Here is a 113,763-nt window from a genome sequence, read left to right as displayed (position 1 = left end):
GTTTTCGCCGGGCCATCGACCTTGATCAGGTTGGAGGTGAAGGCCAATCGCGTGTTGTATTTTTCGATGTACTTCATCAGCGGCGGCACGAACGTCGGCACGCCGAACAACGCGGCGCCGGCGAGGTTGAACTCGACGTCGATCTGCTTCAGCACACCGCTTTTCAACCAGTGATCGCAGGACAGGTACAAAGCCTTTTGCGGCGCCCCGGCGCATTTGATCGGGATCGGCGGCTGGGTGAAAATCGCCTTGCCACCGCGCAGGTTCTTCACCAGTTCCCAGGTGTAGGCCGCGTGTTGATAGCTGTAGTTGGAGGTCACGCCGTTTTGGCCGAGAGTGTCCTGCAAGCCTTCGATCTTCTCCCAGGCCAGGCGCAAGCCGGGGCAGACGATGAGGTTTTGATAGCCAACGGTGCGGCCATCGTCGAGGGTCAGGTGCTTGCTGTCGGCGGCGATGTCAGTGACGGCCGCTTGCAGCCAGGTGGCTTGACGCGGCATCACGCTGGCCATCGGCCGCACCGTGTCTTGCACGGTGTAGGCGCCACCACCGACCAAGGTCCAGGCCGGCTGATAGAAGTGTTGGGCGTTGGGTTCGATAACGGTGATGTGCAACGACGGATCGCGCTTGAGCAGGCTGGCGACAAAACCAATCCCTGCCGTGCCGCCGCCTATCACCACGATGTCTGCACTGATGGTTGGGCCCCAGTGTTGATCGTTCATTGGTTGTTCCCTTTTTTACTGCTGCACGCATTTAGTCGGGTCAAGCACTTTCTCTGTAGCAGCTGCCGAGGCACGAGGCTGCGTTCACTCGTAGCAGCTGCCGAGGCACAAGGCTGCGTTCGCTCGTAGCAGCTGCCGAGGCACGAGGCTGCGTTCGGCTGCGAAGCAGTCGTAAAATCAGGCGATGCGGTGCTTCAGGAAGACCGCGTGTTCAGGTTTTACGACTGCTTCGCAGCCGAACGCAGCCTCGTGCCTCGGCAGCTGCTACAGAGATGTGATCAGCCCCAGCTTTTCAATACCGCTCCGCAATACAGGCCGGACAGCGTCTTCATCACTTGAATCACTTCGTGACTGGCCAGCCCATAGAAAATGTATTTGCCTTCACGCCGGGTCGCGACCAGACCTTCATCGCGCAAAATGCCCAACTGTTGCGACAGTGTCGGCTGGCGCACACCGGTCATGGTTTCCAGTTCGCCCACATTGCGTTCGCCCTGGGTCAACTGGCAGAGAATCAGCAAGCGATCCTCATTGGCCAAAGCCTTGAGCAGCGCGCAAGCTTTGGAGGCCGATGCCCGCAGTTGGGCGACTTCACATTCGGTCAGACTGGATTGCATTTGCAGGATGCCTTCGACGTCACTTAAGCTGCAGACATTATGTGTAAACATAAAGTGTTGCAACCGGTTACTGTCTTTCCACCTTTCCACAGGTCCGTGTCCCATGCCCGCGCTGATTGAAGCCTTCCTCGACCCCGCCTCGTCAACCTACAGCTACGTGATCTACGAGCAGGCTGGCGGGCACTGCGCGATCGTCGACCCGGTGCTCGATTACGACCCGGCGGCCGGGCGAACCACCACGGTGCAGGCTGATCGCGTCATCGCTTTCGTCCGTGAACACCAGCTGCAAGTGCAATGGCTGCTGGAAACCCACGCCCACGCCGATCACCTGTCCGCCGCACCGTATCTGCGTCGCGAACTGGGTGGGAAGATCGCGATCGGGCAGTCGATCAGCAAGGTCCAGGGCGTGTTCAAGTCCCTGTTCAATCTCGAGCCGGAATTTTGTGTCGATGGCTCACAGTTCGATCATCTGTTCGCGCCGGACGAGTCGTTCATGATCGGCAATCTCAAGGCCACGGCCCTGCATGTACCCGGCCATACGCCGGCGGACATGGCGTATTTGATCGACAGTGATGTGATTCTGGTGGGCGATACGCTGTTTATGCCGGATGTCGGCACCGCGCGTTGCGACTTCCCCGGCGGCAATGCCAATCAGATGTTCGCCTCGATCCACAAGCTGTTGGCCTTCCCTGCTGGCGTGCGGCTGTACGTTTGCCATGACTACCCGCCCGAAGGTCGTGAACCTGAGTGCCAGACCACCGTGGGCGAACAGCGCAGGAGCAACATTCATGTGCATGACGGCGTGGATGAGGCGGCGTTTGTGGCCATGCGAACCCAGCGCGATGCCGGGCTGGGCATGCCGAATTTGTTGCTGCCGGCGATTCAGGTGAATGTGCGGGCGGGGAATATGCCGCCGGCTGAGGACAATGGCGTCACTTACCTGAAGATCCCCATCAACAAACTCTAACGCTTGATCGTTCCCACGCTCCGCGTGGGAATGCCGCCAGGGACGCTCCGCGTTCCGCTTCGGATGTGACGCAGAGCGTCACGGGATGCATTCCCACGCGGAGCGTGGGAACGATCACCAGCGTCAACCGCCGAGGGTCAACCCATTCGCCGGCAACGGCAGCGCGGTTTTATAGCGCACTTGCTTGAGCGCAAAGCTCGAACGAATGTTGGCAACCCCGGGGACTTTGGTCAGGAAATCCATCATGAAGCGCTCCAGTGACTGAATCGTCGGCACCAGCACCCGGATCAGATAATCCGGATCCCCCGCCATCAAATAGCACTCCATCACTTCCGGCCGATCGGAAATCGCTTCTTCGAAATGCGCCAGCGCCTCTTCCACCTGCTTTTCCAGGCTGACGTGAATGAACACATTCACATGCAGCCCCAGCAGGTCGGCATCCAGCAGCGTTACCTGTTCGCGAATCAGCCCCAGTTCTTCCATCGCCTTGACCCGGTTGAAACACGGGGTCGGTGACAGGTTCACCGAGCGGGCCAGGTCGGCGTTGGTGATGCGGGCGTTCTCCTGAAGGCTATTGAGAATGCCGATATCGGTACGATCCAATTTGCGCATGAGACAAAACCACCTGTTATTTTTGTTTATGCAGATTTTTTATCCTCAAATGACCGCCAACGCAACGAAACACAGATAAATATTCTCCTGCGCCGGGCCTATGATGTTTGTAGGACAAGATTTCCACTCACCGTGGAATGACCGTCAGCTCACTACAAAAAATTCACAAGATCGAGCGTAGAAGCCATGAACCAAGCGTACGAACCGCTGCGCCTGCACGTTCCCGAACCTTCGGGCCGTCCCGGCTGCAAAACCGACTTCTCCTACCTGCATCTGACTGATGCAGGCCTGGTGCGCAAACCCCCAATCGACGTTGAACCGGCCGACACCGCTGACCTGGCCAAGGGCCTGATTCGCGTGCTCGACGACCAGGGCAACGCGCTTGGCCCATGGGCCGAAGGTGTGCCGTCCGAGATCCTGCGTAAAGGCATGCGCGCCATGCTCAAGACGCGGATTTTCGACAACCGCATGGTGGTCGCCCAGCGTCAGAAAAAAATGTCGTTCTACATGCAAAGCCTCGGCGAAGAAGCCATCGGCAGCGCCCAGGCCCTGGCCTTGAACATTGACGACATGTGCTTCCCGACTTATCGCCAGCAAAGCATCCTGATGGCCCGCGAAGTGCCGCTGGTGGACCTGATCTGCCAACTGCTGTCCAACGAGCGCGATCCGCTCAAGGGCCGGCAGTTGCCGATCATGTACTCGGTACGCGATCACGGCTTCTTCACTATTTCCGGCAACCTCGCCACCCAATTCGTACAAGGTGTGGGCTGGGGCATGGCCTCGGCGATCAAGGGCGACACCAAAATCGCTTCGGCCTGGATCGGCGACGGCGCCACCGCTGAATCCGACTTCCACACCGCCCTCACCTTCGCCCACGTTTACCGCGCACCGGTGATCCTCAACGTGGTCAACAACCAGTGGGCGATTTCCACGTTCCAGGCGATTGCCGGTGGTGAAGCCACCACGTTCGCCGGTCGTGGCGTTGGCTGCGGGATTGCTTCACTGCGGGTCGATGGCAACGATTTCGTTGCAGTGTATGCCGCCTCTGCCTGGGCCGCCGAACGGGCGCGCCGCAATCTCGGCCCGACCATGATCGAATGGGTCACCTACCGCGCCGGCCCGCACTCGACTTCTGATGATCCTTCGAAATACCGTCCCGCCGACGACTGGAGCCACTTCCCGTTGGGCGATCCGATCGCGCGTCTCAAGCAACATTTGATCAAGATTGGCCAGTGGTCCGAAGAGGAACACACCGCCGTCAGCGCCGAACTGGAAGCCGAAGTCATCGCCGCGCAGAAAGAAGCCGAAACGTACGGCACCCTCGCCGGCGGCCAGACGCCAAGCGCCGCGACCATGTTCGAAGACGTCTACAAAGAGATGCCGGAGCACTTGAAGCGCCAGCGTCAAGAGTTGGGGATCTGACATGAACGACCACAACACCAGCATTGAATTGGAAACCGCCATGACCACGACCACCATGACCATGATCCAGGCCCTGCGCTCGGCCATGGACGTGATGCTTGAGCGCGACGACAACGTCGTGGTGTTCGGCCAGGATGTGGGTTACTTCGGCGGCGTGTTCCGTTGCACCGAAGGCTTGCAGAGCAAGTACGGCACCTCCCGGGTGTTCGACGCGCCGATTTCCGAAAGCGGCATCGTCGGCGTCGCCGTGGGCATGGGCGCCTACGGTCTGCGGCCGGTGGCCGAGATTCAGTTCGCCGACTACGTGTACCCGGCGTCGGACCAGATCATTTCCGAAGCCGCCCGCCTGCGTTATCGCTCGGCCGGCGAATTCACCGCGCCGATGACCCTGCGCATGCCTTGCGGCGGCGGCATCTACGGTGGCCAGACCCACAGCCAGAGCATCGAGGCCATGTTCACCCAGGTCTGCGGCCTGCGCACCGTCATGCCGTCCAACCCGTATGACGCCAAAGGCTTGCTGATCGCCTCCATCGAAAACGATGACCCGGTGATCTTCCTTGAGCCAAAACGCCTGTACAACGGCCCGTTCGACGGCCACCACGACCGCCCGGTAACTCCGTGGTCGAAACACCCGGCCGCGCAAGTGCCGGACGGTTACTACACCGTGCCGCTGGACGTTGCTGCCATCGCCCGTCCGGGCAAGGAAGTGACGATCCTGACCTACGGCACCACGGTTTACGTGTCGCAAGTCGCCGCTGAAGAAAGCGGTGTCGACGCTGAAGTCATCGACCTGCGCAGCCTGTGGCCACTGGACCTGGAAACCATCGTCAAGTCCGTTAAGAAAACCGGTCGCTGCGTGATCGTTCACGAAGCCACCCGCACCTGCGGTTTCGGCGCCGAACTGGTCGCCCTGGTGCAAGAGCATTGCTTCCACTACCTGGAAGCGCCGATCGAACGCGTCACCGGTTGGGACACCCCCTACCCGCACGCGCAAGAGTGGGCGTATTTCCCAGGGCCGTCCCGAGTGGGCGCGGCGTTGAAACGGGTTATGGAGGTCTGAATGGGCACGCACGTTATTAAAATGCCGGACATTGGTGAAGGCATTGCAGAAGTTGAATTGTCGGTGTGGCACGTGAAAGTCGGCGACATGGTCGTTGAAGATCAGGTGCTGGCCGATGTAATGACCGACAAGGCGATGGTCGACATCCCTTCGCCGGTGCATGGCAAAGTCATTTCGCTGGGCGGTGTGCCGGGCGAAGTCATGGCGGTTGGCAGCATCCTGATCAGCATTGAAGTGGAAGGCGCGGGCAACTATAAAGAGTCCGCTCAGCCTGCAGCCGTTGCCGTTAAAGAAGCACCGGTGGTGGCGGTGGCGCCTAACGTTGAAGCTGAAAGCAAACCGGTGGCGGCACCTCGCCCAGCCGCCGTGTGCCAAGGCCCGATGGTTGCCCGTGAAGCCGACGAACGCCCACTGGCCTCCCCGGCCGTGCGCAAACATGCATTGGACCTCGGCATCCAGTTGCGCCTGGTGCGTGGCACTGGCCCGGCGGGTCGCGTACTGCACGAAGACCTCGACGCCTATCTGGCCCAGGGTCAGTCGAATGCCTCGGCACCGGTTGCCGCTGCTTATGCCCAGCGTAACGACGAAGAGCAAATCCCGGTGATCGGCATGCGCCGCAAGATCGCCCAGCGCATGCAGGACGCCACCCAGCGCGCCGCCCACTTCAGCTATGTCGAGGAAATCGACGTCACGGCCGTGGAAGAACTGCGCGCGCACTTGAACGAAAAACACGGCGCGACTCGCGGCAAGCTGACTTTGCTGCCGTTCCTGGTTCGTGCGCTGGTGGTTGCCCTGCGCGACTTCCCGCAGATCAACGCCCGTTACGACGATGAAGCCCAAGTCATCACCCGCCTCGGCGCGGTGCATGTCGGCGTCGCCACGCAAAGCGATATTGGTTTGATGGTACCCGTCGTCCGTCACGCCGAAGCCCGCAGCCTGTGGAACAGCGCGTCGGAAATCTCGCGTTTGGCGACTGCTGCGCGTAATGGCAAGGCCAGCCGTGATGAGCTGTCCGGCTCGACTATCACCCTGACCAGCCTCGGCGCATTGGGCGGCATCGTCAGCACGCCGGTGCTGAACCTGCCGGAAGTGGCGATCGTCGGCGTGAACAAAATCGTCGAACGCCCGATGGTGGTCAAAGGCCAGATCGTGATTCGCAAGATGATGAACCTCTCCAGCTCCTTCGATCACCGCGTGGTCGATGGCATGGACGCGGCGCAATTCATCCAGGCCATCCGTGGCTTGCTCGAACAACCCGCCACCCTGTTTGTGGAGTAGGAAATGCAATCATTGAACACCACGCTGCTGATTATCGGCGGCGGCCCTGGCGGTTATGTCACGGCGATCCGTGCCGGTCAGCTGGGCATTTCGACCATTCTGGTGGAAGGCGAATCGTTGGGCGGCACTTGCCTGAACATCGGCTGCATTCCGTCGAAGGCGCTGATTCACGTGGCTGAGCAGTTTCACCAGACTCAGCATCACAGCCAGCATTCGGCCCTGGGCATCAGCGTTTCCGCGCCGACCCTCGACATCACCAAGAGCGTCGAGTGGAAGGACGGCATCGTTGATCGCCTGACCACTGGCGTTTCGGCGCTGCTGAAGAAGCACAAGGTCCAGGTCATTCAAGGCTGGGCCAAGGTTATCGACGGCAAGACTGTTGAAGTCGGCGACACGCGCATTCAATGCGAGCACCTGGTGCTGGCCACCGGTTCGAAAAGCGTGAACCTGCCGATGCTGCCGATTGGCGGGCCGATCATCTCCTCCACCGAAGCCCTGGCGCCGAAAAGCGTGCCTAAACGGCTGATCGTGGTCGGTGGCGGTTACATCGGCCTGGAGCTGGGGATTGCCTATCGCAAGCTCGGTTCCGAGGTCAGTGTGGTCGAGGCTCAGGATCGGATCCTGCCGGCTTACGACGCCGAACTGACGCACCCTGTGCACGAAGCGCTCAAGCATCTCGGCGTGAAGCTTTACTTGAAGCACAGCGTGCAAGGCTTTGATTCGGCTAGTAATACACTGCAAGTGTTTGATCCGAATGGCGACACCCTGAACCTGGAAACCGATCAGGTCCTGGTGGCGGTCGGGCGCAAGGCAAACAGCCAGGGCTGGAACTTGGAAGCGCTGAATCTGGCGATGAACGGTTCGGCGATCAAGATCGACAACCGCTGCCAGACCAGCATGCGCAACGTCTACGCCATCGGCGACCTGAGTGGCGAACCGATGCTCGCGCACCGGGCCATGGCCCAGGGCGAAATGGTCGCCGAGCTGATCAGCGGCAAATCCCGCGAATTCAATCCGACTGCCATCGCTGCCGTGTGCTTTACCGACCCGGAACTGGTGGTGGTCGGCAAGACGCCGACTGAGGCCGAGACTGCCGGGCTGGACTGCATCGTTTCCAGCTTCCCGTTCGCCGCCAATGGCCGGGCGATGACCCTGGAATCGAAAACCGGCTTCGTCCGGGTGGTCGCTCGTCGGGATAATCATGTGATTGTGGGTTGGCAGGCGGTAGGTGTGGGCGTGTCGGAATTGTCGACAGCGTTCGGCCAGAGCCTGGAAATGGGCGCACGACTGGAAGACATCGCCGGCACCATCCACGCGCACCCGACACTGGGCGAAGCGGTGCAGGAAGCGGCGTTGCGTGCACTTGGCCACGCGCTGCACCTCTAAAACCGAGCACAACTCCTGTAGCAGCTGTCGAGCGGAGCGAGGCAGCGTTCGGCGACGCAGTCGTCGTAATCCGGCTGACGCGGTCAGTCTGAAAGAACGCAATCGCCGGTTTTACGACGACTGCGTCGCCGAACGCTGCCTCGCGGTGCTCGACAGCTGCTACATCGGTGCGTCGATGGTCGTAGAGATCGAATTCCAGGCTGCGAAACAGGCCCGGAATGAAGTATTGTTGTCCCCATCCAAAAAACGTCAGAAGCCTTGAACCGTTTCGGCGGTTGTTCAGTGATAGAGGGTGTCATGGGTAACGAAAGCATCAATTGGGACAAGCTGGGTTTTGACTACATCAAGACAGACAAGCGTTTCTTGTCGTACTGGCGCAATGGCGAGTGGGACGCAGGCACCCTGACCGAAGACAATGTGCTGCACATCAGCGAAGGCTCGACTGCCCTTCACTATGGCCAGCAATGCTTCGAAGGCATGAAGGCCTATCGTTGCAAGGACGGCTCGATCAACCTGTTCCGCCCGGACCAGAACGCCCTGCGCATGCAGCGCAGCTGCGCACGCCTGCTGATGCCGTTCGTGGAAACCGAGCAGTTCATCGAAGCCTGCAAAGCCGTGGTCCGCGCCAACGAGCGTTTCATCCCGCCTTACGGCACTGGCGGCGCGCTGTACCTGCGTCCGTTCGTGATCGGCGTCGGTGACAACATCGGCGTGCGCACTGCACCGGAGTTCATCTTCTCGATCTTCGCCATTCCGGTCGGCGCCTACTTCAAGGGTGGCCTGACCCCGCACAACTTCCTGATCTCCAGCTTCGACCGCGCCGCCCCACAAGGCACCGGTGCGGCCAAGGTCGGTGGCAACTACGCCGCCAGCCTGATGCCCGGCTCCCAAGCCAAGAAGGCGCACTTTGCCGACTGCATCTACCTGGACCCGATGACCCACACCAAAATCGAGGAAGTCGGCTCGGCCAACTTCTTCGGGATCACCCACGACAACAAGTTCGTCACCCCGAAGTCACCGTCGGTCCTGCCAGGCATCACCCGCCTGTCGTTGATCGAACTGGCAAAATCGCGTCTGGGCCTGGAAGTGGTTGAAGGCGATGTGCTGATCGACAAACTGTCGGACTTCAAGGAAGCCGGCGCTTGCGGTACGGCTGCCGTGATTACGCCAATCGGCGGCATCAGCTACAACGACCACCTGCACGTGTTCCACAGCGAAACCGAAGTCGGCCCGGTCACCCAGAAGCTCTACAAAGAGCTGACCGGTGTACAAACCGGCGACATCGAAGCGCCAGCGGGCTGGATCGTCAAGGTTTGACCTGACGCCCGTTGCACAAAAGCCCCCATCGAGTGATCGACGGGGGCTTTTTGTTGGATAAAGCAAAATCAAAAGATCTTTAGCTCTTCATGCCAATCCGCTTCCCCTGCCTCCCGGCAATCCCGCTCGCCTGCCCATCCTGTTGCTTGCCGGTGCGCGCCTGGGTGATCAGCCCCGGAATCAACACGCCTTCAGGTAGGTTTTTCCAGAACCTAGTCGGCAGATGCCCTTGCATGACCTTCGGGTTCAGCCGCGCCGGGTTGAAGATGTGGCTGTAGTAGGTCAGCCACATATCACCGTGAGGGTCGTCGACGTTTTGCGCCAGTTGTTGCCATTCCACCGGACAGCGACGTTCATGGATCAAGTGTTCGCCATCGTAATAAACGCCGTCGCGTGGCGTGGCGATCAACCAGCGATGGCGGCCCATGCGACCGACAAAGTGCTCGCTGGCACTGTGCAGGATGTCGTGGGCCGGTTCATGCCACGCGACGTATTGCGGGCCTTCAGTCTGGGGCCGCTCGACGAACCGCACAAACGCATGCAAATGGTGGGCTTCGCGTTGCACTTGCTTGATCCGCCGTTGCAGTTCACTGCCAAGCCTGTCGCCGGCCAGCATCGCCGTTCGGTCGCCATGGCTGACCCGCCACAACACTTCATAGAGCAGACTCCAGCGCTGATCGCCACGGTAGCGGGCGGCGCTCTCGAGAATGCCTAGCAACGCCAACGGGATCCGCGCCTGAAACGGGCCATTGCCCTCGGGAGGCGCGTCATCGCTGGCGAATAGATCAGTGACGCCCTCCGTCACCCAACTGACCAGGCTAGGGTCAACTTCATGACTGAGCAGCCACCGCGCCTGTTGCCGCCAGGTGTCGAACAGATCGTCGCAATCCAGGCTGATCATCCCCACAACCCCATCTGCTGCGGTTGCGGCCGGTCGCGCAGTTGTTGATACAACAAATGGCTGGTGACTTCCGCCTGCTGCGGGTGGTAATCACTGGTGATAAAAAACGGCTTGGCCTTGGCCAGCACGCAACGCATGCGCGCCAGGTCTTCATAACGAATGCGCCGCTGTTGGCGCAGTTGCACCAGGCGTTCGGTGGTGCGCAGGCCAATCCCCGGAATCCGCGCGATCAACGAAGCCTCAGCGCGATTGAGGTCCAGCGGAAACACGTTGCGATTCTCCAGCGCCCAGGCCAGTTTCGGGTCGATGTCCAGGGCCAGATCCCCCGGTCCCTTGAACAACTCGCCGGCGGTGAAGCCATAGCTGCGCAGCAGAAAATCGGCCTGGTACAAACGGTGTTCGCGCATCAGCGGCGGCGCCGCCAACGGCACACTTTTCGGGCTATTGGGGATCGGGCTGAACGCCGAGTAATAGACCCGCCGCAGGCGATAGTTGCCATACAGCGCCTGAGCACTGTGCAGGATGGTGCTGTCGTCGGTGTCATCGGCGCCGACGATCATTTGCGTGCTCTGCCCGGCCGGGGCGAATTTCGGGGCCCGAGGCTCATTAAGCACGGTTTGCTCGCCGGTGTAGATGGTCTGCATCGCCTGTTTGATCGAGCCCAGCTGCTTTTCCGGGGCCAGGGTTTGCAGGCTGAGATCGGTGGGTAGTTCGATGTTGACGCTCAACCGGTCGGCATAGCGCCCCGCTTCCACGATCAGCGCCGGATCGGCTTCGGGAATGGTCTTGAGGTGGATGTAGCCGCGGAACTCATGCTCTTCGCGCAACAGCTTGGCCACGCGGATCAGTTGCTCCATGGTGTAGTCGGCCGAACGAATGATTCCCGAACTGAGAAACAAGCCGCTGACGCAATTGCGTCGATAAAAATCCAGAGTCAGCGTCACCACTTCTTCCGGGGTGAACCGCGCCCGCGGCACATCGCTGGAACGGCGATTGACGCAATACTGGCAGTCGTAGAGACAGAAATTGGTCAGGAGAATCTTCAGCAACGATACGCAACGCCCGTCCGGCGTATAGCTATGGCAGATGCCCATGCCATCGGTGGAACCCAGCCCGCTCTTGCCTTCGGAGCTGCGCTTGGGCGCGCCGCTGCTGGCGCAGGACGCGTCATACTTGGCGGCGTCGGCGAGAATGCTGAGCTTGTCGATGATTTCCATGAGGCACGCCTTATACTGTTTGAATATACAGTATAGCTTCGACCTTCGACGCACAACCCACCGACGCGCCCCTCGTCGGATCAGATGAAATCGGCGCCCGTCCCGATTTCTCACTAAACTTGCCGCGTGCAGCCGCCATCGACTGAAGTGGAAAAACCATGGGCAAATTCTGGCGAAAGTATCTGGCCTTGCTGGACACCGACTTCACCACGCAGGTGTTCGATAACATCAAGAACCTGCTGGTCTGCGCGTTATTGTTCGCGGCGGGTACCAATGCGTTGCACAGCGAGCACCATCCGTACATGGGGCTGCTCACCTCGGACGTGGCGGGCTGGGCGCTGATTGCAGTGTCTGCGCTGCTGATGTTGCTCAGCGTCAGCGACGGTCTGCGGCGCTTGTCGCGACTGCCCTATCACACGGCATTCCAGGTGATTTTGTTTTTGATCTACCTGGTGCTGGCGGTGCGGGTGGTGGAGTACGTCTGGGACTTTCGGGCGTAGGAAAGATCGGCCGGCAACACCAGATCAAACCGCGCGCCCATCTCCTTGCGCCCCGCCGCCGTCAATGCCAACGCCCGACTGTCCAGGTCCTGGGTCACCCATTTGCGCTTGATCGCCACCTGCAGCAACGCCGCTCCCAACGAACCGCCCAGATGCGGCCGGCGCATGCTCCAGTCCAGGCACGGGCACGCGAAGCGACGACGCATCGTGCTCAAATCCTTGGCCTCGATCCCCAACCCTTCGAACAACGCCTCGCCACTCTCGCTCAGTTGATAAACCTGCTCATCCGTCTCCAGCAACCACCCCGCCTCGATCATCCGGTCATGCAGCAACACCGCGAGGGTGCCGGCCATGTGGTCATAGCAGGTGCGGGCGAATTGCAGGCGATCCGGGGTGCGCGGGTTGAAGGTCGGTGCGGCGTTCTGGCCGATCACCATCAAGGCTTCCAGCGCCTGGGCCACGCGCTTGTCCGCAAGGCTGTAATACCGATGGCGGCCCTGGACGTGCAAGCGCACCAGCGCCGACTCCTTGAGCTTGGCCAAGTGCGCACTGGCGGTGGACGCGCTGACCTCGGCAATCGCCGCCAGCTCGGTGCTGGTGCGGGCGTGGCCGTCCATCAACGAACAGAGGATCTTCGTCCGGGCCGGTTCCGCAATCGCGGCGGCGACCTGAGAGACGCCGATGTCGTGCTGTTCAACGTGCATATTTCGCTCCCGGACGAATCAAGCCCCTTGTGAGTTGGAGATAGTAGCAACACTTTCCCCACCCCGAACAAGGCTGCGACCCATGGACCCGATCATCGCTGCGACTCATGCCGATCCTTATCCCTATTACGCGCAACTGCGGGCCGAGGGTGGATTGGTTTTTCATCAAGGATTGAATCTGTGGGTGGCCAGCAGTGCCACTGCCGTGGCGGCGGTGCTGGCGCATCCGGATTGTCATGTGCGCCCGTTGAGTGAGCCAGTGCCCAGGACGATTGTTGAAGGTCTGGCCGGCGAAGTGTTCAGTCGGTTGATGCGGATGAACGAGGGCGAACGGCAGCGCTGTCCCCGGTCGGCCATTGAGCCGGGCCTAGGGTTGATCGATCCGCGTGAAGTACAAACATTGGTCAGCGCGCGGTTGATCACCCCGGACGCCCAGGGTATGGCGAAAGCCATGTTCCGCGGCCCGGTGTGCGTGGTGGCGGCGTTGCTGGGGTTCTCCCCTGCTCAAGCGCGGGTGGTCAGCGAGTTGACGGCGGACTTTGTGGCTTGCCTGTCGCCATTGAGCAATCAGGCGCAACTCGACGCCGCTCATGCTACGGCGGAACAGCTGCGAGGTTATTTCATCGAGTTGCTGGATGATTCAGGCAGTCCGCTATTGAATGGCATCACGCAGCGGTTCGCGTCTTCAGATAAGGAGCTGCTGATCGCCAACCTGATCGGGCTGTGCTCGCAGACGTTTGAAGCCACGGCCGGATTGATTGGCAATGCGCTGGTGGCTTTGATTCGCGATCCCCTGTTGCCAGGTGACGTTGATTCGTTTTTGGCCGAAGTCCAACGTTTCGATCCATCGGTGCAGAACACCCGTCGCTTCGTCGCTGCTCCTTGCGTAATCGACGGCATCAGCCTGAACCCCGGCGACACCCTCCTGGTGCTGCTGGCCTCGGCCAATCGCGATCCGCAACTCAACGAGCAGCCCGATACTTTCCTCGTCGACCGCCCGAATCGTCGCAGTCTCACCTTCGGCGCGGGCCGCCACCAATGCCCGGGCCAGACGCTGGCCTTGAGCATCGCCAGCGCCACATTGAGGCAGATATTGGCAATGAAACCTGCGCTGGACCGCTTGACTTGGCACTACCGCCCTTCCCTGAACGGTCGGATTCCGCTGTTCAGCGAGGCATAGCCTGCGATCTTTTGATCTTAATTCCCCTAAACAATAAAAAACCCGCCAACTCATTTAACAGAGTTGGCGGGCTTGTCATTTCACGGCCAATCAATCATCCCGCGTCAACACTTCCAGCAATTCAATCTCGAAAATCAAATTCGAATTCGGCGTAATCGCGCCCATCGTCCGTTCGCCATATGCAAGGTGCGCCGGCACCAAGAGCTTGCGCTTCCCACCAACCTGCATGCCCATGATCCCCTGGTCCCAGCCTTTAATAACCCGCCCCGTGCCAATCACGCACTGAAAAGGTTTGCCACGGCTGTAGGAAGAATCGAACTCGGTGCCGTCTTCCAGCCATCCGCGGTATTGGGTGGTGATCAGCGCGCCTTTGACCGCTGCTTTGCCGTCGCCCAGTTCAAGGTCGATTACCTGAAGCTCATCATTCATTACATGCACTCGTCTGTTCACTCCCTCAAAGGGGCTTCATGGCCGCCGTTTTCCCAGAATTACGGGCAATTGGCAACTGTTCGGCGCGGTTTAGCTCTATTTCCGAGCGTAAGCGTGAACTAAGATAAACAGCATCACCCCCACGGTTAAACACCCCGATGATGGCTATTCCTGAATGAGTGTCCTCTGGATCAGCGCTGCCATCGGCTCAGTGATGCTTGCCGTGCTGATTGTGCTGGCCTGCCGCCAGTCTGTCCTGCAACGGCAGTTGACTGAATGCCGCGCGCTGATCGCCAGCCTGTCCACGGGGCAAAATATTCATCTGGACGGTGACGCCGAACGTTTCAAACGCAGCCAGTATTTCGCGCGCATCGGCACCTGGGACTGGGACGTGGACACCGACAAGCTGTATTGGTCAGACGCGATCTACGGCATGTTCGGGTTCAAGACCGGTGAAGTCACGCCCTCCTACGCCTTGTTCTGTTCCTGCGTGCACCCGGACGACCGGGCCAAGGTCCGCGCCGGCGAGTTGCGTTGCCTGGAAACCGGCGAAAACCATGATGAGGAATACCGCGTGGTCTGGCCCGACGGCACCATCCGCTGGCTGCGCGAGACCGGCAACGTGGTAAAGAACGACCACGACACCACGATCAAAATGATGGGCGTAGTCCGTGACATCACCGAAGAAAAAGCCTCCGCCAGCTACCTGCAACACCTGGCCCATTACGACCCGCTGACCGGCCTGCCCAATCGCCTGGTGCTTGAAGAACGCCTGTCTGAAGCACTGGAACAAGCGCGCATCAGCGCGACACGGGTGGCGCTGGTGTTTGTCGACCTCAATGGTTTCAAGGCGATCAACGACCATTACGGTCATGCCGCCGGCGACCGCGTGTTGGTCACCACCGCCACGCGGCTCAAACGAATCCTGCGCTCCACCGACACCGTCGCCCGGATTGGCGGCGATGAATTCGTGGTGATCCTCCAGGGCCTGCCGCCCGGCATCAACCTTCAGGACGAAGCGCGCAGCATCTGCCAGAACATCTTCGTCGAACTCTCACCGCCAGTGACCATTGGCAATGACCAGCGACATATCGGCACCAGCCTGGGCGTCGCGGTGTTCCCGGACCATGCGCCGAGCATGGACCGGTTGATTCACATTGCAGATTTGGCGATGTATGAGGCCAAGCGCAGTGGGAATAATCAGTATCGGTTGGGGATCCAGGCGTTGAGTCCTAGTTAGTGACGGACGAACTAACGCTCCACCGGCGTGACATCCACAATCGTCCCGCTGGTAATCAATACCATCATGTACTTGTCATTGATCTGCACCCACTGCGCGTCGGACGCCGGCGCCTTCAGGCCTTTGGCCTTCCAGTTCTTCACGGCTTTTTCGCTGCGTTGATACACCTCCGGCGCACGGTCGCCTTTCACCAGGCTGCGGGCGTTGATGGCGCCGGGCTGGACGGTTTTCTGTGCCGTTTCGGCGGCCTGGACGACAGGACTGATAGCGGTAATACCGGCGACAAGGGCGAGGCTGGCGATAAGGGTTTTGCTGTTCATCGGTGAACCTCTTGGGATGTCGTGGTTACTGAGTTCCGACTGCGCTCATGGCGAATCATTCCTTACTGTAGCGATGATTCTGCGACTGACTGTACTGGAGGTGTCGCGCCGGGTCGGCGTAGGCTGCGAAAAAACCAGCGGGATTCGCCATGCACATCGCCATTCTGACCTTCGATGGTTTCAACGAACTGGACTCCCTGATCGCCTACGGCATGCTCAGCCGGATTTCGCTGTTGGGGGATCGGGACTGGCGGGTGAGTATCGCCTCGCCAACACCGCGGGTGACGTCGATGAACGGTTTGACCATCGATGCGCACATCGATCTGCAGCAAGCCTGCGCAGCCGATGCGGTGTTGATCGGCAGTGGCCGCAAGACCCGCGAAGTGGCCGACACCCCGGAGATCATGGCGCAGTTGCAATTCGACCCGGCGCGGCAACTGCTCGGAGCGCAATGCTCCGGCACGTTCCTGCTGGCCAGGCTCGGGTTGCTCGGCGATGCCCCGGCCTGCACCGACGCGACCAGCAAGCCCTGGGTGCAAGCGGCCGGGGTCAATGTGGTCAATCAAGCGTTCTACGCCAATGGCAACATCGCCACGGCCGGTGGCTGCTTGGCGGCGCAATACTTGTCGGCGTGGTTTCTGGCCCGGCTCAAAGGCACGGAAGCCGCGCGGGAAGTGCTGCACAATTTCGCGCCAGTGGGCGAGAAAGACGACTATGTCGCGCGGGCGTTTGCGCACATCGAAGCGAGCCTGTAGCGGCATAATCCGCCATGTATTGATCCACTTCGCACATCAATACATGCCAACTATGCAATTAACATATCGATGCCTCTGCTCCACTATCCGCCCCAATAAGAACCGTGCGCCGCCCCCACGCAGCGCACGTCATAAAAGCGGTGGAGTACAGATCAATGACAGCCTCAATCCCTTCCGGGCGCTCCCGGGCCAGTGCGATTTTCCGGGTCACCTCGGGTAACTTCCTGGAACAGTTCGACTTCTTCCTTTTCGGCTTTTACGCCACGCAGATTGCCGCCGTGTTCTTCCCGGCCAGCAGCGAATTCGCCTCCCTGATGATGACCTTCGCGGTGTTCGGCGCCGGGTTCCTGATGCGCCCGCTCGGCGCCGTGGTGCTGGGTGCGTACATCGATGATGTGGGCCGGCGCAAAGGCTTGATCGTGACGTTGTCGATCATGGCCAGCGGTACGATCCTGATTGTGCTGGTGCCCGGCTACGAGACCATCGGGCTGTTCGCCCCCGCCATTGTGTTGATTGGCCGCTTGCTGCAAGGCTTCTCGGCCGGCGCGGAGATGGGCGGTGTCTCGGTGTACCTCTCGGAGATCGCCACGCCAGGCAACAAGGGCTTTTTCACCAGTTGGCAGTCGGCCAGCCAGCAAGTGGCGATCATCGTCGCGGCAGCGCTGGGCTATGGGCTGAACCAATTGATGGCGCCGACGATGATTGCCGATTGGGGCTGGCGGATTCCGTTCTTCGTCGGCTGCATGATCGTGCCGTTCATTTTCTTCCTGCGCCGCAACCTCGAAGAAACCGCCGAGTTCGCTGCGCGCAAACACCGCCCGAGCATGGGCGAGGTGTTCCGTACCTTGGCGCAGAACTGGGGGATCGTGCTCGGCGGGATGATGATGGTCGCCCTGACCACCACCGCGTTTTACCTGATCACCGTGTACGCCCCGACCTTCGGCAAAACCGTGCTGCACCTGAGCACGTCCGATGCGCTGCTCGTCACGCTGCTGGTCGGTGTTTCGAACTTTTTCTGGCTGCCGATTGGCGGTGCCCTGTCCGACCGCATCGGCCGGCGTCCGGTGCTGATCGCCATGGCGCTGCTGACCCTGGCGACGGCCTATCCGGCGCTGACCTATCTGGTGAACGCGCCAAGTTTCCTCAACATGCTGCTGGTGTTGCTGTGGCTGTCGTTCATTTATGGCCTGTACAACGGCGCGATGATCGCCGCGCTCACCGAAATCATGCCGGTGGAAGTGCGGGTGGCCGGGTTCTCCCTGGCGTACAGCCTGGCGACGGCGGTGTTTGGTGGGTTCACTCCAGCGATGTCGACCTTGCTGATCCAATACACCGGCGACAAGGCTGCCCCCGGTTACTGGATGAGTTTTGCCGCGCTGTGTGCCCTGTGCGCGACCTTGTTTCTCTATCGCCGCTCCACCGGCCGCCTGCAACCGGCCGTGTCCTGACCCACCTTTGACTGCGAGACTTATTCGATGAAAAAGCTGTTCAACTACGCCGCTCTGCTGCTCATCGCGGGTCTGAGCACCATTGCCCAGGCCGAAGAGCTCCACGTGATGACCTCCGGCGGCTTTACCGCGGCTTACAAAATCCTCGGCCCGGAATTCGCCAAGTCCACCGGCAACACCCTCGACACCGCCCTCGGTCCCTCGATGGGCAAGGCGCCGGAAGCGATCCCCAATCGCCTGGCGCGCGGTGAACACGCCGACGTGGTGATCATGGTCGGCTACGCACTGGACGAGCTGATCAAACAAGGCAAAGTCGACCCCGCTTCACGGGTGGAACTGGCGGATTCGCGGATCGGCCTGGTGGTGCGCGAAGGCGCGGCGAAACCTGATATCAGCTCGGTGGAAGGTTTGAAAAAAACCCTGCTCGATGCCCAATCGGTGGCCTACTCCGACAGCGCCAGCGGTGTGTACATCGAGGAGCAGTTGTTCAAGAAACTCGGCATCGAAGACCAGCTCAAGCCAAAGTCGAAGATGATCCCGAAAATCCCGGTGGGCTCGGTGATTGCCACTGGCGATTATCAGTTGGGCTTTCAGCAGGTCAGCGAACTGTTGCCGGTGCCAGGGGTGAGTTTTGTGGCGAAGATTCCCGAGTCGGTGCAATCGGTGACGCGTTTTGCCGCCGGCATTCCGGTGGGCGCGCAACACCCGGCGCAAGCCAAGGCGTTGCTCGATTACCTGGCCTCCCCGGCCGTGCAGCCGCAGGTGCAAGCCACCGGGCTGGACTCGGTCACCCGCTGATCGGCTGGATTTTCATTTCCACCACCAGCCGTTCCAGTTCCAGGGCAGCCGGGGTCAAGGTGCGACCCCGGCGCTTGATCAGCCCGACACTGCGCATCACCTGCGGATCGGTCAGCGGCACCCGCGTCAGAATCGGGTGATCTTGCGCCGGCATCGCCATCATCGGCACCGCCGCCACGCCCAGCCCCGCCTCCACCAGCCCGATCATCGTCGTGACGTGACGGGTTTCGCAGATACTTGGCCGCTGCGGCACCACGCCGGCCAGCGCCTGATCCAGCAAAAAACGGTTGCCCGAGGTCTTGTCGAGCGAGATGTAGTCCTGCCGGTAAAACTCGTCCCACGTCACGCTGCTGCGCCCGGCCAACGGATGATCGCGGCGACAGGCCACCACATAACCTTCTTGCACCAAGGGTTCGAAATCGACCTCGGCCTCCAGCGTGCCCATGAAACTCAAACCGAAATCCGCCTCGCCGTTGACCACCGCGCTGAGCACATCGTGGGCGCTGGAGTCGAGGACCTTGACCTTGATCCGTGGAAATTGCCGGTGGTAGTGGGCAATCACCCGCGGCATGAAGTAGTACGCCGCCGACGGCACACACGCGACGGTGACGTGGCCGAGCCGGGTCGAGGAGACTTCGCTGATGCCGAGCAGCGCCACGTCCAGGTCGTCCAGCAACCGCTCGACGCTGGGAATGAAGCCGCGCCCGGCCTGGGTCAGGCTGACCTTGCGAGTGGTGCGTTCGAACAGCTTCACACCGAGGGCATCTTCAAGTTTTTCGATGCGCCGGCTCAGGGCCGGCTGGGAAATGCGCACGGTGTCGGCGGCCTTGCGAAAACTGCCCTGCTCGACCACGGCGCGAAAGGCTTGCAGGTCGTTGAGGTCGAAATTGATGGCCATGGTGCGCACTCGCGGGACGGGCAGATTGATCAGCTTATCCTATGAATGTAACCAATTGATGCGAATTGTAACAAGTGTACCGCTACGCTTTGCTGACGCATCCGGTTACAGCCTTTATCCTTGGCCCCCTACGCCGTACCGAGTCTTTGGAGTTTTGCCATGCCCCATGAAGGCAACCTGTTACAAGCCGCTGTCGTGTTTCTGTTCGCGGCGGTGCTCACCGTGCCTTTGGCCAAGCGTCTGCAATTGGGCGCGGTGCTGGGCTATCTGTTTGCCGGGGTAATCATCGGGCCGTCGGTGCTGGGCTTGATCGGCAATCCGCAAAGCGTCAGCCACATCTCGGAACTGGGGGTGGTGTTGCTGCTGTTTATCATCGGCCTGGAACTGTCGCCGCGTCGTTTGTGGGTGATGCGCAAATCGGTGTTCGGCGTCGGTCTCGCGCAGGTATTGCTGACCGGATCGGTGATTGGCGTGCTGGCGTTGTTCGTGTTCGGCCAGTCGCTGAATAGCGCGATTGTGCTGGGCCTGGGTCTGGCGTTGTCGTCCACCGCGTTTGGCCTGCAAAGCCTGGCCGAGCGCAAGGAACTGACCAGCCCTCACGGGCGGTTGGCGTTCGCGATTCTGCTGTTCCAGGACATCGCCGCGATCCCGTTGATTGCCATGGTGCCGCTGCTGGCCGGCGGTGATCACACCACCAGTGCCGCCGAGGATTTGAATCACGGCTTGCGGGTGCTGGGCAGTATTGCGGTGGTGGTGATCGGCGGCCGCTATCTGCTGCGGCCAGTGTTCCGGGTGGTGGCCAAGACCGGTCTGCCGGAAGTCTCCACCGCCACGGCGTTGCTGGTGGTGATCGGTACTGCGTGGTTGATGGACCTGGTGGGCGTGTCCATGGCGTTGGGCGCATTCCTCGCCGGGTTGCTGCTGGCGGACTCTGAATATCGCCATGAACTGGAAGCGCAGATCGAGCCGTTCAAGGGTTTGTTGCTGGGGCTGTTCTTCATCAGTGTCGGCATGGGCGCCAACCTGAGTCTGCTGCTGAGCGCGCCGATCACCGTGTTGGGGCTGACCCTGCTGCTGATCGCCATCAAGCTGCCGCTGCTGTTTGTCGTCGGGCGCCTGGCCGGTGGCTTGGGCAAGGTCAGTGCGATTCGCCTCGGTATCGTTTTGGCGGCTGGTGGTGAATTTGCGTTCGTGGTGTTCAAGATCGGTCGCGACCAGGGCTTGTTCGAGCCGCGCCTGTACGACTTGCTGGTGCTGACGATTACCTTGTCCATGGCGGTAACGCCGCTGTTGTTGCTGCTGTGCGCGCGGCTGTACTCGCCAAAAGTGCAGCCGGTGGTGGTGCCGGAGAAATTCCGCGAAATCGACACCGACGCCCCGCGCGTGGTGATCGCCGGCATGGGCCGCATGGGTCAGATCGTCGCGCGGATCCTGCGGGCGCAGAACATCAAGTTCGTGGCGTTGGACACGTCGGTGGAAACCATCGAACTGTCCCGCAGCTTTGGCGGCGTGCCGGTGTTCTATGGCGACCCGATGCGCCCGGAAATCCTCAGTGCGGCCAAGGTCGAGCAGGCGGAATACTTTGTCATCGCCACCGACGACCCGGACACCAACATCAAGACTGCCGAGCTGGTGCACAAGCTCTACCCGCACATGAAAATCATCGCCCGGGCGCGTAACCGTCAGCACGTGCACCGCTTGGTCGACCTTGGCGCCGAAGCGATTCGGGAAACCTACTACTCCAGCCTGGAAATGAGCCGGCGTACGCTGGTTGGCCTCGGGTTGACCCAAGCGCAGGCCGATGCGCGGATCAAACGCTTCAAGCATCACGATGAACAGGTGCTGGAAGCGCAGCATGCGATTTACGACGATGCGGCGAAGGTCTTGCAGACAGCACAGGAAGCGCGGGCAGAGTTGGCCAAGTTGTTTGAATCGGATCAATTGGAGGAGCAGGCATCGGGTAAAGCCTGATCGTAACCTGATCGCCTGATCGTTCCCACGCTCTGCGTGGGAATGCAGCCCGGGACGCTCCGCGTCCCTTTCGAGAGCTGGAACGCGGAGCGTCCCTTGAGGCATTCCCACGCAGAGCGTGGGAACGATCATCGGCAGGCGTCAGGCCATTTCCAACGCCTGCAGCTCAACCCCGGCCTTCACCTCGAACCGATCCGCCAAAAACGGCGTGATGTCCAGCGGCAAAGGTTCATTGTTGACCAGCCTATCCAGCAACACCCCGGTAATCGCCGACGTCAGAATCCCGGTCCGGAAATGCCCGCAGGCGTTGAGATACCCTTCCACGCCTTGCATCGGCCCAAGAATCGGCAACTCATCCGGCGAGCCCGGACGCAAACCGGCCCAGGTGCGCTTGAGGTTGACGTCGGCCAGTTCCGGAATACAACGCACCGCGCCTTGCACCAGCCCGGCGATTTCCGGGTAGGTGGTGGTGACGTCGAAACCTTTGTCCTCGGTGGTGCTGCCGATCAGGATCTCGCCGTTGTCCTTCTGCGCGACATAGCAATCGCTGGTGGTCAGGCAACCGCGCAGGATCTTCGGCATGCGTTCGGTCAGCAGGATCTGGCCTTTCACCGGGTTCACCGGAATGCGAATGCCGGTGGCCTGCTCGCTCAAGTCCGCCGCCCAGGCACCGGCCGCGTTGATCAGGGTGTCGCAATGAAACACCCCAGCCTCGGCGGTTTGTACACCGGTGACCCGCGAACCATGGTGCAACACCCCGGTGACGTTGGTGTTGAAGTACATATCGACGCCATTCTGCCGCGCGCCTTCGGTGTAGGCATCGGCCAGACGGAACGGGCTGACCTGGTGATCGCAAAGAAACTCCAGCGCGCCCCTCGCCTCGTGGCTGACGGCCGGCTCCGCTTCACGCAGTGCAGCCTGGTCGAGCCAGCGCACTTGATCCGCCAAGTGCGGGATGCAGGCGACGATATGCTCGGCGTAGAGCCGGTCTTCATCGTCGTAGATCACGAACTTCAGCCCGGTTTTCTCGAACTTGAAATCCATCCCGTGATTGTCCTGCAATTCCTTGTGCAGCGCCGGGTACAGGGCGTTGGACTGCAAGGCGAAATCGAAGAACGACTGCGGCAGGATGTGCGGGGTGCTGGAGTCGACCACCACCGCCGAACCCTGGGCTTCACGCTTGCGGTTGGCCGACATCATGCGGAAAAAAATCACCCCGCAACCCAGGCCCACCGACTCGCCGATGGCCCACAAGCCGCCGGCCGAGGCGCGGGTCGCGTTGCCCGGACGCTTGGCGTCGATCAGCGCGACTTTGAGGTTTTTGCGTTTGGACAATTGATAGGCGCATGACGCCCCGATCACGCCACCACCGGCGATGACCACGTCATAGAACTTACTCATTGTTGGCGGCCTCCGTGGCGGCGTTGTGAAAGGCTGAGAACGGAATCGGATCGATGGGGAAGCGCGGGCGCAACCAGCCCACGTCCTGGCGCCCGGTGGCTTCACGCAGGCGGTCGCTGCAATAGCCGACGCACATCCGCCCCTGGCAATCGCCCATGCTGACGCGGGTGCGCATTTTCAGGCTGGCCATGTCTTGCACGCCCTGCGCCAGCGCTCGGTCGATGTCGGCGCGGGTCGCGTGTTCGCAGCGGCAGATCACGGTATCAGCAGCGGGCAATGCGGTCTGCCCGGCGCCGCGTTCGGTGTAGCGGTCAACCGCGGCGCGAAAACGCACGATCGACTTGAGTTTCGACAGGAAGCGATCACGCCGCACCAGCGCCAGTTCAGTGTCCAGTACGCCCCGTTGCTGCAGGATCGACAGCGCTGCGATCCGCCCGGCCAGCATCGCCGCTTCGCCGCCGCGAATCCCGCCCATGTCCCCGGCCAGGTGCACGTGCGGCTCATTGCTTTGCTGCCAGATATTGGCGCTGGCCCGCAGGTAGCCGTCATCGCTGAAGCCGTGGTTCAGGCCCATTTGCTGACTGAGTTGAGTGCGCGGGATAAAGCCGTAACCGACGGCGAGGGTCTGGGCGGCGATCTGTTCGGCGCGGCTCAGGTCCGGCACCCAAGTGCTGGAATACGGCGCCACGGTGACCGATTTCAACTCGGCATCGCCCTGGGCCTCGACCACGCCCCAGCCGTAATACATCGGGATGCCGTGCAATTTGAGGAACGCCAGCATGCTCAAGCCATCGAGGAACAACTGCGGTTTGTTCAGCAGCGCCAGGCTTTCCCGGGCGATCTTGCCGAACGCACACGCCTCATAAACCCCGGCGACGGTGACCCCGGACGCGTGCAACTGACACGCCACCAGCGGCAGCAACGGACCGGTGCCGGTAATCACCACCGGCCCCTGAGGCTTGACCACGCCACTCTTGATTTGCAGTTGCAGCCCGCCCAAGAGGATCACACCGGGCAAGGTCCAGCCAGGAAACGGCACGCTACGTTCATGACAACCGGCCGCCAGCAGCAGTTGCGGATAAGCGATTTCGTGCAAGTGTTCGTCGGCATCCAGCACCACCAGCGCACGCGTGCCTTCGGCACCGACCACCCGATGATTGAGGCGCACATCAATCAAGCCCGCGTGTTCCTGGAATTCGCCGTGCAATTTGCCCAGGACTTCGGAATAGCGCGGCCCCAGGTAATCGAGCTGGACGCCATCACGCAGCGGTCCGCGATAAACCACGCCGCCAAGCCGCGAAGCTTCTTCCAGCAGAGTGCTGCGCACGCCATGTCGGGCCAGTTCAATGGCCGCGGCCATGCCCGCCGGCCCGCCGCCGACGATCACCGGATGCAGGTTCATAAAACCTCCTGCTCGGCGATGCGATTGACCTGGGTTTCGACGGTCATGCCGTCACGTACCACGGTCTGGCAGGCGCGGCGCTTGTGCCGGCCATTGATTTTCACCAGGCAGCATTGGCACACGCCCATGCCGCAATAGGCGCCGCTGATTTGATCGTGATCGTTGCGAGCCACCTGGCGCAGGCCAAGGGATTGAATGACCGTGAGGACGGTTTCGCCGATGGCGGCGCTGACCGCTTGGCCGTTGATGTGCAAAGTCATGTCCGCCCGGACCAGCGGCTGGATATCGAAGGTTCTGTCTAAGCGTTGCATTGCAATGTTCTTCCGTGAAAGTTTCAGGTGGGTTCGACAGCTCCATGCTGCACTACACCTTGCCGGCCAACTGATACACACACAACGAGGAGGTCTGCATGGGTACTTCGACAGCGCATCAGCTGCGCACCAAAGCACTGTAGTCGATGCCGCAGCGAGGGCTTGGATCTTTTACGGTAAGCGATATTTCACTTCGAAATATTGATCCACGCCAGTGAAAGCCTCCCCCGCGCCACGCCGTGGGTCAGTTGGAAAACACGTACTGACCCTTGAGTTTTTTCGGACCGAAAAAAGCCAGGTCCGGGAACAGCTTCATCTTCAGGTACAACACGAAATACACCATGCCCAAGGTGATGCCGGCACCGATCAGCGTGGTCAGCCGGTCTTCGGCAAAGTCCTTGAACAGGCGCGACGACTGGCTGAGGGAAAGGACGATATAGACGGTGTAGAACTGCGCCAGGTTCTTGTAGAAACCATAGGCGAACCACAACGGGATGAGCCCGGCGAACAAGGTAATAAACAGCGCCGCCTTCGGCCCGATCATCGATCCCAGGAAAAACCCTGCCACCGCGCCGAGCACTGCCTGGACCACCGTGAGCACAATCAGAATCGTGAGCTTGCGCCGATGCTGCCGGTTGAGCGCCGGGTCCGGGTGCGCGCCGATCCAGTAAGCCAGCACCCGATCCTTGACCGCCCCGCCAGAGAACGTCTTGAACGTCTCGGTCCGCGACCGCCCGGCATCGAGCATGGCCAGCAGTTGCCGTTTGATTTCCTTCTTGTCCAACGTGTTTCTCCTTGATACGACGCAAAAAATGTAGGAGCAAAGCTTGCTCCCACAAACATAGTGCCCCAGAAAGCAAAACGCCGCTTCTACCAGAGGCAGAAGCGGCAGAGGCATGAGCCCCAGAGGGATGTCAGTGCATGAACAGGGCGATCAGGATGATGATCGGGATCGGCACGCCGAGAAAAAACAACAGTAATGAGCGCATGGTGATTCTCCTGGGTTAGCGAACGGGTGGCAGTGTGGTGGTGGTCACGTAGGCATCCGATTCCAGATACACCACGGCATCACGGCGACGACCGCCATAGGTAGCGGCAAGGCTGGCGAAGAACGCACCGGCCAGCAGCGCGATGAACATCCACAACGCGGTCCAGGCAGCGACTTTGGCGGCGGTGTCGGCCGCTTGTTGCGCGGCAAGCTTGGCGTCGGCAATGGCTTTCTGAGTGCGGGCGTAGACTTCATCGACACGACGCTCGGCATCAGCCTGGGTCAGGTTGGTGCGTTGGGCGACCATTTGCGCGAGGTAGGTCCGGTCTTCTGCAGACAGGCCGTTATTGCTCAGGCTGCGCGCAAAGATGCGGGTCACGGTGCCACGGGCGGCATCATCGCTGACGGCGGCGGGACGATCATCGCGGAACAGGCTGTCGACGAAGTAACCGTACTGGTCGCTGTTGGTGTTCGCGGCGGCCGTGCCGGCAGCTGCGGTCATGGCCGTTGCAGCGCCACCGGCGACACTCGCCCCGGCCTGCACACCACCGCTGACAATACTGCTGACCGAGCCGACCACCAGGGTCGCGGTCACCAGCGTCGCCACGCACCAGGCGAGAAAGCCATGGGCGGTGTCACGGAAATAGACTTCATCGCCGTGCATATTCGCCCACTTCACCCGCAGGCGACCGGCAATGTACCCGCCGAGCCCGGAGGCAACGATTTGTGTAACGGCCAGCCAAACAATGGTTGAAATGCCCAGGCCCTTGGCGCTGACGCCCTCGTTGGCCCACGGTGAGACTGCGGAAAAGCCCAGGCCGAAGCCGAGCAATACCAGAATCAGCGACAACGCCGCGGCGGCAGCAGCCCCGGCGAAGATCGCGCCCCAGGACACGCCCGAGAGCGTGCTCGATTCATCTGCGGCAGAATAATAACCCTCAGAAGATCTATTCATTATTGTTCAGCTCCAGGCATGAAAGATGGTGTTACAACTCGTCGAAAGAGGAATTGCAGACACCGTGCCAGTCGTCGACTTTTAATAAATCTTTATCTATCAATGAGTTGAAAATCTGCAAGCGCCTAGGAGCGTGCATTTTGCAATAACGGCTTAATATCAGCGGGTTTTATGCATTGGGCTTTGCGGTGCAAATCAATGCCGCGCGCCCGGTTCCCCACCCAACATGAAAGTTAATTTAATAACCCGCGCGTATTTCTTGGCAAAATGCCCTCATTCTGTAATGAACTGAATAGCAGGCCCGCCCTTATGACCCGCATCTTGACCATCGAAGACGACGCCGTGACCGCCCGGGAGATCGTGGCTGAACTGAGCAGCCACGGCCTGGACGTGGATTGGGTCGACAATGGCCGTGAAGGCCTGGCGCGGGCCGTCAGCGGTGACTACGACTTGATCACCCTCGACCGCATGTTGCCGGAGCTTGATGGCCTGGCGATCGTCACCACGCTGCGGACCATGGGCGTGGCCACGCCGATCCTGATGATCAGCGCCCTCTCCGACGTCGACGAACGGGTGCGGGGCTTGCGCGCCGGTGGCGACGATTACCTGACCAAACCCTTCGCCACCGATGAAATGGCGGCGCGGGTGGAAGTGTTGCTGCGTCGCCAGAGCACCGTCAGCACCCAGGCCACCACGCTGCGGGTAGCGGATCTGGAGCTGAACCTGATCAGCCACGAAGCCAGCCGCGACGGCGAATTGCTGACGCTGCTGCCCACTGAATACAAACTGCTGGAATTCCTGATGCGCAACACCGGGCAGATCCTGTCGCGCATGATGATTTTCGAAGAGGTCTGGGGTTATCACTTCGACCCCGGCACCAACCTGATCGATGTGCACATTGGCCGCTTGCGCAAGAAGATCGACCCGCCCGGCAACGTCCCGTTGATCCGGACTGTGCGAGGCTCGGGGTATGTCATTGCTGAACCCCTCTAAAGGCTGGCGCTCTTCCAGCAGCCGACTGCTGGCGCTCTACAGTTCCCTGTTCGTGGCCTGGAGCGGGATCCTCATGGGGGTCATGTATTACGAGGTCTCCGGCTACCTGGACAACCTGGCCAAACACTCGCTGATGCAGCGCCAGCACCTGTTTTCGCGCTTCCAGGGCGAACAACTGGTGGACGCCCTCGCCGCCAGCATGACGTTCGACATCCGCGGCATCGATGCCTACGGCCTGTTCGACGCCCAGCATCGCTACCTCAGCGGCGCCCTGCGCGATATCCCGGCGAACCTGCCGCTGGACGGCCGCATCCACATGCTCGACAACTGCGCCGAGTCCGACGACCCGACCCTGCCCGCCGACAGCTGCGACGCCGTGGCCACCCCGACCCTCGACGGTCGCTGGCTGGTGCTGGTGCGCGACAACGGTTCGCTGTTCGCCGTGACCCAGATCATCCTCCACGCATTGTTCTGGGGTGTGTCACTGACCATCCTCCCCGGCATCGCCGGTTGGCATCTGTTGCGCCGCCGCCCGCTGCGGCGCATCCGCGCGATCCAGGCCAGCGCCGAAGCCATCGTCGCCGGCGACCTGACCCACCGCCTGCCGCTGTCCAACCGCCGCGACGAACTGGACATGCTCGCCGCCATCGTCAACGCCATGCTCGAACGCATCGAGCGCTTGATGAACGAAGTCAAAGGCGTGTGCGACAACATCGCCCACGACCTGCGTACCCCGCTGACCCGCCTGCGCGCGCAGCTATACCGGATTCAGCAACAGGCCGGCGACGGTTCGCCGCTGGCGGTGCAACTGGATTCGGTGCTGGCTGAGGCGGACACCTTGATGGCGCGGTTTCGTGGGTTATTGCGGATTTCCGAGCTGGAAGATCGGCAGCGCCGTTCAGGGTTTGTGCAGTTAGATCCGATGCCGTTGCTGCGCGAACTGCATGACTTTTATCTGCCCTTGGCGGAAGAAGGCGAACTGGTGTTTCACCTGCAACTGCCAGAGTCGTTACCTTCATTGAATGGCGACCGGGCGTTGTTGTTCGAGGCCATTGCGAACTTGCTGAGCAACTCGATCAAATTCACCCCGCCCGGTGGCGAAGTGATTTTGCGCGGGATCAATCAGGGCGGGCATACGCGGATCGAAGTGCTCGACTCTGGCCCCGGCATCCCGCCGTCGGAACGGGAAGCGGTGTTCCAGCGGTTTTATCGGGCCGAGGGTGGTAATCAGCAGAGTGGGTTTGGTTTGGGATTGTCGATCGTGGCGGCGATTGTCAGCCTGCACGGCTTCACCCTCGACGTTGGTACCAGCGACAGCGGTGGTGCGCGGCTGGCGCTGGATTGTCGGCAGAGCCTGATTCCGCAGACCTGACACACCCGACCTGATCGTTCCCACGCGACCCGTGGGAATGCAGCCCGGGACGCTCCGCGTCCCTTTCCAGCGCTGGAACGCGGAGCGTCCCTTGAGGCATTCCCACGCAGAGCGTGGGAACGATCATGTAGCTGCGGCTTAGGCCGGGTAGTTGGCCCGCAGGGCTTCGAGGCCGCCCTGGTAGATGCCGTTGAACAGCGCTTCGACTTCTTCGTCGGTCACGCCTTTGGCAGTAAACCGACCCGACCAGGTCACCCGAGCGCCCTGCCCTTGTGCTTCTACGCGCAGCGTCGCCAGGTAATCAGTCGCCGGGAACGGTGCCTGTTCAATCGAGTAACTGTAGGTTTTGCCGGCGTTGTCGAACGCTTGCAGACGCTCGATCACCACCGCGCCATCCGCGGTTTGCAGGCTGCGCACGCGCCCGCCTTCACTCAGTTCGCTTTTCACAATGAACGGTAGCCAGTCCGGCAGCGAGTCAAAACCGCCAATCAATTGCCAAACCACATCGGCCGAAGCCGGGATGTCGATAGATGCTGATGCTGTTGCCATAAATAAACGTCTCTCTTAATGAATTCAGGTTCAGATGGCCATGCTGTCGACGACGCCGCCGTCAACCCGCAACGCCGCGCCGGTGGTGGCCGAGGACAGTGGCGAGGCGATGTAGGCCACCAGGTTGGCGACTTCGGCCACGTCGGCCACGCGCTGGATGATCGAGCTTGGGCGAGCCTTGCGCACGAAGGCGTCGGCTTCTTCCCGGGCGCTGCGGCCGGACTCGGCCGTGGCGTCCTTGAGCATCTGCTCCAGGCCGTCGGTGAAGGTCGGGCCGGGCAGGATCGCATTGACGGTGACGCCGGTGCCAGCCAGACGTTTGGCCAGGCCGTGGGACACCGCCAGGTTGGCGCTTTTGGTCACGCCATAGTTGATCATGTCGGCCGGAATCGCCACCCCGGATTCCGAGGACAGGAAGATCACCCGGCCCCAGCCGTTCTTGACCATTTCTGGCGTGTAGTGCCGGGCCAGGCGCACACCGGAGATCACGTTGACTTCATAGAAGCGCGTCCACTCGCTGTCCGGCGCGTCGAAGAAATCCACTTCATTAAAGATGCCGAGGTTGTTCACCAGGATGTCCGCCCGAGGTTCGGCGGCGAACAGTTGTTCAGCGCCTTCAGCGGTACCGAGGTCGGCGGTCAGGCCACGCACTTGCGCGCTTGGCACGCTTTGACGAATGTCCGCCAATGCTTGCTCGAGCTTGGCCGAGTCGCGGCCGATCACCACCACCGTGGCGCCGGATTCGGCCAGTGCCTTGCTGATGCCCAGGCCAATGCCGGCGGTGCTGCCGCTGACGATGGCGAGTTTTCCAGTCAGATCGATTTTCATGCCACACCTCCTGGCAATGGAGCCCGTTCGGAAATCAGTTTTGCGCCGCGCAGCGCCTGCCAGAAAGCCGCAGGAATCACCTCATTCAACGCCGCCACATCTTCAGCAATCCGATCAGGACGGCTGGAACCCGGAATCACCGCCGCCACCGCCGGATTCGCCAACGAGAACTGCAACGCCGCCGCTTTGATGCTGACGCCATGGGCCGCCGCAACCTTCTTGATCTGCTCGACCTTGCTGATGATCGCCGGGCTCGCCTTCTGGTATTCGAAGTGTGTACCGCCGGCCAGAATGCCCGAGCTGTAAGGGCCACCGACGACGATTTCTACGTTCTGCGCCAGCGCCGAATCCATCAGGCGTTGCAACGCACGGTCATGGTCCAGCAGCGTGTAGCGACCGGCCAACAGGAAGCCGTCCGGCTGGGCTTCGGTCAGATCCAGGGTCAATTCGCACGGCTCGACCTTGTTCACGCCCAGGCCCCAGCCCTTGATCACGCCTTCTTCACGCAAACGGGTCAACACTTTGAACGCACCAGTGCGGGCCTGATTGAAGTATTCCAGCCATTGATCGCCGTAAAAGTCCTGAGCGATGTCGTGGACCCAGACGATGTCCAGCCGATCGGTTTGCAGGCGCTTGAGGCTGTCTTCGATCGAACGCATCGTGGCGTCGGCGCTGTAGTCGTTGACGATTTTGTTCGGGCGACCGTGTTCGAACACGCCGGCCTTCTCGCCGAGATCACGGGCGGCGGTGTCTTCGACTTCGTCGAGAATCACCCGGCCGACCTTGCTGCTGAGCACGTAGTCGTCGCGCTTGTACTGGGCCAACGCGGCGCCCAAACGAATTTCCGACAGGCCCGAACCGTAAAACGGTGCGGTGTCGAAGTAACGCACGCCGGCATCCCAGGCAGCGTGCACGGTGGCCATCGCCTCTTCTTCCGGGATGGCGCGGAACATGTTGCCCAACGGGGCGGTGCCGAAACCCAGCGTGCCGGGCAGTTTGTCTTTCAAGCTCATGGGTAATTCCTCTTGAGTGTCAGTGATCAGCTCATGGGTGACCGTTGAGCAGATCGTAGATTGTCAGGATCGGACCGTCCAAGACATAATGCGCAGCACTTGAGTCCCTATAGGTCTGACATGATCGACATCCGCCAATTGCGCTACTTCGTCGCCGTCGCCGAGGAAGAACACGTCGGTCGCGCCGCCGAACGCCTGCACATTTCCCAGTCGCCCCTGAGCCGGCAGATCGCCCAGCTCGAAGAACGCCTGGGCCTGACCCTGTTCGAACGCAGCCAGCAACGCATTCGCCTGACCCGCGATGGCCAGACCTTTCTCGCGGAGACCCGCGCCTTGCTGACCCACGCCAATCGCCTGGAATCCCTCGGCAAACGCCTCGGTCGTGGTGAAGAAGGCGGGTTGTGCATCGGCTACATCGAGAACGCCATGCACGCTGGCGTGTTGCCGAACGCCTTGCGCGTGTTGCGCGTGGAGCGGCCGAATGTGCATGTGGCGCTGTACAACCTGAGCTCTGCCGAACAATTGGAAGGCCTTCGCCAGCGTAGTCTGGATATCGCCCTGGTCAGTGAACCACCCGTCGCCGACGACCCGGATTTGCAGGGTTTCCAGGTGCTGGACGACCCGATGCTGCTGGCCTTGCCTGATGATCATCCGCTGGCGCAGCAGGCGGTATTGACGCCCGAAGACCTCGCCAATCAAGAATGGATCGGCGTGCAACAGCACCATAATCTCGCCAGCCGCGAAAACTTCGTCAGCGCCTGCATACGCGCCGGCTTCACCCCGGACATCCGCATGGAGGCCACCGGCCCCTTCACCGCATTGGCCCTGGTGGCTTCGGGACTGGGCATCGCCATGATTCAGAAAGGCCTGAGCCGCAACGCACCACCCGGCGTCGTCCTGCGGGAAGTGCCGTGGATTTGCTTCACCCGGCCGCTGTGGGCGGCGTGGCACCGGATCAATTTGCGGCCGTTGGTGGAGACGTTCAGGAAAGTGCTGACCGAACCGTAATGATCGTTCCTGATCGTTCCCACGCTCTGCGTGGGAATGCAGCCCGGGACGCTCCGCGTCCCTTCCCGGAGCTGGAACGCGGAGCGTCCCTTGAGGCATTACCACGCGGAGCATGGGAACGATCAGTCCAGTATCCGGCTCACTATTCGGTCAGCCAACGCCAGGCAACTGGTCAACCCCGGTGATTCAATACCAAACAAATTCACCAACCCCGGCACACCATGTTCCGCCGGACCACTGATGACGAAGTCAGCAGCCGATTCCGTCGGGCCAGTGATTTTCGGTCGTATACCACTGTAGGCCGGTTGCAGGCTGTCATCCGGCAACCCCGGCCAGTAGCGGCGGATGGCTTGATAAAACCCGTCAGCCCGATGCGGATCGACGCGGTAGTCGATTTGATCAACCCATTCCACGTCCGGCCCGAAACGCGCTTGGCCACCCAAATCGAGCGTCATGTGCACACCCAGCCCGGCACTTTCCGGCGCGGGATAGACCAAGTGCCGAAACGGCGCCCGACCGCTGAAACTGAAATAGCTGCCTTTGCACAATCGCGCGGTGGGAACGTGCTGCGCTTCTAAACCAACAATCCGGCTCGCCACCTCAGGCGCCGACAACCCCGCGCAATTAATCAACTCCCGACAGCTCAACTGCATCGGTTGCGCGCCACCCATTTGCAGTTCAAAACCCTGCTCAATGCAACGCGCCGCCAGCAGCGGCGTATGAAACGCAATCGACGCGCCCGAAGCCTCCGCGTCCCCTTGCAGCGCCAGCATCAACCCATGGGAATCGACAATGCCGGTGGACGGCGACCAGAGTGCGGCGACGCAGGACAGTTCAGGCTCTAACGACAATGCCTGCCCGGCATCGAGCCATTGCAAGTCATCAACGCCATTGCGCAAACCCTGTTCCAGCAACCGTTGCAGCGCTGTTCGCTGATCGTCATCGGTGGCCACAATCAACTTGCCCAACCGCCGATAATCCACCCCGCGCTCATCGCAAAAGGCATACAAGCGCTGCTTGCCCTCGACACACAGCTGCGCCTTGAGGCTGCCGCTCGGGTAATAAATCCCGGCGTGGATCACCTCGGAGTTGCGCGAGCTGATGCCCACGCCAATCCCCTCGCCCGCCTCGACCACGATCACCTCGCGCCCGCTCAAGGCCAGGGCCCTGGCCACCGCCAGCCCGACCACCCCGGCCCCGACCACCACACAATCAATATCGACGCTCACCTGCCCTCCGCTCATTCAAGCCAGACCCCGTTCCCGATAATCGATCAGGCTGGAGAAAATCGCCAGCAGCGCGGCCATGACCACGAAGAAGATCAGCACCAGGAAGTACGAGCCGGTGAACTGCACGATCAAGCCGATCAGGATCGGCACGATCACCCCGGCCATGTTCCCGCAGAAATTCATGGTGCCGGCCAGCACGCCGGTTTTCGAGGTGCCGCCGAGGATCGACGGAATGCACCAGTACATGCCGCACCAGCGAATGAAAAACATCGCCACGCACAGCAGGCCAATCGCCTTGCTCGCCTCAGTCGTATAGGCCACCGCCAACATGCACAGCGCCGCCACCAGTGCCGAACCGCTGAACATGCTGCGCATCACCAGGTTGGGCGAGGCGCCGCTGGACTTCCATTTATCGCCCAGATAACCGCCCACCAGTTCGCCGACGAAACCGCACATGAAGATCAGGAACGTCGCGCCGCCCATGCTGGAAATGTTCAAACCGTGAGTCTGGTGCAAGTAGCTCGGCATCCAGGTCAGCAAGCCGTAGAACACGCTGAGGATGCAGCAGTAACCGGCGAACATCGCCAACACCGAGCGGTCCTTGAGCAGTTCTTTGAGGGCAATGCTGGTCACCGCGCCGGGTTGGCTGGTCTTGCGATTGCCTTCGGTGATGTGCGCCAGTTCCGCAGCGTTGACGCCAGGGTGTTCGCTGGGGTGGTTGCGGATGTATTTCCAGGCCAGCACACCGGCGAGCATGGTGCCGATGCCGGCGATCACAAACGCAATGCGCCACGAGTCAAACCAGCCGATCAGCCCGGCAATGATGATCGCGCCAAACGCGCTGCCCAACGGCGCGCCGCCGTCCACCAGCACCGCGCCGCGTCCACGTTCGTTGGGGGTCAGCCAGGCGCCGTTGAGCTTGGCGCCGGCGGGCATGATCGGCGATTCGGCGATGCCCAGGCCCATGCGCGTGATCAGCAGAATGATCCAGTTGTGCGCGCCAGCGGCCAAAGCCTGGAATGCGCCCCAGGCGACGGTTGCAATGACGATCACGCGGCGGGTCTGGAAGCGATCCAGCAGCATACCGCCGGGAATCTGCATCAACGCGTAAGACCAGAAAAACGCGCTGAGCATCAAGCCTTCCAGCGCCGGCGGGATCTGGAATTCGCTGGAAATCAGCGGCAACGCCACCGACAGAGAGGCGCGGTCGATGTAGTTGATTGCGGTCAGCAGCAACATGATCAGGAAGATGCGCCAGCGTACGCTGGTGGGACGTTCGGTGGCGGCGAGGGAAAGTGTTTCGGCACTCGGATTGTTCATGAGGGGCGCTCTTTATTGTTGTGGATGCAAGCGACCCGATGCCCGTCAACCAACACGCAGGTTTGCGTATGACGGGCATCAGGTAGCAGCCCCACTCTAATGACGCGCCCGACGAGTGAATAATGAGGGGATCTGATTGGGGGATCACCGAACGTCATCCCCCAGATGATCAGAACGTGCCGGGGTAGCTGCCGCCATCCAGCAACAGGTTTTGCCCGGTGAGGAACCCGCCCTGAGCGCTGCAAATGAACGCGCAATAGGCGCCGAATTCATCGGGCTGGCCGAAGCGCTGGGCCGGTACGTGTTTGCGCCGTTGCTCGCTGACGGCTTCAACACTGGTGCCGTTGGCGTCGGCGGCGGCGCTCAGGGTTTTGTGCAAACGCTCGGTTTCGAATGGGCCGGGCAGCAAGTTATTGATGGTCACGTTGTTCCCCGCCAACCGCGACTGCCGCGCGAGCCCGGCGATAAAACCGGTGAGGCCGCTGCGAGCGCCGTTGGACAAACCCAGCACATCAATCGGCGCCTTCACCGCGCCGGAGGTGATGTTGACAATGCGCCCGAAGCCGCGCGCGGCCATGCCATCGACGCAGGCCTTGATCAGTTCGATCGGCGTGAGCATGTTGGCGTCCAGCGCCTTCAACCAATCTTCGCGCTGCCAGTCGCGGAAATCACCCGGTGGCGGGCCGCCGGCGTTGTTGACCAGGATGTCCACCTGCGGACAGGCCGCCAGAACCTGTTCGCGCACCGAGGGTTCGCTGATGTCGCCGATCACGGTGCGCACTTCGACACCGAGGCCACGCAGTTCAGTGGCGGCAACTTGCAAGGCGTCTTCCCCACGAGCGTTGATCACCAGGTTCACGCCCTCCTTCGCCAAGGCCCGCGCACAGGCCAGCCCCAGCCCTTTGCTGGCGGCGCAGACGATGGCCCAACGGCCTGATATTCCTAAATCCATGACGATGCTCCTGACAGTTGGAAAACCCCACGTTACCACCGCCACCTGACGCTTCGGGGGATGACAAACAGTGATCCCCGGATCAGACCTTTTCATTATCAGCCGCCCGCCCCGCTTATTACTGTCTCCCGACCAATAAGAAACCGGAGACACCCATGAACCCGTTCCAGTTTTATTTCCCCACGACCTTGAAGAGCGGTAACGGCCTGGTGCGTCAGGCCGGTGCATTGCTCAAGCCTCACGTTCGAAAAAAACTGCTGGTGGTCACCGATGAAGGGTTGATGGCGTCGGGCGTGATGGAAGGCTTTTTCGCTTCGCTGACTGAAAGCGAGATCAGTTACGAAGTGTTTTCCGGCGTTGAGCCCAACCCTACAACTGACGTGCTGGAGCGCGCCGTCGCGTTCCTGAAAAACCACGACTGCGATTCGGTGATCGGCGTCGGTGGCGGTAGCAGCATCGACACTGCCAAGGGGGTCGCAGCCATGGCCACCAACCCCGGCAACATCCTTGACTACGAAGGCTACGACAAACTGCTGCACCCGCCGCTGCCGGTGTTCGCCATCCCCACCACCTCCGGCACCGGCAGCGAATGCACCGCCTCTACCGTATTCACCAACACCAAAACCCTGTTCAAAACCGTGATCATCAGCCCGGCGCTGTTTCCGAAGCTGGCGATTCTCGACGCTGAACTGACCCTCAAATTACCGCCGTCGATCACCGCCGCTACCGGCATGGACGCCTTGACCCACGCCATCGAATCCTACGTATCGAAGCAGGCCAATCCGGTCAGCCAGGCCCTGGCGCTGCAAGCAATCAAGATGATTTGCACGCACCTGCCCAAGGCGTTTTTCGCCGGCTCGGACTTGCATGCCCGGGAACAGATGCTGCTCGGTTCGTTCCTCGCCGGCGTCGCGTTCGCCCAGTCAAAACTCGGCAACGTACACGCGATCTCCCACACCTTCGGCGGCGTGTTCAACATCCCCCACGGCATCGCCAACGCGACGCTGCTGCCCTATGTCATCGAATACAACCTGGCGGCCTGCCCGGAACTGTTTCGCGAGATCGCCATCGCCATGGGCGAAGACGTCGACGGCCTGAGTCCCGCCCGCGCCGGGTACAAGGTGGTGGAGCACGTGATGGCGCTGAATAAAGCCATCGGCATCCCCGCCAACATCAAGGACCTGGGCGTGGACCTCGACTACATGCCGCAGATGGTCAGCGACTCGATGCGCAGCGGCAACGTGCTGGTCAACCCACGCCTGACCACCGCCGCCGACATCGAACGGATCATCACCCACGCCTTCCACGGCACTCATTCCTGAGAGACGAACCCATGTTTTACGAAATGCGTACCTACACGATCCAGATCGGAAAAATGCAGACCTACCTCAAGCACTTCGAAGCGAACGGCCTGCCGGTGATCTCCCGCTACGCCACGCTGGTGGGCTGGTGGTACACGGAAATCGGCGAGCTGAACCAGGTGATCCATATCTGGGCCTACCCGAGCCTTGATGAGCGGATCACCAAGCGCGCGGCGCTGTATCAGGACCCGGACTGGCTCGAAGGCTTTGTGCCAGTCGCGTTCCCGATGCTGGAAAAAATGGAATCGAAACTGCTGATCGCCGCCGATTTCTCGCCGATCAAATAACCGCCAGACGCCACCGTTCCCCTGTAGGAGTGAGGCTTGCCCGCGAAAGCAGTGTGTCAGGCGACGATGATGCTGACTGACATGACGCCTTCGCGGGCAAGCCTCGCTCCTACAAGAGCCGGTATCGCCTTAAATCCCAGGACAACCCTCATGTGCGACCACAACACCAATAACACCGCCGCCGACCGTTCTCCCGACGCTAAAAAACTCCTCGAAGGCCTGCCCACCAACTGGGGCAAATGGGGGCCGGACGATGAAGTCGGCGCCCTGAATTACCTGCAAAGCGCCGAGGTTCTGCGCGGCATTGCGTCGGTGCGCCAGGGCAAGACCTTCACCCTGCAAGTACAAATCGGCCATCCCAAGGGCGAACCGCTGTGGCCCGGCCGCCGCCCGTCGATGCGGGTCAACGTGCTGGACAAGGGCCATTTCCTGGCCGGTAAAACCCACTTCGACGGCCATGTGGAGTACGCCGACGACGTGATCTTCATGCACCTGCAAGGCTCGACCCAGTACGACGCCTTGGGTCACGTGTGGCACGACAACAAACTGTGGAATGGCTACGACGCCATGAGCACCATCGGCAGCATGGACAAGGCCAGCATCCTGCCGATTGCCGAGCGCGGAATTGTCGGGCGCGCGGTGTTGATCGACATGGCCCGCCATCGCGGCAAAACGGTACTGGACAAGGGCGAAACCTTCACCCACCTGGACTTGCTGGCGGCAGCGAAAGCCCAGGGCATCGAGATCGAGAAGCGCGACATCCTGATCATCCGCACCGGTTGGATCGGCTCGTTCTACGAGCGCGAACCGGACGAGTTCTACAAGGATTTCGCCGAGCCGGGCCTGACCTTCAGCCGTGAGTTGGTGGAGTGGTTTCACCAGATGGAAATCCCCAACCTGGTCACCGACACCATGGCCAACGAAGTGGCAGTCGACCCGGCCTCCGGGGTGATGATCCCGCTGCATAATGCGTTGATGCGCAACCTCGGCGTGACCTTCACCGAAGTGGCGCTGCTCGATGAACTGGCCAGCGACTGTGCCGCCGACGGCCAGTGGAAATTCCTCTACACCGCCGCACCGCTGAAGATCGTCGGTGGCACTGGCGCCCCGGTGAATCCAATCGTGATCAAGTAATCAGGTCCTGTTGCAGTTCGTTGATCAGCAGGGTCGCCGCCGGAGACAGATCGGCGCCGGCCCGGCTGATCACGCCATAGGGCTCGATCAACGCGCGCAACGACACCGGCAGTTTCACCAGCAAATCGTATTGCTCGCAGAACTCGGCGACTTCCACCGGGATCACCGCCAACAGCGTCGGGTCTTGCTGCACCAGGAGAATGGTGGCGAAGGTCGACGAGGTTTCCAGCGGATAACGCGGGATCTCAAGCCCCGCTTCGTTGAGCTCGCGCTCCAGGGCCTGACGCATCGGCATGTCTTTGGGGTAGACGACCCAGCGGTAATCACTCAATTGCGACAGCTGCAACGATTCGGAACGGGCCAGCGGATGATCCTTGCTCGCGACCACCGCCAAGGGTTCTTCACTCAGCTCGATACAGTCATAAGCGTCCGAGCGTTGGCCGACGCTGGTGCGACAAATCGCCAGATCCAGCCGTCCTTGATCCAGCAGCCCCAACAACGTGGCGCTGGTGTTTTCCACCAGTTCCACCGACAACTCCGGCTGCTTGAGGCGTAACGCGCTCAAGGCCCGGGTCAGCAACGGCACCGCGCCCATGATCACTCCCACCGACAACCGCCCGCCCTGGCCTTGCATGATGCTGAGCATTTCCTCGCGCAGGTGCTCGACATCGCTGTAGATCAGCCGCGCATAACGAATCATGCATCGCCCCATTTCATTGGCCACCAGGCCTTTGGGCTGGCGTTCGAACAGCGGCATGCCAAGCAACGACTCGACTTCATGCAAGGCTTTGGTGGCGCCGGACTGGGAGATCGAAATCTGCTCGGCCGCCTTGTGCAGCGAGCCGCGATCATCGAGGGCAATCAGCAAGCGCAACTGTTTGAGGCGCAAGCGTGAAGCAATGCTGGCGAGGGAAGGAACCATGTCGGTGGGTGCTCGATTCAAGGGACGAATCCGTCTAGGCCCACGCCGGCACGTACCGGCGCGGGGTACGTGGTCAGCTCAGGGGCGCCTTGCTCCACTGGCCGTTGACCAGTCGATTGAGGCCCAGTGGATTAGCGTTTTGCAGCGCCTCGGGCAGGTACTCATCAGGATAGTTCTGATAGCAGACCGGGCGCAGGAAGCGATCGATGGCCAGGCTGCCGACCGACGTGCCACGGGCATCCGAGGTTGCCGGGTATGGGCCGCCATGCACGATGGCATCGCTGACTTCCACCCCCGTCGGATAGCCGTTGAGCAGCAGGCGCCCGACCTTGTCTTCGAGCAGCGGCAGCAGGTCGGCGAAGCGATCCAGGTCTACTGGTTCGGCGATCAGCGTGGCGGTGAGTTGGCCGTGCAGGCTGTCGAGTACGGCGCGCAGTTGTTGCGGGTCGGCGACTTCGACCACGACCGTGGTCGGGCCGAAGATTTCTTCCTGCAACAACGGATCGCCATCGAGTAACAACTGCGCGTCTGCTTTGAACACCTGCGGTTGCGCCTGGGACTCGCCCTGCGGTTGACCGGCCAAATGCTCGACGCCATCGTTATTGGCGATGTGTTGAAGACCGGCGCGATAGCTTTTCAGGGCGCCGGCATTGAGCATGGTCTGCGGCGGTTGCTGGCCCATGCTTTGGGCAAACACCTCGAGGAACTCGCTGAACTGTGGCGAGCGCAGGCCGATGATCAGACCGGGGCTGGTGCAGAACTGGCCGCAACCGAGGTTGATCGAGGCAGTCAGTTCTTCGGCGATTTTGCCGCCCCGGACGCTGAGTGCTTCGGGCAGCAGGATCACCGGGTTGATGCTCGACATCTCGGCAAATACCGGGATCGGTTGCGGGCGTGCGGCGGCCAGATCGGACAAGGCGCGGCCGCCCTTCAGCGAACCGGTGAACCCGACAGCCTTGATGCCGTCAGCCTTGACCAATGCCTGGCCGACACCCGCGCCGTAGATCATGTTAAATACGCCGGTCGGCATGCCCGTGCGTTGCGCGGCACGAACGATGGCGCTGGCCACGTGATCGGCGGTCGCCATATGCCCGCTGTGGGCCTTGAACACCACCGGGCAACCGGCGGCAAGCGCCGAAGCGGTGTCGCCGCCGGCCGTGGAAAACGCCAAGGGGAAATTGCTCGCGCCGAACACGGCGACCGGACCGACGCCGATGCGGTACTGGCGAATATCCAGGCGCGGCAGCGGTGTGCGTTCGGGTAAGGCCTGATCGATGCGCGCACCGAGAAAATCGCCGCGACGCAACACGTCGGCAAACAAGCGCAATTGGCCGGTGGTGCGACCGCGTTCACCGCGAATCCGTCCCTCGGGCAGCGCGGTTTCCCGGCAGACCAGCGCAATGAAATCTCCGCCCAGCCCATCGATTTCCTCGGCAATCGCCTCAAGAAATTCGGCGCGCCGCTGTGGCGATAACTGACGAAACGGCGCAAAGGCCCGCGTGGCTGCAGCGACCGCCAGCGTCACTTCCTGCTCATCAGCCTGATGAAAAACATAGGGCAGCGCCTGCCCGGTGCTGGCGTCGAGGCTGCGTAACGTCTCGCGGCCCAGGGCGCTGCGCTGCCCATCGATAAACTGCTGACCCAAAATAGCGGACATCAAAAACTCCCGCGCCCGCGCTTGGCGGGCGATCACTCGAATTGAAGGGTTACGCCTGTGGCGCACGCTTCACTCTAGGGGTTGGGGTCATGGGCAAACAAAGGACAACAACGGGCCAGGGGATGAGCGTTGGTCATCCCCTGGCCAGCGGTCCGTCAGTGAATGGCGACCGGGTTGATGTTGACCTGGGTCGAGCCCTTGTACAGCGGCTGGCCGAGGACAAACATGAACTCCCAGGCCTTGTCTTTCACCAGCGCGCGGCTGTCGATCAGCTCCAGGTTGTAGATACCGTTCTTGGCCAGCATGTACTGGTTGACCGGGAACTCCTGGCCGTCTTTAGCCGGGTAGATTTCAGAGGCCCAGGTGTCACCGCCGAACGCAACGATCTGCTTGTCCACCAGCCATTTCGCTGCCGACATGCCGATGCCCGGCTCCACCGCGAGGAATTTTTTGTTGTCCTTGCCCAGCAGTTCCAGCCAACCGGTGTTGAACAGCACCACGTCGCCTTTCTGGATGGTGATGCCTTGCAGGTCGAGGGCTTTCTGGATGTCGGCGACAGTGAATTCGGTTTTCTCCGGCACGATCGGCGTGCCGTACACGGCGGTCATGTCCAGCACCACGCCACGGGTGACGATCGGCGGGACCTTCTCGATGCCGAGTTTTTTCACGCCTTCGACGGTGACGAAATCGGCGGCGCGGTTGCCGTTGTAATAGACGTAATCGATGCCGATATGGCCGATGCCGTTAAGCTGGGTGCCGACGCCGGTCCAGCCCACCACCAGTTCATCGTTGAAGGTGAATTTGTTCGGGCCCATGGTGGTGCCACCCGCCTCGCCCGGCTGGACGTTGGTCAGGTTGAAGCTGCGATGACGGAAGGCCGGGAGGGTCTTGTCGATGGGCACGGCCAGCGGGTAGGTCTTGCCGGTCTTGATCAGTTTGGCGGCGTTGAGCACCGAGTCGGCGTTCAACAGATTCAGCGCGCCGATTTCATCATTGGCACCGTATTTCGACGGATACCATTTTTCGGCATCCGCGGCCTGGGCAGCGCTGACGGTGAAGAGCAAGGCGAAAGGCAGTATCAAACGATTGAGCATGGGGGCGTCCTTATGGGGTTGCAGTGCACCCAAGGTACGCAGCCCGTCTGTGGGGAAACAGACAGGTGTGGGCAATACATTAGTTCTGGATTGTCACGAATTGTAGGAGCGAGGCTTGCCCGCGAAAGCGGCGTATCTATAACAATGATGTCGACTGACACTCCGCCTTCGCGGGCAAGCCTCGCTCCTACAGGGATCATCATTAACTGTCATTTACCTGAACAACTTCCAACTTCAACAACCGGGTCCGCAGTTTCTCCATTCAATTGCACTTTAATCCGATATTGAAGGTTGACTTGATCCACCTGCCTGAGTAAATTGCGCGGGCCGGTTTCACAGGCCTTTTTTCAACTCACAAAAGAATCCAATGGACACAGTATCTAGTCGCTGTCGGGTAACTGCGAATTCGCAGGACCTGGCACATAACCCAGAACATGACGGGACTCGACTTTGCGGTCGGGTGAGCTGCGCTAGAGCTTGATGCTCCACCGTAACTTGCCTCGCCGGCGTCAGTCCGGTCCAGAGGTATGTTATGAACTTCAAATTCACTGTAATGCCCGGCGTACGCGCCTTTGCTTCGACCATGCGGGTCCGGCCCTGCCGTGAACGCCCGCTGGAAAAACGGGTTATCGCCCCGTTTTCCAGCCCTTCTTCCCCTGCCACAGCCCATCTGCGGGCCAACTGGCGCGTCTGCCCGATGACCGGCCAGCTTCAGCAACGCTGGAGCCTCGACGACAGCCAGGAACCACCGAGTCGGCGCATCGCGCGCCTGTTCCAGCAGGCGAGCGTGATGCTCGGCCTGCTACTCGGGACGCGCACTTTCAACTGATCTGAAGGCACTTTCATAGTCCTTCCCTTAACGTTTTCCTTAGTTGGAATTCGGCAACTTCTTATTGCCTGTAAAATAGTGGAGTTAGTTATGGACGAAGCCAGTAGACGGTTCGCTGCCCGTTATTATTCAAACAACGGCCAGCGAACATTAAACCCCGAAAACACAACTATCAGAATCGATCGCCTATTGGCGGCTCGACATACGTGCGCTCGTCTTTAATTAGCTGAGGTGCCTGTGTGTCGTGCCGCGAGCCGGCGGCAGGAGCACAGCAATGACCCTTGTAAAAAACGCAAAGAAAGCCACTCAAGGCGCCAGCAGCGACAACGCCAAACTGTCGATGCGCGCCGCCCGGGAAGCGCAGAACGGCCTGGCCGTGACGCTGACCAACCTCAACGCCAGCACCGATGGCCTGACCGAACTCGAAGCCCAGGGCCGCCTCGCCCGCAACGGTCACAACGAAGTGGCCCACGACAAGCCGCCTCACGCCCTGATCCAACTGCTCAAAGCCCTGAACAATCCCTTCATCTATGTGTTGCTGACCCTGGCCGCCATCAGTTTTTTCACTGACTACTGGCTGCCGATCAGCAACGGTGAAGCGGATGACGCCGACCTGACCAAAGTCATCATTATCATGACCATGGTCAGCCTCAGCAGCCTGCTACGGTTCTGGCAGGAATACCGCTCGGCCAAGTCCGCCGAAGCCCTGAAAGCCATGGTCCGCACCACCGCCACCGTGCTGCGCCGCGAGCACAAGGACGGCAAGCCGCTGCTGCGCGAAGTGCCGATGCGTGATCTGGTGGCCGGCGATATCGTGCAGCTCAGCGCCGGTGACATGATCCCGGCCGACATCCGCCTGATCGAATCCCGCGACTTGTTTATCAGCCAGGCGGTGCTGACCGGCGAAGCGTTGCCGGTCGAGAAGTACGACACCCTGGGCAACGTGGCGCAGAAGTCGGCCACCGGAAGCGCGACCGACCAGTCGAACCTGCTGGACCTGCCGAACATCTGCTTCATGGGCACCAACGTGGTCAGCGGCACCGCCAAAGCGGTGGTGGTCGCCACCGGGGCGCGGACCTATTTCGGTTCCCTGGCCAAAGCCATCGTCGGCTCCCGGGTGCAAACCGCGTTCGACCGCGGGGTGAACAGCGTCAGCTGGTTGCTGATCCGCTTCATGCTGGTGATGGTGCCGATTGTGTTCCTGCTCAACGGCTTCTCCAAGGGTGATTGGGGCGATGCGTTCCTGTTTGCCTTGGCCGTGGCGGTCGGCCTGACCCCGGAAATGCTGCCGATGATCGTCAGCGCCAACCTGGCCAAAGGTGCGATGGCCATGGCCAAGCGCAAAGTGGTGGTCAAGCGCCTCAACGCGATCCAGAACTTCGGCTCGATGGACGTGCTGTGCACCGACAAGACCGGCACCCTGACCCAGGACAAGATCATTCTCGAACACCACGTCGACAGCCATGGCCGGCGTGATGATTCGATACTGGAACTGGCGTGGCTCAACAGCCATCACCAGAGCGGTTTGAAAAACCTGATGGACCAGGCGGTGGTGCAATTTGCCAACGCGAACCCGGCATTCCGCGTGCCGTTTGCCTACAGTAAAGTCGACGAATTGCCGTTCGACTTCGTCCGCCGGCGCCTGTCGATCATCGTCAAGGACAGCCGCGACGATCACCTGATGGTGTGCAAGGGCGCGGTCGAGGAAATGCTCTCCATCGCCAGCCACATCAATGAAAGCGGCCAAGTCATCGCGTTGGATGCACAACGGCGCAAAGACCTGCTGGCCTTGGCCAACGAGTACAACGAGGACGGCTTCCGTGTACTGCTGGTCGCCACCCGCGAGATTCCAAAAGCCCAGAGCAAGAACCAGTACAACACCGGCGATGAGCGCGATCTGGTGATTCGCGGCTTCCTGACCTTTCTCGATCCGCCAAAGGAAACCGCCGGCCCGGCCATCGCGGCGCTGCGGGACATGGGCGTGGCGGTCAAGGTGCTGACCGGTGACAACGCCGTGGTCACTTGCAAGATCTGCCGCGAAGTCGGTCTCGACCCGGGCACGCCGCTGCTCGGCCAGGACATCGAGCACATGGACGACACCACCCTCAAGCTGCGCGTCGAAGAACGCACGGTGTTCGCCAAACTGACGCCGCTGCAAAAATCCCGGGTGCTCAAGGCTCTGCAAGGCAACGGTCATACCGTGGGTTTCCTCGGCGACGGCATCAACGACGCCCCGGCGCTGCGCGATGCCGACGTCGGGATTTCGGTGGACAGCGGCACCGACATCGCCAAGGAATCGGCGGACATCATCCTCCTGGAAAAGAGCCTGATGGTGCTTGAGGAAGGCGTGCTCAAGGGCCGCGAAACCTTCGGCAATATCATGAAGTACCTGAACATGACCGCCAGTTCCAACTTCGGCAACGTGTTCTCGGTGCTGGTGGCCAGTGCGTTCATTCCATTCCTGCCGATGCTGTCGATCCACCTGCTGCTGCAGAACCTCATGTACGACATCTCTCAGCTGGCGTTGCCGTGGGACAAGATGGACAAGGAGTTCCTGCGCAAACCACGCAAGTGGGACGCGAAGAACATCGGCCGTTTCATGCTGTGGATCGGCCCGACCTCGTCGATCTTCGACATCACCACCTTCGCCCTGATGTGGTACGTGTTCGCCGCCAACAGCGTGGAAATGCAGAGCCTGTTCCAGTCCGGCTGGTTCATCGAAGGGCTGCTGTCGCAGACGCTGGTGGTGCACATGCTGCGCACCCAGAAGATCCCGTTCTTCCAGAGCACGGCGGCGTTGCCGGTGATTCTGGCGACCGGGGTGGTGATCTGCCTGGGTATCTACATTCCGTTCTCGCCGCTGGGCACGTTGGTCGGGTTGGTGCCGTTGCCGTGGGAATACTTCCCTTGGCTGGTGGGCACGCTGCTCAGCTACTGCGTGGTGGCGCAGACCATGAAGGTGATCTACATCCGCCGGTTCAAGCAGTGGTTCTGATCGCCTGAACACCCCACCCTCTGTAGGAGCGAGGCTTGCCCGCGAAGGCGGCCTCACATTCAACATTGTTGTCGACTGACACACCGCCTTCGCGGGCAAGCCTCGCTCCTACAGGGTGAAGTCACGATCCGGCCTTCGGGTCTTCGATAAATGCAACACGATATAAAGGAGAGTTCTCATGTCGGGAACGACTCTACTGCTCAACCTCGCGGGCGCCATTGCACTGTTGCTGTGGGGCACGCACATGATTTCTTCGGTGCTGTTGCGCGGCTTCGGCACGCCACTGCGCCACTGGATGGGCCGCCACCTGAATAACCGCTGGCTGGCCCTGCTCGCCGGCATCGGCGTCACCGGCGTCTTGCAAAGCAGCACCGCCGTCAGCCTGATGGCCACCTCGTTCACCGCCGCTGGCACATTAGGTCTGGCGCCAGCGCTGGCGGTGATGCTCGGCGCCAATATTGGTTCGACGTTGGTGGTGCAACTGCTCAGCGCTGATATTTCGATGCTGACGCCGATGGTTTTACTGACCGGTCTGATCGTCTTCCGGCTGCGCGATGACTCGCGTTTCGAGAGCATCGGCTGTGCGCTGATCGGCCTGGGATTGATGCTGACCGCCCTGCACATGCTCGGTTCGACCCTGGCCGAAGTCGAGGGCGCACCGGTGTTCCAACTGATCATGCAAAGCCTCGACGGCGATCTGTTGATCGCGTTGCTGGTGGCGCTGATCCTCACCTGGCTCTGCCATTCCAGCGTGGCCGTGGTGCTGCTGATCGTCTCCCTCGCGGCGACAGGCATGCTCTCGGCCACCACCCTCGTCGCGTTGGTGCTCGGGGTGAACATCGGCGGTGCATTGCCGTCAGTGATCAATGCCGGATCGAACGTCGGCCGGCGCCTGCCCCTGGGTAATCTGCTGGTGCGGGCGTTGGGTGCTGCGGTGGTGTTGCCGCTGGCCGGGTGGCTGTCGACCCTGAGCCTCGATCCTTCAGCACTGGTGATTTACCTGCACACCGGCTTCAACCTGCTGCTGGCGCTGGTGTTCATCGGTTTCACCGCCCCCATGGCCAACCTGTTGACTCGGCTGCTGCCGGAACCGGCGCGGGATATCGATCCGGGCATGCCGCGTTACCTCGACGAAGCGGGCCTGGAGATGGCCAGCATCGGCCTGTCCAACGCCGCCCGGGAAGCCCTGCGCATCGCCGACATGCTCTCGGCGATGCTGGCGCGCACGCTGCAACTGTTCCACACCTCGGCGCCAACATGTGCCGATGAAGTACGGCGCATCGATCAATCCACCGATCTGCTCAGCGCGGCGATTCGCGCCTATCTGGCAGACATTGGCCAGGAAGGCATCAGCGACAGCGACGCCGATCGCGCCCAGGAAATCCTCACCTTCGTGATCAACCTCGAACACGCGGCGGACATTCTTTCCAGCAGCCTCACGCAATTGGCCATGCGCCGTTTGCGTCGCGGTGAGCACTTCTCGGTGTTCGAACTGCGTAACATCGCGCCGCTGCACGAAGCACTGCTGGAAAGCCTGAACCTGGCGATCACCGTGTTCCTGCGCGAGGACGTTGCCACTGCGCACCAACTGGTCCAGCGCAAGGAAACGGTGAGGAGACTGGAAGCCGAAGCCAGCCGCGAGCACTTCCGCAAATTGCAGGAGGACAAAAACACCTGGGCGGAATCCGGCGATATTTTCCAGCGAGTCCTGCGCGATTACCGCCGGGTACACCACCACATCGCCGCCCTCGCCTATCCGCTACTGGAACGGGCCGATGAAGATTCGGAAACGGAAAAGGCGGCGTACCCAGTGGGTTAAAAAGCAGAACAAACGAACTCAGCGATACCGCGCGGCCGCCGTGGAGTGGCCGAACGAGCCGCTGAGCACCTGGCGCTGGGCCTCGTAGGCGTCCCATTTCTCGCCTTCATGCAACCCCGGAATCGTCACCACTTCACCGTTGGCCAACCCGGCCAGCGCGGCATCGACCATGTCCTGGGCCGACATCACGATTTCCTGCGGCAGATTCTCCACCGGGTTGCCGGCCTCGCTCCAGAAATCGGTGGCGGTGGCGCCGGGCAGTACAGCCTGGATGCGAACGCCTTTGTCGGCCAGTTCGTGGTGCATGGATTGGCTCAGACCGAGCACGAAGGCCTTGGTCCCGCCGTACACGCCGTTGAGGATTTCCGGGGCGATGGCGACGATCGAGGAAATGTTGATCACGGTTCCCGCACCACGGGCCACGAAGGCCGGCACTGCTGCATACGCCAGGCGCATCAGGGCGGTGACGTTGAGGGTGATCATGTCTTCCATGTCGTCCACCGGGCTGCCAAGCAGCGGCATCACCCCGCCGACTCCCGCGTTGTTCACCAGCAAGGTGATGCTGGCGTCGGTGCGCAGTATGGTTTCGACGCGCAGCAGATCAGCCTTGTCTTTCAGGTCAGCGGCGACCACTTCCACGGCGCGCCCGGTTTCATTGCTCAAATGGTTGGCCAGGGTGTTCAATTTACTTTGGCTGCGGGCCACTAGAATCAAGTCATAGCCTTGCCGCGCAAGACGGTCGGCGTAGACCGCGCCGATGCCAGAAGAAGCGCCCGTGATCAGCGCCGTACCTTTGGATGAAAGTGCCATTTTCAGTTTCCTTCACAGTGAGGCGATCAGTTCGCCGGGTGTGAACCGTTATAAATGGGCTGACGTCTGTCTCAAATGACGTTTAAAGTACGTTTTCAGGACATGACCTTTTTGAGGACACAGCAATGACTTCCGTGGCGTTTGTGGTGTTCGAGGGTTTCCAGTCCATGGCGCTGGCGGCGATGCCGGTGTTTGAGTACGCCAACTTCAGTGCCGGCGAAACCCTGTATGAAGTCAGCGTGTTGTCGGAGGATGGCCGCACGTTGCGTGCCTCCGGCGGCTTGAGCGTGGGTACTGAGGCGTTCGATGAGCGGCTGTTCGACACGGTGATTGTGGTCGGTGGCGACTCCATCCTGCAGCAGGCGCCCACGGCGGTGCTGAGCTACGTGCGCGACAGCGTGAAAACCGCACGGCGCACAGCATCGATCTGTTCCGGGGCCTTTGTGCTGGCCCAGGCCGGTTTGCTGGAAGGACGCCGCGCCACGACGCATTGGGCGTACGCCCGTGAACTGCAAGCTCGGTTTCCGGCGATCAAGGTCGAGGAGGACCGGATCTTTGTGATCGATGGCTCGATATGGACCTCGGCCGGCATGACCGCCGGCATCGACTTGGCGCTGGCCATGGTCGAGAAGGACCACGGCGCCGAACTGGCCCGGGCGGTGGCGCAGAAACTGGTGATGTACCACCGCCGCGCGGGCGGTCAGTCACAGCATTCGGCGCTGCTGGAACTGGAGCCGAAATCCGACCGTATCCAGACTGTGCTCGGCTACGCTCGGGAACACCTGACGTCGGCGCTATCGGTGGAGCAATTGGCGGACGTGGCGCGGCTCAGTCCGCGGCAATTCAGCCGGGCGTTTCGTGCTGAAACCGGGCAATCGCCGGCCAAGGCGATTGAGAATCTGCGCCTGGAAGCCGCGCGGCAGATGCTCGAACGGGGGCGATTGACGCTGGATCAGATTGCCGAGGAGTCAGGTTTCAGTGATCGGCGGCGGATGCGCGAAGCGTTTTTGCGGGCGTTCGGCCAGCCACCGCAAGTCATTCGGCGTAATGCCCGCTCGGCGTGACGATACTTTTAAGCCCCCTCGCCACAGATTTACCGATTGGCTCAAGATTCTCTTAAGTGAACAACTCCTACACTGGTTGTATGCCATGTGTGGAGCTAACCATGAAAATCTCAGCCAAACTGGCGTTCTTCGCCGTCGTTTCCACCCTCGCCTACCTCGGCCTCGCCGTGTGGGGGCTCGGTGGGTTCGCGGCGTTCTTTTCCCATGGCTCGCTGGTGGTGGTGGCGCTGGCCACTGTGGTGATGGCGCTCGCCTCGCTGTTCACCGAGGTCAACCTGAGTTCCGGCGAGCGGGAAGACCGGGTCAATCGCTGGGTGCTGCCGGTGTTCGGCATCATCGGATTGCTCAGCGGTTTTCTGCCGGCCTACACCGACCGCATCGACTTCCTGACCTTTGGTGGCGAAGGCGTGCGTTGGCTCGGTGCATTGCTGTTCATCCTCGGCGGCGCGCTGCGGTTGTGGCCGGTGTTTGTGCTGGGCAAGCGTTTCAGCGGGTTGGTGGCGATCCAGCCGGGGCACACGCTGGTGACGGACGGAATCTATAGAACGCTGCGCAACCCCAGTTACCTGGGGATGATGGTCATTGGCATCGGCTGGGCGTTGGCGTTTCGCTCGGTGGTGGGGCTAGTGTTGGCGGGGTTGACGTTGATTCCGCTGATCGCGCGGATTCACTCGGAAGAGGCGCTGCTGCGGGCGCAGTTTGGCAGTGAATATGAGGCGTATTGCGGCAAGACCTGGCGGCTCATCCCCGGCATTTACTGACCCACCCCCGTCCCCTGTAGGAGCGAAGCTTGCTCGCTCCTACAGAGGGAGGGTTCGTCAGATAGAACTCAGGCGAATCCGGCCATCGGCATCGACGCGAACTTCGACGGTATCGTAATCAGCCATCGTGTCGTGCGGCGTCTGAATCGGATGATCATGAGTCGATGTGATCACCAGCAAATCGGCCTCCGCCGCTTCTGCCGCTTGAATCCCCACGGTAGCGTCTTCGAAAATCAGGCATTCCTTCACTTCAACACCTAACCGCCGAGCCGCCAGTCGATAGCCGGCGGGGTCAGGTTTGCCCGCCTTCACATCTTCCGCCGTGACCATCACCGCAGGTTCCGGAATCCCCGCCGCCGCCATCCGGCGCAAGGCCAACGCCCTCGGTGCCGAGGTGACAATGGCCCACTGATCGGCAGGCAGCGACTTCAGAAAAACCGCCGCATTGGCCACCTCGACAATTCCTTCCACGTCCTCGATTTCCGCCTCGGTGATAAACGCCGCTTCAGCTTCAGCATCCAGCCCCGGCAAGCCCTGGCGGTTGATGGTGTCGATGGCGCGAGCGCCGTGGATGGTCGGCAGGAAGGTGGCGACATCGATTCCATGGCGCACGGCCCAGGCCGTCCAGATCCGCTCGGCGGCGGCGATGGAGTTGAGGACAGTGCCGTCCATGTCGAACAGAAAGGCGCGGTATGGCGTGTTGAAAACGGATTGTTGAGCAGGCAAAAGACAGCTTCCTATCGCAAGGTGTCAGGCAATGTATCACCGCCGGTCGGTCACAATCGACGCAGGAGCTGCCGCAGGCTGCGATCTTTTGACCTTGCTCTTCGCCAGTTTGAAAATCGCCAGGATCAAAAGATCGCAGCCTTCGGCAGCTCCTACAAAGGGCGAGGCGACTTCAAAGCGCCTTGCACGCAATCGAGCAACTGCCCCAGCGCCCAGGGTTTCTTGATGAACGACACCGCATGCCGCACCCCGGCGCTTTCCGGGGTTTCGAAGCCGGACATGATCATGATCGGCTTCTCCGGCCAGCGATCCCCGAATTCATTAGCCAGGTCCGCGCCATTGCGCTTGCCGGGCATGGTGATGTCCGTCAGCAACAGCCTGACCTTCCCCGCATGTTCTTCCAGATACAGCGCTGCAGCATCCGCGCTGACATGTGGCTCCACGACGAAGCCTTCATCCTGAAGAATTTCACACAGAAATTCCAGAATCAGCGGGTCGTCCTCCACCACCAGGATCAGGCCGTCAGGTACCGACTCGCCCGCCATTGTTATTGGATTCATGACCTGACCACTCCCTGATTGCACCAATGATTTCGCAGCTCAAATCCGCCACCTATCAGGTATGAGCAGCTGCGTTGGCGGAAATTCATTTTTGATACAGTCAGGAGACGAAATCAGACGAACAAGGCCGAGCCACGGCGCCTTCGCGATAAGTTTTTCGCGCCGGCAAACCGTGGTTCGGCCTCGAAGCACATTCGGTTACTGGTCTTTTTTCATAGCATCCTTGGACATGGCGTCCTTGCTCATGGCGTCTTTCTTCATCGAGTCCTTGCTCATGGCGTCTTTGGACATGCTGTCTTTCTTCATGGTGTCCTTGGCCATGGAATCCTTTTTCATCGTGTCTTTTTTCATGGCGTCCTTGGACATCGAGTCCTTGCTCATGCTGTCGTTGCTCATGGTGTCGGCGGCGTACACGCTGGCGACGCCCATGGCCAAGAACAGCGACAGTGCGGCGGTGGCTAGCTTTTTCATGATGGTGTTCCTTATAGAGTTGAGTGTGCTTGCGGTGAAGTGCTCGGGATTGCGTCAGCTGCCACCGAACCAGTTGTAGCCCTGGTCTTCCCAGTAGCCGCCGCTGTAGGTGTTGCTGACGAAAATCGCCTGAATGTGTTTGGGGTTCTTGTAGCCAAGCTTGGTGGGCATGCGCAGTTTCATCGGGAACCCGTACTCACGGGGCAGCACGGCGCCGTCGTAGGTCAGGGCCAGCAAGGTTTGCGCATGCAGGGCCGTGGCCATGTCGATGCTGGTGTAGTAGTCGTCGGCGCATTTGAAGCCGACGTACTTGGCGCTGGTGTCGGCGCCAATGCGCTTGAGGAAGTCGCTGAAGCGCACGCCGCCCCAGCGGCCGATGGCGCTCCAGCCTTCGACGCAGATGTGTCGGGTGATCTGGTCGGTCTGGGCCATGGCCCGCAGTTCTTCCAGGCGCCAGCTGCGTTTGTCGGCGACCAGGCCGGTGACTTCCAGGCGGAAGCTTTCTTCCTCGACGGTCGGTGCCTCGTCGATGCCGTAGAAGGCATTGAACGGGAACGGTCGGGTGATCATCGACTCGGGATAGGTCGGTGCCATGGCGTTGGGATTGAACAGCCAGCCCTGCACCCGGTCGTTGAAGCGTGACATCGAGGACAGCGCGGTTTCGACGCTGTCGTTGTCAGTGATATTGCAGCCGGACAACATGGCCACGCCGCCGAGGGTCAGGCCGCGCAGCAGGAACGAGCGCCGGGATCGGTCTTCGATTTGCGGCGCCAGTACCTTCCGGGCTTCGCTGAGAATGGACGACTCGTCGAGTCCTTCGATGCGCTTTTTCATACCGGCTCCTTGCGACCAAAGATCATGGCCCACAGCGTTTTCGGAACCAGCAACACCATCACCAGATGCACCACGATGAATGCCACCAACAGCGCCATGCCGATGAAATGCACCTGCCGCGCCCCTTCGTAACCGCCGAGCAATTCCCGCAACAACGGGAACTGCACGGATTTCCACAGCACCAGCCCGGACACCACCATCAGCGTGATGTCGAGCATGACGAACAGGTAGGCAAAGCGCTGGACCTGGTTGTAATGGCTGAGGTCGGCGTGCCCCAGCCGCCCTCTCAAGGCCGCCCACAGGTCATGCAAGATGCCTTTGGGCGATACCGGGAAAAACTGATGCAACAGGCGACCGCTGACAATGTTGACGATCAGGTAGATAAGGCCGTTGATGGCGAGGAACCACATCGCCGCGAAATGCCATTGCAGTGCGCCGCCGAGCCAGCCACCGAGGGTGATCGGCGCCGGGAAACTGAAGTCATAGAGCGGCGAGGCGTTATAGATGCGCCAGCCGCTGCTGACCATGACCACCACCGCCAGGGCGTTGAGCCAATGGGTCAAACGCAGCCAGCGTGGGTGGCTGGCCTTGGGTGAAGCAGTTGGCTGCGACATGTCCGGCTCCGTGTTTGTTGTTCGATGGGGTCGAGTATGGAAGCCAACTGTTCGCCAAATCCTCACGTAAAGTTAAATTAAACGTGATAACTATCCGGACGTTCCCGGGATTCATTTGTGGTTAAAATGCCGCCCACTCACATTGCCGACGTTGCCCGATGAACCCTGACGCCCTCGCCACCCTGCACACTCACCTGCTGACCGCCCTGGCCACCGCCCCCGCCGAAACCCGCCGCTTGTTCCATGGGCGCGGGCGTTGCTGGCCGGGGCTGGAGCAACTGACCGTGGACTGGTTGCAGGGTGTGGTGCTGGTGTCGCTGTTCAAGGAACCGGAGCCGCAACAGCTGGAAGACTTGAAACGGCTGCTGCTGGAGATCACCGAGTCCGCCGAGTGGCAACAATCCGGCGCGCATACGTTGTTGCTCCAACACCGTTACCTGCTGCAAAGCACCACCGAATGGCTGTTGGGCGATGCGCTCGAAGAAATGACCATCACCGAGGGCGGCCTGAAGTATCGGGTGGACCTGGGCCGTAAACAGAACGCCGGACTGTTCCTCGACATGCGCTACGGCCGCGATTGGGTACGGGCGAATGCCGAGGGCAAGCGGGTGTTGAACCTGTTCGCCTACACCTGCGGGTTTTCGGTGGCGGCCATCGAGGGTGGCGCGGCGCACGTGGTCAATCTGGACATGTCCAGCTCGGCCCTGAGTCGTGGCCGTGATAACCATCGGCTCAATGGCCACGACGTGAGCCAGGTGACATTCCTCGGCCACGACCTGTTCAAGTCCTGGGGCAAGGTGATTGGCAAGGGGCCGTATGACCTGGTGATCATTGATCCGCCATCGTTTCAGAAAGGCAGTTTTTTGCTGACCAAGGATTACCAGCGGGTGCTGCGTCGGTTACCCGAACTGCTCACCAAACAGGGTACGGTGCTGGCCTGCATGAATGATCCGGCGTTTGGTTCGGACTTTTTGATTGACGGCGTTACCCGTGAGGCGCCGAGTTTGAGTTTTGTCGAGCGGCTGGAGAATCCGCCGGAGTTTCCGGATGCGGATATTGAGTGCGGGTTGAAGGCGTTGGTGTTTCGGCAGGTTAGCTGAAGATCAAAAGATCGCAGGCTTCGCCAGCTCCTACATTGACCGCGTGAAAACCCGACCCTCAACGCGGCTGCAACACCAACGCAAACAACTCGCCATGCCCGCTGACATTGAGCTTGTGATAAAGATTGCGCCGATGCACCTTCACCGTTTCCGGGGAGATGCTGAGCTGCTGGGCGATGGCTTTGCTGGAGAAGCCCTGGAGGATCAGCCGCGCAGTCTCGACTTCACGCGCCGTCAAGCGTGCGTCGAAGCGATCGAGCAAGGTCGCCAGATCCCCCGCCACCGCCGTCGGTCCTTCCGGTGGCACCAGTTGCAGGTGTCGGCCCATCGCCGCCAGCACCCAATCGCGCACGCATAAAAGTCGCCCATGCTCTTCGGCGGTGAACCGCGTCGAGCGGCCCAGCGACAAACCGAGCACGGCGCCATCCACATTAATCATGAACTGCAACTCATCACCGCCCACCACCGAGCGGAAGTAACTCTGGTAGTACTCGCTCTGCTGAAACTGGTCCGGGGCCACTGAATCCAGGCTGTGCAAGCCGTCGCTGATGCCGGCACAAGCGGCCTGATAGAACGGATCGAGCAGGTACATGCCGGCGCTGTAGTCAGCCAGTTCTTCCTCTTCGTGCGCGCTGGCTCGGGAGTCGAAATCGATCAGCAGCTGCGGCACCCGCCCCGCCTGCATCACCGCGACCAAGGCGTTATCCAGCGGCACCAGCAAGCGCAGGGTATCCACCAGCGCCCGCCAGAAACCGTCACGGCCCAGCGCGCCAAACACTCGGGCCAGCCCTTGGTGCACCGGCAACTCCTTCAGCAACGCCTCCACGCTCTACCCCTTTTGTGTAACCCATGATGGGAATGGGTGACGAGCACCCCGGTCGATACGCTGCATACTCTTATCTACCACCGGCCTGCAGCAGGCCAGGAGTGCCGCATCATGAGTCGTCACCGCACGTATTTCAATCTGGGACTGGGCGCCTGTCTGTCGGCCTGGGTAGCGGTCGCCGCGGCGGATGAACCGACCGTGCACGTCTATAACTGGTTTGACTACATCGGCCCGACCACGCTGAAGGACTTCCAGCGCGACACCGGGATCAAAACCGTCTATGACACTTTCGACAGTGGCGAAGTACTGGAAGCCAAGCTGATGACGGGCCATAGCGGTTACGACGTGGTGGTGGCCAGCAACTTCATCCTGCCCGCGCTGATCAAGGCCGGGGCCTTGCAGAAACTGGACCGCAGCCAGTTGACCAATCTGCAACACATTGACCCGGTGTTGCTGGAAAAACTGCGCGCGAACGACCCGGACAACCAATACGCCGTGCCTTACCTGTGGGGCACCGACGGCATTGGCTATAACGTCGACAAGGTCCGTGCGGCCCTCGGCGATCAGGCCCCGGTGAACTCCTGGGACCTGCTGTTCAAAGAAGAAAACCTGGCCAAGCTCAGCCAATGTGGCGTGGGGATTCTGGACGCGCCCGCCGAGGTGATCCCGATCGCCCTGCACTATCTTGGCCTGCCGCCCAACAGCAGCAACCCCGCGGACTACAAGAAAGCCGAAGCGCTGATGCTCAAGTTGCGCCCGCACATCACCTATTTCAATTCGTCGAAGATCCAGACCGACCTGGCCAACGGTGATATCTGCGTCGCCCTGGCGTGGTCCGGCACCGTGTTCGGTGCCATGCAAGCCGCCAATGAAGCCGCGAAAGGTGTAAAGATCGAATACAGCATCCCGGTCGAAGGTGCGCCGCTGTGGTCCGATAACCTGGTCATGGTCAAGGACGCCAGCAATCCAAAGCAGGGATTGGCCTTTATCAACTACCTGCTCCTCCCGGAAGTGATCGCACCCGCCACCAACCTGGCGCTCACCGCCAATGCCAACAAAGACGCGACGGTATTGCTCTCGGACGAGGTGCGCGGGTACAGCAACATCTACCCCTCCGCCGAGGTGATCGCCAAGGCCTTCACCCTGCAACCGCAGCCCCATGAGATCGAACGTGTGCGCACGCGCTCCTGGAGCAACATCAAGAACGGCAACTGAGCCGGCCTCCACCCCTTCTGTTTAACTTGCCTGAGAGCTCCTGCATGAAACCACGTGCCCGCGATTTGAATATCCAGTTCGGCCAACTGCAACCCGGCCCGCTCAACGCCATCACCGATGTGCCCGGCGTGCGGGTCGGCCACAGCGATGTGCGCGGCCGCACCGCTAACGGCCGCGACATCCTCACCGGCGTTACCGTGATCGAGCCTCGCGCCGGTTCCACCAGCCAACAGCCGTGTTTTGCCGGGGTCCATGTGCTCAACGGCAATGGCGATGCCACCGGGCTGGAATGGATTCGCGAAGCCGGGCTGTTGACCAGTCCGATCGCCTTCACCAACACCCACAGCCTCGGCGTGGTGCGCGATGCGTTGATTGTGCTGGATCGCGAACAACAACCGGATGACGGCCGGCTCTACTGGAACATGCCGGTGGTGCTGGAAACGTTTGATGGTTTGCTCAACGACATCAACGGTTTTCACGTGAAGCCCGAACACGTCGCCGAAGCCCTGAACACAGCCGTCGACGGACCGGTCACCGAAGGCAATGTCGGTGGCGGCAGCGGCATGATCTGCCATGAATTCAAGGGCGGGATTGGCACCGCGTCACGCCGCTTGAACAGCGCACAGGGTGGCTGGACAGTGGGCGCCATCGTCCAGGCCAACCACGGCATTCGCAACGAATTGCGTGTCGATGGCTACCCGGTCGGGCGCTACATGGAAAAGGCTGATTCGCCGTTTCTCAAGGCATCGTTGCCGCATCCGGGCATGGGCTCGATTGTCGTCTGCCTCGCCACCGATGCGCCGTTGCTGCCGCACCAATGCACCCGCCTCGCGCAACGCGCCAGCCTCGGCCTGGCCCGCACCGGCGGCGGCAATGAAGACCACAGCGGCGACATCTTCATCGCCTTCGCCACCGGCAACGATGTGCCGCCCGCCGCTTACGAAAGCAAGAAAGCGCCGACCTGCGACAACCTGCGCATGGTTAACAACGACCACATCAGCGAACTGTTTTTGGCCGCAACCGAAGCCGTCGAGGAAGCAATCATCAATGCCTTGCTGGCGGGTGAAACGGCTGAGGGTAACGGGCATGCAGGGCCGGGCCTGGATGCCGAGACACTGCTCAACGCCTTGCGTCAGGCGGGTTGGCCGGGCGCCCAGTAGCATGGTTGAAGCGGTGTGCCGCGCTCACACCGCCTCGCTCACTTCGCATGATTTGAAGAGGTTTCGGCCCAAGGCCCGCGCCGCCTTCAGGTGAATTTGCGGTTCCTGAACTTCCGAATCCAGCAACAATTCAGAGGTCACCACCCGCGCGCCGCAGTATTCGAAAATGCCGTAGTCGATCTGGGTCTTCATCGCCGCATCGTAACCATGCCGCGCGAACGACCCGGCATCGGCGCCGCCCACGCCGACCAGATGCACCCGCAAGTGGCCAAGCTTCTGCACGAAGGGGCGGTCCAGGCTGAAGTCGAATGCCCAGCCATTGGAAAACACGCGGTCAATCCAGCCCTTGAGCAATGCCGGCATCGACCACCAGTACACGGGATAGACCAGCACCAAAGCGTCGGCGCGATCTATTCGTGCCTGTTCAGCGAGGACATCAGCGGGCGGAGGTGCTTCGCGGTGATGAACCGCCATGTCCGCGGTGCCAAAGACCGGATCAAAACCTTGCGCCGAGAGGTCGGCGATTTCATAAGTATTGCTGGCATCGGCAAGGGTCAGGCCCTCGGCGATTTGCCGGGCGAGGCTGTGGGTGAGCGACTGGGGATTGGGATGGGCTACAACGATCAGTGCGTGCATGCTGAAACTCCTGATTGAGAGCACAAGCCGGAGCTTATATACTCTTGGTAAGTTACGATCAGTAAGTTACTTTTGGTACATAGCCATGTCAAGCACCGAAAAACCCGAGCTGGATTCCACACCTCAGCCCCGTCGTCGCCTGTCCCGGGAGGACCGTCAACGCCAGTTGCTGGACGTCGCCTGGCAAATGGTCCGCGAGGAAGGCACCGATGCGCTGACCCTCGGGCGCCTCGCCGAACTGGCGGGCGTGACCAAACCGGTGGTCTATGACCACTTCACCACGCGCTCGGGATTGCTGGCGGCGTTGTATCAGGACTTCGACGCGCGGCAGACGGCGATCATGGACGCGGCGCTGCTGACCTGCGAACCCACCCTGGACAGCACGGCCCAGGTTATCGCGTCGTCATATGTGGCGTGTGTGCTGACCCAGGGCAACGAAATTTCCGGGGTGATTGCAGCGCTGGCGAGTTCGCCGGAACTGGAGAAGATCAAGCGCGAGTACGAAGCGATTTTCCTCAACAAGTGCCACGACGTCCTGCAGCCCTTCGCGGGCGCGAGCACGATCAAACCCGCGAGTCTGCGGGCGATGCTGGGCGCGGCGGAGGCGTTGTCGAATGCCGCGGCGACGGGGGAAATCACTGCCGGACAGGCCGAGGAAGAACTGTTTGAAACGATCAAGGCAATGGTCGAAAGAACATCGCGCAGTCGCTGACCGCACGCTTTACCCCTGTGGGAACAAGCCGCTCCCACGGGGAGGTTCATTCAGCGCAAATCGATCGCCACGCCGCTTCCGCCAGCAAGTCCCGATAATCGCTCGGCCTACCCTTCACCCGCCCCGACAACCAGGTCCGGCAATAGCTTTCCGCCTGGCCGATGATCAGCGACGGCATCAATTCCGCCGGAACCCCTTTCAACTCATCGCCCCGCTCCGGGGCTGACAGCCATTCCCACAGCTTGCGGTTGCGGGTTTTGTTGCGGGTCGCCAGTTCATCCTTGAGCGGTCCTTTGGTCACGGCAAATCGCGCGTGGTACTGGAATCGCGCCCACTCGGGCTGGCTGTCGACCCAATCCACGTAGCTGTGCACCAGCGCGTAGACGCCGGCTCGCGTGGTTTCGGCGTCGGCCAGGTAGCTGTCGCGAAGTTGCGCCTGATCATCCAGCGCGGTGAAAAACAGTGCGGCGACCAGGCCTTCCTTGTTGCCAAAATGATGGTAGATCGCGCCGACGCTGGTATCGCATTCGGCGCGGATCATCTCGATGGTCGTGGCCTCGATCCCCTGCTCGTTGAACAGTCGGAGGGCTTTTCGAAAAATGTCGCGCTTGAGTTCGGCTCGTCGTCCGGGGTAGCAGCGCTCGAGTAAATCTGCGGTTTCCATGCTGAACACCAGCCCAAAAAATCAACGGTAAGGCAGACACCTGCCCACGGATAAGTCGCGCTAGGTTGACAGATTTCCCATCGACAGAATACTGTTCCGTTACAGAACATTATTCTGTTACGGAACATCATTCTGTAAATCATCCCCTCAGCGAGGCTTCACCATGAACCAGATTCTCAGCATGTTCACCAGCGCCGGCCCCGAAGCGTTCAGCAAAATGGTGTGCCAGATGGCGCCCTACTTCAGCACCATCAACCCGGTGTTCTCGGAACTGCGCCAAGGCTATGCGAGCGTGCAGGTGCCGTTTTCCAAGGAGATCACCAATCACCTGGGCACCGTGCATGCAATCGCCATGTGCAACGCCGCGGAACTGGCGGCCGGCACAATGACCAACGTGTCGATCCCCGAAGGCGCGCGCTGGATTCCGAAAGGCATGACGGTGGAATACCTGGCCAAGGCCAAGACGAATGTGACGGCGGTCGCGAATGGGGAAGCGGTGGATTGGTCGACCGAGGGCGACAAGATTGTGCCGGTGGATGTTCACGATGCCGAAGGCAAGAAGGTGTTTACGGCGCGGATTACGATGAACGTAAAACTTTCATAAACGCTGAATGGCGTTTAACTGTAGGAGCAGAGCTTGCTCGCGAAGGGGCCGGCACATCCAGCATCGATGTCGGATAACAGGACGCCTTCGCGAGCAAGCTTCGCTCCTACAGGGGGATGTGTGGTCAGACCAACCGCAATCTCGGCGCCATGGCCGGCACCGCCTCATCCCCCAACCGCCCGCGCACAAACTCATTGGCCTTGCGCGTCAACTGATCCAGATGCCGATCGCGCTGTTTCTCGGCATCGGTCATCGCCCGTTTGCCGTTCTTTTGCAGCAAATAGTTATGAATCTGCCGCACTTCCAGCGCGCTGTAGATCGGCGCCGTGTCCAGCACCGCCATCAGGCCGTCGGTGCCGTGATCGCGGGTGTTCATCAGCACTTGCGTGGCGCGCACGCCCAGTACCTGAAAGCCCATCGCCTCGAAATACGGGACTTTGCCGACGCTGCACGTCAACTCAGCGTGAGGGTAGCGACCGACCATTTCCCGCAGCATCGCCCGGGCAACTCCCTGGCCTCGATAACTGGCATCGACGGCCATGTAAGCCACGCCGCACGCCTCGGGATCGTCCTTGACCGGCAGGTACAACACAAAGCCGATGACCTTCTCCGGATCATCAATATCCGTCGCCACGATCAACTCAACCGCAAGCCCCTTGGCTCCGTTCAACGCCTCCAGATACAGGTGGACCTCATAACCGATCGCGTACTGGTACACGTTGTACAACAGGTTGCTCGGCGGCAAGGCCACGGCGCTGATGTCGGTCAGGTTGTCGACCACCAGTTGCAGGATCTGGCTGGTGATGTGCTCGGGGCACGGGGTTTTGAAATGGCTGATCTGGGGCATTGCGGTGACTGACTCCGGGGGCGGATGCGAAAAGCGGGTCGCGGACGCGCCTATCATAACGCGCCCGCCAGCTGTGGCGAGGGCGGCTGTGGTTAGCCTCGCCACACAAGCCCCCTCACGACAGGGGAAAGGTGGTAAGCCATCATTTGGCAGCATTGAGACCCAAGCGCCCGATCTCGTTCAATTCCTCGACGCTAAACCTGCCCTTCCAACCTGTCTCATAATTCTCCTGCGGAAAATCACTCGGCGAAGTACCTGCGGAAAACGCCTTGAACACCTCCTCGGCATAACGCCGATTCTTGGGGCACATCGGCGCGGCGGGCACGTACATCACGTTGCCCCAGCCTTGCTGGTTTTCCACCGGCGCGACGCTGTGGATCACGTCGCAATGCCACCAGACCGAATCGCCCGCCTCGACATCCGGGATCGGGCTCAAGCCCTCGACCAGCAGCGGATGCCACTGTTTCGAAACCGGCAGCACTTTGCCGGGCATGACGCCGCACAATTCATCTTCCGGCACATCGTCGAGCAATGGTCGCAGCAGCAAATACGCCATGGCTTTGGGGATGGGCAACGTGTGCAGCACGCCTTGATCGGCCTTCATATCGCACAGTGCGGTCCAGCCCTGGAAAGTGCGGAAGGCTGAACATTTCACCGTGTCCTGGTAAGCGTATTCGTCGACCTCGGTGCGATAGGCCGCGTCCCAAGGGTCGTAGGACTGGAAGTCATTGCGGTAGATTTTGTCGAAGACTTTCAGGTACGCCGGGTGCAGCCAACGCTCCAGCGCCCCGGAGTCGGTGTGCGGGCCGAGCCCTTTGGACGTGGTGCCCGGCGGGCGGCGGCGGACCCGGTCGGGGTACAGCGCATTCACATCGGGATCGAACCATTGCTGGCCATGGGAGTGGGTTTTCCACAGTCGATTGAGGAACGATTGCGCGGTGGCCATGCGTGGGTGTTGGCGCACCTGCATTTGCGAGCGCGACCAATAGATCGGAAAAATCTCCGGGCGCGAGCCTTCAAGGTTGCCGAAGAACTGGTCCACCGGGCCTCGGTACGTCGCATCGAAGGCGTTGTCATCGAGGTAATCGAGCAAGCCTGTGTCCCATTCGGCGACTTGTGCCGTGGGAAAGTGCCCTTTGATCACCAGGCAACCACGGCGCTGGATCATCGCCAATTGCTCGGCGGTCACGTTACCTGCGGCGATGTTCTGGTAATCCAGAGTTGGCCAGGCACTGCCAAGCTCGGCTTGCTGGTCCTTGATCGAGAGGATTTCCGCTTCAATGAACGCGCTGACTTCGGCAAACAGCGCGTCCACGTCGCCGATCTGCGCACGCAGGGTGCGCTTCATCCGCACGATGTTGTCGCGGTAGTGTTCTGGCAGCACAGCGCTTTCGAAGGTGTGATAGTTGCTCATGGTCGCGACCTGCAGAGGGTGGTTAAAAGCCTTCTGCACTTAAACACCCGCGCCGCGCTCGTCCCAGTCGGTTTTGCCGCGTAAACCGATACGATTGTGGCGCTGACGATCTAACGAAAATGATGCCCATGGCGTTTGCGGAAATCACTCGGGGCCAGGCCCTTCTGGGCCTTGAATTGTCGGTTGAACAGCGCCAGCGACGAATAACCCACCATTTCGGCAATCAGCGAAACCGGCATATGGCCTTGCAGCAACAGCGCACACGCCCGTCCGATACGTAACCGGGCGATGTAGTCCAGCGCCGTGCAACGGGTATGACGGCGGAACAGGCGATGAAACGCCGACACACTGATGCACGCAATGTGCGCCAGGTCGGGGATGCTCAGTGGCTCGACGTAGTGCGCGTGGATATGCTCGAGCACCCGTTGCAAACGCGCGTCTTCGCCCATCGAGACGGCGGGTTCGGTCTGTTCAACGGGGAGGATTCTCACCGCCTCACCGTCCCGGGACAGTCGGGTCAGCACTTGCAGCAGAGAAACCAATCGCTCCGCCCCTTGCTGCGCCACCATTGCCTCGATAACGGGCCGCAACTCGGTTGAAGCTTCATCGCTGAAGTGCAACGCGCACCGAGCGGCGGCCAGCAACGCTTGCAGTGAACCCAGCTCCGGAAACAGGCTCACCAACGATTGCGCCCAGGCCTGGGAAAACCAGATCACCAGCGCCACGTGGGGCTGGTCCGGGTCGATGCGCTCAGCGGAACACCAACTGTGCGGCACATTCGGCCCCAACAGCACCAGGTCGCCGTCGTCGTAAAGCCGCACGTCACTGCTCACATAACGGTGGCCACGGCTGTTGAGGGTCAGGGTCAGTTCGTACTCCGGGTGATGGTGCCATTCGAACGGAATATCGTCGGGCAGCCGCCGATTCAGCATCGACCACGATGCATCGACTGGCGTAGGGATCTTCTCGAAGCTTGGCTTCATGGCAATACGTTCCTGCTCGGGGCCTGAGTGCAAACGCCAGAATCGTATCATTCGTGTCGTCACAAAACCCGGGAGGCTTTGATACAACCCCCGTTACCTAACCTGTTACCTGCCCGACCAACCCCCTCAAAACCCCCATCACGAATGTAACGCCAAGACACTTCGCCCCCCTGCCCGTCGCGCCTAGTGTGAAGCCGTCAATGTGCTTTCAGGGTTGTGACACATCATCGGCATCGCCCGCCTCCCGCCAGTGGAGGCATGGAAGACCTGTCACGGGTGCTGCTTGATGGTTTGTCGGTTTCGACGCCCGCTGCCCATTGATTGCCTAAACACAAACCAGACAGAACAGAGGGACACCATGAGTAAGTCAAGCGCTGCAAGCACTCAACAAGCACTGCACGACGACGTTCAAGCGGCCGTCAAGTCGCTCCTCGCCGCACCAACGGCCTTGAAAACCACCGACTACAGCAAGGTGCTGACGTCGACTCTGGCCGCTACGCAAAAAACCGTGTCGATCCAGATCGATGCCGGCGACCTCACCACGCTCAAGCAGAATGGCTACAAGTTGTGCTTTGCGAAAAAGGTCGGCACCGAAGCCTACAACGTGGTCTGGCAGTCCTACGTCCAATACCTGAGCTTCAATGACTTCAGCTGGACGCCTCAGTATCAGATGTTCGGCACCAACCAGTTCCAGGCCAACGTGACGGTCAAAGCCTCGACCAACACAGTCAACATCGGCCTCGGCCAACAGTCGATACTCGACAGCAATGGCCTGCTGGGCGCGGCGGTGTCCGGTGGCCCTGATACGTCCATCTCGCTGATTAACAATTACGGCTCGATCCACCCTGGCATCAACCAGCTGTCCACCGGCCTCGATGGCACTCAGGTCAGCACGCCAATCTACGTGGCGACGAATGCCGTGGTCACTGGCCAAGTCACGCTGACGCCTGTCGAGACGATTCTGGTCTGGTTCGAACAGAACGTGCAGACCAGCACCATGTTCAGCACTTCACGCTCCAATGCCATTGAAGTCGACCTGACCAACGTCAACAGTGCGTCACGCCTCTATGTCGGCGGCGTCTGGAAAACCGTGTAATTGCAGGATCAGGGGCAACCTCGCGGTTGCCCCTTCTCTCAGCCATCGTCACTGCCCCGGTCGAAATAGCCCGTCAGTGAACGGCAGATCGACTCGGCCAGATCCTCCTGAGTCGCGATGCCATAGGGTCGATTGCGATCAAATTGTGCCGACCAGCGAATCCGCCCCTGAGCGACATCAATCAGGCGCACCGACGCCCGAACCCGGGCCGGCTCCACCCGCACGCTGCCTTCCAGCGAATAACTGCCGCGCCCCACCCGCTCCGGCACCGGCGTTTTCACGCTGCTGCGTGGCACATTCATCAGCACATGGTTGGCATGGGTCTGGGAATGCTCGAAGGACTCGAACAGCCGACAACTCAACTCTTCGCACAAGCCACGGGTAAAGTCGTCGCCATCATGGGTGATGCAGGTAAACGGCTGCAGCTGCAGCACCGGATGATGCTGGCTGGCCACTTTGGGCCTGAGCCGTTCGTACGCCAGGCGATAACTGCCGGCCGGCAAGCTCAGGCGCATCAGGTCGTGTTGACCGAGGGTGGTGTAATAACTGGCGAGCTTGCGCCGCAGGCGGCCGACCTGCACCCGCACCACCGGATCGTCGCCCGTGGAATAGACCGCCGGATCACGGCGAAACACAGCGAGACCAATGGCGTGTTCGGTGAGGGGAATGTTGGAGAATTGCAGGTCATGTTCAACCAGAAACCGCAGCAGGCCGCCCATTCGCCGGGACTTCGCGAACAACGGGCTGGCCAGCAGCAGCGCCAGCACCCGCTCCACTTCATCGCGGCCGAACGGCTCGGGAACCGCGTGCACACGTGTATCGGCAATGCGTTTGATCACCATCAGTCCGCCTCCATGCAGATTGTTGCGTTCAACTCGGGCGTTGCACCGGCCCAAGCTTAGCAGTTGGAGGCGATTGCGTAGTGGCACCTTGATATATATCGGTAATGGCGGTCAGAGGTTGACCACAGCGGGCTATTGCTCAGGCGCGACGATCCGGAACCGGATATTGATGTCTTTGGAAACCACCCCGTCCGCCCACTCCCCCGCGCCGATTTCGAAGTCGCCACGATTAAGCGCGAACTCACCGACAAACACGCCGATGCCACTTTCCGCCTTCAACTCGACCTGAACCTGCACCTTGCGGGTGAGGGCCTTGAGCGTAAGGTCGCCGGTGAACAAATAGCGGTTATCGCCGAGGGCTTTGACGCTGGTCGATTCAAAGGTGCCCACCGGGTAGTGTTCCGTGTCGAACCACGGGGCTTTCTGCAATTCGGTATTGGCGTCGCTGCTGCCGGCGTCGATGCTGGCCAACTCGATGCGCAGCGTAGCGTGAGCGGCGGCCGGGTTTTGCGTATCGAAATCGAGAGTGCCTGCAAACTTGCCGAACGTGCCATACACCCGCGAGCCAAACTGGCTGAAAGTAAAACTGATCTGGCTGGCGGCCGCGTTGACCTCGTGATACTGAACGGCATGGGCACTGGCGGCGAACACCATGGCGGCAGCGATTGCGGCGAAACGCAGGTACCGAAAGCGCATGGGATACTCCGGTCAGAGCTGCCGGGCGGGTTGGCCAGCAATAGGTGGACTAAAGCAAAGAATGGGCGGTTATTCCACTGGCGCAAAGCTGAATGACCTCAAAACCAGCACTCAGGAAAGCAACACCCTCAACCCTTCCGGAACGACGACCACCTCTCTGGTCTCGGGCGAGATGCAGACATGCGTGACATTGGCGGTGAACGCTAAAATCTCGTCGTGAAAGCCCTCGACCAAAAACGTGAACGAGTGAACGCCTAACCTGGCCACACTGACCTTGATACTCAGTTGGTCGTCCCAGGTCAGCGGCTTGAGCATCTCCACCGACATGGCGCGCACCGGGGGCAGGACATCGAAACTCAGCAGCGTTCTCAGGCCGGGAGCGCCCAACCAGCTATCCAGCGCGGCGTAAATGGCTTCAATGGCAAAGTATGAAAATCGCGGCGTAAACACCACGCCCGCGGGGTCGCAGTCACCGAATGAAACGGTTCTGCTGACAAACACTGCATCAGGCATTAGATAGTTCTCCCTGTTGTTATAAATGGAAGGCGCGCACTCATGAAAAGCACCCTCGACCACCTCGCCATCGTCGCCCCCGACCTCGACACCGGCTGCGCCTTCGTCAGCCGCGCGCTCGGTGTCGAACTGCAACCGGGCGGCGCGCATCCGCGCATGGGCACCCATAACCGACTGCTGCGACTGGGCGCCGACATTTACCTGGAAGTGATCGCCATAGACCCATCGGCCCAACGCCCCGACCGACCGCGCTGGTTCGGCATGGATGACTTGGCCGTTGATACGCCGCCACGCCTGGCGACATGGGTCGCCCGCACCGACGACATTCACGCCATGAGCGAAGCCTGCCGCGCCATCGTCGGCGACCCCGAACCCATGACCCGAGGCACCCTCGCCTGGCAAATCACCATCCCCGCCGACGGCAGCCTGCCGTTGAACGGGTCAGCGCCGACGTTGATTCAATGGGCGCAAACGCCACATCCCGCGAGCGCCATGCTGGATCGAGGTTGTGAGCTAGTGGCGCTGGACGTGTTCGATCCTGATCCCGCAAAAGTTCAGGCACTGCTCACCGCGATCAACTTTTCCGGCCCGGTTCATCTGCATGCCTTGGATGCGACCGCAAAGCCTTACCTGATCGCGCATATCCAAACCCCAAGCGGCCTGAAAAAATTGCCTTACACCAACCGCTCAATCTTCTGATGCCGCCAAACAAACTTGTAATACACCGTCTGCAACGCCAGCATCCCCAAATACGCCACCGGAAACGCCATCCAAACACCCTGCAATCCGTACTTCGCATCCAGTAGATACGCCACCGGCAACTGCACCCCGACCACGCAAACAATCGAAATCACCATCGGCACCAACACCGTGCCGCTGGCGCGCATGATCCCGCCGATAATCGCCTGGAAGCCAAACACCAACAGACTCCACAGCATGATGTGCAACAGATGCTCCGCCATCGCCCGGGTCGAATCCTCCGTCAGGAACAAACCCAACAACCAGTGCGACAACAAATACCCCAGCAACACCAAACCACCGGTCAAACACACATTAATCAAAATCCCCGTGCGCAAAATCGGCGTGATCCGCTCCAACCGCCCCGCCCCAATCGCCTGCGCCCCAAGAATCGACGCCGTAATCGCAATCGACAACGCCGGAAACTGCACGTAATTCACAATCTGCGTCACCGCCCCATACGCCGCCGTCGCCTGGGAACCGTGCTGATTCACCAACGCCAGAATCACCAACTCCGACGCCGACAACACCACCATCTGCAACCCGGTCGGCAACCCGATGCGCAACACCTTGCCCAGAATCGCCAAATCCAGCCGCATCGCCGCAAACATCTCCCGATCCGGCGCCAACGGATGCCCCTTGCGAATCAACCGCCACGCCAACCACCCCATCGCCGACAAATTCCCCGCCAACCCCGCAAACGCCGCACTCTGAATCCCCATCGGCGCAAAACCCAACCAGCCTTTTATCAAGGCAGGCGTCAGCGCCAGACCAATACACGTCGAAACAATCAACGCCACCAACGGCGAAACCGTATCACTCACCCCACGCAACAACTGCGTAAACAGCACATACACCAACAGCGACGGCATGATCCACATCATCACATGCGCATACGCCACCGCATCGTCCAACACATCCGCCGGCGTGCCCAAGCCCTGCAAGGCTGGCCTTGCGAACACACTCCCGAGTACCGCTGCCACCAGACCAATCATCGCGCCCAACAGCAAAGTCGTAGCGGCGATGGTCTTCACCAGATGCGTTTCCCGCGCGCCCCAGGCTTGGCCGATGAGTACACCCGCGCCCGCGCCGAGGCCGATGACCAGGGCGATGAAGAAGAAGACGATGGGGAACATGCCGGAGACGGCTGCCAGGGCTTGGGTGCCGAGCATTTGACCGATGTAGATGCTGTTGATCGTGCCCGACATGGATTGGAGGAAATTGGAGAGGACCATGGGGGCTAGGAAAAGGAGGTAGGTTTTCCAGAGGGAGGATGAGTTAGGAGCGCTTCGCATAGGCAGAATTTTCTCGGGAAGATAAAAGTGCTGGCTGGATTCTACGTGATAAACAAATGTAGGTAATCAGTAACGGGATCAATATAAAGAACATAGTTCCTGCGCATCCGCTAAAAAAGATAAGAAATAACATTCTCCACCTCCCGAGGTAATTAGAAAAGCGAGAATACAATTTATAAAAAATAAATATTATTGAAGACAACATCCAGCCTAGCCTTCTTCATAATTAAGCACCCTCCCAAAACTATATAGCAAAGATAGGGGGGACGTCGCCCCCTATACTTATCTTACTAGACGGCTCAAACCGAACGCGAAATCAATGAGTTTGTTCGTCAAATATCTCCCTCACCCTCCGCGCAACATTACTACCCGAAAGGTAGATCCCTATCTCATCATAATCATCACCACTTGCCGACGCTGACAACCAGTTCAGACTAGTAATTACGACATCATCATCGTCCCACGCTAGTATTTTTGCGTGTATTGTCGGACGCGCTATTTTGTCGACATTAACACCGACATTTTTTAACTCAGAGGAAAGCAACTTCAACTCGCCATCACGCATCCCTCCACTTGATCGACCGTAGACTATGTTAACTTGCACCTCTTCATTATACTTGACAGACGTGGTCAGTGGCGCGATAACCGGCCTATTCGCAACATGACTAAAGCGGTGACTAGATAAAAATATACTGGCACAAGCCTCGTCTCTAGCTTTACGAACTAAGTCATAGTGACTATTCTTAAGCACTATTTGCACCATCATCTTTTGTCCATCTACGCCAAGATACTTTTCTGTCACCCTAGCCTTTAGCCTATTAGCTAAAACAGATAAGTCCTTACTAAAATCATTTGAAACCCTAACCACCCCTTGAGCAAGACTACTAGCTATAACCAACATCTCAGAGACAACAACCTTGTTAGTTATCCGAACTGAGGCCTCAAATCGATTAAACCCACTACTCAACCAATTACAGGAGCCCAGAGTAACGGAAAACTCCCCACTTTCATCGTCGCAAATAATAAATTTCGAATGAGACCTGGTAGGATCAAGATGAATATTTATGAGTGTATCTAAACCATCAGCCCTTGCTGCATCTATCAAACCGCTTAAGCTATCTCGCGTGCGCTGATATGTAATTAGTTTCTCGCTCTCATCTGGCTCAACCTGTCCCCAAAGGATATCGACTCGTACTGAGCGCTGCGCTGCAGAAATTATAACCGGAAGAATCTCAGCCAGATTATCAGGATTAATAAATGTAGAATGAATAATCAATCTAGTTTTAGCCGACTTCATAAGACCGAAGAAGTGCTCTCTATGCTCATCCGCCCCCAGAACAAGTTCAACCTCATCAATAGAAACTTTGTGAGGAGCACAAAAACGTTCAACTGAGGTAGCTGGATAAGTAGCCATCGTATTTTTTTGTTCAGATTGATCCGCCCCCAAAATACTTAGGGCTTCATATTTTTTGTTTGCCGCTTTAACTATTTGCTCAACCAGTTCCGGAGAGACATCTGCAGGCAAATTGCTGACCTTATCAGATTCATCTACCGAAACCAGAGCATACTTAACACTTTCTTTATTAGATCGCCCAAACCCAGAATCATCAAACCCCATCACTTCCTCATCTCTTTCTGAAACACACTCAAAGATAGAAGAGTAGCTAACATCCTTACGAACCCTCTCAAAATCCAGAGCAACAACCACATCGCCTTTAGATCTAATTATTTCTTGAACTCTCTTATCGCTATATATTTGAAAGGTTTGCTGCCTATGCCCAGTCCTATAACATTGCCCGGTACACGGATCAACAATGTACTGTCGCGTAGAAATAATTGGTTCCTTTTCAAGCGGTAGCTCCTCAAGTGTGGCAACTGCCTTTCCACGAGCAGTCGCTTGAAATAAATAATTACTATCCCCTTTCACCAACTCAAGCCATCCAACCCTCATAAGCGGTATCAGGATTTCAATAATAAGTCGCTTTGGCATATTGGAAGACGAAGAAAGCTGATGAGCTGACTGGGCGCAGGATACAATCTCTTGCAATAGCAGATGATCTATAGCACCCCACCTTTGTCCTTTTAGGATCTTGAATTTTTGCTGATCAAAGTAAAAAGGCACTTTCACATAAATAATTGGGCGCGGACTCATTTACTCGACCCTCCATTCAAAGGAACAACTCCATTAGCGAGATCACCCACATGTGATTTCTTTCGACTCTTTCCAGATTTACCATTCCGACTACTATGCTCTGCGCTCTGATTTTCGCCGACGAACTGACTACTTGGAATAAAGCTGATCAACCCTTCATCTTTATACTTTTCAATTTTTGAAATCAATTTGAACAAAAATGCTCCTTCTCCACTTTCGCGAGAGCCTCCCCTTGCTTGGATTTTTAACGCCCATGACTTCAAAAACTCATATGATCCAATAATAATAAGTTTATGGCGCGCCCTACTTAGCAGTACGTTCATCCTACGCTCATCAACTAAAAAACCTAAAGCCCCTTTTATAGTTGCATTACCGTTATTTCTGACTAGCGAAATTATAACTAAATCTGCCTCACTACCCTGAAATCCATCTACAGTACTGCAAAAATCAGCGTGATCATCTGCAGAATCAAATCCATCTAAATGCGAAAACTCCCCCCTTAATACATCATTATTATATATAAGCCTAGAAATCCTACCTACTTGTTCCGAATATGGAGAAAGCACCGCAATCTTTGCTTTTTTCGGAAGCCCTTGGAGCGGGCGCAATCGCTTTAGAAGTTCAATTACAACCTTTCGCTCCTGCGAGTTATGCCAACGAGGTGTGTCATCGCCTTTAATCATATATTTTGTCAACTGAACATCTGGCATGTCGACCCAAGTCAGTGCGTTCGTTCCATTTAACTCATCAGTACCATCAAAAATAAATGGAGGAGCGGTACCAGAGTCCCTATAGTACAACTCCTTCTTTCCATCCGTTTTTAGACAACCTTCATAGAACACATCCGAAATTATATTCGCTATATCAGGATGCATGCGATGCTGCACGCTCAGCATACTCCCTATTGAAGTTCTTCCCTGCTCAGACCCAAACATGTCTTTATGATTTTTTGCTTCGGCGATTTCGCCTTCAACCAAGGTTTGAAATAACATAAAGTTCTGAGCAGCAATGCGACCCACCTCACGAACACTCTCATCAGAAGTAGGAGGATCGACCAAAAACGCTTTGACGGCTTCACCTTTTATTTTTGCATTAAATATACCCTCTCCCTCTTGAAGCATCCTCCTAAGCTTTTCAGGGTTGGTAAGAACTGCTTTCATCTCATTTGTTCTATAAGGAGGCAGTTGCTTATGATCTCCTATCATTAAACGTCTATGAGATAGCAACAAAGGACTTACCAGTTCCAAGCCTGTAACCTTCCCTGTTTCCTCCATAATCGACCAGTCAAATTGAGCTCGGTCTTTTATCATTCGCTCAACCTGCTCCGAATTGGTTGTCGAAAAAACAATATTAGCAGACCGTAGCAATTGGTTAATTAATGTATGTCGCTTATAAATTGTCCCGGCCAACATCGAACGCACTTCCCCCTTAACGTCCTCGGACGATGACTCAACAAACAACTTACTATTCAAGAAACCCCTTAAATAATTCTTTGCCTTTTCATCTGCGTCCGAGAGAGAAGTCTCGTCATTTTTATCCTGCTTGCTACATCTAATTACTAGTAAATCCTCCGGGAAATTTTTGGCCGATTCCGTTCCAAAAACCTCGTGAAAAAGGTGCTGAACTGTCGAATGGCTTTGAGCCGTGAGAAGGACTCTGCTATCTGGCTCCTGCTCAAATAGATGTTTAACTAAAGATGACACCAAATATGTTTTCCCAACACCCGGAGGCCCTTGAACCAAATAAAGAGACAGCGTAGTAAGAATTCGCTCAAACGCTTCCTTTTTGGAGTCGTCTAAACCAGCAAAATATTTCTCGACCCCCTCGGGTGCGTTGGTACTAATGGCGTGCTTTTGCGGGCTTATTAGAACATCCAAAAGCTCCGCATGTGTTTCAAGAGTATCCAAGGCTTTTGCTCTACGACTTAACTGTCTAACAGTACCTTGGAGAGAGTTCGGGGCAATAAAATAAAACTGCTGAAATGGCAAAATTTGTTTGGAGGTAAACACAAACACCAGCTGCCCTTCGTCTGACCTGAAAGACTCTTGAAATGTTAGCAAAACCTCTTCTTCTTCCTTCCCCAGATTGGAGCTACTTACGAGACTCCAAACTATAGCCTCAAAATCCCCCTCGTTTTTTGTAAGTATTTTTTCTAATCTTAACGCTGGAGGCTCCAAGCCTAAGGACGCGGCCAAACTTTCCGCCTCATCATATTTCGTGCTGTATATTTCAACACGCCAATTATTATCGCTATCCTCCTTGGAGCTCAATATATTTACAGGAAAAATCTCAGCTCGCGCATAGGCAATCTCAGTCAGATGGCAAGCAACGAAACCGTCAATTAATTTTTGCTGGCTCGGGCTTCTAGGCGAGTCATCTACTTCAAATTTTTGAAAAAGAACGCTCCATATATTTTTAGATATATTTTCAGGATTCCGTCGCAAAAGATCATAAGCATCCGAGATTGAAAGCACCCGAACTTTAGATGATGACAGGGAAACCGTGTTTACATTTTTTGAAAAAGCATAGGGCAATTCGATATAAGCTCTATCACATATTGCGATTTCCCAACTCTCCTCATCACTAAATCGATCTGGCTTAAAAGTGCCGAGCTGATAAAACAGCTCTTGACCTTTTAAAAAATATACAACATCAGAATTATTTAAAGAAACAGACCTAACAAGCAGCGATGTGTTTTTTATATCCTGCTCAACAAATTTTTTTAACTCGTCAACATTCGCATGATCCAACGTAACCCCATATTTTTCCTTATAAATATCCTGAATTCTGGAAGTAACACTAGAAGATGATCTTGTAGCATCGGGCCTGCTTGATACTTTAATCGCAAAATCATATGCAGTAGAAACCTGAGACACATTTTTCTTTAACGCTTCAATTATCTCTTGTAACGCCTTCTTTATGACATCACCATCTAGACTCTCCTGAGACACATTCGCCTTAAAAGGAACCACCCCTAATAACTTACGAACAAAACCAACCTCTATCAACATCAGTTCAGAGTCGACTGCCAACTGCCCAAACGAAGCAGACAACTCTTCCAAGCCGACTAAAGAAACATTCAATATTTCGGCTATCAGCCTCCCAAGATCGGCCCAATCCGTAGCAAAAGAATATACAGTTCGCTCATTGGCGGCACTTGACCAACCTGCACTTACATTAGTTAATGCAGGAACTCTCATCGACCACTCAAACCCGGTTAACTGAAAGTCTTTACATTCATCATGAGGTGCTAGAGAGGTCAATATTGAACTACTATCTAATTGACGATGAAGCATTCCCTGCCCATGAAGTATTTCTATGGCATCTGCAATACGTATAATATTCTGCCAGAAGAAAACCCGAGAAGCGGGGCTTTTCAACCTTTTAACCCAATGAGATCTAAGTGATAACGTTCTTTGCCTCATCAGAAAATTCAGAGGTAGACGGCCTTGTGCATCCAGCACTAAATAGAACCCGCTCTTGTCTCGCCCGGACTCTACTAAAGTAGCAATTAAATCTTCAACACCAGGGTAACCTTTCAGACGATGCAACTGTCGAAGTTCATGCAGCCATATTGCCTCAACCTCATCATCACCAACTTCAGGACTACGAGGCCAGTACTTAATTATATATAGCTCACCGTTCTTCTCCGCACTCAGGATATTAGGTTTCCCGGAAAGCTCAGGAGCCACAACTAAGTATTCTTCATCAACTACATATCGTTGGAGGAAATCTTCTGATTTTTGCATTTTCAGTTCCTTTGATTACTGTAAACCAGCCTTTCACACCGTATCAGAATAATGTCCTGAATTGCAGGCCATGTGCCACCTCCTGATTTTCTGGTGTGACCTAACGTCTACCTGCGCACACCCGACCATCTAGACCAAGACACGCCCCACTTCCTACACTCCTAAAATTATTGGTGAATTCCTCTTCTTGCCGCCCTAACCCATTGAAGCTTATAGTCCGCCCCGTCACCCAAATGGTGACCAGGTTTGGCGACCTGTTTGATCGGGTGCAAAAGCTCTGTGCTTTCTTGCAGACGCTGTTGCACGTTCGCAAAGCTGTCTTTATGGCAGCTGTGCGCGGGAGACCTTCGGGTCTGCCGGTTTTCCGATCCCGGTTCGCCAACCTGCGTACAGCTGTCACCCATTCGTTTGGCGACGATTGAGGGGCAGTCAACCTTTGCTTTGATCGGAGTTTTACCCTTATGGAAAGATACATGCCTATCACCGGAATCGACCTGGTCCCGGCTTCCCTACTCATCGACACCCGCGCCCCCCTCGACGTCCTGCAAGCCATGGCCGATTACCGCATTCGCACGGTCACGCAGGTGTTGGAGAACATTGCTTACCGCGCCGAGATCGGTTGCGACACGGTCGTGCTGGCGGACTTTTCCAAGTTGTTGGTCATTCCGTTGCGCGATGGCTGTGATTTGATGGATGTGATCGGTCGGCGCTTGCGGGCGCAGGTTAAGGAGTAAGTGAAGACGGGTGCCGGGCAGGCACCCGTTTTTTTTGTCGGGGGGCGCGTGGAGGCATAGAATCCGTCGCTCGCCTCGCCCCGACTTCGCAAGGACTGTGAATGCCTTCTCATAAACGCCTCAGCAGCGTGTGTCATAGCCTCGCTCACCACGCCGGAAGTGCGCTGTCCTGGGTTCATCCCAATTTAAGTGAGGCGTTGCGGCCGTTGGGTGTCAGGGTGGCGGCGGTTGATTTGACGAAAGACGAGCCCTGCCCTCTGGCGCTGAGAAGTCATCCCTATTTGTCTAACGGGCTCAATGCGTTGAAAACGCGTTTCGAGGAAATACTTGGGGCGGAAGGTTTCGCGCTTTCGGCGCTGCAAGAGGCGACGGTGTTGTTTAACTTTGAGAACGGCAGCGACGACTATTGCTGTGAGTGTCATGCGCGGTTGGTCAGCGTGACTGGCCGGCAGTACGTGGCGGCGGTGAATTATTTGGGCAAGTCCATCGTTCCGCAGTTTGGGGCTTTTCAATAATGGGACCGAAGACTGAGCAGCTTATTGGCGTGCTTGAGCAGCTTGCCGTGGTGCTTGAAAGCGATGGCGCTGTTCACTGGGGTCAGTGGATGCGCAAAGCGCGGGCGCACTTGTTGAACGGGGATGCCTATGGGGTTGAGTATCTGTTGTCGGCCTACGGCGGAATGAGTTCGCTCAATGATCTTGTGCTTGGCCAAAGCTTTGTCGCGGGTGTGTTTGCCTGGAAACCTGGGCATGTTGAGTTGAATGAAAGGTTCGATGCGCTCAGGGATGAAGCCGCCAGGCTCGCTTATGCGATTAAACGGGCTCAGGATTGATCGGCGAACACTTATCCGGCGTCCGCTGTACCCTCACCCTCCTCTTTTTATTTGAGTAACCGATGAACATGGATGAGTTTCATCAAGGCAGTTGTCTGTGCGGGGCCGTGAAGTATGAGGTTTCGGGTCAGCTGAAAGCTGTGTCGCACTGTCATTGCGGCAAATGCCGGAAGGCCCATGGGGCTGCGTTTGCGACGTATGCCAGTGCTCCGAGGTCGGCGGTTTCCATTGCGAGCAGCGTGGAGGCGCTTAGGCGTTTTCAGTCGTCGGCCGGGGTGACGCGGCAGTTTTGTTCGATCTGTGGCACTTCGTTGTTCTGGTCGGATTCGAATGGCGAGTTTGCGGATTGGATTTCGATTGCGATTGGCACGCTTGATACGCCGTTCCATGCGCAGAAGCAGCGGCATACGTGTGTGTCGGAGAAGGCATCGTGGTTTGAAATTGGGGATCAGTGGCCTCAGGATTGATAACTTGTAGTAGCTGCTAATTCATTGAACGGATTAGCTTTTCTTTGCGCTTAAATGGATGGAAACGCAATGCAACCACCTGTCTCTGACCCGATAAAGCGGGATTACTCGCCACTGACCGTAGGCTCCGCTCTCGTCGTAATCTTCGGTTTGTTGATCATGTTGTTGCGAATTGCGCAGCAGAATTACCTGATGGCGATTGGCGTGGTTTGGGTGGCGAACGGTCTGACGTTTGTCCTGCATGTGCTGTATTGGCGGCGTTATGGCTTGTCCGATGGTTTGAAGGTTGCTGTCGTGTTCCAAGGCTTGATTACGATCGCACCGCTGCTGGCGGGCCAGTTTGGAGTGGCGTTGATTTTCTTGATGCTCGGTGGGGAACTGCGCTTTTGGTAGTGCGCAGGTAATGGCCAACCATCATTGGCGTCGATGGTCACCATCACGTCAATGAAGTTCTCATAAAAAATCCCCGGCGTAACATCCGCTCCATACCAACCAATAAACACCCCGGAGCACACCACCATGAAACGCCAAATCCTTCTCAGCATCGCTTTCTCGGTTTTCGCAGTTAACGCTTTTGCCGCGTCTCACACCATGATTGCCGAAGGCGGTTCGGATCGACTGATTGAAAGTCGTGTGGCTGAGGGTGGTTCGGATCGGTTGCAACAGAATCGTGTTGCTGAAGGTGGCTCCGATCGGTTGATCGAGAATCGTGTAGCCGAAGGTGGCTCGGATCGTCTGCAACAGAACCGCGTCGCCGAAGGTGGCTCCGATCGTCTGCAACAGAATCGCGTCGCCGAAGGTGGCTCCGATCGTCTGCAACAGAATCGCGTCGCCGAAGGTGGCTCCGACCGCCTGATCCAAAACCGCGTCGCCTGAATGAATGGCGTTAAAGCGGTCCCCAACAAAAAGCCCGGCCTGATCAGCCGGGCTTTTTCATGCCTGAAGTAATTCAGCCCTATTCAGGCGCTGCGATTCATACGTTGCTTCGGCTACCCGCACGCTCACTGACGTCGAGCAAAGCATCAAACGCCGCATTATCCAGTGGCCGGCTCAGGAAGTAGCCTTGGCCTTCGTCGCACGCCACCGCTTTGAGCAATCTGAGGTGTTCGGCGGTTTCAACGCCTTCAGCCGTCACGGTGAGGGATAACGCGCGGCCCAGGCCCACGATGGCTTGGACAATGGCTTTGTCGCCCTCGCTTTCGACCAGTCGGCTCAAAAAGCTGCGGTCGATTTTCAGGCCATCGAATGGGAAGGCGCGCAGGTAGCTCAGCGAAGAATACCCGGTACCGAAATCGTCCATGGATATCCGTACACCGAGGCGTTTGAGCGTGTGCATCAGCTCAAGTGCGCCGGCGGCATCGTCGAGCATGACGCTTTCGGTGATTTCCAGCTCGACGCGGGTGGGGTCTATGCCAGAGTCGTGGAGGGTTTTCTGCAGGCGCTCGACCAGGTTGCCGCGCTTGAACTCGGTGGGCGAAAGGTTGACAGACACGAACAGTTTTTCCGGCCACTGTGCGGCGCAACGGCAAGCGGTGCTGAGCACCCAGTCGCTCAGGGAGAGAATCAGCCCGGACTCCTCGGCAATCGGGATAAACGTGTCGGGTGGGATCAGACCGCGCTCGGGGTGTTGCCAGCGCACCAACGCTTCGGCACCGACCATTTGACCGTCAGCGATACGATAACGAGGTTGGAAATGCAGGCGCAGCTCACCGTGTTTGATGGCGAAACGCAGGTCGCTTTCCAAACGACGACGCTCAATGATCCTGGCGTTCATATCACCGGCGTAAAAGCGCCAGGTGTTGCGACCGGCGGCCTTGGCCTCGTACAGCGCAATATCCGCGTAGCGCAGCAATTCAGCGGCTTCAAAAGCGTCGGTTGGCGCCATCGCGATGCCGATGCTGGCGCTGACGAACACTTCCTGCTCCTCGATGGCGATAGGCCGTTCGATGGACTCGATCAGGCGATGACAGAGTGCCTCGACTTCGTCCTGGGAGCTCACGTCGGTGAGGATCAATACGAATTCGTCCCCACCGATACGGGCGACAAGGTCGCCATCGCGCACGCAGGCCGCCAGGCGGCTGGAGACTTCATTGAGTACCAAATCACCGGCCGCATGGCCCAGCAAGTCATTGACCGGTTTGAACCGGTCCAGGTCCAGGCTGAGCATGATCAGCGGCTGCTCTACCGTCGGCAACGCCTTGAGTTTGCCATCGAGAAACTCCTGCAGACGCGTCCTGTTGGGCAAACCGGTCAAGGCGTCATGCTGGGAGAGGAATTCGATGCGCCGACGGGATTCAACCTCCTCCGTCACATCGGTCGCGGTGCCCCGGAATCCTTCCCGGGCCATTTGTCGAGCCGATAGGCGAGTGATGCGCTCGCGGCCCTTGGTGTCGACGTATCGGCACTGGACGCTGATATCCGGACGGCGATTCGGGATGCTGAGCCATTGCGATAACGTGCCTAATTCGGTGCACAACAGATCGTCTATCCGCGCACCGATCCAAGCGTCCCTGGAAAGCCCCGTAACCACTTCAAATCGCTCGGACAAAAAGGTCAGGCGCCAATCAGCATCGATTTCCCATACCCAGTCCGAGCTGGCTTCCACGACGTCGCGAAAACGCGCTTCGCTGATGGCGAGGGCGTCTTGGCTGCTCTGTAGCGATGCGTAACTGGTGTCGAGTGCCAGTGCGCCGGCGGTGGTGCGACGCAAGATGGCCCAGGTCATCAGCCACACCAGCAGCGCGGCGACGCCGATCAATGGCAATCCGATCCCCAATAAGCGCAGGCCGGGCTTTGACGAGTTCCAACGCAGGCTGCCGGCCGCACCGTCATCGCCCAATGGCAGAACAGACGTGGCGCCAGCGTCGTCGGGTGTAGCGACGTGCAGACGATCTACCCCGAAATCGTCGCCCATCAGTTCAAGTTTGGTGCTGTTCAACATATCCACGAAAACCAATACCGACGGCGGCCGGTCATCCGCCACCACGGTCGGGTCCGTTCCCGGTGTAATCGCCGCGGCCGCGACGAGGGTCGGTACGCCCCTGACATTGATAAAGGTCGTTGTCGGCGTTTCAGTTTCCGCGCCAGCCCGGGCTTTATCGATAATGGCGGCAATTGACTGGTCGAGCCAATCGGTGACTTCAACGGGTTTCAGCTCACCCTTGATTACGGAGTAAACAGTGCGATTGACGTCGTTGACGACAAACACCCCCTGTAATCCGAAATCCGTATAAAGCGTTGAACCAACGTTTTGCCGAACGAAGGCCCAGTCAGGGTCCACTTCAGCGTGCAGGTGTTTGTAGGCATCCCCCCAAAATGCGTAGTCCTTGACGGTCGAGCGCAGGGATTTTTCCAGCGATTGCACCGCCTTCTTCGTGTAAAACGCACTTTCGACCTCCTCCGTGCGGTCCAGATCATGCGCTAGATAAATAAGGGACGCGCTGGCCAGTAAAAAAACAGCGGCCAACAGCCCCACAAATTTGAACAGAGAAGTACGCGCCAGCGACACGCTGGAACGGTTGGTGAGGGTTTGAACGATAGTCGCGAGGTTGCTCGGCATAATTTCCCGCTGATGCTGGAGGCGAGTCGGTTGCATATAAAGCTATCGGCGGTGTTAACAGAATAGTGAGTAATCTCGTTATTCCTTCACGCTGGGGAAGAGGTGATTGGCGCCTGATCCGCCCACCCTTTGGGATGCCGACGTCCTGGCCTGTCTTCGCCCTTGCGCATTGCAACCCATTAAAGTCGAGAGGGAGATTGCTACTCAAGGATCAATCAAAAGCCCCATTGAGCACTTCGTAGATGAGCCCGGTTGCCAGAGCGACCAGGATCAAGTCGGTGCCCACTTGCTGCCATTCGTACCCATCGTAATGAGGCAGCCGCCCGCTCAACCGACCATCCAGTTTTTTCGCAATGCCTGGTGGCAGAGGCTTACCGCGCGCAAGGTTCTTTTGAATGCCAGGTGGCAACGCAGGTCCGGGGCTCCAGTAGTCGCGGTATCCGCCCACAATCCCAAGCACGCTTGAGTGATTGATGCTTGGACCGTTATCCCAATCGCCGCCGCCGGAATTTTTACCTTTGTTTCCATGACTCCCCTGGTTGCCATGAGCCGGGTTGTTTTGCGAATTACCCTTGCCGTTTCCCTGACCCTTGCCATTACCAGGATCGGCCAACGCCGTCGCGGACCCGGCGACCAGAGCAACGCAAGTAATAGCGGCAATCAATGAGCGAATTCTGGACATGAGTCGTTCCTTCAGTGTGGCGGGACATGTCATTGAAATTTAGACGCTAATGGCGAAGTTGCTCGCTGAAGGCGGTTCGGATCGTTTTTTTGGAGAAACGCGTAGCCGAAAGTGGCTCCGACCGTCTGATCCGAAACCGCACCGCATAAATGATGGCCTTTAAAGCGGCCCAACAAAGAGCCCAGCCTGATAAGCCAGTTTTTTTCGTACTTGAAATAAACCAGCCGGCTCTCCACATTGCGCCAACTCCAGCGGTCACTTTTCCTTCTGTAACACCTGCCTACCCGCTCGGTAAATGTGAAAAATTCATTAAACCCCTGTCTCTGCGGGGTTTTTTGAGCCGAAACAATCTGCCACACTGCCGAGAATAATTCTCAACATCATTACTATTCGCCAAGGATGGCTATCGGGGAGTCCGTTTCATGCTGGGGCATCAAGCGCAAAGTCGTACGCCTTTTTCACCGGGTCTTCTGGCCATTGCCATGTGTATCGCAAGCACTCAGGCCGCCATCGCCGCCGAATCCCAACCTGCCGCAGCTGAAACCCGCCAGCCGCCCACAACGCTGGAATTGGATGCCACGAGCATCACCAGCGAACAACTGGGTGCCACCACCGAAGGCACCGGCTCCTACACCACCGGCCCGATGCAGACCGCGACCAAGTTGCCGCTGACTATGCGTGAAACGCCGCAGGCGGTGACGGTGATTACCCGTCAGCGCATGGACGATCAGGCCATGACCAGCATTAACGATGTGGTGAAGAACACGCCCGGCCTGTTCCTCAGCCAGTCCAGCGGTCCCGGCCGTCAGACCTACAGTTCTCGCGGCTTCGACATCGACAACATCATGTACGACGGTCTGCCCAGTTCTTATTCGGGCTACACCATGGGCGTGCAGCCGAACCTGGCGATGTTTGACCGCGTGGAAGTGATTCGCGGCGCGACCGGCCTGGTCACTGGTGCCGGCAACCCCTCGGCGGCCATTAACATGGTGCGCAAGCGCCCGACGTTTACCCCGCAGGTCAGTCTGACGGGCACGGCCGGCAGTTGGGATGACTATCGCGGTGAGTTTGATGCTTCCGGTCCGCTGAACGATAGCGGCACCTTGCGTGGCCGAATGGTGGGTTCTTATCAGGATGCCGACAGTTTCCGCGACAAGGAACAAAGCGATCACGGCCTGTTTTACGCGATCACGGAAGCTGATCTGAGCGACAGCACTACCGCGTCTTTGGGCTTTTCCCGCCAGGAGGACCAGACCAATTTCTTCTGGGGTGGTTTGCCCCTTGGCACCGATGGTCACCACCTGAACCTGCCCCGCTCCACCTACCCTGGCACCGATTGGGAAAACAAAAAGCTGCGGGTCGACACGGTGTTCGGCGACGTGGAGCACCGCTTCGACAACGATTGGAAACTGCACGTCGCCGGCTCGACCTCAACCCTGGACGGCTTGTTCTCCGGGACTTACCTGTCGCGTTACAACGGCCCGCTGGAGACCACTGCCTGGCAATCGCGGCAAGACGAAAAGCAGACCGCGTTCGACACCTACGCCAGCGGTCCGGTCGAGGCGTTCGGTCGTACTCATGAAGTGGTAGTCGGCACCAGCAAACGCATCTACGACAACACCACCAAAGATTACAGCCCTTACGACACCGGGCTGCCGATCGGCGCGCCGAAACCGGACTTTGTGCGCGATGGTAAAAGCCACAACATCACCACCCAGGACGCCGTTTACCTGACCACCCGCTTGAGCCTGGCCGACCCGCTTACACTGATTCTCGGCGGTCGCCTGGACTGGTATGACTACGACGACCGCTCGGGAGACGCGGACTACAAGGTCACCCGCAACCTGACGCGCTACGGCGGCCTGATCTACAAGCTCGATGACCACCATTCCGTGTACGCCAGTTACACCGACATTTTCACGCCACAAACCTACCAGGACCTCTCCGGCAAGTTGCTTGATCCGATCGTGGGGGAAAACTACGAAGTCGGCATCAAGGGCGAGTACTTCAACGGCGCCCTCAACGCCAGTCTGGCGGTGTTCCAGACCGACCAGAAAAACCGCGCCACCCAAGCCGCCACGCAACTGGGTTGCCCGGTGCTGACTTGCTACGACGCGTCAGGCCTGGTGCGCAGCCAAGGGATTGATATGGAGCTGCAAGGCGCACTGACTGACAACTGGCAGATCGGCGCCGGCTACACCTACACCCGTGCCCACTACATCAAGGACACCGACCCGGCCAACGAAAACCAGCGTTTCGACACCGACACGCCTGAGCATCTGTTCAAATTATCGACCGCCTACCGCTTCCAGGGGCCGCTGGAAAAACTGCGTGTGGGTGGCAACGTCTATTGGCAGAGCCGTATGTATAACGACGTCGACGTGACCAATGGCAGCTACCGTGTCGAGCAAGGCAGCTACGCCGTGGCCGACCTGATGGCGGGTTATGAGGTCAACAAGCACCTGGACCTGCAAGTGAACGCCAACAACGTCTTCGACCGCGTTTATTACTCGGCGATTGGCAGCAGCACGATCTGGGGCTCCACCGACACTTACGGCAATCCGCGTAGCTACTCGTTGACGGCGAAGTACCGCTTCTGACTGTGGCAGCGGTTCAAGGCAGATCATCACGGTGCCCGGCACGAGTTGGCTTTCAACTTTTACAGCAGATCGTCAACTACGCCGGGTAATGCCCAGGGCGTATCGGCCAGGGCGTGAGCGCCACTGTTTTTCAACTCATCGACGGCCCCATAGCCCCAAAGTGCCCCCACCGGGACCACCGCATTTCGCCGGGCAGCCTGCATGTCATCACGCTTATCGCCAATCATGAACACGCCAGAGGGTGGCATCGCAAGGGACGCTAGCAGCGTCTTTACCAGATCAGCTTTGTCATCCAGTTTGCCGTCGGGCGAGGTGCCGAAAATCGCCTGAAAAGAATCGAACAAGCCGTTGTGGATGAGCATTTTTTCCGCAAACTCTTGTCGTTTCGACGTCGCAATGAAGAGCGAATAATTACGCTCCGAAAAATAGCTGAGCGCCCTGGTTATACCTGCGTACGGAAGGCTTTGGTAAAGCCCTTGTTCCCTGTAGTGAGAGCGGTACAAGTGGAGGCACTCGTCGATTCGATCATCTGCAAAAGGCGCCAGAAGTTCTGCGACGACTTGGTTCATCGGCGGGCCAAACAACTTCTGTGTCTCCGCGTCGGGGATAAAGTCATGGCCCAGTTGACGTATGGCATACGTCAAGCTCTCAACGATTCCGGGTGCCGAGTCGAGGACGGTACCGTCCATATCGAAAATGATGACGTTGCAATCAGCCACGTGTGGAGCCTCCCTGTAGCGGAGGGGATTTTTCAAAAGGACTGACGCCCGATAGCGTTTTCAAGCACATTGGCGACCTGCTCCATTGTTGAAATAGCTGTTAGAAATCCATGGTCGGAAGGTGGCATTGGCTCATTGAGTTTCAACCATCGCTCCCGTCGATAGTCACCATCACGTCAATGAAGTTCTCATAAAAAATCCCCGGCGTAACATCCGCTCCATACCCAACTAATAACACCCGGAGCACACCATCATGAAACGCCAAATCCTTCTCAGCATCGCATTCTCGGTTTTTGCAGTTAACGCTTTTGCCGCTTCTCACACCATGATCGCTGAAGGCGGTTCGGATCGGTTGATTGAAAGTCGTGTGGCTGAGGGTGGCTCGGATCGGTTGCAGCAGAATCGTGTGGCTGAAGGTGGCTCGGATCGTCTGCAACAGAATCGTGTAGCCGAAGGTGGCTCGGATCGTCTGCAACAGAATCGCGTCGCTGAAGGTGGTTCTGATCGTCTGGTCCAAAACCGCGTCGCATAAATGATTGGCTTTAAAGTGGTACCCAACAAAAAGCCCGGCCTAATCAGCCGGGCTTTTTCGTACCAGAAATAAATCAGTCCCCTCTTTGTAACTCAAACCCTTCTGCTGCCACCCTCTTGCGCCCCTGAATCCAATACCCCAACGCCGCCAGCGGCACTGTCCCGAGCATCACCACCACGGCAATCTGCAACGGCTGCTCGATCCATGTCGACACCAGCAAACTCGCCCCAAAGCACGCACCGAGTTGCAACGCGTTTTGCAGCGCCGCCGCTTTGCCGGAATTTTCCGCAAAGGGTGTCAGTGCGTTGGTAATGATGATCGGGAAACTGGCGCCGTTGACCAAGCCCATCAAACAGAACGGGATCAGCAATGTGGTGAGGGTCGGCGTGGTCAATGTCGCAACCAGGTACAGCGCGACCATGCTCACGCAGTAGGCGAGGATCAGCCAGGGCAGCATGACGTTACCGCTGATGCGTTGCAGCAAGCTGCGGCAGCTGAAGCCGCCGATCAGGAAGCCTAGGGTTGGCAGGGCGTAGCTCAGGCCGATGTCGCTGGGGCTGTAGCCCATGCCGCCGAGAATGAACGGTGAGGCGGTGAGCCAGGCGAAGAACGCGGCCGAGCAGGCAGCGTAGATCAAGACGTTGCCGCTGAAGGCTTTGGTTTTGAGGAGTTGTCCGAAGCTGATGCGCGAGCGTTCGCCGTTGGCTGTCAGGCGTTTCGGTGTGGTTTTGAGCAGCACCGTGGGCACCAGCAAAAGCACGCTGACGCCGAGCAGCACAGCAAAAATCGACAGCCAGCCCCAGTGATTCAGCAGTAGCGCGCCGAGCAACGGCGCGAGTGCGGGTGACAGGGACATCAGTGGGATGATCCCGGCGAACAGGCGATTGGCTTGCTCGGGCGGGTAGCGGTCGATCACCAGCGCTTGCCAGCTGACAGCCGCCGAACACACACCGACGGCCTGGATAAAGCGCAGCGCCCAGAGTTGCACGTCGGTTTCGACCCAGAACATGCCGAGGCAGCCCAGGGCGAACAGGCTCAAGCCCATCAGCAACACGGGTTTGCGGCCGATGCGGTCGGACATCGGGCCCCACAGCAATTGGCCGACGGCAAATCCGGCGAGGAAGATGCTCAGGCTCGCGCCGACCGCGCCGGCCGACAGGTGCAGTTCGCCGCCGATGACGCCGAACGCCGGTAGATACATGTCCATGCCCAGGTAGCCGAGCACGCTCAGCCCAATCAGGTAACAGGTGAAGCCAAACGAGTTTTTCATCAACGCCCTAACGGTTCTTCAAATCAAATAATTTGTTAGCAGCGTGCCATTATGAGTGGTGAGCTTCTGCTGTGAAGCGATAATAATTGGACGTTCTTATCAATATTTTTGAAGGCAACTGAATGTGGTCTGAATATTCCCTCGATGTCGTCGATGCCGTGGCCCGGCATGGCAGTTTCAGCGCGGCGGCGCAGGAGTTGCACCGCGTGCCGTCGGCGGTCAGTTACACCGTGCGCCAACTGGAGCAATGGCTGGCGGTGCCGTTGTTTGTGCGCCGCCATCGCGATGTCGAACTGACGCCGGCCGGCAAGTTGTTTATCGAGCAGTCGCGCGGGGTGATGAAGTCCATGCTCGACACCCGGCGCCTGTGCCAGCAAGTGGCCAATGGCTGGAGCGGTCAGTTGAAAGTCGCGGTGGATGCCATCGTCAAACAGCAACGCTGCCGGCAACTGGTGCTGGATTTTTATAAACAGTTTCCTGATGTGGAATTACTGCTCAGCTACGAAGTGTTTAACGGCGTGTGGGACGCCCTCGCCGATGAGCGCACCGACATCGTGATCGGCGCCACCAGTGCGGTGCCGGTGGCCAGTCATTACAGCTTTCGCGACATGGGCCTGTTGAACTGGTTGTGCGTGGTCAGCACCCGGCATCCGTTGGCGGCATTGGTCGGACCACTGGACGACGATCAACTGCGCCCCTACCCCGCGCTGTGCATGAACGACACCTCGCGCCATCTGCCGAAACGCGATACCTGGTCGCTGGATAATCAGCGGCGGCTGGTGGTGCCGAATTGGGCCTCGGCTCTGGATTGTCTGCGCGAAGGTTTGTGCGTGGGCATGGCGCCAGCGCACTTGATGCTGCCGCTGATCGAGCAAGGCGAATTGGTCGCCCTGAACCTGCAACGACCGTTCGCCGCCAGCCCGTCGTGCGTGGCGTGGAATCAAAACAAGCATTCACCGGCCATGGCCTGGTTGCTGGAGTATCTGGGCGATGCCGAGACGATGAATCAGGAATGGTTGAATGGCGCGCTGCCCGTTGACGACGAAATTTGAGGCCGATCAATTCGCCGACACCAACTTCAACCCGATAACGCCGCCCAGGATCAGCGCAATGCAGAGAATCCGCAGCGGCGTGGCGGCATCGCCCAATATCGCCATGCCCAGAATCGCCGTGCCCGCCGCGCCAATCCCGGTCCAGACCGCGTAGCCCGTGCCCACGGGCAGTGATTTCAGCGCCAGTGACAGCAGAAACACACTCGACACGCCGGTGGCGGCGGCGATCAGTCCCGGGGTCAGGCGGGTAAAACCCTCGGAGCCTTTCATCGCAAAGGCGAAGGCGATTTCGAGGAGGCCGGCGAGGCTCAATAGTACCCATGCCATGGTGTTTGTTCCTTTCGTTGGGTCGGCGAGCACCGATGCGGCGCTCGCCAATCAGGCTCAGGCCTTGGCGGCTGCCGCAGGGATCGAGCGGAAGGTGATGCCGAAGCGGTTAAACGCGTTCATCAAGCCGATGGCATAGGTGAGGTCGGCGAGTTCTTTGTCGTTGAACTCGGCGGCGGTGGCTTGGTAGTCCGCGTCTGGCACACCGGTTTCGGCCACCCGCGTGACGGTTTCAGCCCAGGCCAGGGCGATGCGTTCGCGGGTGCTGAAGACAGCGCCGGAGTCGCGCCATACCGGCACCAACACCAGTTTTTCCACGCTGACGCCGAGTTTAAGAAGATCCCGCGAGTGCATGTCGATGCAGTAGGCGCAGCCGTTGAGTTGCGAGACTCGCAGGTACACCAGATCGATCAGTTCGTGGGGCAAACCGGACTTCTGAAGTGTGACGTACACACCGCCGAACGCCTTGTAACCTTCAGGGGAAGCGCTGGCGTAGTCGATACGGTTAGTCATGATGAATCCTTCTAGTGGCTGTTTGGAGGACTCCATCGTGGGGCGTCATGGCCCAGGGTTGAAGGTCCATGATCTGTGTTCCTTTCTGGGCCATACTTGCTGTATTCATGGACCAGCCGCAAAGGCAATTCATGGATCTTTTGGCTAGGTCATGACCTTCGTAGCATGGGCACCTCAATCGATAACCTTGAAGTGAGCCAACCATGAACATCCTGCATGTCAGCTGCAGCCCGCGCGGGCAAGCGTCCGAGAGTTATCGGCTTTCGCAAACCGTGATCGGGCATTTATTGAAGCGCACTCCCACCGCCGAAGTGATCAACCGGGTGGTGGGCGCGGGCGGGATTGCGCATGTGGATGAGAACTACGCGATCTCCCAGCAGTCGCTGGAGGACATCGCTGAAGACGGTTCTTTTATCCAGTCCGAATGGCTCATTAATGAATTGAAAAGCGCGGATGTGCTGGTCATCAGTACGCCGATGCACAACTTCACGGTGCCTTCGGCGTTGAAGGTCTGGATCGATCATGTCGCTCGGGTGCGGCGGACGTTTAATGTCGGTGCGCAAGGCAAGACCAGCATGCTCTCCGATCGCCCGGTGTTTGTGGCGATTGCGTCGGGCGGGCGATTTTCCGGGGAGCGTGCGCGTCAGCCGGACTTTCTGACGCCGTACCTGAAAGCCGTGCTCAACATGATCGGGCTGCATGATCTACATTTCTTCACGGTCGAAGGCACTGCCCTGGGCCCGGATGCGGTTGCTGAGGCGCGGGCCGGAACAGATCAAGCGCTACAGGCGTATTTCCAGAATAACGAGGCGCAATGACTGGCAAAGCTTTTTCACCCCTGGACCCGGCGTCCAGCGAACCGATCTACCGGCAAATCTACTGGCGGTTCCGGGGCGCGATTACCGACGGCACGCTCACCCCAGGCGAGCGGATTCCGGCGGCCCGGGCGTTGGCGAAGGAACTCGGGCTGGCGCGGGGCACCATCGACACCGCGTATTCCCTGCTGACCGCCGAGGGCTACATTCAGGCGCGCGGCCAGGCGGGTACGGTGGTCGCGCCCGGGATCAACGTGCGGGCGCCCTCCTCTGCGGCGCAGCGACCGGCCGAGAATCCTTCGATCCGGCATAAAGCGCCGATCCTGCCATTTCAAATGGCCCTGCCGGCGCTGGACGCCTTTCCCCGGAAAATCTGGGCGCAAATCGGCGCCCGTTGCGTTCGCGCTACGCAAGTGGCGGACATGGCCAATCCTTCGGTGTATGGCCTGGAATCGTTGCGCACGGCGATTGCCACTTACCTGCACATGGCGCGGGGCATTACCTGCTCGCCGTCGCAGGTGTTCATTACCTCGGGCTACCGCAACAGCCTGTCGTTGATCGCCCATGCGCTGCTCAAACCGGGCGACCGCGTGCTGGTGGAGGACCCGGGTTACCGGCCGACTCGCCAGTTGCTTGAATACCTGCAGATTGAGACCGTGCCCGTCCCGGTCGATCAGGACGGCATGCAAGTGACGCATGCCGTGAGCCATGCGCTGGGCGCCCGTGCGGCGGTGGTCACGCCGGCTCATCAGAGCCCTTTGTGCGTGTCGCTGTCGCTGCCGCGTCGCCTGGAATTGCTCGAGTGGGCGAGCCGCGAACAGGCCTGGATTGTCGAGGATGACTACGACGGCGAGTACCGCTACATCAGCCGTCCGCTGCCGGCGCTCAAGAGCCTGGATCGCGAGGGTCGGGTGCTGTATGCCGGGACGTTCAGCAAGGTACTGTTTCCGGGTATCCGCCTTTCGTATTTGATCGTGCCGCCGGCGCAGGTCGAACGCTTCGAACAGGTCGGCCAGACTTTCCTTGGTGGCTGCCCGGAACTCACCCAAGCCATCGTCGCGACGTTTCTCACCGAGGGCCATTTCGCCCGGCATATCCAGCGGATGCGCAAGCTCTATGGGGAACGCCGGGAGGCGACGGCGCGGGGGTTGAAAGCGGTGTTGGGCGAGCGCATTCGCATTGATGCGCAGCCGGGGGGCATGCATTTGATTCTGCGGCTGGTGGATCAACAGTCCGATCGGGCGCTGGTCGAGCGTCTGCAGCAGGCGGGGATTTATGCCGAAGCGTTGAGCGATTTCAGTATCCGTGGCCAGACCGAATCAGCGCTGTTGCTTGGGTTCGCCAACATTGATTCGCAAGCCACCGCCGAACGCCTCGGTCAACGCATTCTGGAATTGTTGTAACCCATGGCCCACTCGAACACTCGATTCTTGGCGCTGTTGCGCTGAGCCAACAGGCGGCAGGATGGGGTGCTCAGCCCTCAAACGGACCTCATCCGATGCCCTCCCCACTGCAAAGCATTGCTGTTTTTTCCGGTTCCAATCATGGCTTCAACCCGGCGTATGCCGAAGGCGCGCAAGCCTTGGGCCGGGAAATTGCCCGACGTGGTTTGCGCCTGGTTTATGGCGGCACCGATAAAGGTTTGATGGGCGTCGTGGCCGATGCCGTGCTTGCCGAGGGCGGCGAAGTGGTCGGCGTCATCACCCGCTATTTGCACGACCTCGGCCACCTGCACAGCGGGCTGACCCGGCATGAAGTGACACCCGACATGCGCAGCCGCAAGACGCGCATGAGTGAATGGGCGGATGCGTTTATCGCCTTGCCTGGCGGCCTGGGGACGTTTGAAGAGTTGTTTGAAGTCGCGACATTGACGCAACTGGGTGAACACCAAAAAGGCGTGGCTTGCCTGAACATTGGCGACTTCTTCAACCCGGTGCGCAGCCTGTTGGAGCATGCGGTGAAAGAAGGTTTCATGAAAACCGAGCACAGCGAAATGCTGATCCTAGACACGGATCCAACGGCGCTGATCGATGCGTTGGAACAGTGGCAGCCGCCGAGCGTAAACAAATGGATCGGCCCAACAAGATCCTGAACCCACCACCGAACATGTGGCGAGGGAGCTTGCTCCCGCTGGGCTGCGAAGCGGCCCCAAAACCGGCCACCGAGGTGTATCAGTTACACCGAGGGCAACGGTTTCACGACTGCTGCGCAGCCGAGCGGGAGCAAGCTCCCTCGCCACAAGCAAGCTCCCTCGCCACAGGTTTACGCCTTCTGGGGGCCAGTGACCGGCGCATGCTCCGCCATCAACTCCGCGACCCAATCGATGAACACCCGCACCTTGATGCTGATGTGCCGGTTGGGCGGAAATGCCACATAAAGCGGCATCGGATCCAGGCGCCAATCCTCGAACAGGCGCACCAGTTCACCCCGCGCTTCTGGGCCTTTGGACATGTAGTCCGGCAGCCAAAACACGCCCATTCCGGCCAGGCCTGCCGCGAGGTAGGCATTGCCATCGTCGACCGCCAGCACGTAGCGACCCTTGATCTGAAGATGCTCGCTGTTGTTGTGCATGACATAGGGCAAGGCCTTGCCGGTGCGCGCCCACAGGAAGCCAACGATCCGATGTTCGGAATCCTCCAGCTGCCGTGGATGCGTTGGCGTTCCGAGGCGTTGCAGGTAACTCGGCGCGGCAAACACCCCAAGTTGAAGCTCACCGACCCGCCGGGCCATCAGCGATTGATCAGTGAGCTCGCCGCCGCGCACCACGCAATCGACGTTCTCCCCGATGATATCGACGATACGATCGCTGACGCCCATGTCGATCTGGATGTCCGGGTAGCGCGCATGAAACGCTGGCAATGCCGGCATCAGAATCAGCCGGGCCAGCGGGCTGGGCACATCCACTCGCAGGCGGCCCCTGGGTTGCACCGAGGCGCCGGACAGGCTGGTTTCGGCATCGTCCATATCCGCCAGCAGTCGCACCACGCGCTCGTAAAACACCGCGCCATCGGCGGTGACGTTGACCTTGCGCGTGGTGCGGTTGAGCAATTTGACCCGCAACCGCGCCTCCAACTGCTGCACCAGTTGCGTCACGCTGGTTTTGCTCATGTGCAAGGTTTCGGCGGCCTTGGTGAAACTGCCGGTTTCCACCACCCGGGCGAAGGCCTGCATCGCATCGAAACGGTCCATTGTTGCCCCGGATTGTTTGGGATTTACAAACAGTGATGGCCAAGGTTGCTTGTTTATCGGGCTGGCGCAAGTGCCTACAGTCACTTCATCGTAATTGCGGGTCAGTGTTGACCTGCCGATGGAGGCACTTTATGACTCAGCGTGACGTGGTTTTTCCGCCTGGACGCCAGGCGCTTTATGAGCGCAATCGCTATTCGCCGGCGATCAAGTCCAATGGCTTTTTGTTTGTTTCGGGGCAAGTCGGCAGCACCGAGGACGGCTCGCCCGAACCCGATCTGGAAGCGCAGGTGCGGCTCGCGTTCTATAACCTGAATGCAATCCTGGTCGCGGCCGGTTGCACCTTCGATGATGTGATTGATGTGACGGTGTTTATCGTCAATCCCGAGGAGAAGTTCGAAACGATCTGGAAGATCGTGCCGGAGTTTTGGGGGGATGCGCCGCATCCGACGCTGACGGGGGTGGGTGTGACGTGGCTGTATGGGTTTGATTTCGAGATCAAGGTGATTGCGAAGCTTCCGGAAGCGACCTGATCCAATGACAGCAAACCTGTGGTACTGACAGTAAAAAACCTGTGGTACTGACAACACAAAACCTGTGGCACTGACAACACAAAACCTGTGGCGAGGGAGCTTGCTCCCGCTGGACTGCGCAGCAGTCCCAAAAAAGGGGGCCGCTTCGCGCCCCAGCGGGAGCAAGCTCCCTCGCCACAGGGTATTCATCACTCTGGATAGCGGTGGGTTACTTCGGTTGCGCCACCGTCCGCAGGTAAGGTTTCACCGTCCTGAACCCCTCCGGATATTTCTTCCGGGCATCCTCATCGGACACCGACGTCGGAATGATCACGTCCTCCCCCGGACGCCAGTTCACCGGCGTCGCCACGGTGTGCTTGGCGTTCAATTGCAGCGCATCCAGCAGACGCAGCACTTCATCAAAATTGCGCCCGGCACTCATCGGGTAGATCAGCATCGCCTTGACCTTCTTGTCCGGCCCGATGATGAACACTGAACGCACCGTGGCGTTGTCCGCGGCCGTCCGCGCGCCGCCGCTGGCGTTCGGATGGATCATGTCGTAGAGCTTGGCCACCACCAGGTTTTCGTCGCCAATCATCGGATAGTTGACCGCATGCCCCTGGGTTTCTTCGATGTCCTTGGCCCAGCTCGCGTGGTTACTGACCGGGTCGACGCTGAGCCCGACCACCTTGGTGTTGCGTTTATCAAACTCCGGCTTGAGCCGCGCCATGTAGCCGAGTTCGGTGGTGCACACCGGGGTGAAGTCCTTGGGGTGCGAGAACAGAATCGCCCACTTGTCACCGATCCACTCATGGAAATGCAGCGTGCCTTCGGTGCTTTCAACGGTAAAGTCCGGTGCCTCGTCGCCAATGCGGATTGCCATGTTCGTTCTCCTTATTGTGAGGTCGCAGGGAAGCTCAACGACGTTCAGGCACGGCGTTGAACCGATCAACGCGAATCAGTATAGGAGACAGCCTGCAAGTAACAGCGTCGCACCCTTACCGAATGGCGACACTCGGTTGCAGAGGGCGTCAACCCGGCCTATGGTCCAAGCGTGATTTGCCTGCGACTGGCAGGTGGCACTCCGCCGCCAGTTGCTGACCCCCACAGGAGGTGACGCCATGCCAAACAACTCCCGCCCCGCCGTTCTCGAACTGATCGGCAACACGCCGCTGGTGCGTGTCAGCCGCTTCGATACCGGCCCGTGCACGCTGTTTCTCAAACTCGAATCGCAGAACCCCGGCGGTTCGATCAAGGACCGCATCGGCCTGGCGATGATCGATGCCGCCGAGCGCGATGGTCGCCTGAAACCCGGCGGCACCATCGTCGAAGCCACCGCTGGCAACACCGGTTTGGGCCTGGCGCTGGTTGGCCGGGCCAAGGGTTATCGGGTGGTGCTGGTGGTGCCGGACAAGATGTCGACCGAGAAGGTCTTGCACTTGAAGGCCATGGGCGCCGAAGTGCACATCACCCGCTCCGATGTCGGCAAGGGCCATCCCGAGTATTACCAGGATGTGGCGGCGCGGCTGGCCAAGGAAATTCCCGACGCGTTCTTCGCCGATCAATTCAACAACCCGGCCAACCCGTTGGCCCACGAATGCAGCACCGCGCCGGAGATCTGGGCGCAGACCCAGCATGATCTGGATGCGATAGTGGTTGGCGTCGGCTCGGCCGGTACGCTGACTGGGCTCACCCGTTTCTTCAAGCGTGTTCAGCCGGACCTGGAAATGGTCCTGGCCGATCCGGTCGGTTCGGTGATGGCCGAATACAGCCGCAGCGGCCTCCTCGGCAAGCCCGGCTCATGGGCGGTGGAAGGTATTGGCGAAGACTTCATTCCGTCGATCACCGACCTCTCCAGCGTGCGCCACGCCTACTCGATCAGCGATGAAGAAAGCTTTGACCACGCACGCCAACTGCTGCGCGCCGAAGGCATTCTCGGCGGCTCGTCGACCGGCACTTTGCTCGCCGCAGCGCTGCGTTATTGCCGCGAACAGACCGAGCCAAAACGCGTGGTCACCTTTGTCTGCGACACCGGCACCCGCTACCTGTCGAAGGTCTACAACGACCAATGGATGAATGATCAGGGCCTGCTGCAATACAAACGCTACGGCGACCTGCGCGACCTGATCTCCCGGCGCTTCGAGGATGGCCGGGTAATCAGCGTCGGCCCGGACGACACCCTGCTCACCGCGTTCCAGCGCATGCGCCTGGCGGATGTGTCGCAACTGCCGGTGCTGGTGGATGGCAAGCAACTGGTCGGCGTGATCGATGAATCGGACATTCTGCTCGGCATGCAGGAAGACGCCTCGCACTTTCGCTTGACCGTGGCCAGCGCGATGACCGACAAGGTGCAAACCCTGTCGCCCGGCGCCAGCCTGCCTGAACTGCAAGCCGAACTCGATCGCGGGCTGGTGGCGATCATCGCCGACGCCTCAGGCTTCCACGGCCTGATTACCCGCGTCGACCTACTCAATCATTTACGGAGATCCCTTACATGAGTCAGCACGATGAAACCGGTGCGCCTCGCGCCTTCGCCACGCGGGTGATCCACGCCGGCCAGGTGCCGGACCCGTCCACCGGAGCGCTGATGCCGCCGATCTACGCCAACTCCACCTACTTGCAGTCGAGCCCCGGCGTGCATAAAGGCCTCGATTACGGGCGCTCGCACAATCCGACGCGTTTTGCCCTGGAGCGTTGCGTCGCTGACCTCGAGGGCGGCACCCAGGCCTTCGCCTTCGCCTCCGGGCTGGCGGCGATCTCCACCGTGCTCGAACTGCTCGACGCCGGCTCGCACATCGTCTCCGGCAACGACCTGTACGGCGGCACCTTCCGCCTCTTTGACAAGGTGCGTCAACGCAGCGCCGGGCATCGCTTCAGCTACGTCGACCTGACCAACCTGGCGAACTTCGAAGCCTCGCTGCAAGACGACACGCGCATGGTCTGGGTCGAGACGCCAAGCAATCCCCTGCTCAGCCTCACCGACCTCAGCGCCATCGCCCGCACCTGCCGCGACCGCGGCATCATCTGCGTCGCCGACAACACCTTCGCCAGCCCCTGGATCCAGCGGCCGTTGGAGCTGGGCTTCGACATCGTCGTGCACTCGACCACCAAATACCTCAACGGCCACTCCGACGTCATCGGCGGCATCGCCATCGTCGGGCAAAACCCGGAACTGGCCGAACGCCTGGGCTTCCTGCAAAACTCGGTCGGCGCGATCTCCGGCCCGTTCGACGCCTTCCTCACCCTGCGCGGCGTGAAAACCCTGGCCCTGCGCATGGAGCGTCACTGCAGCAACGCGCTGGAACTGGCGCAATGGCTGGAAGCCCAGCCGCAAGTGTCCCGCGTCTACTATCCGGGCCTGCCGTCACATCCGCAGCATGAACTGGCGCGGCGGCAGATGCGGGGGTTTGGCGGGATGATTTCGATTGACCTGAACACTGATCTGGCCGGCGCCACACGCTTCCTGGAGAACGTGAAAATCTTCGCCCTGGCCGAGAGCTTGGGTGGCGTGGAGAGTTTGATCGAGCATCCGGCGATCATGACCCATGCGAGCATTCCGGCGACGACGCGGGCGCAGTTGGGGATTGGTGATGGGTTGGTGCGGTTGTCGGTGGGGGTTGAGGATGTGGAGGATTTGCGGGCGGATCTGGCGCAGGCGTTGGCGTTGATTTGAATGAAACTGTAGGAGCGAGGCTTGCCCGCGAAGAACGTTGACGCGGTGTGTCAGGTCTGACGCCTTCGCGAGCAAGCTTCGCTCCTACAGGGCCGGGTGATTAGCCGGGCTTGTGGTTATCCAGTACGCGATTGACCGCCAGCTCACCCATCAGCAGCGTCCGGTGCAGCACCAGCATGGTGTGGCGTCGCGGGCCGTCCGCCAGCTCGATGAGGTCGTTGACCATCGCACGGGCCGATGACAACGAGTCGTAGGCCTCGACCAGCAACGTTTCGTCATCCACCGCTGCGTCGATGGTGAAAAAGGTGCCGGATTTGCGGGGCGGTATCTGCGTTTTCGTCGCCCCGGGGTTGAGGTAGAACTTGAGTGCGCGGTCGGCCGACGCTTTCAGCTTTTGGGGATCAAGATCAAAAGAGGCGTCGTAGGGCACTGGATTGGTATCTGGGGGGTTGGGCGTAACTTTGAACATAGATGGAACTCCTAATACGAATTTAAGGAGCCATCACCCTCGCTACCAAACGATTGGGTGGCGGCCATGCGTGGGTTGGTAGACCGGTCGTATCAGGAAACCCGGCGCTCACAAAGGAGCCCCACGCATGACCACCATAAAAACAGAGTCCCAAAAAAGAGACGTCATAAGGTGTTGCCATGCGACTGATAACGAGGCGGGCTACCAAACCCGATCACTGTTTTGCAGTGACCCGGAAACGATATAGCCCACCCCACAGCCGCACAAGCCGGCGGATTCTGGCGTACGCGTAGGTAACGGCGCAAGGCGATGTAGCCGTTTATGACGTAACACCGAGTGTCGTTAAACGATCGTCGTTAAACATGTTTATGCGCATCAAACATCAGCGCCCGTCGCGAAGGCGAACCTTCAGACCCTCAACACAACCGTTCAATGGCAAACTCCCTCAACTTGAACGTTTTGGAGACCACCATGCTTCGTGTGTTTGAACGAAGGCTCGACCCCTTCCCTCCCGACGAGGTACCACCGCCACCCGATGGCCTGGCCCGATTTCTGTGGGCCTGCACGCGCGGTGCTCGCGGCTACATCCTTGCGCTGGCGCTGCTCAGTGCCGGTGTGTCGATTTACGAAGCCTGGCTGTTTTCCTTCCTCGGGCAGATCGTGGACCTGCTCTCGACCTGGCAGGCCGGCGGTGAAGCGGCGGCGCAGGAAAGTCGCGTGTTGTGGGGCATGGGCATTGTCATGGTGACCAGCGTCGGGCTGGTGGCGTTGCGCACGATGGTGCAGCACCAGGTATTGGCGATCAATTTGCCGTTGCGCCTGCGCTGGGACTTCCATCGCCTGATGCTGCGACAAAGCCTTTCGTTTTTTTCCGATGAGTTTTCCGGACGCGTCACCACCAAGGTGATGCAGACGGCGCTGGCCGTGCGTGACGTGCTGTTCACGCTGATCGAAATCCTCCCGGGGATTGGCGTTTACTTCATCGCGATCATCGCGCTGGCCGGCGGCTTCGCCCTGAAACTGATCCTGCCCTTCGTGGCCTGGTTCGTATTGTTCGGGCTGGCCATGTGGTACTTCGTGCCCCGGCTGGGGAAAGTCGGACAGGAACAGGCCAACGCACGCTCGATGATGACCGGGCGTATCTCGGACGCCTACACCAACATCACCACGGTGAAACTGTTCTCCCACTCCAATCGCGAAGCGCATTTCGCGCGTGCCGCGATGGAGGACTTCAAGCAAACCGGCTTCCGGCAGATGCGCTTGGTCAGCCAGTTCGAGATCGTCAACCAGGCATTGGTGGTGGCGCTGATCATGGCCGCCGGCGGTTACGCCCTGTGGCTGTGGCACCAGGGTGCGGTCGGCGCCGGCGCCGTGGCGGCAATCACCGCCATGGCCTTGCGGATCAATGGCATGTCGAACTGGATCATGTGGCAAATGACCTCGCTGTTCGAAAGCATCGGTACCGCCCAGGATGGCATGGCGACGCTGACCCTCGGCACCAAAGTGCAGGACGCGCCGGATGCGGGCGTGCTGCAGACCTCCGGCGGCGCGGTCACCTTCAACAATGTGAGTTTCAACTACAACGGCGAACGCCAAGTGCTCAGTGGCCTGAACCTCAGCATCCGCCCGGGCGAAAAAATCGGCCTGGTGGGCCGCTCAGGCGCGGGTAAATCCACGCTGATCAACCTGCTGCTGCGCTTCTACGACGTCGACAGCGGGGAGATTTGCATCGACGGCCAGAACATCGCCAAAGTGACGCAAGACAGCCTGCGCGCCTCCATCGGCATGGTCACGCAGGACACCTCCCTGCTCCACCGTTCCATCCGCGACAACATCGCCTACGGCCGTCCCGACGCGACCGACGCGCAAATCCGCCACGCCGCCGCCAATGCCCAGGCCGATGAATTCATCAGCCAACTCAGCGACCGCCAAGGCCATAGCGGCTACGACACCCTGGTGGGTGAACGCGGTATCAAACTGTCAGGCGGCCAGCGCCAACGCGTCGCGATCGCCCGGGTCATACTCAAAAACGCCCCGATCCTGTTGCTGGACGAAGCCACCAGCGCGCTGGACTCGGAAGTCGAAGTCGCCATCCAGGAAAGCCTCGATGAAATGATGCAAGGCAAAACCGTAATCGCCATCGCCCATCGCCTGTCCACGATCGCCGCCATGGACCGCCTCATCGTCATGGACGACGGACGCATTATCGAACAGGGTACGCACAGTGAGTTGCTGGCGAAGAATGGAGTTTATGCGCGGCTTTGGCAGCATCAGAGCGGGGGTTTTCTGGGGGAGGATAAGGGTGTGGTTGAGGTGTTGGATCAGGTTTGAGTGGGACGTTCGGGGAGCGATGGGCGTCATGATCGGCGCTACTTGGTGAGGGGTGCTTTCAGCCAGAAGCAGACAGTCAAAAAGCGTCCTGAACGATCAGGCTCTCATGTCATGAAATCATCCAGCTGTCGTACCATCGGCACATCGACAGAACGGAGGTTGATATGGGAAATGGTCAGGGTAAACGGGTTGTTGTCATTGGTGCAGGCATCGTGGGCGCGTCATTGGCGTATCACTTGGCCGGTAAAGGCGCGAATGTCACCTTGGTCGAGGCTCAAGGAATAGCTTCGGGAGTGACTGGCAGTTCATTCGCTTGGATCAATACCTCACACCCCGAACCTGACCCAATTGCGCAACTGCGCGGTTCTGCAATCAAGGAGTACCGCCGACTCGAAACGCAGCTGCCTGGTCTGAAGATACGATGGACAGGAGCCTTGTCTTACAGCGTGATGGCAAGTGGAGAGCTGCAGATCTCAGGTAGCCAAGCTTGGGCAAACCTGGTGTCTCGATCGCAGATTCTCGACCTTGAACCAAATCTCAAGAATCCTCCTCAGTCTGCTGTGTATGTGGCTGAAGAAGGGGCGCTGGACGCAGTGGCAGCTACGCATGCGTTGATCGCAGGTGCCCAGGCACATGGGGCGAAGATTCTCACTCAGACGCGGGTGCTCGGCTTTGTAACCCAGCGTGCAAAGGTGACCGGAGTCGAAACAACAAAAGGCATCATCGATGCCGATATTGTCGTATTGGCAGCCGGAACAGGCATCACGAAGCTGGCAGACATGCTTGAAGTGTCCCTGCCAATAGAGGCCTCGCCTGCCATTTTCATCCGTTACAAGTCACAACCCAATCTCGTGCACACCCTCATCTCCAGCCCTGAAATGGAAGTGAGACAAAGTTCGGATGGTGCGTTGCTGGCGGCAGAAGATTACCTGGACGACGCCATGGAAAATCAGCCGGCAGCGATAGCGCTTCGAACTGCCAAGACCATCCAGAACGAACTCCATGGTGTTGTTTCCATAGATCCGGAATGGGCTTGTGTCGGACTTAGGCCCATGCCTGCCGATGGCATCCCCGTCATTGGTTATCTACCAAAAGTGGGCGGCGTCTATGTTTGTGCAATGCACCCTGGAGTGACTTTGGCGGCGGTAGTGGGACGCCTTGCCAGCGAGGAAATCATCGATGACAAGGCGTCCAGTGCCCTTTGCCCATGCCGGCCCGATCGATTCTTCCAAGCGTAGGCTATAAGGGGACAGATCTATTTTCGGCTATAAGGGGACAGATCTATTTTCCAGTCGGCTATCGAAGAAAATAGATCTGTCCCTTTTTCACGTTAGAACCACGGATTTGCGGGTCTATCTATTTCAAGGCCCTTAACCCTTGCATAAGCAACGCTACTATCCCATTGGATTACAGAGTACTCATAAGCGAAGACTGTACCGTCACTGAGAACAGTACTTTTCTCACTGCTATTCTCTACACCTAGACGAACCGATGGAGTGTCTACGACACCAATGCTGATCGAAGCATTACCTTCCAGAGACTGATGAATCTTTGAATTGCTAATATTTCTGTACGATACCGCAGTACCAGTAATAATTACCGGCTGGCGTGACTCTGCCTTCAGCTGCTCCATTATTGTACGATTTTCCGGAGCATTCATTATTTTAACGAGTGTATATGGCTCTAATGTCCGAAAAATCACATATGTTCCGTACTGACGATTTTCTATTTCAGTTTTGTAGCGTCCGTTCAAATCAACCGTGCCAGGTTTCATTTTACCTTCAGCTTCGATGGCCGCCTGCGCAGTTTCCGCTGAGTAAATCGTAGTTTGCGCTACAATCGGAAAATCAGAAACCTTGATACTTCCCTTCGGATCAAATCGATTTCTCCCAGACGTCTCTATCACTCCCACTGCAAACTGCGGTGCAGAAAAAGCCTCGTATTTTCGCCAAGCCGCACCTTGGATACCAAGATAAACGTTAGATGTGCTGCAGCCTGACAACATCACTAAAAGAAGCAACAGTATCTTTTTCATGCTGATCCCCCAGCTTTTTAGTTAATGGCTTACTGCCAGTAATCTAGCGTAGTCACTATGGGGAGTTACGCAAGAGGCATAACTACGAGTCGCAAATCGGCAGCATGGAATGCTTTAAATTAACGGTCAAAATAAGTCAAAACGGGGGACAGATATTTTTTCGAAGAACGCCAAGCCCACCCATCGCTTCAAAGCGCCCCTCCCCGCCCGTCTTCTACACTGACCAAGCCCGTTCGTGCCCCGTCGTTCGCGACCACGAGCCAGCTCCCTTTTGCACACCCCACACCCACCAGATCACAAGGGGATACACGCCATGAACGCAATCACGACCAAAGACGGAACGCGGATTTTCTACAAGGATTGGGGTCCGAAGGACGCGACGCCGATCGTGTTTCACCACGGCTGGCCCTTGAGCGCGGACGACTGGGATAACCAGATGATGTTCTTCCTGCTCAAAGGCTACCGGGTGATCGCCCACGACCGTCGCGGGCACGGGCGCTCGACGCAAACGTGGGAAGGCAATGAAATGGACACGTACGCCGCCGACGTCATCGAGCTGACCGATGCGCTCGACCTCAAGGGCGCGATTCATGTCGGCCATTCCACCGGTGGCGGTGAAGTTGCACGCTACACCGCGCGAGCCAAACCGGGGCGCGTGGCCAAGGCTGTATTGATCAGTGCGGTGCCGCCGATCATGGTCAAGTCGGAGAAGAACCCCGGCGGGTTGCCCCTGGAAGTGTTCGACGGGTTCCGCTCGGCATTGGTTGCCAGCCGCGCGCAGTTTTATGTGGACGTGCCAGCGGGGCCGTTTTATGGCTTCAATCGACCCGGGGCCAAGGCCTCGCAGGGCGTCATCGATAACTGGTGGCGTCAAGGCATGATGGGCGGCGCCAAAGCGCATTACGACTGCATCAAGGCGTTTTCCGAGACTGATTTCACAGAAGATTTGAAGGCGATTGAGGTGCCGACGCTGGTCATGCATGGCGAGGATGATCAGATTGTGCCGTTTGCCGACTCGGCGCCGCTGTCGGCCAAACTGTTGAAGCATGCAACGCTCAAGACCTACCCGGGCTTCCCGCACGGTATGCCGACGACCAATGCGGATCAGATCAATGCTGATTTGTTGGCGTTTATTCGCGGTTGAGCACTCACGTCGTGACGGCGGTCTGATCGCCGTCGCGGCGTCGATAAGGTCTGATCGCTTCTCACATCACCACAAGGAAGGGTTGATAGCCTCGGAGCGGCAAATATGGTGACAGGTGACCCCTATCAAAATCAGGAGCAGCCCAGGGCGAGGGAGCGCGACGTATGCATGTTCATGTCGGCTCCCTCGCGGTTCAGGGTGTGACCACCGCTTTAGGGCCGTAGCCATCGCCAGTGCGGAAGGTTGGCAGCGCGGCGGAGTTGACGTAGCGCACGCCATCCCAGCTGGGCAACGGAACCGGCATCAGCTGGAATTGCCCGGGTTTTTCAATGTCCCAGCGCAGCAGCATGGAATTGTCCTCATGCTGAGTGTTGTGACAGTGCTCCATGTACGTCCCGGCGAATTCGCGGAAGTTGATCGCTATCTCGACATTGTCCGTACCATCCTTTTCCGAACCGATGCGATACACGTCCTTGCGTGCCCATTTTTCCCATTCCGGTGGGAGCTTGCCGCCACGGCTAAGGATGATGCCTTCCTCGAAGTGCACGTGCACCGGGTGGCTCCAGCCCGTGCCGCTGCCTTTGATGTGCCACACTTCCAGCGTGCCGTACCCCGTGACGCCCGCGTCGGTCGGACCGCTGGCCAGTTTGGTCGAGACGTTCAGCCGGCGCGGGTCCATGCGAAACCCGAAACCGCCGTCGGTCTTGACCGTCCACGGTGCTTCATCGGTGCCATCAGAACGGCCGAAGGTGAAGGTGCGGTGACGGGCGTTGGCCAGCAACGCTTTATCGGCGGCGTTTTCGCGGTGAATCTTCAGCGGGATCATCACCAGGCCTTCAGCCTTGCCCGGTTTGGCCGGTTCATAAGCAGCCGGGTCCATGGCCAGGTCCTGGCCGGTGTACGCCTTGACGTTGAATTGCAACACCTTGCCTACCGCCGGATCACCGTCTTCCCACTTCGGCCCCTTGCTGGTTTGCTTGAGGATCGCCTTGTATTTGTCGGACAACACGTCAGCCAGGGAGACGGGTTCTTCCGGGCCCTTGCCGTCTTGATGCACCAACAGGTTGACGAAGAACAGCTTGTCGCCCGGTTTGACCCCGTTTTTCGAGAAGTTAACGATGATGTCGAAACGCTCGGCGATGCCCAGGGTTGGCAGGATCGCGTTGTGGTTCTGTTTATCACCGTCGGCGTCGAGGTCCATGGTGCCGTCGAACGGTACGCTGTGTTCCATGATGTTGCCGTCGTTGGCAATCATGTGGAACGGCACGCGGGCATACGACACGCCTGACCCGACAGGCCCTTGGAACTCGCCGCTGGTGCCCTTGATCTCGCGCACCAGCGCCAGTTTGAAGTAGCGCGAGACGGAGCCATTGAGCATACGGAACCGATAGCTGCGGGCGCGCACGTCCAGGGTCGGTTTCCACTTCCAGTTGACCAGCACCTGGTCACCGAGAAAGCCGTCAGTGTTGAACGGGTTGAACCACAGTTGACCGTTCTTATCCCACGCCTTGTCGGCAAACATCAGGTTAACGTCGTAGTCGCGGTTACCCCAGGGCAAGGCGCTGCCGCTGGGGAGGCGCAGGTTGACGCCGTCATTCACCGATTCATTGCCGCGGTCCAGGGCGCTGTAGTAGTTCATCATCGCCGCGTTGCCCTTGTAGACGTTCTGCGCGGTGAAATCGAGCATGTGGTCGTGGAACCAGTGGGTGCTCATGGTTTCGCGCCAGTCACCGCGAACCTTGATCATGCCGTTGTCGCAGGTCTTGCGGCTGGGGGTGAGGTCGTTGGTCCACAGGGTTTCGCCCGGCGCGCACGGAAACGCTGCACGCGGGTCTTCAGCCTTGGTGTTGATGCTGTCGTAGCCGGCCAGCTGGATTGGCCAGCGATAGTCATAGAATTGCCCAGGGAAGAAAAATGCGTTGGCATAGCCGTCGCTTTCCGCCGGTGCGTGACCGTTGTGTTCGTGGGTGGTGATTGTGTGCAGACCAAATCCCATGTTTGCCGACGGGTCGATCGGCAAGCCGTTGTAGTGGCGCATCAACACGGGTTGCCCGTAACGCACCATGAGCAATTTGGGCGGCAAGGTGCCATCGAAGGTCCACACCGAGTTGTGATTCTGTATCGGCATTTTCGGGTGAAACCGCGGTTCAACGCCTTTGGAGGTCCCTGCGGTCGCCGGCAGGCCAGCCACATTGTAATAGAGGCCACCGGGGCCAAACTCGCCCATGGCATAGCGGTGCATCTGACGACTGTCACGCAAGCCGGTATTCAACCGTGCGCCGGTTTGCACCGTCTTGTAGGCAGCCTGCGGGTAGAACTCGTTCCAGCGCTGGTGCGACCAGCCTTTTCCTGGCGGACGGCCTTCAGCCGAGGAGCCGATACGGCGGTTGAGGAAAAATTCGATTTGCTTCTGCCACGGGTTACGGTCGACCACGTTGGAATAATGGCTGGGGAACGGAGTCAAGCCTGGTTGACGCAAGAACGCGTCGAGCGCCGTACTCGGTGGGGCGCTACGAGCGGCGCTGGTGGGATCTTGTTGCGGCAGCGGGCCGATGGCGGCGGGTGGAAACGGCAACAGTGCCGCCGGTGTCGTAGGGTCGAGTTTTTCCAGACCGAATTCTTCGAACAACGCCATTTGCTGAGTGAACGGCAGCGCCCCGTACAGCGGGCTGGGTTTTCCGTTAGTAGGGTAATTGAAACTGGTCTGCACCGCTGGCGGCAGGATGTTTTCCAGGCGTGTGGTGTCTTTGCTGCCTTTGACGCCAGCCGGTAAGTCGAAGGAGTCGAGGTTAGCCGGGGGCATGGTCAAAATGGCGTTCAAGGCTCCTGCTTTGTCAGCCGGTTCATCGTGGTAAGCCGAGGGGTCGGAAGGTTCTGGTTGTCGCTCGTCATCGATGGGGCTGGCACGCAGAGTCGCCGTGCCCAGCGCCATTGTCAGAAGGACGCTCAGAGGCGTCAGGAGGCCGAACCATTTGAAGGGGTGCCGCGCTTTACTGTCCATCTCTAGCCGCCTCGAAGTGGTGAATGGGGTAATGGGGCCAGTGCAAGGAACTCGCCAGAAATGACAGTTTTTAAAGAAGTATTAATACTCAACAAAACAACGGCTTATAAATATCCATATGCCAATGGTGGGGCAAGGCACCCGCTAGCGGGGAAAGTTCACCCCCATTATCAGGTGACCCATTTGAGTGATATTGCCATACCCACAGTGAGCGGAATTCCCCACAAATGGGCTGTATTACCCGCGTCCTGTATCAACTTTTTTGCTGGCGAACTGGCCATGTAATCAGGCCGCGTTGCCGGCCAGGAGTTATAGGTTATTAAGTTTTTTGGCATAGAGAATGCTGTGTGTTAACTAACGCCTTCAAAGGCACTTCCTTTACATGCAAACGATGTTTGAAAAACACCTGCGCCGCCGATCAGGCGCGCATTGCCAGCCCTTTTGAGGAGTTACTTTCATGCAAGGCGAGCCGCTCATCCTCACGCTGGTACTCATGCTTTTCATTTCTTCGATAGGCGCAGCCTGGAGTCTTATATGCCTGTTCAGCAATTAAGATTCTGCGGGGAGCCTTCATCACGTTTGGCTTACAACTGGGCGGGCGTGTCGAAACACAATAAACAGAAACAGGGAGAGCAGGCGAGGATAAGTCCGCGATTAATAACCGGTTTTACCACTGGCGCAACGTAACTTTATTCGCAGGCAGTGCTATTGAGTTGCACGACAGTAATTCGATGATAGCCCGTCGAAGGCCGCATTTCGCCCATTTGCATTGCTGCCTGCTGCTCTAGATCCAGCACTTGATACTTCCAGAGCGTTGACGACCCTTCTCGGCAATAGGTAAACGCATCGGGATTTGAAGCGGAGATAATACACGCGTCATTGATGCCCAGTTTTTGCAGCGTTGTTGTTGCTGTTCGGGTGAAGTCCAGGTCGAAGACCGGAATAATCCCGGTAGCGGAAGCGGCGAGCGAAAACAACAGGCTGCTCATGGCGAAAGACGTTGAAATGTTCAAGGTCGGACTCCCCTTTTTCCATTATCTGGTCAAATAGTTAATCGAGCGTTTTCCACGAACCGACATACCGTTCTGACAGGGTGGTACGCGCATTTTCGGCCGAACTAACGACCAGGCTCTTTAAAAAACGGGAGGGCATCCATTGCCCTCCCCTGCGCTATCCACGCGCCGTGCGACAGTACCGACCAAGATCTCAAGTGGCGAGAATGAAGTCTGCGGAAGTGACAGTTGTTGCATCGGCCACACCGACCAGGCGGATGGACTCAGCGCCAGCGGAGCTGATCATGGTATCCGCACCGATATCGGTGATGATGACGATGCCCGCAAAGGTCGCAGCAGTGACGCCGAACGCGGAAATGTCGAGCCGGTCCTGGCCTCCCACCGCGTTGGCATCGAAGCCGATGATCTGATCGGCCCCGAAGCCCGCTGCAAACATGAAGATATCGTTGCCACTGCTGGCAACCATCATGTCGTTGCCGGCACCGCCAGTGACCGTATTGTTGCCAATACCGCCATCGATAAAATCATTGCCGATACCACCCAACAATGTGTCGTTAGCGTCACCACCAACCAGCGTGTCGTTGCCTGCTCCACCGTTCAATACATCCGCCCCGTCACCGCCGTCGAGGCTATCATCGCCAATACCGCCGTTCAGGATATCCGTGCCAATGCCACCGAACAGTTGGTCGTTTCCAGCGTCGCCATTCAGTGTGTCGTTGCCGCCGTTGCCGGTAAGGATGTCGTTGCCGTCGCCCCCATTGAGGGTGTCATTACCCGCTCCGCCAGTGATGACGTTGTTCAACCCGTTACCGTTGCCGACGAAGTTGCCGACTCCGGTGTAGGTCAGATTCTCGACATTAGCGCCCAGCGTGTAGCTGGCCAGCGAGGTCTGCACGGTGTCCGTACCGCCACCCGCCACCTCGACCACCACGTCTGCGGCGACATCGACAACGTAGGTATCGTTGCCGGCTCCCCCCACCAACCGGTCAACACCTGCACCGCCATTGAGGACGTCGTTACCCACCCCGCCGGTGATCGTGTTGGCTAGCGCGTTACCGGTACCGGTGAAGTTACCGGCCCCCGTGTAGGTCAGGTTCTCGACGTTGGCACCGAGCAGGTAGTTCGTCAGGCTGGTTTGCACCAGATCGGTACCACCACCCAGCGCCTCGGTGACAAGGTCTCCGACGTTGTCGACCACAAACGTGTCGTTGCCGGCACCGCCATTCATGGCATCTGCGCCGAGCCCACCGTTGAGGGTGTCGTTGCCGTCCTCGCCATTGAGGACGTCGTTGTCGTCTCCGCCGTTGAGGATGTCGTTGCCAGTGCCGCCAAACAACTGGTCGATACCGGCCAGGCCATTCAGCGTATCGTTCCCGCCCAGGCCAAGCAGCACATCGTTGCCTACGGTGCCGGTGAGGGAGTTCGCCAAAGCGTTACCCTGCAGCACCACGCCAGCAAGTACCGGAACGGCCGCCGTCGCCGCCGAGGTCACCGACTCCAGCGTGCCGAAACCATCGGTGTAGCGCACGATCACTCGCAGTTGCAGATTGCCCTGCGCCACACCCGGGGTGAAGGTTGCAGCAGTCGCGCCGTTGATGTTAGTGAAGGACCCGCCGACACCTTGCTGCCACTGGAAGGTGAAGGTGCCCAGCCCATCCGCGTCGGCAATCCCAGCCGTCAGCGCGGTCAGCACCTGCCCTTGAGCCGGTGTCGTATCGCTGATCAGCAACGCGCCTGTCGGTGCATCGTTGACGTTGGCCACCGGCCCCAGGACGTTGGATGAAACGCTTTCGGCCGCGCCGAAGTCATCCACGTAACCGACCACCACGCGCACTGACTGGCCGACCTGAGTCTGGCCAAGTGCGAACGTGCTACCGGTAGCGCCGGCGATGTTGACGAAGCCAGACCCGCTGTTCGCCTGCCATTGGTAGGTGAACTGCGGATTGCTGAGGCCATCAACGTCGATGATGCTCGCCGGGTTAGCCGTCAACACCTGATTCTGCTGTGCAAGCCCGGTTACGGTCGGCCCTGCAGTCGGCGCATCGTTGACGTTGTCAACCGGCCCCAGGATGTTGGACGTAGCGCTTTCAGCCACACCGAAAGCATCTACGTAACCGATCACCACGCGCACTTCCTGGTTGACCTGAGCCTGGCCAAGCGCGAACGTGCTACCGGTAGCGCCATTGATGTTGACGAAGCCAAGCCCGTCGTTCGCCTGCCACTGGTAGGTGAACTGCGGATTGCTCAGGCCATCGAGGTCGATGATGCTCGCCGGGTCAGCGGTCAACACCTGGTTCTGCACGGCAAGCCCGGTAACGGTCGGCCCTTCGGTCGGTGTGCTGTTCCCGGACGAGTCGACGATCTCCAGCGTGCCCTTGGCATCCTGGTACACCGCCCGGACGCGGATGTTCAGACCCGCCTCATCGGCCCCCACCCGGAAGGTGGTGCCAGTCGCCCGCGTTGCCTCGCCTGCGGCGACAAAGGTGATGTCTTCAAAGATGCCCGACCCAGGAATGTTTTCAACCTGCCAGTAGTAAGCCACCCCGCCGGTCACCGCACCGGTCGGGTTGGCCACGCTTTGGTTGTCCGCGTCGTGTACCCCGCGATCACTGACGCGCAGCAACTGGCCGGCGACAGGCGTTTCGTCACGTACACCGGTGGCCGCATCGAGGATTGCCAGATGACCCGATGGGTCGTTGTTTTGCGCGGTGCCCACTCCGGACGACTGCGCCACGTCAGCGAACTGCAGACGCTCGATGCCCGTCAGACGATCGACGCCATCACGCCCCGCCACCGAGTCGGTCACGATGACCGTGTCGCCATCGATCTCGATGCCGTATTCCCCCAAATTACCGGAGAACAACGCAGTGTCGAAGCTGTTATCGCCGGTCAGAATCTCCCGCACGATGACCAACTGACCCGGGTTGTAAGTACCGTTCAGCATTAGCTGCACCATCGGCTCCATGCTATCGAACGTGGCGATTTCCGGGCCAGTGCCATCAGCGTTCGCCCGTACGCTGATGCGTACGTTCAGCCACTTGTCACCATCGATGATGTCATCACCTCCGCGACCTTCGATCAGGTCGCTGCCGCTACCGCCGAGGATGATGTTGCCGCCATCGAAGAACGTCGCTCCGGCTGGCAGCAAATCAGCCAGGCCGTTGATCAGGTTGATGTTGGTCAGCACACTGCCAGTTGCACCCGCGCCCGGCAGTGTTGTGGCGTCTTCGTTATCACCGCGCAGGAAGTCACCGTGCGATGAACCCGACAGACCTTCCATGATGTCGAAACGCACCAGCGCCGAAGCCCCCGAACCCGGTACCGGCGGAACATCGAAAAACCGGTCGGTGAAATCGATCGTCACGCCCTGGGCGAGCCCTTTGAAGGTTGCCCAGTCATAGCCTGAGCCGCCGATATAGCGGTCACCCAGGCCGAGACTGCCGACCATGATGTCGTCGCCGCCTTCGCCGTTGAACTTATCGTTCTCGTTGCCGCCGATGAACACATCGTGGCCGATCACCGGGTCATTGCCAGCCGGGTCGAAGTTGTCGCCAGGTGCACCGTCCGAAGTGCCCTTCTCGATCCAGTCGTCGCCTTCGTTACCCATGTCCTGTTCGTTGGCTTTGCTGCCCAGGATGAAGTCGTTGCCCTGGCCTCCAATAGCCTCGGAAGCGTCCTCACCGGTAATGATGAAGTCATTACCGAACCCGCCAATGATCAGGTTGACGCCGTTGCCACCGTGCAGCACGTCGTTGCCGTCGCCACCCTGGATGTTATCGTCGCCGCCGCGGTCGGTGATGATGTCGTCGCCAGCGCCACCGCGCAGTTGGTCGTTGCCGTCACCCCCTTCGATGCGATCGTTGCCGCCGTCGCCCCAGACCGTGTCATCGCCTTCACTGGCGATGAGGATGTCGGCATTGTTGGTGCCGCCCAGCACGATGTGCTCTTCACCCGTGTACCGGATGTAGTTGGTGTCCGGCTCCGCGGTCAGCGGGTTGTCGCGGAACACCACCTGTTCGCCGTCCCCGCCAAGCGGATCGGCGTTACCCAGGCCATCGTTGTACTGCTTGCTCTGATCCCTTTCCAGATAGAACCCAGGGTCGGAGAACACCAGGCCCGGCAGGTGCGTGGCCGAGGTGTTGGCCATGATCAGCTTGGCGAACGAGTTGCTTTCCAGTTCGGCGTTCATCGACAGGCCAGCAGTACGCTCCAGGTAGTAGAAGCGGTCACCGTCCTGCAGTTTTTCCAGCTGGTTCTCGAACACGAAGTTGAAGGTCGAGCCAAGCATGCCGCCGAACGGGGTTTTCTCTTCCGCCAGGCCACCGATCCAGAGGTCGATAGCATCGACCCCCGTGACCGTCACTCCCTTCAGATCGTCGGCAGTACCCAGTAACCCATCTTTGCCGGCCAGCGTTACGTTGGCCCAGGTACCGGTGCCGTTGAGGAAAGCCAAGCGGTCAGCCGGCGCATCTTCACCACCCAGTACCAGTGCCAGGGCTGCGGCGCGTTTATCTTCAAGCGTGGTCGCCGCGGTGATCGTGTCATGCGTGCCATAGGCTGCGATGAAGTTGATCAACGACTCCGGATGCTTGAGGTGCTGCACCAGATCGACCCAGCTGATGTACGGCTTGAGTTGGGTATCACCGGTTTGGCTGTAGATGTCGCGGCGGACCGCATTGAGCGAAGGAATCCCCACATCGCGGCCACGGGCGATGTTCATCGCCGGCAGGTCGAGCGGCAGGCCGAGCAGGTTGTTGCGCAGCGCCTCGGTAACGAACTCGTCGATTTCGTTACCGGCTTGCCGAGTCATCCCACGCACGATTGCGCTGGTCGCATCTTCGGGCGTCACACCACTGGCGGCGTACGCCAACGGGTTGAGGAACGCCGCAATCAGGCCCAGTTGCTGATCAGGATCAGCGCTGTTCGGATCACCCACCACGTTGAAATCGACGTCGAAGCGGTCGACGGTCTCGGTCAGCATCGAGTGGCCAAACCGGTACACGGTGTGCGCGAACTCGGCGACGATCGAGGCATCGAGGTCAACGTCATAGACCTGGGTCGGTGCGAAGAACAGGTCGACCCTGGGCTGGATGGTCCGCGCAAACTCCTCGAACACCAGGTGCTGATACTGCATCTCGGTGCCGAACTTGGCAGCCTGGAACAAGCGCTCGCCATTCCACACCAGCGCATCGATCTCAGCCTGGTTGGCGGGCAACGCGCTCACGGGATTGAGCAGCCATTCGTTGAGGAAGGCCACGTCACCCGAATCGAGCACGGTGTCCTTGGTCTGCGCGACCAGCCGATTATGCTCGGCGTGGAAGATCGCATGCACCGCGGTCAGGCCGATGTTCTCGTTGACCCGGCCGTCGCCAGCGATGTAGTGCGCATCCAACAGTTCATTGTCGTAGGCCAGGTTGGCCCCGGTCTGCGGATTGAACGGCACTGCGTTGCCAATGGCGGTGTCCGCGTCAGGCACAAGCACACCACTGCTGAACACCGGCGCTGCATTGTGGGCAATGTCGGCGAGGAACTGGTGACCGGTGCGCACCGCATTGGCCAGGCTAATGGGGGCAAGCGGATTGCCTTCGACAAGCACGTCATCAGCCGTGCCACCCAGACCGTCAGCGCCCTTCATCACGACCATCGGGAAGCCGTTCGGCCCCTTGATGAAATTGCCATAGGCGTCAGTCGCCAATAGCGGGCCGTTTTCGACGTCGGCATCGGTAAGGCGGATACCCAGAATGTCGTTGGCCTGCGCCTTGACCACTTTCCAGGTCGCCATACCACCGATTTCGCTGTCGTCTGCGGTACCAAACTTGCCATCTGCTCCCAGGTCCCGGTTAGTAATCAATCTGCCGGTCGCGATGGGGCCGTTGTCGGTCAGCTCATAGCCGCGCAGGAACACCTGGTGGGATGGGTGCGAGCTGTAGGTCTGGTTTTGATCCACGAATGGCGACGTGGTGTTGGTGTGCTCATGGATGTCGTCGGCCGTGCCGAGAACGCCATCCGCCCCTGGCTGGTTGGTCGCGCGGGTCAGCACCATGAAGTTGGTGTTGCCGCCGGGCACATACAGCGGATCATCCGGCTGCAGCGGAATGAAGATGGTGCCTGAACCGCCTTTGGTAAGCAGGTCCAGCCCATGATCGAAGAACTGCCCGAAGAAGGTCATCCAGGCGTTGAACGGCGCAGACAACCCCGCATCCGCCGCGGTGTTCTCGAACAGGTACACATCGTGGTCGTCGGCAGTACCGAACTGACCATCCATGCCGGGACTGGCGACTATTCGTACGCCATCCTTGAGCACGTCGTCGTTACCCACCGTGCCGAAGTTGAGCACACCGTCCGTACCCGGGTCGTAAGCCGTGGCATAGGCCGCCGGGTTGTTCGACGTCTGGTCGACGATCAGATTACTGATCGTGCGCGGCTGCGAGTCAAACACTGAGCCGCTGGTCTGCTGGTACGACGATCCCGGGATGGCCGGCGAGCCGGGGCCAAAGAAGCCGGCAGGAGCACCTTCCGCCGGATTGAAGACCGGATCGGTCAAGCGCGGGAAGGTGTTATCCGCGGCGCCAAACTCGGTGTTGTTGATGCCATTGAGGTTCATCAGGTTGTTGTTCGAGCCGTCGACCGCACGCAAGCCCAACGGCGCGCGGATATTCGGGATCAGCGAGAGGATGTCCTGACCGGCCGCGTCTGCCTCGGCAATCTTGATCTGATCAAGGATGAAGTTGAGGTCGGAGCGGACCATGTGCAGGCCTTCGCCACCCGCGGTGGCATTGACCACCGGTGTCTGCGCCGTCGGCACAACCGGCTCGCCGGGAGCCACCCCATCAGTCGGTTGCGAGAACACCACCTCAGTCGTGCCATGACCATCCTGGTAGATCGCCTTGACCCGCAGTGCCAGCCCGGCAAGATCCGGCGAGACCTTGAACGTGGTGCCGTCGGCACTTTGGAACGCCAGGTCACCCGCTGGCAGCAGGATGATGTCTTCGAACACGCCGGTGCCAGGGTCGGCTTCGAACTGCCAATAGTAGGACACGGAGGCGTTGTTGACGAAACC

At 59.2% G+C, this 113,763-nt stretch carries 103 protein-coding genes and 1 pseudogene (2 of these 104 running past the window's edge); 50 read left to right on the top strand and 54 right to left on the bottom strand.

Features of this window, described 5'->3' with window-relative positions:
• Positions 1–719, bottom strand: partial view of an NAD(P)/FAD-dependent oxidoreductase gene (locus HKK53_RS01430; RefSeq protein ID WP_169368980.1) — the 5' portion only. It extends 526 nt beyond the left edge of the window; the window shows 719 of its 1,245 coding nt (coding positions 1–719); it begins with the start codon at positions 717–719; the stop codon falls past the left edge of the window.
• A 278-nt stretch (positions 720–997) separates the two neighbouring features.
• Positions 998–1,333, bottom strand: a complete 336-nt coding sequence (locus HKK53_RS01425) for an ArsR/SmtB family transcription factor (protein WP_123508688.1) — start codon at positions 1,331–1,333, stop codon at positions 998–1,000.
• Between the two features lie 103 nt (positions 1,334–1,436).
• On the opposite strand from HKK53_RS01425, the gene HKK53_RS01420 reads away from it, so the two are divergent.
• Positions 1,437–2,300, top strand: a complete 864-nt coding sequence (locus HKK53_RS01420) for an MBL fold metallo-hydrolase (protein WP_169368979.1) — start codon at positions 1,437–1,439, stop codon at positions 2,298–2,300.
• Positions 2,301–2,423: 123 nt separating this feature from the next.
• On the opposite strand, the gene bkdR is transcribed toward HKK53_RS01420, so the two are convergent.
• Complete coding sequence (bkdR, locus tag HKK53_RS01415; protein ID WP_169368978.1) at positions 2,424–2,912, bottom strand: Bkd operon transcriptional regulator BkdR; 489 nt, start codon at positions 2,910–2,912, stop codon at positions 2,424–2,426.
• A gap of 186 nt (positions 2,913–3,098) precedes the next feature.
• On the opposite strand from bkdR, the gene HKK53_RS01410 reads away from it, so the two are divergent.
• From HKK53_RS01410 to HKK53_RS01390, 5 genes are all read left to right on the top strand, one after another.
• Positions 3,099–4,334 carry a 3-methyl-2-oxobutanoate dehydrogenase (2-methylpropanoyl-transferring) subunit alpha gene (locus HKK53_RS01410; protein ID WP_169368977.1) on the top strand — a complete coding sequence of 412 codons (1,236 nt, stop codon included), beginning with the start codon at positions 3,099–3,101 and terminating at the stop codon, positions 4,332–4,334.
• Between the two features lies 1 nt (position 4,335).
• Positions 4,336–5,394 (top strand): alpha-ketoacid dehydrogenase subunit beta, encoded by a 1,059-nt coding sequence (locus HKK53_RS01405; protein WP_054054417.1) that lies wholly within the window; start codon positions 4,336–4,338, stop codon positions 5,392–5,394.
• Positions 5,395–6,672 (top strand): dihydrolipoamide acetyltransferase family protein, encoded by a 1,278-nt coding sequence (locus tag HKK53_RS01400; RefSeq protein WP_169368976.1) that lies wholly within the window; start codon positions 5,395–5,397, stop codon positions 6,670–6,672.
• A 3-nt stretch (positions 6,673–6,675) separates the two neighbouring features.
• On the top strand, positions 6,676–8,058 hold the full coding sequence (gene lpdA / locus HKK53_RS01395) for a dihydrolipoyl dehydrogenase (protein WP_169368975.1): 1,383 nt from the start codon (positions 6,676–6,678) through the stop codon (positions 8,056–8,058).
• A 297-nt stretch (positions 8,059–8,355) separates the two neighbouring features.
• Positions 8,356–9,375, top strand: coding sequence for a branched-chain amino acid aminotransferase (locus HKK53_RS01390; protein ID WP_169368974.1), 1,020 nt, complete (start codon positions 8,356–8,358; stop codon positions 9,373–9,375).
• Between the two features lie 79 nt (positions 9,376–9,454).
• Here HKK53_RS01390 and HKK53_RS01385 read toward each other — a convergent pair whose 3' ends face one another.
• On the bottom strand, positions 9,455–10,276 hold the full coding sequence (locus tag HKK53_RS01385; protein ID WP_169368973.1) for a TIGR03915 family putative DNA repair protein: 822 nt from the start codon (positions 10,274–10,276) through the stop codon (positions 9,455–9,457).
• The gene (locus tag HKK53_RS01380) at positions 10,273–11,493 is read right to left on the bottom strand and encodes a putative DNA modification/repair radical SAM protein (protein WP_169368972.1); all 1,221 of its coding nucleotides are present in this window, start codon (positions 11,491–11,493) and stop codon (positions 10,273–10,275) included. Before HKK53_RS01380 ends, HKK53_RS01385 begins: the two co-directional genes overlap by 4 nt.
• A gap of 158 nt (positions 11,494–11,651) precedes the next feature.
• On the opposite strand from HKK53_RS01380, the gene HKK53_RS01375 reads away from it, so the two are divergent.
• A complete protein-coding gene (locus tag HKK53_RS01375; RefSeq protein ID WP_123408798.1) occupies positions 11,652–11,993 on the top strand; it encodes a hypothetical protein in 342 nt (113 codons plus the stop codon).
• Here the strand turns inward: HKK53_RS01375 and HKK53_RS01370 are convergent.
• Entirely contained in the window at positions 11,939–12,697 is a 759-nt protein-coding gene (locus HKK53_RS01370; RefSeq protein ID WP_169368971.1) for an ArsR/SmtB family transcription factor, read from the bottom strand. The genes HKK53_RS01375 and HKK53_RS01370 overlap by 55 nt on opposite strands.
• An 82-nt stretch (positions 12,698–12,779) precedes the next feature.
• Here HKK53_RS01370 and HKK53_RS01365 point away from each other — a divergent pair, with 82 nt between their 5' ends.
• The gene (locus HKK53_RS01365) at positions 12,780–13,877 is read left to right on the top strand and encodes a cytochrome P450 (RefSeq protein ID WP_169368970.1); all 1,098 of its coding nucleotides are present in this window, start codon (positions 12,780–12,782) and stop codon (positions 13,875–13,877) included.
• A gap of 90 nt (positions 13,878–13,967) precedes the next feature.
• Here HKK53_RS01365 and HKK53_RS01360 read toward each other — a convergent pair whose 3' ends face one another.
• The gene (locus tag HKK53_RS01360) at positions 13,968–14,306 is read right to left on the bottom strand and encodes an FKBP-type peptidyl-prolyl cis-trans isomerase (RefSeq protein WP_169368969.1); all 339 of its coding nucleotides are present in this window, start codon (positions 14,304–14,306) and stop codon (positions 13,968–13,970) included.
• Positions 14,307–14,481: 175 nt separating this feature from the next.
• Here HKK53_RS01360 and HKK53_RS01355 point away from each other — a divergent pair, with 175 nt between their 5' ends.
• Positions 14,482–15,546 (top strand): sensor domain-containing diguanylate cyclase, encoded by a 1,065-nt coding sequence (locus HKK53_RS01355; RefSeq protein ID WP_169368968.1) that lies wholly within the window; start codon positions 14,482–14,484, stop codon positions 15,544–15,546.
• Between the two features lie 11 nt (positions 15,547–15,557).
• Here HKK53_RS01355 and HKK53_RS01350 read toward each other — a convergent pair whose 3' ends face one another.
• The gene (locus tag HKK53_RS01350) at positions 15,558–15,866 is read right to left on the bottom strand and encodes an RcnB family protein (RefSeq protein ID WP_169368967.1); all 309 of its coding nucleotides are present in this window, start codon (positions 15,864–15,866) and stop codon (positions 15,558–15,560) included.
• A 149-nt stretch (positions 15,867–16,015) separates the two neighbouring features.
• Between HKK53_RS01350 and HKK53_RS01345 the strand changes: the two genes are divergently transcribed.
• From HKK53_RS01345 to HKK53_RS01335, 3 genes are all read left to right on the top strand, one after another.
• Positions 16,016–16,621 carry a DJ-1/PfpI family protein gene (locus HKK53_RS01345; protein ID WP_169368966.1) on the top strand — a complete coding sequence of 202 codons (606 nt, stop codon included), beginning with the start codon at positions 16,016–16,018 and terminating at the stop codon, positions 16,619–16,621.
• 155 nt (positions 16,622–16,776) lie between these two features.
• On the top strand, positions 16,777–18,069 hold the full coding sequence (locus tag HKK53_RS01340) for an MFS transporter (protein WP_169368965.1): 1,293 nt from the start codon (positions 16,777–16,779) through the stop codon (positions 18,067–18,069).
• Between the two features lie 27 nt (positions 18,070–18,096).
• The gene (locus HKK53_RS01335; RefSeq protein ID WP_169368964.1) at positions 18,097–18,867 is read left to right on the top strand and encodes a substrate-binding domain-containing protein; all 771 of its coding nucleotides are present in this window, start codon (positions 18,097–18,099) and stop codon (positions 18,865–18,867) included.
• Here the strand turns inward: HKK53_RS01335 and HKK53_RS01330 are convergent.
• Entirely contained in the window at positions 18,857–19,765 is a 909-nt protein-coding gene (locus HKK53_RS01330) for a LysR family transcriptional regulator (RefSeq protein WP_149661354.1), read from the bottom strand. The two genes, HKK53_RS01335 and HKK53_RS01330, sit on opposite strands and share 11 nt — an antisense overlap.
• A 159-nt stretch (positions 19,766–19,924) precedes the next feature.
• On the opposite strand from HKK53_RS01330, the gene HKK53_RS01325 reads away from it, so the two are divergent.
• Complete coding sequence (locus HKK53_RS01325; protein WP_169368963.1) at positions 19,925–21,736, top strand: monovalent cation:proton antiporter-2 (CPA2) family protein; 1,812 nt, start codon at positions 19,925–19,927, stop codon at positions 21,734–21,736.
• A 141-nt stretch (positions 21,737–21,877) separates the two neighbouring features.
• On the opposite strand, the gene hcnC is transcribed toward HKK53_RS01325, so the two are convergent.
• The 5 genes from hcnC to HKK53_RS01300 all read right to left on the bottom strand — a co-directional run bounded on the left by hcnC (position 21,878) and on the right by HKK53_RS01300 (position 26,793).
• Positions 21,878–23,137, bottom strand: a complete 1,260-nt coding sequence (hcnC, locus tag HKK53_RS01320) for a cyanide-forming glycine dehydrogenase subunit HcnC (RefSeq protein WP_169368962.1) — start codon at positions 23,135–23,137, stop codon at positions 21,878–21,880.
• On the bottom strand, positions 23,130–24,539 hold the full coding sequence (hcnB, locus tag HKK53_RS01315) for a cyanide-forming glycine dehydrogenase subunit HcnB (RefSeq protein WP_169368961.1): 1,410 nt from the start codon (positions 24,537–24,539) through the stop codon (positions 23,130–23,132). Before hcnB ends, hcnC begins: the two co-directional genes overlap by 8 nt.
• Positions 24,536–24,850 carry a cyanide-forming glycine dehydrogenase subunit HcnA gene (gene hcnA, locus HKK53_RS01310; protein WP_149661350.1) on the bottom strand — a complete coding sequence of 105 codons (315 nt, stop codon included), beginning with the start codon at positions 24,848–24,850 and terminating at the stop codon, positions 24,536–24,538. The genes hcnB and hcnA overlap by 4 nt, the downstream gene beginning before the upstream one ends.
• 244 nt (positions 24,851–25,094) lie before the next feature.
• A complete protein-coding gene (locus HKK53_RS01305) occupies positions 25,095–25,634 on the bottom strand; it encodes a hypothetical protein (protein ID WP_169368960.1) in 540 nt (179 codons plus the stop codon).
• A 220-nt stretch (positions 25,635–25,854) separates the two neighbouring features.
• A complete protein-coding gene (locus HKK53_RS01300) occupies positions 25,855–26,793 on the bottom strand; it encodes a hypothetical protein (RefSeq protein ID WP_169368959.1) in 939 nt (312 codons plus the stop codon).
• A 309-nt stretch (positions 26,794–27,102) separates the two neighbouring features.
• Here HKK53_RS01300 and HKK53_RS01295 point away from each other — a divergent pair, with 309 nt between their 5' ends.
• Complete coding sequence (locus HKK53_RS01295) at positions 27,103–27,786, top strand: response regulator transcription factor (RefSeq protein WP_149661347.1); 684 nt, start codon at positions 27,103–27,105, stop codon at positions 27,784–27,786.
• Entirely contained in the window at positions 27,764–29,158 is a 1,395-nt protein-coding gene (locus HKK53_RS01290) for a sensor histidine kinase (RefSeq protein ID WP_169368958.1), read from the top strand. Before HKK53_RS01295 ends, HKK53_RS01290 begins: the two co-directional genes overlap by 23 nt.
• A 138-nt stretch (positions 29,159–29,296) precedes the next feature.
• On the opposite strand, the gene HKK53_RS01285 is transcribed toward HKK53_RS01290, so the two are convergent.
• From HKK53_RS01285 to HKK53_RS01275, 3 genes are read right to left on the bottom strand one after another with little or no spacing between them, the layout of a single operon-like run.
• The gene (locus HKK53_RS01285) at positions 29,297–29,707 is read right to left on the bottom strand and encodes an SRPBCC family protein (RefSeq protein WP_169368957.1); all 411 of its coding nucleotides are present in this window, start codon (positions 29,705–29,707) and stop codon (positions 29,297–29,299) included.
• A 30-nt stretch (positions 29,708–29,737) separates the two neighbouring features.
• Entirely contained in the window at positions 29,738–30,535 is a 798-nt protein-coding gene (locus HKK53_RS01280; RefSeq protein WP_169368956.1) for an SDR family NAD(P)-dependent oxidoreductase, read from the bottom strand.
• Positions 30,532–31,548, bottom strand: a complete 1,017-nt coding sequence (locus HKK53_RS01275; RefSeq protein ID WP_169368955.1) for an aldo/keto reductase — start codon at positions 31,546–31,548, stop codon at positions 30,532–30,534. The genes HKK53_RS01280 and HKK53_RS01275 overlap by 4 nt, the downstream gene beginning before the upstream one ends.
• Before the next feature lie 120 nt (positions 31,549–31,668).
• Between HKK53_RS01275 and HKK53_RS01270 the strand changes: the two genes are divergently transcribed.
• Positions 31,669–32,556 (top strand): LysR substrate-binding domain-containing protein, encoded by an 888-nt coding sequence (locus HKK53_RS01270; protein ID WP_169368954.1) that lies wholly within the window; start codon positions 31,669–31,671, stop codon positions 32,554–32,556.
• A 122-nt stretch (positions 32,557–32,678) separates the two neighbouring features.
• Here the strand turns inward: HKK53_RS01270 and HKK53_RS01265 are convergent, their stop codons facing one another.
• From HKK53_RS01265 to HKK53_RS01255, 3 genes are all read right to left on the bottom strand, one after another.
• Positions 32,679–33,785, bottom strand: coding sequence for an NAD(P)/FAD-dependent oxidoreductase (locus tag HKK53_RS01265; RefSeq protein WP_169368953.1), 1,107 nt, complete (start codon positions 33,783–33,785; stop codon positions 32,679–32,681).
• Positions 33,786–33,800: 15 nt separating this feature from the next.
• Positions 33,801–35,105, bottom strand: coding sequence for an MFS transporter (locus HKK53_RS01260; protein ID WP_169368952.1), 1,305 nt, complete (start codon positions 35,103–35,105; stop codon positions 33,801–33,803).
• Positions 35,106–35,274: 169 nt separating this feature from the next.
• Positions 35,275–36,057, bottom strand: a complete 783-nt coding sequence (locus HKK53_RS01255; protein WP_169368951.1) for an SDR family oxidoreductase — start codon at positions 36,055–36,057, stop codon at positions 35,275–35,277.
• A 155-nt stretch (positions 36,058–36,212) separates the two neighbouring features.
• Here HKK53_RS01255 and HKK53_RS01250 point away from each other — a divergent pair, with 155 nt between their 5' ends.
• The 3 genes from HKK53_RS01250 (at position 36,213) to HKK53_RS01240 (ending at position 38,839) form a co-directional block, all read left to right on the top strand.
• On the top strand, positions 36,213–37,379 hold the full coding sequence (locus HKK53_RS01250; protein ID WP_169368950.1) for an iron-containing alcohol dehydrogenase: 1,167 nt from the start codon (positions 36,213–36,215) through the stop codon (positions 37,377–37,379).
• An 11-nt stretch (positions 37,380–37,390) separates the two neighbouring features.
• On the top strand, positions 37,391–37,705 hold the full coding sequence (locus tag HKK53_RS01245; RefSeq protein ID WP_169368949.1) for an NIPSNAP family protein: 315 nt from the start codon (positions 37,391–37,393) through the stop codon (positions 37,703–37,705).
• A 150-nt stretch (positions 37,706–37,855) separates the two neighbouring features.
• Positions 37,856–38,839 carry a cyclase family protein gene (locus HKK53_RS01240; protein ID WP_169368948.1) on the top strand — a complete coding sequence of 328 codons (984 nt, stop codon included), beginning with the start codon at positions 37,856–37,858 and terminating at the stop codon, positions 38,837–38,839.
• Here the strand turns inward: HKK53_RS01240 and HKK53_RS01235 are convergent.
• The 3 genes from HKK53_RS01235 to HKK53_RS01225 all read right to left on the bottom strand — a co-directional run bounded on the left by HKK53_RS01235 (position 38,832) and on the right by HKK53_RS01225 (position 42,512).
• A complete protein-coding gene (locus HKK53_RS01235) occupies positions 38,832–39,761 on the bottom strand; it encodes a LysR family transcriptional regulator (RefSeq protein WP_169374153.1) in 930 nt (309 codons plus the stop codon). The two genes, HKK53_RS01240 and HKK53_RS01235, sit on opposite strands and share 8 nt — an antisense overlap.
• A gap of 73 nt (positions 39,762–39,834) precedes the next feature.
• Positions 39,835–41,418 (bottom strand): aldehyde dehydrogenase (NADP(+)), encoded by a 1,584-nt coding sequence (locus tag HKK53_RS01230; RefSeq protein WP_169368947.1) that lies wholly within the window; start codon positions 41,416–41,418, stop codon positions 39,835–39,837.
• 155 nt (positions 41,419–41,573) lie between these two features.
• The gene (locus HKK53_RS01225) at positions 41,574–42,512 is read right to left on the bottom strand and encodes a cyclase family protein (protein WP_169368946.1); all 939 of its coding nucleotides are present in this window, start codon (positions 42,510–42,512) and stop codon (positions 41,574–41,576) included.
• 532 nt (positions 42,513–43,044) lie between these two features.
• Between HKK53_RS01225 and HKK53_RS01220 the strand changes: the two genes are divergently transcribed.
• From HKK53_RS01220 to HKK53_RS01210, 3 genes are all read left to right on the top strand, one after another.
• A complete protein-coding gene (locus HKK53_RS01220) occupies positions 43,045–43,341 on the top strand; it encodes a hypothetical protein (protein WP_169368945.1) in 297 nt (98 codons plus the stop codon).
• Between the two features lie 274 nt (positions 43,342–43,615).
• Positions 43,616–46,336 (top strand): magnesium-translocating P-type ATPase, encoded by a 2,721-nt coding sequence (mgtA, locus tag HKK53_RS01215; protein ID WP_169368944.1) that lies wholly within the window; start codon positions 43,616–43,618, stop codon positions 46,334–46,336.
• Positions 46,337–46,514: 178 nt separating this feature from the next.
• Positions 46,515–48,155 (top strand): Na/Pi cotransporter family protein, encoded by a 1,641-nt coding sequence (locus HKK53_RS01210; RefSeq protein ID WP_169368943.1) that lies wholly within the window; start codon positions 46,515–46,517, stop codon positions 48,153–48,155.
• An 18-nt stretch (positions 48,156–48,173) separates the two neighbouring features.
• Here HKK53_RS01210 and HKK53_RS01205 read toward each other — a convergent pair whose 3' ends face one another.
• Complete coding sequence (locus HKK53_RS01205) at positions 48,174–48,965, bottom strand: SDR family NAD(P)-dependent oxidoreductase (RefSeq protein WP_169368942.1); 792 nt, start codon at positions 48,963–48,965, stop codon at positions 48,174–48,176.
• A 125-nt stretch (positions 48,966–49,090) separates the two neighbouring features.
• On the opposite strand from HKK53_RS01205, the gene HKK53_RS01200 reads away from it, so the two are divergent.
• Positions 49,091–50,029, top strand: a complete 939-nt coding sequence (locus tag HKK53_RS01200; RefSeq protein WP_169368941.1) for a GlxA family transcriptional regulator — start codon at positions 49,091–49,093, stop codon at positions 50,027–50,029.
• Positions 50,030–50,130: 101 nt separating this feature from the next.
• Entirely contained in the window at positions 50,131–50,790 is a 660-nt protein-coding gene (locus HKK53_RS01195) for a methyltransferase family protein (RefSeq protein ID WP_169368940.1), read from the top strand.
• Positions 50,791–50,847: 57 nt separating this feature from the next.
• On the opposite strand, the gene HKK53_RS01190 is transcribed toward HKK53_RS01195, so the two are convergent.
• From HKK53_RS01190 to HKK53_RS01170, 5 genes are all read right to left on the bottom strand, one after another.
• Positions 50,848–51,516 carry an HAD-IA family hydrolase gene (locus tag HKK53_RS01190; protein ID WP_169368939.1) on the bottom strand — a complete coding sequence of 223 codons (669 nt, stop codon included), beginning with the start codon at positions 51,514–51,516 and terminating at the stop codon, positions 50,848–50,850.
• A 152-nt stretch (positions 51,517–51,668) separates the two neighbouring features.
• Positions 51,669–52,076 carry a response regulator gene (locus tag HKK53_RS01185; RefSeq protein WP_169368938.1) on the bottom strand — a complete coding sequence of 136 codons (408 nt, stop codon included), beginning with the start codon at positions 52,074–52,076 and terminating at the stop codon, positions 51,669–51,671.
• Positions 52,077–52,274: 198 nt separating this feature from the next.
• Positions 52,275–52,547: a pentapeptide MXKDX repeat protein gene (locus HKK53_RS01180; RefSeq protein WP_169368937.1), complete on the bottom strand. Its 273-nt coding sequence runs from the start codon at positions 52,545–52,547 to the stop codon at positions 52,275–52,277.
• Between the two features lie 54 nt (positions 52,548–52,601).
• Complete coding sequence (locus HKK53_RS01175; protein WP_169368936.1) at positions 52,602–53,381, bottom strand: molybdopterin-dependent oxidoreductase; 780 nt, start codon at positions 53,379–53,381, stop codon at positions 52,602–52,604.
• Entirely contained in the window at positions 53,378–53,995 is a 618-nt protein-coding gene (locus HKK53_RS01170; RefSeq protein WP_169368935.1) for a cytochrome b/b6 domain-containing protein, read from the bottom strand. The genes HKK53_RS01175 and HKK53_RS01170 overlap by 4 nt, the downstream gene beginning before the upstream one ends.
• A gap of 158 nt (positions 53,996–54,153) precedes the next feature.
• Between HKK53_RS01170 and HKK53_RS01165 the strand changes: the two genes are divergently transcribed.
• Positions 54,154–55,095 (top strand): class I SAM-dependent methyltransferase, encoded by a 942-nt coding sequence (locus tag HKK53_RS01165; protein WP_169368934.1) that lies wholly within the window; start codon positions 54,154–54,156, stop codon positions 55,093–55,095.
• A 58-nt stretch (positions 55,096–55,153) separates the two neighbouring features.
• On the opposite strand, the gene HKK53_RS01160 is transcribed toward HKK53_RS01165, so the two are convergent.
• Positions 55,154–55,921 (bottom strand): helix-turn-helix transcriptional regulator, encoded by a 768-nt coding sequence (locus HKK53_RS01160; RefSeq protein ID WP_169368933.1) that lies wholly within the window; start codon positions 55,919–55,921, stop codon positions 55,154–55,156.
• A 111-nt stretch (positions 55,922–56,032) separates the two neighbouring features.
• On the opposite strand from HKK53_RS01160, the gene HKK53_RS01155 reads away from it, so the two are divergent.
• On the top strand, positions 56,033–57,136 hold the full coding sequence (locus HKK53_RS01155) for a polyamine ABC transporter substrate-binding protein (protein WP_169368932.1): 1,104 nt from the start codon (positions 56,033–56,035) through the stop codon (positions 57,134–57,136).
• Positions 57,137–57,180: 44 nt separating this feature from the next.
• Entirely contained in the window at positions 57,181–58,296 is a 1,116-nt protein-coding gene (locus HKK53_RS01150) for a DmpA family aminopeptidase (protein WP_169368931.1), read from the top strand.
• Positions 58,297–58,320: 24 nt separating this feature from the next.
• Here HKK53_RS01150 and HKK53_RS01145 read toward each other — a convergent pair whose 3' ends face one another.
• Positions 58,321–58,932 (bottom strand): NAD(P)H-dependent oxidoreductase, encoded by a 612-nt coding sequence (locus HKK53_RS01145; protein WP_169368930.1) that lies wholly within the window; start codon positions 58,930–58,932, stop codon positions 58,321–58,323.
• An 85-nt stretch (positions 58,933–59,017) separates the two neighbouring features.
• Between HKK53_RS01145 and HKK53_RS01140 the strand changes: the two genes are divergently transcribed.
• Positions 59,018–59,644 carry a TetR/AcrR family transcriptional regulator gene (locus tag HKK53_RS01140; RefSeq protein ID WP_169368929.1) on the top strand — a complete coding sequence of 209 codons (627 nt, stop codon included), beginning with the start codon at positions 59,018–59,020 and terminating at the stop codon, positions 59,642–59,644.
• Positions 59,645–59,690: 46 nt separating this feature from the next.
• Here HKK53_RS01140 and HKK53_RS01135 read toward each other — a convergent pair whose 3' ends face one another.
• The gene (locus HKK53_RS01135; protein ID WP_169368928.1) at positions 59,691–60,308 is read right to left on the bottom strand and encodes a TetR/AcrR family transcriptional regulator; all 618 of its coding nucleotides are present in this window, start codon (positions 60,306–60,308) and stop codon (positions 59,691–59,693) included.
• Positions 60,309–60,471: 163 nt separating this feature from the next.
• On the opposite strand from HKK53_RS01135, the gene HKK53_RS01130 reads away from it, so the two are divergent.
• Positions 60,472–60,912, top strand: coding sequence for a hotdog fold domain-containing protein (locus HKK53_RS01130; protein ID WP_169368927.1), 441 nt, complete (start codon positions 60,472–60,474; stop codon positions 60,910–60,912).
• A gap of 124 nt (positions 60,913–61,036) precedes the next feature.
• On the opposite strand, the gene HKK53_RS01125 is transcribed toward HKK53_RS01130, so the two are convergent.
• The 3 genes from HKK53_RS01125 to HKK53_RS01115 all read right to left on the bottom strand — a co-directional run bounded on the left by HKK53_RS01125 (position 61,037) and on the right by HKK53_RS01115 (position 64,156).
• Complete coding sequence (locus HKK53_RS01125; RefSeq protein ID WP_169368926.1) at positions 61,037–61,759, bottom strand: GNAT family N-acetyltransferase; 723 nt, start codon at positions 61,757–61,759, stop codon at positions 61,037–61,039.
• Between the two features lie 142 nt (positions 61,760–61,901).
• A complete protein-coding gene (locus HKK53_RS01120) occupies positions 61,902–63,173 on the bottom strand; it encodes a DUF1479 domain-containing protein (protein WP_169368925.1) in 1,272 nt (423 codons plus the stop codon).
• Between the two features lie 110 nt (positions 63,174–63,283).
• Positions 63,284–64,156, bottom strand: coding sequence for a helix-turn-helix domain-containing protein (locus HKK53_RS01115; RefSeq protein WP_169368924.1), 873 nt, complete (start codon positions 64,154–64,156; stop codon positions 63,284–63,286).
• Between the two features lie 358 nt (positions 64,157–64,514).
• Here HKK53_RS01115 and HKK53_RS01110 point away from each other — a divergent pair, with 358 nt between their 5' ends.
• A complete protein-coding gene (locus HKK53_RS01110; protein WP_169368923.1) occupies positions 64,515–65,252 on the top strand; it encodes a hypothetical protein in 738 nt (245 codons plus the stop codon).
• A gap of 38 nt (positions 65,253–65,290) precedes the next feature.
• Here HKK53_RS01110 and HKK53_RS01105 read toward each other — a convergent pair whose 3' ends face one another.
• The 3 genes from HKK53_RS01105 to HKK53_RS01095 all read right to left on the bottom strand — a co-directional run bounded on the left by HKK53_RS01105 (position 65,291) and on the right by HKK53_RS01095 (position 67,303).
• Positions 65,291–66,094 (bottom strand): hypothetical protein, encoded by an 804-nt coding sequence (locus HKK53_RS01105; RefSeq protein WP_169368922.1) that lies wholly within the window; start codon positions 66,092–66,094, stop codon positions 65,291–65,293.
• Positions 66,095–66,226: 132 nt separating this feature from the next.
• The gene (locus HKK53_RS01100; protein WP_169368921.1) at positions 66,227–66,790 is read right to left on the bottom strand and encodes a YceI family protein; all 564 of its coding nucleotides are present in this window, start codon (positions 66,788–66,790) and stop codon (positions 66,227–66,229) included.
• 111 nt (positions 66,791–66,901) lie between these two features.
• Positions 66,902–67,303 (bottom strand): acyl-CoA thioesterase, encoded by a 402-nt coding sequence (locus HKK53_RS01095; RefSeq protein ID WP_169368920.1) that lies wholly within the window; start codon positions 67,301–67,303, stop codon positions 66,902–66,904.
• Between the two features lie 42 nt (positions 67,304–67,345).
• Between HKK53_RS01095 and HKK53_RS01090 the strand changes: the two genes are divergently transcribed.
• Complete coding sequence (locus HKK53_RS01090; RefSeq protein ID WP_169368919.1) at positions 67,346–68,002, top strand: VOC family protein; 657 nt, start codon at positions 67,346–67,348, stop codon at positions 68,000–68,002.
• On the opposite strand, the gene HKK53_RS01085 is transcribed toward HKK53_RS01090, so the two are convergent.
• The 3 genes from HKK53_RS01085 to HKK53_RS01075 all read right to left on the bottom strand — a co-directional run bounded on the left by HKK53_RS01085 (position 67,978) and on the right by HKK53_RS01075 (position 75,237).
• A complete protein-coding gene (locus tag HKK53_RS01085) occupies positions 67,978–69,336 on the bottom strand; it encodes an MATE family efflux transporter (RefSeq protein WP_169368918.1) in 1,359 nt (452 codons plus the stop codon). The genes HKK53_RS01090 and HKK53_RS01085 overlap by 25 nt on opposite strands.
• A 316-nt stretch (positions 69,337–69,652) precedes the next feature.
• Entirely contained in the window at positions 69,653–71,488 is a 1,836-nt protein-coding gene (locus tag HKK53_RS01080; protein WP_169368917.1) for a phospholipase D-like domain-containing protein, read from the bottom strand.
• Complete coding sequence (locus HKK53_RS01075) at positions 71,485–75,237, bottom strand: AAA domain-containing protein (protein WP_169368916.1); 3,753 nt, start codon at positions 75,235–75,237, stop codon at positions 71,485–71,487. The genes HKK53_RS01080 and HKK53_RS01075 overlap by 4 nt, the downstream gene beginning before the upstream one ends.
• 461 nt (positions 75,238–75,698) lie before the next feature.
• Between HKK53_RS01075 and HKK53_RS01070 the strand changes: the two genes are divergently transcribed.
• From HKK53_RS01070 to HKK53_RS01045, 6 genes are all read left to right on the top strand, one after another.
• On the top strand, positions 75,699–75,971 hold the full coding sequence (locus tag HKK53_RS01070) for a hypothetical protein (protein ID WP_169368915.1): 273 nt from the start codon (positions 75,699–75,701) through the stop codon (positions 75,969–75,971).
• A 101-nt stretch (positions 75,972–76,072) separates the two neighbouring features.
• Positions 76,073–76,486: a hypothetical protein gene (locus HKK53_RS01065; protein WP_169368914.1), complete on the top strand. Its 414-nt coding sequence runs from the start codon at positions 76,073–76,075 to the stop codon at positions 76,484–76,486.
• A complete protein-coding gene (locus HKK53_RS01060) occupies positions 76,486–76,803 on the top strand; it encodes a DUF6966 domain-containing protein (protein ID WP_169368913.1) in 318 nt (105 codons plus the stop codon). The genes HKK53_RS01065 and HKK53_RS01060 overlap by 1 nt, the downstream gene beginning before the upstream one ends.
• A 68-nt stretch (positions 76,804–76,871) precedes the next feature.
• Positions 76,872–77,270 carry a GFA family protein gene (locus HKK53_RS01055; RefSeq protein ID WP_169374152.1) on the top strand — a complete coding sequence of 133 codons (399 nt, stop codon included), beginning with the start codon at positions 76,872–76,874 and terminating at the stop codon, positions 77,268–77,270.
• 69 nt (positions 77,271–77,339) lie between these two features.
• A complete protein-coding gene (locus HKK53_RS01050) occupies positions 77,340–77,663 on the top strand; it encodes a hypothetical protein (protein ID WP_169368912.1) in 324 nt (107 codons plus the stop codon).
• Between the two features lie 126 nt (positions 77,664–77,789).
• Positions 77,790–78,146, top strand: a complete 357-nt coding sequence (locus HKK53_RS01045) for a hypothetical protein (protein ID WP_169368911.1) — start codon at positions 77,790–77,792, stop codon at positions 78,144–78,146.
• A gap of 97 nt (positions 78,147–78,243) precedes the next feature.
• Here HKK53_RS01045 and HKK53_RS01040 read toward each other — a convergent pair whose 3' ends face one another.
• Both HKK53_RS01040 and HKK53_RS01035 read right to left on the bottom strand, forming a co-directional pair.
• On the bottom strand, positions 78,244–80,829 hold the full coding sequence (locus HKK53_RS01040; protein ID WP_169374151.1) for a bifunctional diguanylate cyclase/phosphodiesterase: 2,586 nt from the start codon (positions 80,827–80,829) through the stop codon (positions 78,244–78,246).
• A gap of 211 nt (positions 80,830–81,040) precedes the next feature.
• Positions 81,041–81,511: an anti-virulence regulator CigR family protein gene (locus tag HKK53_RS01035; RefSeq protein ID WP_169368910.1), complete on the bottom strand. Its 471-nt coding sequence runs from the start codon at positions 81,509–81,511 to the stop codon at positions 81,041–81,043.
• 422 nt (positions 81,512–81,933) lie between these two features.
• Here HKK53_RS01035 and HKK53_RS01030 point away from each other — a divergent pair, with 422 nt between their 5' ends.
• Positions 81,934–84,111 (top strand): TonB-dependent siderophore receptor, encoded by a 2,178-nt coding sequence (locus HKK53_RS01030; RefSeq protein ID WP_169368909.1) that lies wholly within the window; start codon positions 81,934–81,936, stop codon positions 84,109–84,111.
• 59 nt (positions 84,112–84,170) lie between these two features.
• Here the strand turns inward: HKK53_RS01030 and HKK53_RS01025 are convergent, their stop codons facing one another.
• On the bottom strand, positions 84,171–84,830 hold the full coding sequence (locus HKK53_RS01025) for an HAD hydrolase-like protein (RefSeq protein ID WP_169368908.1): 660 nt from the start codon (positions 84,828–84,830) through the stop codon (positions 84,171–84,173).
• Between the two features lie 253 nt (positions 84,831–85,083).
• Between HKK53_RS01025 and HKK53_RS01020 the strand changes: the two are divergent.
• Positions 85,084–85,359 (top strand): annotated as a pseudogene (locus HKK53_RS01020) (phage infection protein); the annotation flags it as partial.
• Positions 85,360–85,435: 76 nt separating this feature from the next.
• On the opposite strand, the gene punC reads toward HKK53_RS01020, so the two are convergent.
• The gene (gene punC / locus HKK53_RS01015; RefSeq protein ID WP_169368906.1) at positions 85,436–86,632 is read right to left on the bottom strand and encodes a purine nucleoside transporter PunC; all 1,197 of its coding nucleotides are present in this window, start codon (positions 86,630–86,632) and stop codon (positions 85,436–85,438) included.
• 122 nt (positions 86,633–86,754) lie between these two features.
• Between punC and punR the strand changes: the two genes are divergently transcribed.
• The gene (punR, locus tag HKK53_RS01010; protein ID WP_169368905.1) at positions 86,755–87,684 is read left to right on the top strand and encodes a DNA-binding transcriptional activator PunR; all 930 of its coding nucleotides are present in this window, start codon (positions 86,755–86,757) and stop codon (positions 87,682–87,684) included.
• A gap of 6 nt (positions 87,685–87,690) precedes the next feature.
• Here punR and HKK53_RS01005 read toward each other — a convergent pair whose 3' ends face one another.
• The gene (locus HKK53_RS01005; protein WP_133839913.1) at positions 87,691–88,011 is read right to left on the bottom strand and encodes a DMT family transporter; all 321 of its coding nucleotides are present in this window, start codon (positions 88,009–88,011) and stop codon (positions 87,691–87,693) included.
• 57 nt (positions 88,012–88,068) lie between these two features.
• Positions 88,069–88,524 carry a carboxymuconolactone decarboxylase family protein gene (locus HKK53_RS01000; protein WP_169368904.1) on the bottom strand — a complete coding sequence of 152 codons (456 nt, stop codon included), beginning with the start codon at positions 88,522–88,524 and terminating at the stop codon, positions 88,069–88,071.
• Between the two features lie 203 nt (positions 88,525–88,727).
• On the opposite strand from HKK53_RS01000, the gene HKK53_RS00995 reads away from it, so the two are divergent.
• The 3 genes from HKK53_RS00995 (at position 88,728) to HKK53_RS00985 (ending at position 91,431) form a co-directional block, all read left to right on the top strand.
• Positions 88,728–89,342, top strand: a complete 615-nt coding sequence (locus tag HKK53_RS00995) for an FMN-dependent NADH-azoreductase (RefSeq protein ID WP_169368903.1) — start codon at positions 88,728–88,730, stop codon at positions 89,340–89,342.
• Positions 89,339–90,742 (top strand): MocR-like pyridoxine biosynthesis transcription factor PdxR, encoded by a 1,404-nt coding sequence (gene pdxR, locus HKK53_RS00990; protein WP_169368902.1) that lies wholly within the window; start codon positions 89,339–89,341, stop codon positions 90,740–90,742. Before HKK53_RS00995 ends, pdxR begins: the two co-directional genes overlap by 4 nt.
• Before the next feature lie 95 nt (positions 90,743–90,837).
• Positions 90,838–91,431, top strand: coding sequence for a TIGR00730 family Rossman fold protein (locus HKK53_RS00985; RefSeq protein ID WP_169368901.1), 594 nt, complete (start codon positions 90,838–90,840; stop codon positions 91,429–91,431).
• Between the two features lie 170 nt (positions 91,432–91,601).
• On the opposite strand, the gene HKK53_RS00980 is transcribed toward HKK53_RS00985, so the two are convergent.
• Positions 91,602–92,528: a LysR family transcriptional regulator gene (locus tag HKK53_RS00980; protein ID WP_169368900.1), complete on the bottom strand. Its 927-nt coding sequence runs from the start codon at positions 92,526–92,528 to the stop codon at positions 91,602–91,604.
• A gap of 131 nt (positions 92,529–92,659) precedes the next feature.
• On the opposite strand from HKK53_RS00980, the gene HKK53_RS00975 reads away from it, so the two are divergent.
• On the top strand, positions 92,660–93,058 hold the full coding sequence (locus HKK53_RS00975) for a RidA family protein (protein WP_169368899.1): 399 nt from the start codon (positions 92,660–92,662) through the stop codon (positions 93,056–93,058).
• A gap of 208 nt (positions 93,059–93,266) precedes the next feature.
• Here the strand turns inward: HKK53_RS00975 and HKK53_RS00970 are convergent, their stop codons facing one another.
• Complete coding sequence (locus HKK53_RS00970; protein ID WP_169368898.1) at positions 93,267–93,920, bottom strand: peroxiredoxin; 654 nt, start codon at positions 93,918–93,920, stop codon at positions 93,267–93,269.
• 238 nt (positions 93,921–94,158) lie between these two features.
• Here HKK53_RS00970 and HKK53_RS00965 point away from each other — a divergent pair, with 238 nt between their 5' ends.
• Positions 94,159–95,535: a pyridoxal-phosphate dependent enzyme gene (locus HKK53_RS00965; protein ID WP_169368897.1), complete on the top strand. Its 1,377-nt coding sequence runs from the start codon at positions 94,159–94,161 to the stop codon at positions 95,533–95,535.
• Positions 95,532–96,710: a trans-sulfuration enzyme family protein gene (locus tag HKK53_RS00960; protein ID WP_169368896.1), complete on the top strand. Its 1,179-nt coding sequence runs from the start codon at positions 95,532–95,534 to the stop codon at positions 96,708–96,710. Before HKK53_RS00965 ends, HKK53_RS00960 begins: the two co-directional genes overlap by 4 nt.
• A gap of 100 nt (positions 96,711–96,810) precedes the next feature.
• Here HKK53_RS00960 and HKK53_RS00955 read toward each other — a convergent pair whose 3' ends face one another.
• On the bottom strand, positions 96,811–97,179 hold the full coding sequence (locus HKK53_RS00955) for a DUF6124 family protein (RefSeq protein ID WP_169368895.1): 369 nt from the start codon (positions 97,177–97,179) through the stop codon (positions 96,811–96,813).
• A gap of 471 nt (positions 97,180–97,650) precedes the next feature.
• Between HKK53_RS00955 and HKK53_RS00950 the strand changes: the two genes are divergently transcribed.
• Both HKK53_RS00950 and HKK53_RS00945 read left to right on the top strand, forming a co-directional pair.
• Complete coding sequence (locus tag HKK53_RS00950) at positions 97,651–99,510, top strand: ABC transporter ATP-binding protein (RefSeq protein WP_169368894.1); 1,860 nt, start codon at positions 97,651–97,653, stop codon at positions 99,508–99,510.
• A 164-nt stretch (positions 99,511–99,674) separates the two neighbouring features.
• Entirely contained in the window at positions 99,675–100,748 is a 1,074-nt protein-coding gene (locus HKK53_RS00945; RefSeq protein ID WP_169368893.1) for an NAD(P)/FAD-dependent oxidoreductase, read from the top strand.
• A 92-nt stretch (positions 100,749–100,840) separates the two neighbouring features.
• Here HKK53_RS00945 and HKK53_RS00940 read toward each other — a convergent pair whose 3' ends face one another.
• Positions 100,841–101,545 (bottom strand): hypothetical protein, encoded by a 705-nt coding sequence (locus HKK53_RS00940; RefSeq protein WP_169368892.1) that lies wholly within the window; start codon positions 101,543–101,545, stop codon positions 100,841–100,843.
• Between the two features lie 313 nt (positions 101,546–101,858).
• Between HKK53_RS00940 and HKK53_RS00935 the strand changes: the two genes are divergently transcribed.
• Positions 101,859–102,689 carry an alpha/beta fold hydrolase gene (locus tag HKK53_RS00935; RefSeq protein WP_169368891.1) on the top strand — a complete coding sequence of 277 codons (831 nt, stop codon included), beginning with the start codon at positions 101,859–101,861 and terminating at the stop codon, positions 102,687–102,689.
• Between the two features lie 193 nt (positions 102,690–102,882).
• Here HKK53_RS00935 and HKK53_RS00930 read toward each other — a convergent pair whose 3' ends face one another.
• The gene (locus HKK53_RS00930; protein WP_169368890.1) at positions 102,883–105,690 is read right to left on the bottom strand and encodes a multicopper oxidase domain-containing protein; all 2,808 of its coding nucleotides are present in this window, start codon (positions 105,688–105,690) and stop codon (positions 102,883–102,885) included.
• 60 nt (positions 105,691–105,750) lie between these two features.
• Here HKK53_RS00930 and HKK53_RS00925 point away from each other — a divergent pair, with 60 nt between their 5' ends.
• Positions 105,751–105,975: a hypothetical protein gene (locus tag HKK53_RS00925; protein WP_169368889.1), complete on the top strand. Its 225-nt coding sequence runs from the start codon at positions 105,751–105,753 to the stop codon at positions 105,973–105,975.
• A 404-nt stretch (positions 105,976–106,379) separates the two neighbouring features.
• Here HKK53_RS00925 and HKK53_RS00920 read toward each other — a convergent pair whose 3' ends face one another.
• Both HKK53_RS00920 and HKK53_RS00915 read right to left on the bottom strand, forming a co-directional pair.
• Positions 106,380–106,703 (bottom strand): hypothetical protein, encoded by a 324-nt coding sequence (locus HKK53_RS00920; RefSeq protein WP_178117436.1) that lies wholly within the window; start codon positions 106,701–106,703, stop codon positions 106,380–106,382.
• 193 nt (positions 106,704–106,896) lie between these two features.
• Positions 106,897–113,763, bottom strand: partial view of a peroxidase family protein gene (locus HKK53_RS00915; RefSeq protein WP_169368888.1) — the 3' portion only. 4,176 nt of this gene lie beyond the right edge of the window; 6,867 of the gene's 11,043 nt are visible here — the last part of the coding sequence; its start codon lies beyond the right edge, outside the window; the stop codon is at positions 106,897–106,899.

The organism is Pseudomonas sp. ADAK7 (assembly GCF_012935675.1).
Classification (GTDB): domain Bacteria; phylum Pseudomonadota; class Gammaproteobacteria; order Pseudomonadales; family Pseudomonadaceae; genus Aquipseudomonas.
Note: the sequence above shows the minus strand (reverse complement) of the source record. Positions and strands in the feature narration are given on the sequence as shown.

What these genes read in the sequence shown, in the direction of transcription:
- HKK53_RS01005 (WP_133839913.1), bottom strand. Translation starts at nt 88,011, where the DNA reads ATGGCATGGGTACTATTGAGCCTCGCCGGCCTCCTCGAAATCGCCTTC.
- HKK53_RS01360 (WP_169368969.1), bottom strand. Translation starts at nt 14,306, where the DNA reads ATGAATGATGAGCTTCAGGTAATCGACCTTGAACTGGGCGACGGCAAA.
- HKK53_RS01335 (WP_169368964.1), top strand. Translation starts at nt 18,097, where the DNA reads ATGAAAAAGCTGTTCAACTACGCCGCTCTGCTGCTCATCGCGGGTCTG.
- HKK53_RS01260 (WP_169368952.1), bottom strand. Translation starts at nt 35,105, where the DNA reads ATGAACAATCCGAGTGCCGAAACACTTTCCCTCGCCGCCACCGAACGT.
- HKK53_RS01120 (WP_169368925.1), bottom strand. Translation starts at nt 63,173, where the DNA reads ATGAGCAACTATCACACCTTCGAAAGCGCTGTGCTGCCAGAACACTAC.
- HKK53_RS01060 (WP_169368913.1), top strand. Translation starts at nt 76,486, where the DNA reads ATGGGACCGAAGACTGAGCAGCTTATTGGCGTGCTTGAGCAGCTTGCC.
- HKK53_RS01280 (WP_169368956.1), bottom strand. Translation starts at nt 30,535, where the DNA reads ATGAAAATCGATCTGACTGGAAAACTCGCCATCGTCAGCGGCAGCACC.
- HKK53_RS01150 (WP_169368931.1), top strand. Translation starts at nt 57,181, where the DNA reads ATGAAACCACGTGCCCGCGATTTGAATATCCAGTTCGGCCAACTGCAA.
- HKK53_RS01295 (WP_149661347.1), top strand. Translation starts at nt 27,103, where the DNA reads ATGACCCGCATCTTGACCATCGAAGACGACGCCGTGACCGCCCGGGAG.
- HKK53_RS01350 (WP_169368967.1), bottom strand. Translation starts at nt 15,866, where the DNA reads ATGAACAGCAAAACCCTTATCGCCAGCCTCGCCCTTGTCGCCGGTATT.
- HKK53_RS01275 (WP_169368955.1), bottom strand. Translation starts at nt 31,548, where the DNA reads ATGAGCTTGAAAGACAAACTGCCCGGCACGCTGGGTTTCGGCACCGCC.
- HKK53_RS01370 (WP_169368971.1), bottom strand. Translation starts at nt 12,697, where the DNA reads ATGCACGTTGAACAGCACGACATCGGCGTCTCTCAGGTCGCCGCCGCG.
- HKK53_RS01400 (WP_169368976.1), top strand. Translation starts at nt 5,395, where the DNA reads ATGGGCACGCACGTTATTAAAATGCCGGACATTGGTGAAGGCATTGCA.
- HKK53_RS01155 (WP_169368932.1), top strand. Translation starts at nt 56,033, where the DNA reads ATGAGTCGTCACCGCACGTATTTCAATCTGGGACTGGGCGCCTGTCTG.
- HKK53_RS01355 (WP_169368968.1), top strand. Translation starts at nt 14,482, where the DNA reads ATGAGTGTCCTCTGGATCAGCGCTGCCATCGGCTCAGTGATGCTTGCC.
- HKK53_RS01125 (WP_169368926.1), bottom strand. Translation starts at nt 61,759, where the DNA reads ATGCCCCAGATCAGCCATTTCAAAACCCCGTGCCCCGAGCACATCACC.
- HKK53_RS01340 (WP_169368965.1), top strand. Translation starts at nt 16,777, where the DNA reads ATGACAGCCTCAATCCCTTCCGGGCGCTCCCGGGCCAGTGCGATTTTC.
- HKK53_RS01300 (WP_169368959.1), bottom strand. Translation starts at nt 26,793, where the DNA reads ATGAATAGATCTTCTGAGGGTTATTATTCTGCCGCAGATGAATCGAGC.
- HKK53_RS01285 (WP_169368957.1), bottom strand. Translation starts at nt 29,707, where the DNA reads ATGGCAACAGCATCAGCATCTATCGACATCCCGGCTTCGGCCGATGTG.
- HKK53_RS01065 (WP_169368914.1), top strand. Translation starts at nt 76,073, where the DNA reads ATGCCTTCTCATAAACGCCTCAGCAGCGTGTGTCATAGCCTCGCTCAC.
- HKK53_RS01345 (WP_169368966.1), top strand. Translation starts at nt 16,016, where the DNA reads ATGCACATCGCCATTCTGACCTTCGATGGTTTCAACGAACTGGACTCC.
- HKK53_RS01420 (WP_169368979.1), top strand. Translation starts at nt 1,437, where the DNA reads ATGCCCGCGCTGATTGAAGCCTTCCTCGACCCCGCCTCGTCAACCTAC.
- HKK53_RS01220 (WP_169368945.1), top strand. Translation starts at nt 43,045, where the DNA reads ATGAACTTCAAATTCACTGTAATGCCCGGCGTACGCGCCTTTGCTTCG.
- HKK53_RS00975 (WP_169368899.1), top strand. Translation starts at nt 92,660, where the DNA reads ATGACTCAGCGTGACGTGGTTTTTCCGCCTGGACGCCAGGCGCTTTAT.
- HKK53_RS01040 (WP_169374151.1), bottom strand. Translation starts at nt 80,829, where the DNA reads ATGCCGAGCAACCTCGCGACTATCGTTCAAACCCTCACCAACCGTTCC.
- HKK53_RS01375 (WP_123408798.1), top strand. Translation starts at nt 11,652, where the DNA reads ATGGGCAAATTCTGGCGAAAGTATCTGGCCTTGCTGGACACCGACTTC.
- lpdA (WP_169368975.1), top strand. Translation starts at nt 6,676, where the DNA reads ATGCAATCATTGAACACCACGCTGCTGATTATCGGCGGCGGCCCTGGC.
- HKK53_RS01195 (WP_169368940.1), top strand. Translation starts at nt 50,131, where the DNA reads ATGAAAATCTCAGCCAAACTGGCGTTCTTCGCCGTCGTTTCCACCCTC.
- HKK53_RS01170 (WP_169368935.1), bottom strand. Translation starts at nt 53,995, where the DNA reads ATGTCGCAGCCAACTGCTTCACCCAAGGCCAGCCACCCACGCTGGCTG.
- HKK53_RS01240 (WP_169368948.1), top strand. Translation starts at nt 37,856, where the DNA reads ATGTGCGACCACAACACCAATAACACCGCCGCCGACCGTTCTCCCGAC.
- HKK53_RS01390 (WP_169368974.1), top strand. Translation starts at nt 8,356, where the DNA reads ATGGGTAACGAAAGCATCAATTGGGACAAGCTGGGTTTTGACTACATC.
- HKK53_RS00945 (WP_169368893.1), top strand. Translation starts at nt 99,675, where the DNA reads ATGGGAAATGGTCAGGGTAAACGGGTTGTTGTCATTGGTGCAGGCATC.
- HKK53_RS01410 (WP_169368977.1), top strand. Translation starts at nt 3,099, where the DNA reads ATGAACCAAGCGTACGAACCGCTGCGCCTGCACGTTCCCGAACCTTCG.
- HKK53_RS01255 (WP_169368951.1), bottom strand. Translation starts at nt 36,057, where the DNA reads ATGGATTTAGGAATATCAGGCCGTTGGGCCATCGTCTGCGCCGCCAGC.
- hcnC (WP_169368962.1), bottom strand. Translation starts at nt 23,137, where the DNA reads ATGAGTAAGTTCTATGACGTGGTCATCGCCGGTGGTGGCGTGATCGGG.
- HKK53_RS01055 (WP_169374152.1), top strand. Translation starts at nt 76,872, where the DNA reads ATGGATGAGTTTCATCAAGGCAGTTGTCTGTGCGGGGCCGTGAAGTAT.
- HKK53_RS00995 (WP_169368903.1), top strand. Translation starts at nt 88,728, where the DNA reads ATGAACATCCTGCATGTCAGCTGCAGCCCGCGCGGGCAAGCGTCCGAG.
- HKK53_RS01365 (WP_169368970.1), top strand. Translation starts at nt 12,780, where the DNA reads ATGGACCCGATCATCGCTGCGACTCATGCCGATCCTTATCCCTATTAC.
- HKK53_RS01080 (WP_169368917.1), bottom strand. Translation starts at nt 71,488, where the DNA reads ATGAGTCCGCGCCCAATTATTTATGTGAAAGTGCCTTTTTACTTTGAT.
- HKK53_RS01105 (WP_169368922.1), bottom strand. Translation starts at nt 66,094, where the DNA reads ATGGTGATCAAACGCATTGCCGATACACGTGTGCACGCGGTTCCCGAG.
- HKK53_RS01225 (WP_169368946.1), bottom strand. Translation starts at nt 42,512, where the DNA reads ATGCTCAATCGTTTGATACTGCCTTTCGCCTTGCTCTTCACCGTCAGC.
- HKK53_RS00960 (WP_169368896.1), top strand. Translation starts at nt 95,532, where the DNA reads ATGAGTCAGCACGATGAAACCGGTGCGCCTCGCGCCTTCGCCACGCGG.
- pdxR (WP_169368902.1), top strand. Translation starts at nt 89,339, where the DNA reads ATGACTGGCAAAGCTTTTTCACCCCTGGACCCGGCGTCCAGCGAACCG.
- HKK53_RS01095 (WP_169368920.1), bottom strand. Translation starts at nt 67,303, where the DNA reads ATGCCTGATGCAGTGTTTGTCAGCAGAACCGTTTCATTCGGTGACTGC.
- HKK53_RS00970 (WP_169368898.1), bottom strand. Translation starts at nt 93,920, where the DNA reads ATGGCAATCCGCATTGGCGACGAGGCACCGGACTTTACCGTTGAAAGC.
- HKK53_RS00930 (WP_169368890.1), bottom strand. Translation starts at nt 105,690, where the DNA reads ATGGACAGTAAAGCGCGGCACCCCTTCAAATGGTTCGGCCTCCTGACG.
- HKK53_RS01000 (WP_169368904.1), bottom strand. Translation starts at nt 88,524, where the DNA reads ATGACTAACCGTATCGACTACGCCAGCGCTTCCCCTGAAGGTTACAAG.
- HKK53_RS01135 (WP_169368928.1), bottom strand. Translation starts at nt 60,308, where the DNA reads ATGGAAACCGCAGATTTACTCGAGCGCTGCTACCCCGGACGACGAGCC.
- HKK53_RS01180 (WP_169368937.1), bottom strand. Translation starts at nt 52,547, where the DNA reads ATGAAAAAGCTAGCCACCGCCGCACTGTCGCTGTTCTTGGCCATGGGC.
- HKK53_RS01100 (WP_169368921.1), bottom strand. Translation starts at nt 66,790, where the DNA reads ATGCGCTTTCGGTACCTGCGTTTCGCCGCAATCGCTGCCGCCATGGTG.
- HKK53_RS01175 (WP_169368936.1), bottom strand. Translation starts at nt 53,381, where the DNA reads ATGAAAAAGCGCATCGAAGGACTCGACGAGTCGTCCATTCTCAGCGAA.
- HKK53_RS01270 (WP_169368954.1), top strand. Translation starts at nt 31,669, where the DNA reads ATGATCGACATCCGCCAATTGCGCTACTTCGTCGCCGTCGCCGAGGAA.
- HKK53_RS01130 (WP_169368927.1), top strand. Translation starts at nt 60,472, where the DNA reads ATGAACCAGATTCTCAGCATGTTCACCAGCGCCGGCCCCGAAGCGTTC.
- HKK53_RS00950 (WP_169368894.1), top strand. Translation starts at nt 97,651, where the DNA reads ATGCTTCGTGTGTTTGAACGAAGGCTCGACCCCTTCCCTCCCGACGAG.
- HKK53_RS01140 (WP_169368929.1), top strand. Translation starts at nt 59,018, where the DNA reads ATGTCAAGCACCGAAAAACCCGAGCTGGATTCCACACCTCAGCCCCGT.
- HKK53_RS01245 (WP_169368949.1), top strand. Translation starts at nt 37,391, where the DNA reads ATGTTTTACGAAATGCGTACCTACACGATCCAGATCGGAAAAATGCAG.
- HKK53_RS01405 (WP_054054417.1), top strand. Translation starts at nt 4,336, where the DNA reads ATGAACGACCACAACACCAGCATTGAATTGGAAACCGCCATGACCACG.
- HKK53_RS00925 (WP_169368889.1), top strand. Translation starts at nt 105,751, where the DNA reads ATGACAGTTTTTAAAGAAGTATTAATACTCAACAAAACAACGGCTTAT.
- HKK53_RS01235 (WP_169374153.1), bottom strand. Translation starts at nt 39,761, where the DNA reads ATGGTTCCTTCCCTCGCCAGCATTGCTTCACGCTTGCGCCTCAAACAG.
- HKK53_RS01250 (WP_169368950.1), top strand. Translation starts at nt 36,213, where the DNA reads ATGAACCCGTTCCAGTTTTATTTCCCCACGACCTTGAAGAGCGGTAAC.
- HKK53_RS01110 (WP_169368923.1), top strand. Translation starts at nt 64,515, where the DNA reads ATGAGTAAGTCAAGCGCTGCAAGCACTCAACAAGCACTGCACGACGAC.
- HKK53_RS01325 (WP_169368963.1), top strand. Translation starts at nt 19,925, where the DNA reads ATGCCCCATGAAGGCAACCTGTTACAAGCCGCTGTCGTGTTTCTGTTC.
- HKK53_RS01145 (WP_169368930.1), bottom strand. Translation starts at nt 58,932, where the DNA reads ATGCACGCACTGATCGTTGTAGCCCATCCCAATCCCCAGTCGCTCACC.
- bkdR (WP_169368978.1), bottom strand. Translation starts at nt 2,912, where the DNA reads ATGCGCAAATTGGATCGTACCGATATCGGCATTCTCAATAGCCTTCAG.
- HKK53_RS01210 (WP_169368943.1), top strand. Translation starts at nt 46,515, where the DNA reads ATGTCGGGAACGACTCTACTGCTCAACCTCGCGGGCGCCATTGCACTG.
- HKK53_RS00965 (WP_169368897.1), top strand. Translation starts at nt 94,159, where the DNA reads ATGCCAAACAACTCCCGCCCCGCCGTTCTCGAACTGATCGGCAACACG.
- HKK53_RS01330 (WP_149661354.1), bottom strand. Translation starts at nt 19,765, where the DNA reads ATGGCCATCAATTTCGACCTCAACGACCTGCAAGCCTTTCGCGCCGTG.
- HKK53_RS01085 (WP_169368918.1), bottom strand. Translation starts at nt 69,336, where the DNA reads ATGCGAAGCGCTCCTAACTCATCCTCCCTCTGGAAAACCTACCTCCTT.
- HKK53_RS00940 (WP_169368892.1), bottom strand. Translation starts at nt 101,545, where the DNA reads ATGAAAAAGATACTGTTGCTTCTTTTAGTGATGTTGTCAGGCTGCAGC.
- HKK53_RS01385 (WP_169368973.1), bottom strand. Translation starts at nt 10,276, where the DNA reads ATGATCAGCCTGGATTGCGACGATCTGTTCGACACCTGGCGGCAACAG.
- HKK53_RS01035 (WP_169368910.1), bottom strand. Translation starts at nt 81,511, where the DNA reads ATGTCCAGAATTCGCTCATTGATTGCCGCTATTACTTGCGTTGCTCTG.
- HKK53_RS01115 (WP_169368924.1), bottom strand. Translation starts at nt 64,156, where the DNA reads ATGAAGCCAAGCTTCGAGAAGATCCCTACGCCAGTCGATGCATCGTGG.
- punR (WP_169368905.1), top strand. Translation starts at nt 86,755, where the DNA reads ATGTGGTCTGAATATTCCCTCGATGTCGTCGATGCCGTGGCCCGGCAT.
- HKK53_RS01425 (WP_123508688.1), bottom strand. Translation starts at nt 1,333, where the DNA reads ATGCAATCCAGTCTGACCGAATGTGAAGTCGCCCAACTGCGGGCATCG.
- hcnB (WP_169368961.1), bottom strand. Translation starts at nt 24,539, where the DNA reads ATGAACCTGCATCCGGTGATCGTCGGCGGCGGGCCGGCGGGCATGGCC.
- HKK53_RS00985 (WP_169368901.1), top strand. Translation starts at nt 90,838, where the DNA reads ATGCCCTCCCCACTGCAAAGCATTGCTGTTTTTTCCGGTTCCAATCAT.
- hcnA (WP_149661350.1), bottom strand. Translation starts at nt 24,850, where the DNA reads ATGCAACGCTTAGACAGAACCTTCGATATCCAGCCGCTGGTCCGGGCG.
- HKK53_RS01045 (WP_169368911.1), top strand. Translation starts at nt 77,790, where the DNA reads ATGAAACGCCAAATCCTTCTCAGCATCGCTTTCTCGGTTTTCGCAGTT.
- HKK53_RS01200 (WP_169368941.1), top strand. Translation starts at nt 49,091, where the DNA reads ATGACTTCCGTGGCGTTTGTGGTGTTCGAGGGTTTCCAGTCCATGGCG.
- HKK53_RS01030 (WP_169368909.1), top strand. Translation starts at nt 81,934, where the DNA reads ATGCTGGGGCATCAAGCGCAAAGTCGTACGCCTTTTTCACCGGGTCTT.
- HKK53_RS01185 (WP_169368938.1), bottom strand. Translation starts at nt 52,076, where the DNA reads ATGAATCCAATAACAATGGCGGGCGAGTCGGTACCTGACGGCCTGATC.
- HKK53_RS01075 (WP_169368916.1), bottom strand. Translation starts at nt 75,237, where the DNA reads ATGCAAAAATCAGAAGATTTCCTCCAACGATATGTAGTTGATGAAGAA.
- HKK53_RS01050 (WP_169368912.1), top strand. Translation starts at nt 77,340, where the DNA reads ATGCAACCACCTGTCTCTGACCCGATAAAGCGGGATTACTCGCCACTG.
- punC (WP_169368906.1), bottom strand. Translation starts at nt 86,632, where the DNA reads ATGAAAAACTCGTTTGGCTTCACCTGTTACCTGATTGGGCTGAGCGTG.
- HKK53_RS00980 (WP_169368900.1), bottom strand. Translation starts at nt 92,528, where the DNA reads ATGGACCGTTTCGATGCGATGCAGGCCTTCGCCCGGGTGGTGGAAACC.
- HKK53_RS01230 (WP_169368947.1), bottom strand. Translation starts at nt 41,418, where the DNA reads ATGTCCGCTATTTTGGGTCAGCAGTTTATCGATGGGCAGCGCAGCGCC.
- HKK53_RS00935 (WP_169368891.1), top strand. Translation starts at nt 101,859, where the DNA reads ATGAACGCAATCACGACCAAAGACGGAACGCGGATTTTCTACAAGGAT.
- HKK53_RS01380 (WP_169368972.1), bottom strand. Translation starts at nt 11,493, where the DNA reads ATGGAAATCATCGACAAGCTCAGCATTCTCGCCGACGCCGCCAAGTAT.
- HKK53_RS01165 (WP_169368934.1), top strand. Translation starts at nt 54,154, where the DNA reads ATGAACCCTGACGCCCTCGCCACCCTGCACACTCACCTGCTGACCGCC.
- mgtA (WP_169368944.1), top strand. Translation starts at nt 43,616, where the DNA reads ATGACCCTTGTAAAAAACGCAAAGAAAGCCACTCAAGGCGCCAGCAGC.
- HKK53_RS01070 (WP_169368915.1), top strand. Translation starts at nt 75,699, where the DNA reads ATGGAAAGATACATGCCTATCACCGGAATCGACCTGGTCCCGGCTTCC.
- HKK53_RS01090 (WP_169368919.1), top strand. Translation starts at nt 67,346, where the DNA reads ATGAAAAGCACCCTCGACCACCTCGCCATCGTCGCCCCCGACCTCGAC.
- HKK53_RS00955 (WP_169368895.1), bottom strand. Translation starts at nt 97,179, where the DNA reads ATGTTCAAAGTTACGCCCAACCCCCCAGATACCAATCCAGTGCCCTAC.
- HKK53_RS01290 (WP_169368958.1), top strand. Translation starts at nt 27,764, where the DNA reads ATGTCATTGCTGAACCCCTCTAAAGGCTGGCGCTCTTCCAGCAGCCGA.
- HKK53_RS01205 (WP_169368942.1), bottom strand. Translation starts at nt 48,965, where the DNA reads ATGGCACTTTCATCCAAAGGTACGGCGCTGATCACGGGCGCTTCTTCT.